The following is a 112,936-nucleotide window of genomic DNA, read 5'->3' on the forward strand; positions in this document are numbered from 1 at the left end:
CCTTGAATACCACGGTGTAGGTCAGCAGGTACTCGCCTACCCGGCCCTGGCCCTTGAGCGACAGAATCTGCTTGCCGCGTGCTTCCGACACCACGTCGAACTGCGCTTGCGCCTGGGTCGCATCGGTCACCACCTCGACCATATCGCCGCCGCGCAGATTGCGCCGCAACTCGATGCCCAGGGCCGACGTATCCGGGAAGTTCAGATAGATGCTCTTGAATGGCATGCGGTATTCGCCGTTTGAACCACGCAGCTGAAAGCCGCAGGCCGACAGCGATGCCAGCACCGCCAGCATCAGGACCAGTTTGCGAAAGGCGCTCATGTTCATCCTGTTCAGACCACGATGCTGATCAACTTGCCGGGAACGACGATCACCTTTTTCGGCGGCGTCTCGATGTACTTCTGCACCGCCTCGCAAGCGAGCGCCTGCGCTTCGATGCTGGCCTTGTCGGCATCCTTGGCCACCTTGATCGAGCCACGCAGCTTGCCATTCACCTGGATCATCATCTCGATTTCGGCCTGTTCCAGCGCAGCCGGGTCGACCTGCGGCCACTGCACGTCGAGAATGTCGCCGTGCGCGGTGCCGTAGCCCAGCTCCTGCCACAGCACATGGGTGATGTGCGGCGCGACCGGATTGAGCACGCGCAGGAAGATCGAGAAGCCTTCGGCGATGACGGCATCGGTGGCAGGGCCGTCTTCCAGCTTGGCCGACTCCATCATGTTGAGCATCTTCATGCAGGCCGACACCACGGTGTTGTACTGGATGCGTTTCAGGTCGTAGTCAGCCTGCTGCAGGATCTTGTGCAGTTCGCGCCGCAGCGTCTTGTGCGCTTCGCTGAAATCGGCCTTGGTGCTGTTGGCCAGTGCCGCGCCGATGCGGCCCGACTGAGCGTGGCCGAAGGCCCACACGCGGCGCAGGAAGCGGCTGGCGCCTTCAACGCCGGTATCGGACCACTCGAGCGTTTGCTCCGGCGGTGCGGCGAACATGGTAAACAGCCGCGCGGTGTCGGCGCCGTACTGCTGGATCTGCGCTTGCGGGTCAATGCCGTTGTTCTTCGACTTCGACATTTTTTCGGTGCCACCAATGCGCACCGGATTGCCGTCCGCCTGCAGGGTCGCGCCTTGCGGACGGCCCTTGTCGTCCAGCGTCAGATCGACTTCGGCCGGGTTATACCAGGTCTTCTTGCTGCTGTCGTCTTCGCGGTAGTAGGTCTCGTTGAGCACCATGCCCTGGGTGAGCAGATTGACGAACGGCTCATCGAACTTGACCAGGCCCATGTCACGCATGATCTTGGTCCAGAAGCGCGCATACAGCAAGTGCATGACGGCGTGTTCAATACCGCCGATGTACTGGTCCATCGGCATCCAGTAATCGTTGCGCGCGTCGACCATGGCGTCCTTGCTGCCTGGCGAGGTATAGCGCATGTAGTACCAGGACGAGTCGACGAAGGTATCCATGGTGTCAGTCTCGCGCCGCGCCGGTTTGCCGCACTGCGGGCAGTCGCACTTGAGGAAGGCTTCGTATTTGTTGAGCGGGTTGCCGCTGCCATCCGGCACGCAGTCTTCCGGCAGCACCACTGGCAGATCCTTTTCCGGAACCGGCACGGTACCGCAATGTTCGCAGTGGATCATCGGAATCGGAGTGCCCCAGTAGCGCTGGCGCGAAATGCCCCAGTCGCGCAGGCGGAAGGTGACTTTTTTGTCACCCAGGTTCTGGGACGCCAGGTCGCCCGCAATCGCATGCACGGCGGCGATGTGATCGAGCCCGTCGTACTTGCCGGAGTTGATGCACAGGCCAGCTTCCTTGTCGCCGTACCACTCCTGCCAGCCGTCCAGCGAAAATTCCTTGCCTTCGACTGCCACCACCTGCTTGATCGGCAGCGCGTATTTTTTGGCGAAGGCGAAATCGCGTTCGTCGTGGGCAGGCACGCCCATCACGGCGCCGTCGCCGTAGGTGATCAGCACGTAGTTGCCAACCCAGACTTCCACCTGATCGCCAGTCAATGGATGGGTGACGAACAGGCCGGTCGGCATGCCCTTCTTTTCCATCGTTGCCATGTCCGCTTCGATCACGCTGCCCAGTTTGCACTCGGCGATGAAGGCAGCCAGTGCCGGGTTGTTTTGCGCAGCGTGCTGCGCCAGCGCGTGTTCCGGCGCCACGGCGCAGAAGGTCACGCCCATGATGGTATCGGCGCGGGTGGTAAACACGTACAGCTTGCCGTCGTTGATCAGCTCACCGTTGGCAGCGGCGATGGTGTGCGGGAAGGCAAAGCGCACGCCCACCGACTTGCCGATCCAGTTGGCCTGCATCACGCGCACGCGTTCCGGCCAGCCTGGCAGCTTGTTGTCGACATAGTCGAGCAGTTCGTCGGCGTAATCGGTAATGCGCGCGTAGTACATCGGGATTTCGCGCTTTTCGATCGGCGCGCCGGAACGCCAGCCCTTGCCGTCGACCACTTGCTCGTTGGCCAGCACGGTCTGGTCGACCGGATCCCAGTTCACAGTGCCGGTTTTCTTGTAGATGATGCCTTTTTCCAGCATCTTGAGGAACATCCACTGGTTCCACTTGTAGTACTCGGGGGTGCAGGCCGTCATTTCGCGCGACCAGTCGATCGCCAGGCCCATCGACTCCATCTGCTCCTTCATGTGGGCGATGTTCGAGTAAGTCCATTGCGCCGGCGGCACCTTGTTTTGCATGGCCGCGTTTTCAGCCGGCATGCCGAACGCATCCCAGCCCATCGGCATGAGCACGTTGTAGCCGTTCATGCGCAGGTAGCGGTACATCACATCGTTGATCGTATAGTTGCGCACGTGGCCCATGTGCAGCTTGCCCGAAGGGTAAGGCAGCATCGAGCAAGCGTAATACTTGCCTTTGGGGAAACGCGGGTCGTTTTCCACCGCTTTGTAGGCATCAATGGCCTTCCAGTGCGATTGGGCGGCTTGTTCGACGTCGGCGGGACTATATTTATCTTGCATGGTGATATGCGTCCAGGCGTAGCCCGGCTAAAAGTGAATATGAACCGGTCATTATACTGGTACGGGCTGGGCTTGGGCGAGGCGCTCTGGAATAGCTGAACGATGACGCTGCGGCGCGGTCTAATAAGGGTTCGAAGTGAGGAGCGGACCGGCGGCCAGTGCCGAACATTGGCTCAATTCCACAGGAAGGGCCCGATATGAGTACATTTAATGCCATCCACTATGAACAAGAGCTCACCAATGCCGGCGTCGGCAAAGAACAAGCAGCAGTACACGCCAAAGCACTCGGTCAGGTGATGACGGAAGTTGTATTTTGCAGCGACCTAAAAAAGGTCGAAAGCAATCTCAGAGGGGAGATCGAACAATCGGCGCAGCGGCTTGCGGATCGAATGGACAGCAAGTGTACCGAGCTCAGTGCCAAGATCGAAGCTGTTCGGGCCGAGCTTAACGCCAAGATCGAAATTGTTCGGGCCGACCTTAGCGCCAAAATCGACAAGCTGGAAGCACGTATCGGTGCCTTGGAATACGAGCTGGCCGTGCATCGGTGGCTTTTTGGGTTGGTAATCGCACTGCAAATGGGTACCCTCGCCGCCGTCATCAAGCTCCTCGTTCCTTAATTCGGCAGGTAAAATGGCGCGACCTTCTACTGAAGCAAGCGCCCATGGTTCTTTACCAGGAATACCCGCCCTGCCCTGCCCTGGCTCCCTATCTGGCCTGCCTCTGGACCTGCATGGTCCCGGCGCAAACGCAGGTCAGCACACACCGGGTCTTGCCAGACAACTGCATCGACATCCTGTGGCACGACGGCGATCCGCACGGCAGCGTGGCAGGCATGATGAGCCACGCGATCACGGTCCCGTTTTCGCGCCCGGCGCGCATCATCGCGGTGCGCTTCAAGCCCGGCGCCGCCGCCCACTTCTTCCCCATCCCTCTGGATGCGCTGACCGATCTGCACCCGGCCCTGAACGATCTGTGGGAGCCAGGCGCGGCAGCGCGCTTTGCCGATGCACTCTGGTCGCGCCCCCTGACCGATCTGCAAGCCCTGGCCGCCATCGAACAATTGCTCCTGCAGCGCCTGCGTGAGGCAGCGCCGCGCGCCGGCCTGGTCGACGCCGCCGTGCACGCCATCGAACGCAGCCATGGCGCCATCCGCATCGAGGCGCTGGCCACGACCCTGGGTGTGTCGCGCCAGCACCTGGCCAGCCAGTTCCGCGCCCGCGTGGGCTTGCCGGCCAAACTGTTTGCGCGCGTGTGCCGTTTTCAGCACGCCAGCGCGGCCATCCGCAATACCAGCGCGCCCGATCTGGCCGCACTGGCCCTGGCCGCCGGCTATTACGACCAGCCGCACATGGTCCATGAGTTTCGCGCCCTGTCCGGCAGCGCGCCGCTCACCTTCGCCCCAGCCTGATCTTCCATTTTTACAAGACAGCGCCGGCGCGGGCTGGCACACTGGGACTTTCAGCAAAGGAGAGCGGCATGATTCACGGTTTGCGCACAACAGTCTATCCCGTCACCGATCTGGCCAAGGCCAAAGCCTGGTACAGCGAGGTGTTTGGCCAGGCGCCCTACTTCGACCAGCCCTTCTACGTGGGCTTTGCCATCGGCGGCTTCGAACTGGGCCTGGTACCCGACGGCACGCCCGGCGTGAACGGCGCCAATGTGTATTGGGGTGTGGACGATATCGAGGCCGAGGTGGCGCGCATTGTCGCCCTGGGCGCAAGCGTGCACACACCGGTGCAGGACGTGGGCGAGGCGATTCGGGTGGTGGATCTGGCCGATCCGTTTGGCAATCTGCTGGGGCTGATCTACAACCCCCATTTCGACCTGGCGGCCGTGCGCTGAACTGGATTTGTGCCTTACTTGAGCACCAGCGCCAGCGCCGGCTTTTCGCCGTAGTCTTCGTACCGTTCGTTGATGCCGGCAATGCAGAAGGTCATTTCGTCGAGCAGGTCCGGCACCCGCTCGCGCATCTGCGCCGCATCCTTGACCACGATCTCCAGCACTTCGTTGGGTTTGAGACGGAAGCGGGTCATGCCGTCTTCGTCGCGCAGGTAGCTCAGCGAGTCGACCCAGGCGTCCATGGTGTTGGCGTAAAAATCGGGAAAACCAAAGGCGGCCCGGCTTTCGCTGTGAAAAGTGTCCCAGCCCAGGATCGCGGCTCCGTTCAATTCAGCGCTTGCCATTGGTGTTCTCCTTCTTCGGATCGGTCACAAAGCCCAGCCTGGTCAAGCCATGCGACTGGGCCGCCGCCATGACTTGGGCCACGGCGTCGTAACGGGTATTCTTGTCCACCCGCAATTGCAGTTCGGGCTGGGTCGTGCCCACGGCCGCCTGCGTCATGCGCGTGTCGAGTTCGGCAGCGGAAACCTTGTCCTGCTCCCAGTACAGCACCCCATCGGCGTCGATCGCAATGGTGATGGTATCGGGATCTTGCTGGGCCACGGCCGCCTGCGCCTGCGGCAAATCCAGCTTGACCGCATGCGTGAACATGGGTGCAGTAATGATGAAAATCACCAGCAGCACCAGCATCACGTCGACCATGGGCGTGACGTTAATGTCGCTCATCATCGAGTGCTGCCGCTGTGGATTGAAGGCGCCAAAGCTCATGCTGGCCGCTTATTTGGTGAAGTAGGATTGCAAATCGTGGGCAAAACCGTCCAGTTCGGACATCGTGATCCGGTTCAGCCGGTTCAAGGTGTTATACGCCAGAACGGCAGGAATGGCTACCACCAGCCCGAAGCCGGTCATGATCAAGGCTTCGCCGACCGGGCCGGCAATCTTGTCGATCTGCACTGTGCCTGCGGTCGAGACATTGGCCAGCGCATGGTAAATGCCCCACACTGTGCCCAGCAAACCGACGAAGGGTGCTGTTGCGCCAATCGAGGCCAGCACGGTCAGCCCGCTCTCGATGCGGTGGGTGGCGCGGTTGATCTGCAGGCGCAGCACCCGCACCACCTGTTCCTCGCGATTCATTTCGCCAGCCAGATTGGCGCCGCCGGCCGAATGGGCCAGGGCTTCGCTTGCCAGCGGCGCATACACGCCTTCGCGGTCGGCCAGGGTCAGCAATGCAATACCATCCTGCAAGGTGGGCGCCGCCCAGAATGCATCCAGCGCCGGGGCTGCGCGGCGCACGCGCCAGCTGCTGAAGGCCTTGGCAAAGAGAATGAACCAGCTCAACAGCGACATGGCCAGCAGCAAGTACGCCACGGCATGGCTGATGGCGTCGCCCTGCTGCCAGTAACGGGCAATGCTGAAATGGTTGTCCGACAGCGTGAGGGCGTCCTGCATGGGCTTAGCCTTTCAGGGACAGCACATCCTGCATGTCGAACAAGCCGTGCGGCTGGGCGGCAAGGAAGCGCGCCGCGCGCAGGGCGCCGTGCGCGTAGGTGACGCGGCTGCTCGATTTATGGCTGATCTCAATCCGTTCGCCGCTGCCGGCAAACAGCACCGTGTGGTCACCGACGATGTCGCCGCCACGAATGGTGGCAAAGCCGATGGTCGATGGATCGCGTTCCCCAGTGACGCCTTCGCGCCCGTACACGGCGCATTGCTTGAGGTCGCGTCCCAGCGCGTCGGCAATGACTTCGCCCATTTTCAGGGCAGTGCCGGACGGCGCATCGACCTTGTGGCGGTGATGCGCCTCGATGATTTCGATATCGAAGCCTTCGGACAAGCTTTTTGCCGCCAGTTCCAGCAGCTTGAGCGTGACATTCACCCCCACGCTCATGTTGGGCGCGAACAGAATGGCGGTCTTTTCGGCAGCTGCCGCAATGGCGGCCTTGCCGGCGTCATCAAAGCCGGTGGTGCCGATGATCAGCTTGATCCCGTGCGCGGCGCAGTAAGCCAGATGGGTCAGCGTGCCTTCAGGCCGGGTAAAGTCGATCAGGTAATCGCAGTCGGCCAGGCCGAGCGCCAGATCGGACTGGATCGCCACTCCGGTCAGCTGACCGGAAAACGCACCGGCATCGCTGCCAATGGCGGGCGAACCAGCCACATCAAGCGCGCCCGTGAGCACGGCATCGGGGGCGGCGGCGATCGCTTCGATCAACATGCGGCCCATGCGGCCGCTGGCGCCGGCTACGGCGATTTTCAGTTGCGTCATGCTGGTCCCGGGCGCTTTATTTGCTGATTTGAATCATGTTGGCCGGCTCTTCCTTCTTCGGCGCTTCCTTGGCGGTCGCGGTGGTCGGACCGGCAATGCGGTCGATGTATTCACGCTCGGTCGGCAGGTTGCCGCCTTCGAAACGTTCGACCTTGTTATCCTTGAAGTAAATGCTCACGCGGGCGCTGGTCAGCTCACCGTCGCCGCGCGCCAGGTAGAAGGGATAGTCCCAGCGCTCGGCATGGAAAATATCGACCAGCAGCGGCGTGCCCAGGATGAACTGGACCTGGGCGCGGGTCTGGCCGACCTGCAGCTGCTCGAGCATTTCCTTCGAAATGAAGTTGCCTTGTTGAATGTCCGGGCGATACGGCGAGAAAATCCAGAAGAATTTCTGCAGTTTGCTGGCCTGCACGGTCTGGGCGCCTGCTTCCGAACTGATCGGTGCCGCCGAACGGGCGCGGCTGCCGGACGCGCAGCCGCCCAGGGCCAGCGCGGCGCAAACCAGGACCGCCACCAGAGGGGCGCGGGAGCTAAAACGGTGCAAAACGGCAGTATCGACACGCATAGATGACCTCGAAACGTTGAACGGAAGGCTAGGCGCCCCCGTCTAAAACGCTATATGATAAAGCACTACGCCAATATACGAGTAACAAACATGAGTAACAACCCAAGCGACCTGAAAGCCAGCGGCCTGAAAGCCACCCTTCCCCGTCTGAAAATTCTGGAAATTTTCCAGAACAGCGAGGTGCGGCACCTGACGGCGGAAGACGTGTACAAGATTTTGCTGACCGAAAATATGGACGTCGGGCTCGCCACCGTGTACCGCGTATTGACGCAGTTTGAGCAGGCTGGCCTGCTCAACCGCAATCACTTCGAAACCGGCAAGGCCATCTTTGAACTCAATGCCGGTTCCCACCACGACCATCTGGTGTGTCTCGATTGCGGCCGGGTAGAAGAGTTTTACGACGAAGAAATCGAATCGCGCCAGCACAAGGTGGCGGTCGAGCGCGGCTTCAAAATTGCCGAACATGCGCTGGCCATCTACGGCAATTGCGTCAAGCCGGCTTGCCCGCACAAGGGCTGAGCCCGCGCTTACTGGTGGCTGAGCGCGCTTGAAAGCAGCTTGGCCGTGATGTCGACAATCGGAATCACCCGCTCGTACGCCATGCGGGTGGGGCCGATCACCCCCAGCGTGCCGACAATCTTGCCATTGACCTCGTAAGGGGCGGTGACCACGCTCATTTCATCCATGGGCACCAGGTTCGACTCGCCCCCGATGAAAATCTGCACCCCGGTGGCCTTGCTCGACACATCGAGCAGCTGCATCAGGCCAGTTTTTTGCTCAAACATGTCGAACATCTGGCGCAGCGACGTCATGTTGGACGACAAATCGGCCACGCTGAGCAGATTGCGCTCGCCGGAAATGACCATATCGTCCGAATGGTCGGCCATGGCTTCGCTGCCTGCTTCCACGGCGGCGGCCATCAGGCGCCCCATGTCGTCGCGCAGCTGGCGCAGCTCGCCCGACAGGCGGCTGCGCACATCGTCGAACGACAAGCCGCCATAATTCTGGTTGATGTAATTGGCCGACTGGATCAGCTGGGTCGGGGTGTAATCGGCTTCGGTCAGCAGCAGGCGGTTATGCACGTCGCCGCGCGGGTCGACAATGACGAGCAGGATGCGCTTTTCGGACAGGCGCAAAAATTCGATCTGCTGGAACACCGATTCGCGCCGCGGACTGAGCACCACGCCGGCGAACTGCGACAGCGACGACAGCATCTGGGCCGCGTTCGAAATGATTTTCTGGGGCTGCTGGGAGGGCAAGGCAATGCGCGACTCGACCGCGTGTTCATCCAGATGCTGCACCGTGAGCAGGGTATCGACAAAAATGCGGTAGCCGCGCGGGGTCGGCACCCGGCCGGCCGAGGTATGGGGGCTGGCCACATACCCCATTTCCTCCAGGTCGGCCATGATGTTGCGGATGGTGGCAGGCGACAGGTCCAGTCCGGAGATCTTGGACAGCGCGCGCGAGCCCACCGGCTGGCCGTCGGCGATATACCGTTCGACCAGGGCTTTAAGCAAGGTTTGAGCGCGGGGTTCGAGTTGCATGATTCTAAAAGAGGCGGAAGCGGCGGTTCATCGCCCTATTATGCACGTTCAGCAGGCGCGGCGGCGACAAAAGGCGTCCGTCAGCCGTGTTCGCGCCGCAGCCAGTCAAGCAGCTCGTCAAAATTGGCGCAAATGGCGTCCGGCACCACCCCATGTTCGAGGTGCTTGCTGCTGCCAGTGCGGTTGAGCCAGACCGCGCGCAAGCCCGCCTGCTGGGCGCCCTGCACATCGAGCAGCACGTCGTCGCCCACATACACGGCGTCAGCCGGGTCGACACCGAGTTCGGCGCAGGCAGCGTGAAAAATCGCGGCATCCGGTTTCGCACAGCCGAGCTGGTGCGCGGCCACCGACACCTTGAAGTGGTGCGACAAGCCAATGGCTTGCAAATCGGCATTACCGTTCGAAATCGACCCCAGCAGGGCGCGCCCCTTCAGGCGCAGCAGCCCGGGCAGCACATCGTCGTACGGGATCACGGCATTGCGGGCAGCGAAGAAATGCACCATCGCTTGTTCCACCTTGTCCAGGTCTTCGCCTGCCTGTTCAAAGGCGGCGTTCAGGCCGGCACGGCGCAAGGCCCCCAGGTCAAGCTGGAACGCGGGCTGGCTGGCCAGCAGGGCCAGGCGCGCCTGGCGCATGTTTTCGATCGAAAAGCGGTCGCTCACGCGCGGCGCATGGGTCTGCAGCCAGTCATGCAAGCTTTGCTCCGCTTGCAAAATCACGGGCGCGATCGGCCACAGGGTATCGTCCAGGTCAAACAAGATGGCCTTGGGCCATTCGCGGCGCGGCAAGCTGTTCATGGTCAGGGAGAGCAGGCAGAAGCTTCCAGCATAGCGACACGGGCGTTGAAAATCAATCGCCCCGCCCTGCCACGGGCGCGCCCGGTTACAACGGGATACAAGGCAAAAGAGCCGTGTGCTTGGCAAATGCACTAAAATGGCGACCTGTTCAGTCCTGCGGCATCGGCGCCAGCCAGGCCCGCCTTACCAGTTTGTTTTTGGAGAAAGCATGAAACACTTCTTTTCGCGTACCGGCGTGGCGCTCGCGTGCGCGCTCGGCCTGGCGTCCTGCGGCGGCGGCGACAATGGCCAGCTGCAAATCAGCGTCACCCTGGTGAACGTCACCAAGCCTGGCCTGAAGCTGCAAAACAATGGCGGCAATTTCTATGACGTGCCGCCGGGCGCTGTGTACTCCTTCCCTGACCTGATTCCGATTGACGGTTCGTTCGACATCGTGGCCCAGGGCCAGCCGCCCAACACCACCAAGTGCGAAGTGGTCAACGGCAAGAAAAAAGCCACCAATATCAGCTTGCAGACGATTCGCGTCGAGTGCACCCTGATCACCTACCACCTGGGCGGCACCATCAGCGGCCTGACGGGCGACGGCCTGGTGCTGGTCAACGGTACCGACAAGAAGACCATTCCAGCCGGCACCACCAGCTTCAATCTGACTGTCGATCCGGGCAACGGCGGCGCCGTCACCGGCAAGGTGCCGGAAGACGCACCGTACGGCGTACTGATCTTCAATCAGCCTGCCGGCCAGACCTGCACCGTCGCCAACGGCACCGGCAAGATGCCGGCGGCGGACAATGCAACGATCAACATTACCTGCGTTTAAGCGCGGCGACTGCCCCCATACTGGAGAAATCATGAATTTACGCTTTCTGCGCCCAACGGCGATGCTGGCCCTCGCGATCGGCCTGTCCGCCTGCGGCGGCTCGAATACCTTCACCATCAACGTCAGTTTCAAGGACGTGCTGTACGATGGCCTGATCCTGGTCGATACCATTTCCGGTACCGAGCTGAAGGTCGCCCCGGGGACCACGACGGCCACCTTCCCCAATTCCCTTGACTACGGCAAGGAATACAACGTCATCATCAAAGACACCAACGGCGTGAAGTCCCTCCCGGCGCACCAGACCTGCGTGCTGGGCGGCGGGGCCGACACGGCCGGACGCTTGTCAAAAATTCAGGTTGTGGTTGAATGCAAAATTGTGTCGCCAACCGTGACCGGCGCGATCAAGCCAACCGGCGTTGCCACCGGCCTGCAAATTACCAATGGCACGCGCCCGGTCTTCACCGCGGTCGCTGCCAGTACCGCCTACGCCTTCCAGTTTGTTGACTATGGTTCGAGCTTTGGCCCGGTCATCACGGCCCAGCCTGCCGGCCTGACTTGCACCTTCGTGCCGCCAGCAAACAACAGCGTCAAGATGGGGCCGAACAACCTCAGCTACACGGGCACCATGGGTGACGTGGACGTGGTGGTGGACATCAACTGCGTGCCCTGAGCGGGGTGGCGAGGAGATATTTCTTTTTGGAATAACTGATATTTCAAAGATAAATTAGATTTATATGCTGTGCCGCAGCATACTGAACTTGTCTCCTCCAACTCTCCTCAAAAAGAATTGGATTTCAAGCCCACTCCCGAGTGGGCTTTTTTTTGCCCCCGCCTGCCAGGCCTGCGCCTGTGTCACCAGCCTGTCATAGTGCCGTCACGGCCACGTCATACACGCTGTCTACAATCCTCGCTTGCTCAAACAACCACGTTTCCTCTAAGGACAATATGACCAAGCCGATCGATTCCCACGACAGCGACACCAACGACACGTCCAATCCGCACTTCAGCACGGTGCTGGAAGCGCGCATGAGCCGCCGCAACCTGCTGCGCGGCAGTATGGCCTCTGCCGCGACCGCTGCGCTGGGCGTGGTCGGCCTGTCCGGCTGTGGCGGCAGCGATCCGGCCCCGACCACGCCGCCAGCCACACAGGTGCCGCCAGTCACACCGGTACCGACGCCCGCGCCGGTGGAAAAACTGCTGGCCTTCAGCGCCGTCTCGAAAAGCCTGGCCGACATGGTCACGGTCCCTGCCGGTTACACCGCCTCGGTCCTGATCGCCCTGGGCGACCCGATCGTGAACGGCGCCACCGCCTTCAAGAACGATGGCAGCGACGCCGATTTCGACAACCGTTCGGGCGACCACCACGACGGCATGGAGTTCTATGGCCTGTCCGGCACCGGCACCGCCTCGAACAGCAGTTCCGACCGCGGTCTGCTGGCCATCAACCACGAAGCGACCACCGACGAAAAACTGTCCTCGCACTTCCTGCATGCCAATGGCGGTACCTCCAGCCTGCCGCGTCCTGCTGCTGAAGTTGACCGCGAAGTGGCGGTGCATGGCCTGGCTGTCGTGGAAGTCAAGAAGACCGGCAACGCCTGGACCTACGTCAAAGATTCGGCCTTCAACCGCCGCGTGACCCCGCTGACCGAAGTCGAGCTGTCCGGTCCCGTACGCGGCAACGCACTGGCCGTGACCAAGTACTCGGCCAACGGCACCAAAACGCGCGGCACCCTGAACAACTGCGGTACCGGACGCACGCCGTGGGGCTCCTACCTCAGTGGCGAAGAGAACTGGGCTGGCTATTTTGTGCGCTCGGCCAGCGACGACGCTGCCCGCAATGACAAGAGCGTCGCTTCGCTCAAGCGCTACGGCCGCAATCAGGGTGCGACCTCGCGCCACGGCTGGGAAACTGGCGGCGCCGACGACAAGTACGCGCGCTGGGACTTGAGCCGCAAGGGTGCCTCGCTCGATGGCAGCGATGACTACCGCAACGAACTCAATGCCCTGGGCTACATCATCGAAATGGACCCGTACGACAAGACACGCGCGCTGAAAAAGCGCACCGCGCTGGGCCGCTACGCGCACGAAAGTGCCGCCTTTGGTCCGGTGGTTGCCGGCCAGCCGCTGGCCGTGTACATGGGCGACGATTCGCGCAACGAATACATCTATAAATTCGTCTCCAGCGCCACCTGGAATGCGGCCGATGCGCAGGCCAACGACCGTATCGCCATTGGCGACAAGTACCTCGACGCCGGCAAACTGTACGTGGCCAAGTTCAATGCCGACGGCAGCGGCGCGTGGGTGGAGCTGGCGATCGCCAATCCGGCCATCGCCACCTACGCCGGCTACGCGTTTGCCGACCAGGCTGACGTGCTGGTCAATGCTCGTCTGGCCGCGGACGCCGTGGGCGCAACCAAGATGGACCGCCCCGAGTGGTGCTCGGTCAATCCCAAGAATGGTGAAATCTACTACTCGCTGACCAACAACTCAAACCGCACCATTGACGCCAGCGGCAGCTCGCTGCTGGTGCCAGATGCAGCCAATCCGCGCGCCTATACCGACATGAAGGGCGCCAGCGCCCAAAAAGGCAATCCGAACGGGCATATCCTGCGCATGAAAGAAGGTAGCGGCGCCGGCGCGGCCACGGCATTTACCTGGGACGTATATCTGTTTGGTGCTGAGGCGACGGCCGACAGCGGCACCATCAACCTGTCGGCCCTGACCGCCGACCAGGACTTCTCGAGCCCGGACGGCCTGGCCTTCAGTCCCTACACCGGCATCTGCTGGATCCAGACCGATGATGGCGCCTACACCGACGTCACCAACTGCATGATGCTGGCCGCCATTCCAGGCCAGGTCGGCGATGGCGCCAAGGCCACGCTGAACTACACCAAGGCCGGCGGCGGCGCGGTGGCGGTGGACACGTTCGTGGGCAAGAAGCCGACGGCGGACACGCTCAAGCGCTTCCTGGTGGGACCGGTGGGCAGCGAAATCACGGGCATTACCGAAACGCCGGACGGCAAGTCGATGTTCATCAATATCCAGCATCCGGGTGAGACCACCGCGCTGGCCAACATTGGCGACCCGACCAAATACACCAGCCAGTGGCCGTCGAATGCCGGTTACGGTGCCGGCAAGCGTCCGCGCTCGTCGACCATTGTGATCACCAAGAACGACGGTGGCCGCATCGGCACCTAAGTCCTGCCGCTAAAACCACATCGCCCTCGCGGAGGCGGGGCCTATTCCACATGTCCGGATTCGGTGAAGTGGAATGGGCCCCCGCCTACGCGAGGGCGATGTTTTTCAACGGTGCGATTAAACCGGTTTCAGCAAATTCGACAGCGCCACGTACTGCGCCCGACTCATCACCTTGCGCCGCTGCGAAAACGCCTTCACCACCACATCGCCCTCGCGAAGGCGGGGGCGATGTTTTTCAACGGTGCGATTAAACCGGTTTCAGCAAATTCGACAGCGCCACGTACTGCGCCCGACTCATCACCTTGCGCCGCTGCGAAAACGCCTTCACCACCACATCGCCCTCGCGAAGGCGGGGGCCCATTCCACATCTCCGGATTCGATGACGTGGAATAGGCCCCCGCCTACGCGAGGGCGATGTCGTTCAACGGTGCGGTTAAACCGGTTTCAGCAAATTCGACAGCGCCACGTACTGCGCCAGACTCACGTTCTCGGGCCGGTCGGTCGGGTTGATCCCGGCCTCTACCAGCTGCGCCTCGGTGAACATCCCCGCCACGCAATTGCGGATCACCTTGCGCCGCTGCGAGAACGCCTTCATCACCACCGCTTCCAGGGTCGGGCCATCACAGGCCAGCTTGGTGCGGGTCGGGATCATGCGCACGATGGCCGACTCCACCTGCGGCGGCGGATCAAAGGCCGTGGGCGGCACAATGAACAGCAGCGCCATGTCATAACGCCATTGCAGCATCACCGATAAACGCCCGTACGCCTTGGTGCCCGGCTCGGCCACCATGCGCTCGACCACTTCCTTCTGCAGCATGAAGTGCTGGTCTTCGATCAGATGCGCAAACTCGGCCAGATGGAACAGCAGCGGACTGGAGATGTTGTACGGCAGGTTGCCCACCACGCGCAGCTTCTGCCCTGGCGGCACCGGGATCTGGCCGAAATCGAACTTGAGCGCGTCACCGGAATGGATCGTCAGCTTCTCGCGCGGGAAGGTCTTTTCCAGGCGTGCCACCAGGTCGCGGTCCAGTTCGACCACATGCATGTGGTCGAGGCGCTTGAGCAGCAGCGCCGTCATGGCGGCCAGGCCGGGACCGATTTCCACCATCGCCTCGCCCGGATTGGGGCCAATGGCATCGATGATGTTATCGAGGACGAGTTTGTCGGTCAGGAAGTTCTGACCGAAACGCTTGCGGGCGACGTGTTTCATGTTGTTCTTTTCGTAGAATGAAGTGCCATGGCGAGCGCGCTGCGGATCGCTTGTTCCATGCTGCCGCAGTCGGCCAGGCCAAAGCCGCGCGCGGCCAGGTCCAGTGCGGTGCCATGGTCGACCGAGGTGCGGATCAGGGGCAGGCCCAGCGTGATGTTGACGCCCTGGCCAAAGCTGGCGTATTTGAGGACGGGCAGGCCCTGGTCGTGGTACATCGCCAGCACGCAGTCGGCGTCGTCCAGGTAGCGTGGCTGGAACAGGGTGTCCGCCGGGTACGGCCCGCGTGCATCGATGCCGCGCGCACGCGCCTGTTCGATGGCAGGGCCGATGGTGTCGATCTCTTCCCGTCCCAGATAGCCGTTCTCGCCCGCATGCGGGTTCAGCCCGGTGACCAGGATGCGCGGCGCGGGCAACCCGAATTTATGGCGCAGATCCGCGTCGATGATGTCGAGCACTCGGCCCAGCAAAGGCTGGGTCAGCGCGGCCGGCACTGCCGCCAGCGGTAAATGGGTGGTGGCCAGCGCCACCCGCAGTGGCGCCTTGCCGGCGCCGGGCGCGCCGGCCAGCATCATCACCACCTGCGCGGTGCCGGTCTTGTCGGCCAGGTATTCGGTATGGCCGGAAAACGCCACGCCAGCGTCGTTGATGGTACTTTTTTGCAGAGGTGCGGTCACGATCGCGTCGAACCAGCCCTGCTGCACGCCTTCGATGGCCAGGTCGAGCGTGGCCAGCACGGCGCGGCCGTTGGCGGGATCGAGCCTGCCTGGCACCACGTGCGCTGCCAGCGGCACATCGATCACGGCCAGGCGCTGGGCGCCGAAATGGGGCAGACCGCTGTTGCGCAGCGCTTGCACCGACAGCGCAGCCAGCGCAATGGCAGGGTCAATCAGGCTGGCCGTCAGGGCCAGGAAGGCAGCGTCGCCAATGAGCACGCAGTTGGCCTGCTCGCGCAGAGCCCAGGCAGCGCGGATGGCAATTTCAGGCCCGATGCCGGCCGGCTCGCCAATGGTAACGGCGATCGCGGGCCGGGCCGGGTTGCTGCTCACGGCTTACTTCTCGTCGCGGAACTCGACATAGGCGCGGTCGCGCACTTCACGCTGCCAGGCTTCGGTCGCTTCGGCCAGCTTGCGGTCGCGGATCACCTGGCGTGCTTCGGCACGTTTCTTTTCCTTGGTCTGGTCGTCGCTCTTGCGTTCGACCACCTGGATCAGGTGGTAACCATACGGGGTTTCGACGACGCCTGAAATTTCGCCCGGCTTCAGCGCTTTCATGGCGTTTTCGAATTCCGGCACGGTGTCGCCCGGGTACAGGAAGCCCAGGTCGCCGCCCTTGGTGGCCGAGTTGTCGTTCGAGTGCAGGCGCGCCAGTTCTTCGAAGGTGGCTGCCTTGTTGTCAAGCCGCTCCTTCAGTTCCGCCAGCTTCTTCTTGGCTGCGTCAGCGCTCATGGTCGGGGTGACCTTGAGCAGAATATGCCGTGCGCGGGTTTGCTCAACGATCGATTTCTCGTCGCTTTGCGCCAGATTGCGCTTGTCCACCAGCTTGAGAATGTGGAACCCGGTCGTGCTCTTGATGATGGGAGTGACCTGGCCCGGCTTGAGTTTGCTCAGCGCTTCCGCAAACACAGGCGGCAAGCGGTCCGGATCACGCCAGCCCACGGCGCCGCCCGACAGGGCGTCGCTGGCATCGGAATAGGTGCCGGCGATCTTGCCGAAGTCGCCGCCAATGCGGATCTGGCGCACCGCTTCATCGGCGCGCGCCTTGCGCGCAGCAATTTGCTCGGGCGAGGAATTTTCGGGGATGCGCACCAGGATCTGGGCGATGTTCATCTCGACCTTGTCGGCCGCAGCGGCTTTTTCGGCTGCCAGGTAGGTATCGACTTCGGCTTCGGAGATCTGGATCTTGTTGTCGACTTCATGTTCGCGCAGGCGCTGCATGGTGATCTCGTTGCGGATCTCTTCGCGGAAGGTGGCAAACGGCATGCCTTCCTTTTCCATGGCGTTGCGCATGTCCTGGACCGACATTTTCTGCTGCTCGGCGATGCGCCCGATGGCGCGGTCCAGCTGGGTGTCGTCGACCGGACGCATGCCCATTTCCTTGGCCAGCTGGTACTGGGCGCGCTCGACGATCATTGCTTCGAGCACCTGGCGTTGCATGTCGGCCGGATCGGGCATGGGCGCGTTCTGCGCCTTCATGCGTGTTTCGATCGCCTTGATGCGGGTGGCCACTTCGTTGCGGGTGATGACATCATCATTGACGACAACGGCGATCGAATCAATGGCATTGCCGGTCTTGGCGCCAGGCGGGATGAAGCCGGCGCCTGGCTTGGCGGCCGCTGCCGGCGGCGTGGCGGCAGGCGTGGTCTGGGCGCCGGCCTGGCCAGCGCTGACGGCGCACAGCAGCAGCGCGGCGATCTTGAGTTGGTGCATACGAACTTTACGCATAATCGGGGAAGCACTTATTCAGGTGAATAAAAAATCCAACATCTCGCTTAGCGGCCCGCACCCTGATTCAGGCGCGAGTAGCCGGGAATACTCTTGTAGAACGATTCCAGCGGGCTGCCAAAACCAAGCTTGGACAAGCCATTGAGTTCGAGCTGGAAGAAAATCGGGGTCGACGTGTTCAGCGTGGTGGTCACGAAGCGCTGGGCGCCCATGCGGAATACCCAGCAATCGGCCTTGTATTCGAGCCCGATCAAGCCTTCGACGATCTTTTTGTCGAGCAGCGAATAACTGACCCGGCCCACGCCATACCAGCGCGCCGTCAGCGGCCATTGCGACGACAGGTCCACGTTCTTCAGGATTTTGGTCACAAAGCGGTATTCCGCGTTGATCACTTTTTTCTCGCCCGGCTGCCACTGCAGGCCGTAATTGGAGCTGACCACGCTGCTGGTGCTCGCATTGTATTGTACTGCGCTGTCAAAGGCCCAGCTTTCGGAAATCCGGCCCGAGGCAGCCACCAGCGCGTCGGAACGGCTGTCGCTGACCGGCGTTGCCGAACTAAGCTGAACACGCTGGTCGTTCAGGTAGAAACGCTGGCCAATGGCCAGGCGCAGACGCTCGGCGCCATTCGGGTCCAGGTAGCGCGACACCAGTGCCGCGGTGATCTGGTTGGCGTCCGAAATGCGGTCGTAGCCGACAAAGCGGTTCTCGTTGAAGATCTGCGAGAAGTTGAAGCTCGCCTCGGCGGTGTCGAAATTGGGGAACTTGCTCTGGTCCTTGTACGGGGTGTACACATAGAACAGGCGCGGCTCAAGCGTCTGGGTCGCTTCGCGGCCCAGGAAGGTGGTCGGGCGTTCGAATACCAGGCCGCTGTCGATCGAGAAGGTCGGCAGTGTGCGGTTCAGGCTGGTCGGGTTATCGGCCAGGACGCGGTCGCTGTCCAGCTGGTACGCGCTGGCATTGACCATCAGTTTGGGGCGAATGAAGTAGCCTGGCCGCACGATCGGGTAACTCAGTTGCGGCACCAGCACCGCGCGGTTGCCCGTCACCACGTCAGGATGCGAGAAACGCGTGATCTGCGAATCGACCGACCAGTCGAAGCCGCCGACGTCGTAACGACCGGCATGGAAGTTCAGCTCGGGCAGGCGGGCATACGGGCGATTGACAAACAGTTCAGGCCGGGTAACCGACAGCGGATCCTGCAGGATCTGGTAATTTTGCGCGCGCAGGCTCATATTCCAGTACTTGCCTGCATATTCGGTGCGCACTTCGCGCAGCAGCTGGCGCTCGGCGCTGGCCGAGACCGACTTTGAGAAGTCGCTTGGATAATTGTCATCCGAGGCGCCATTGAGGGCCCAGCCAAATGACCAGCGCGGCGTCAATGCCTGGTTGTGCTCGGACTTGACGCGCCAGCGGTCGGTCTTGGTCAGTTTGTCATTGAGCAGGAACTCGACGTGGGTTGTGCCCAGGTAGCGACCGCTTTCGGTGTCGCCCATGTAGCGCCCCGTCGCGCCCATCAGCAGGCCGCGGTCCAGCATGAAACGCGGGTACAGGGTCAGGTCGCGGTTTGGTGCGATATTGATGTAATACGGCACCTCGACCTCGGCCCGGCCCTTGGAGCCAAAGCCAATGCTTGGCGGCAGCCAGCCCGAGCGGCGCGCGCCCGACAGCGAGAACGACAGCGCCGGGGTGCCCAGAATCGGCACACCCTTGAAATACACCACCGTGGTGCCGGCAACGCCGACATCGCGCCCGGCGTCCAGACGCAGGGTCGAGGAACGCAGGTACCAGTCCGGATTGGGACCGTCGCAGGTACTGTAGGTCCCGTCGGTGACAAAGGCTTCATCTTCGCTGATGAAGTCGAGCCGGGTGGCCTGCCCCTGGGCGTTGTTCAATTCCATCTTGTACTCGGGGCGCAAGACCCAGCCCTTGCCCGAGGACATATTCAACTGCAGCTCGTCGCCGCGGTACTGGTCGCCAAAGCGCCACATGCGCACATTGCCCTTGGCCGTGACCTCGTTTTCCACCTGCTTGAAGCAGGCGGTATCGGCCGTGACCCGGGTTTCGCCACGCACCAGCTCGATGTCGGTGTTGAGTTCGATTTCACGGTCGGGACGGCCGCTGATCTCCTCGGCCTGGACATACACCGTGGGATTGGGATCTTCAACCCGCGGCTTTTTGGGCGGGACCTGGGCGAACGCCGGCACCGCGGAGGCGGTAACGAGCGCGGAAAGGGCATAGGCCCAACGCTGGGAGGGAGGAGCAGCCGAAAACCAGCTCATGAAAAGACGGGTTCAAACACCATGACAGGCGATTTTTTGAGTTGAATCCCTTATTATATGGGAATCTTCACCTTTCACCGGATTCTACGGCTAGTTTCATGTCTTCAATGTCAACCACCTCCCCTGCCACCCCATCCGACACCCGCCTCGAGCAGCTGTGCACATGGCTGTCCCCACTCGGTCTGGTGCAGCTGGAAACGCGCCGGCCAGCCTCTGCCGATGCCAGTTTCCGCCGTTATTTCCGGCTCGACGTGGTGCCCGCGCTGCGCGCCAAGCTGGGCGACACCTTAATTGCCATGGACGCGCCGCCCGAGCGCGAAAACGTACCAGCCTTTATTCACGTGCAAGGTTTGCTGCTGGAAGCAGGCGTCACGGTGCCGGCCATCGTGGCGCAAGATGTGGAACATGGCTTTCTGCTGCTGTCCGATCTGGGCACGACCACCTATCTGCAGCGCCTGACGGTGGACAACGCGCCATTCATGTATTCGGACGCGGTCGACGCGCTGATCAAATTCCAGCTGCACAGCGAGCCGGGCAAGCTGCCCGAGTACGACCGCGCCTTCATCGAACGCGAACTGAAACTGTTCCCGGAATGGTTCATCGGCAAACATCTGGGTATCACCATGAACGACGCGCAACAGGCGCAGCTCGATGGCGTGTTCGAGGCCATCATCGCCAACGTATTGGCACAACAGCAAGTATTCATGCACCGCGATTTCCATTCGCGCAACCTGATGTTCCTTGAGCAGCACAACCCGGGTGTGCTCGACTTCCAGGATGCCGTGTTCGGCCCTGTCACCTACGACCTGGCTTCGCTGCTGCGCGACGCCTACGTGCAGTGGGACGAAGAAATCGTGCTCGACTGGGTGGTGCGCTACTGGCAGCGCGCCAAGCAAGTGGGCTTGCCGGTCAATCCCGACATCGATGCGTTTTACCGCGACTTCGAATTCATGGCCCTGCAGCGCCACCTGAAAATTCTGGGCATCTTCTGCCGCCTGAATTACCGTGACGGCAAAGCCAACTATCTGGGCGACCTGCCCACCGTGAGCGACTACGTGCGCAAAACCTGCAACCGCTACAGCGTGCTCAAGCCGCTGGTGCGCCTGCTCGATACCTTCGAGGACAAGGCGCCGCAAGTGGGTTACACCTTCTGATACCCGGGCACCAATGAAAGCAATGATCCTGGCCGCTGGCCGCGGCGAGCGCATGCGCCCGCTGACCGATACCTGTCCCAAGCCGCTGCTCAAGGTGCGCGGACGTCCCCTGATCGTGTGGCATATCCTCAATCTGGTCCGGGCCGGCATCACCGACATCGTGATCAACCATGCGCACCTGGGCCACATGCTGGAAGAAGCCATTGGCGACGGCAGCCAGTACGGGGCCAAGGTCGTCTGGTCGCGCGAGGACAAGGCGCTGGAAACAGCCGGCGGCATCGCCTACGCCCTGCATCTGCTGGGCGACGAACCTTTCCTGGTGCTGTCAGGCGACATCTACTGCCCCTATTTCGACTTTGAGCAGGTCAAGGACGTCCTGCACGACAAGGACGTGCTGGGCATTCCCTACCCGGCCGACAAGCGCGACGTGTGCTGGTTGTACCTCACGCCCAACCCGTTCCACAACCCGAACGGCGACTTTGCCCTGAACATGTACGACGTGAGCAATCAGGGTGACCCGAAATGGAATTTCTCGAACATCGGCGTGTACCGGCCTGACATGTTCAAGGACATCACCCCGGGCGAGAGCGCCAAACTGGGCCTGCTGATGCGCGCCTGGGCCGACAAGGGGCAAGTGGGCGGCGAGATTTACGAAGGCCCGTGGGTCAACGTGGGCACGGTGCAGCAGCTCGAGGAATTGAACGCTCCCCTGTCCAAGGCCGCACCATGACGCACTTCGCTGCCCGCCGTGCGCGCCTGCTCGCGCAGATGACGCCGGGCGCGGTTGCGATCGTCCCCACCGCGCCAGAAGTAGCGCGCAACAGCGACAGCGACTATCCCTACCGGCACGACAGCTATTTTTACTATCTGAGCGGCTTCACGGAACCTGACAGCGTGCTGGTACTGGCCGCTGCCAGCGCTGGCGCCGCTGCCCAGTCCATCCTGTTCTGCCGTCCCAAAAATCCCGAGCGCGAAATCTGGGATGGCATCCGCCACGGCCCGGATGGTGCACGCGCCGCCTTCGGCTTTGATGCTGCCTTCCCGATCGAGGAACTCGATACAGAGATGACGCGCCTGCTGTCGAACGCACCGGCTGCGTATTACGCGCTGGGCCACAGCAGCACGCTCGATCTGCAGATGAAAACATGGCTGCAAAACGTGCGCCGCCTGTCGCGCAGCGGCATTAGCGCGCCCGTGGTGGCCCACGACTTGCTGGCCATGCTGGACGAGATGCGCGTCATCAAAGACGAGGCGGAGCAGGCGCTGATGCAGCGTGCCGCCACCATTTCGGCCCAGGCACACTTGCGCGCCATACGCGCCTCCCGGCCCGGCATGTACGAATACGAAATCGAAGCGGAACTGCTGCACGAATTTCGCCGCAACGGCGCCCAGGCGCCGGCCTATACACCGATCGTGGCAGCCGGCGCGAATGCCTGCATCCTGCACTACAACAGCAACAATGCGCAAAGCCGCAACGGCGATCTGATCCTGATCGACGCCGGCTGCGAATTGGACAGCTATGCGGCCGACATCACGCGCACCTATCCCGTCAACGGGCGCTTCTCGGCACCGCAAAAAACCCTGTACGAGCTGGTGCTGGCAGCGCAGGAGGCAGCACTGGCTGTCATTCGGCCGGGCGCCATCTACAGCGACATGCACGACGCTGCCGTGCGCGTACTGGCCCAGGGCATGCTTGATCTGGGTCTGCTCGATGCGAAAAAATACAGCAGCGTCGACGACGTGATCGCCGAACGCGCACACCAGCAGTTCTACATGCATGGCACCGGCCACTGGCTGGGCCTGGACGTGCACGACGCCGGCGCTTACCGCGATCTGCAGGCCGAAGGCAAACCATCGCGTGCGCTGCAGGCAGGCATGGTAGTGACGGTCGAACCGGGCATTTACGTGCGCCCGGCGCCAGGGGTGCCCGAGCGATACTGGCATATCGGTATCCGCATCGAGGATGACGTCCTGGTCACGGCCAGCGGCCACACGGTGTTGAGCAACGCCGCGCCCAAGACAGTGGCCGACATCGAGCGTGCCATGGGAGGCGGCGCATGACCGATACCGACAACACGATTGACGTGGCCATCTGCGGCGCCGGCCCGGTTGGCATGGCCCTGGCAGCCCTGCTGGCCCGGCGCGGCATGGCGGGTTCGCGCATTGCGCTGATCGATGCCAAGTCGCTTAGCGCCGCCATCAGCGACCCGCGTTCGATCGCGCTGTCGTACGGCAGCCGCATGCTGCTCGAAGAAATCGGCGCGTGGCCGATTCCCGCCACCGCGATTCACGACATTCATATTTCACGGCGCGGCCATTTCGGACGCAGCATGATCGAGCGCAGCGAACACGATGTACCCGCGCTTGGCTATGTCACCCGCTACGGCGAACTGGTGACGGCCTTGTCTGGCGCCTGCGAACGAGCCGGCATCACGGTCGTGCGACCGGCCCGCGTGACGGGCCACCTGGAACACACGGACGGTGTTAGTCTGCAACTCGATGACGGCAGCGTGCTCGATGCGGCACTGGTTGTGCAAGCCGAGGGCGGGGTTTTCGGCGAACAGGATAACAAGGCCCTCACCCGCGACTACCGGCAAACTGCCGTCATTGCGCGCGTGAGCACCAGCACCCCGATTGCGCACCGCGCCTACGAGCGCTTTACCGACGAAGGCCCGCTGGCACTGCTGCCGCAGGACGGCAGCGACGGCAAGCAGTACGCCCTGGTCTGGTGTGTGCGGCCGGAGACGGCCGAGCAACTGCTGCAACTGGACGACGCCGCATTTCTGGCCCGACTGGGCGATGCGTTTGGCACCCGCCTGGGCCGATTCACTGCCACCTCGTCGCGGGCCTCATATAAATTAGGGTTGAATGCCAACCCTGCCGCCACAGCGCGCACAGTCGCCATCGGCAATGCGGCGCAGACCCTGCACCCGGTGGCTGGCCAGGGCTTGAATCTGGGCCTGCGCGACGCGGCTGTACTGGCGCGCCTGCTTGGCCAGGGCGCCACACCTGAGCAGCTGGCGGAATTTACCGATGCCCGCCAGGCCGACCGCCGCATCACCGTCGGCCTGACCGACGCCATGGCACGGGCGTTTGCCGGCACCGGGCCAGCGCAAGCGCTGCTGGGCCTGTCGCTGGGCGTGTTTGACACGGTGGCGCCTGCGCGCGCACTGCTGGCGGAACTGATGATGTTCGGGCGCCGCTGAGGCCTGCGCGCCGGTTACAGCAAGCAGTTGCGCCTGCACGACTGTGGTGCGAGAATGAAGCATGATCGACACCCTGCCCATCTCGATTGTTTCGCGCCTCATCGAAGAATCGCTCGATGCGGTGCTGGTCATCGACGCCGGCGGCTGTATTCGCTACATGAATTGCGCCATGCAGGGCCTGTCGGGCTACGCCCCGGGCGAGGCCATCGGCCAGCCGCTGCAAGGGCTGATGCCCGAAGCGTACGGCGAACAGGAGCAGGGTTATATCGAGCGCTTCCTTGCCAACACCAGGCAGGCCGATATCCTTGGGAGCGTGCGGGCGTTTGCCATCCGCCACCGCACCGGTGAAATGATCCCCGTCGAAATGAAGGCGCTGGATTTGGGCGCAGTCGACGGCGTCCATTATTACGGCGCTTTCATGACCGATCTGCGCGCGCGCCGCGCGGCCGAAGCCAAGAACACGGCCTTGCTGGAGCAGCTGGAACGGCAAGCCATGAGCGATGCACTCACGGGGCTGCCCAACCGCCGCGCCTTCGAGATTGAAGCGGGCCGCATCGTGGCCCGTGCCAAGCGCAGTGGCGCGCCGATCACGGTCGGCATCGCTGACATCGACCGCTTCAAGAAGGTCAACGACGAGCATGGGCATCCGGTGGGCGACGAAGTGCTCAATGCCGTCAGCGCCGTGCTGACCCAGGCGGCCCGTGCATCGGACTTTGTGGCGCGCATTGGCGGCGAAGAATTCGGCATGCTGTTCCCTGACGCGCGTCCGGAAACCGCACTGGCTGTGGCCGAGCGCATGCGCCGCGCGGTCGAGGGATTCCCGGTCATTACCACCACGGGCGTGGCGCTCAACATCACCATCAGCATTGGACTGGCGGCGTTTGGCGGCAGTCTTTCCGAATCACTGTCGCAGGCCGACAAGGCGCTGTACGAGGCCAAAAACAAGGGACGCAACCGGGTCGAGCAGAAGTAGACCAGTGCGGCTATGGCCAGACAATGGCGGCGCACAGATTCCGCAGGCGTTCCGCACGCGCCGGGTTCACCATGTGAACGTGGGCGACGCGCCCCTCCAGATAGGCCCGGAAGTTGTCATGCCCGATGCGGTTCTGCGAGGCGGGGCCGTGACGCACGCAGTTGGTCAGCGTCGCCTTCAGCGCATCGTATTCGTCGCGCGCGATATTCGGACGGCAGTTCACAACAATCCCCGTCACTTGCTGGCGTACGCCCGCACCCATCATGCGCGTCTTGCGGGTGTTGACCCGAAAGCCCTCTCCCAGCGCAATGGCGGCCACGCGGACGTGGAAGCGGTCAAGCGCGCGCGCCAGTTGCGCATCGCCCGAGAACACCAGGTCGTCGGCATAACGGCTGTACACGGCACCCATTGACGCTGCCAGCGCCTGCAGACGGATATCGAGGCGGAAGGCACAGGCATTGGCCAGCGCAGGCGAACAAGGCGAGCCTTGCGGCAGATGCGGTGATCGCAGGGCCTGCCGCTCTGCCCAGCTGATGTCCACTGCGGCGGCGGCACCCGCCGGTGTGCGGTTCACGCAGAGCCGGGCCAGTGCGCCCGCCACGCTCTGCGAGTAACCGAGCTTGACGAACATCGCATGTACGCGCGAAGCGGGAATGCTCGGAAAAAAATCCTTCAGATCCATGCGGATCACTACCCGTTGGTTCACATGCAGCGCCGCGTGCGTGACGCACGAATGACCACGCCGAAAACCGTGTGCGGCAGAATGGGCCGGCACCAGGTCAAGAATCTCGCGCAGGATCTTTTGCTGCATCGCGCGCAGGCGCTGCTTGGGGATCTCGATCAGGCGCCAGCCACCGCTGCGCTTGGGCAGCCAGCGATAATGGTAGTGCTGCAGGCGCGATGTTGCGTCATGTGTGAGGCGGAATTGATCGGCGAACCAGCCCAACTCATCAGGCCTGACCGTAAGCCAGCGCGCCAGGTCGCCGACGGTAGGAATAGCGGGCAACGCCAGCGCCACCAGCCATGCCGGCTGCTCGGGTACCACGGGTAGCGATATGCAGTAACGGCGGATCTGAGGCGGCGCCTTGCCATTCTCCCAGGCGCCAAGAAAATGTTCATCGTCGAGAATGATGGCCGCCAGCTCCATCCTGCTAAAAGAATGAAAGTGTTCGCCGGTGCGTACATGAATCGCTTCACACAAGGGCGGGACCCACTTGTGCTCTACCTCGAATGCTCGGGCGGCGCTCCCAATGAGTGCCGCCACCCCAGCGGCACCAGCGAGCATGGTGTCGGCCAATGCCAATGCAACTGAATGGGCTGGGATCATGAATAGCAGGGGCGGAGAGCCTTCAACGTACTTGTGACGCTCGAGTGCCCGTGTGCGAAGCACACAGAATCTCTTGCGATGAAATGCAAAACATTAAAAATTTCATGGGGTAACCCCATGGAGACTCGCCTTTTACAAGACGAAAGCCTGTCTGCTTGAAGGATCCGCTGCGCGCAGAATAAGGCACGACGACCAAAAGGTCAACGCGGCAATAGTGTCAGCAGCTGAACTCGACGATGCCGGTGCCGATCCCGACGATCAGGCCGATGACCAACCCGGTGCCTACTCCCATCCCGGCGAGAATCAATTTTCCCGCGATCTGGCATACGGTTGCGACCGCGGTCGAAGACGTGTTTGCGAGCGGCGAATTCATTTTTCCTCCTGCTGCAGCGATGCACGCTGCGCGACCCGCTGGCCGATTGCGCCCGCCAGATCATCGGCCGACTGGCCGCTTGCCTTGACCGCCGCCAGAATCTGCGCCGCCTCAGGTCCGCCCGAGCGCGACGCTTCCGCCAGACTCCAGGTACGGGCAGCTCGGCGCCCGCTGCGGCAGTACAACAGGATCGGCCGCGGGCTGTTGGCCAGGGCCTGGCCCAGGGCCTCGACGGCTGTATCAGGGATCGCGCCATGTGGCACTGGCACATACACGAAGGCCAGTTGATTGGCGGCGGCGACCTTGCGCATGGTGGCGGCGTCGGGCTGTCCTACTGCTTCGCCGTCGGGACGCAGGTCGATGACGGTAGCGTAGCCGCTTTGGCGCACGGACTTGAGTTGGCGGACGGTCAGTTGCTCGGAAACCGAGATGGATTCAGTCAGGGGATGCAGCCCGGCGCGGGTGCGCAGTGCATCGGTCGCCGCTGCGGCGCTCCACTTTTCGTAGCCCGCGCTAATGAGGATGTACAGCATTCCGGCGACCAGCGCGCCGAAAAATACTCTCCCGTTGGTGAAATGCTTCATGGGTTTTTGCTTTGCTGTTGTAATTGAACAGTGTATCGACGAAGGGACTTCCCGCAATCGACACAGCCCAAAGGCGCAGGCGGCGCTACTGACGGTAGCTTGAACAGCTACTTTCAATAACCACATCGTGCTCGCGAAGGCGGGCACCCATGCCACATATGCTCAATGATGACTCAAACTGGCTATGGGTCCCCGCCTGCGCGAGGACGATGTAACGGGGGCGCGAATGAAAAAAAGCACCAGCCCTTTAAGGGGTGGTGCTTTCTCCCGATGCGGGACCGCTTATTCGACAGCCTTGACCATCGCTTCAATCACCTTCTTCGCATCACCAAACACCATCATCGTGTTCGCCTGATAGAACAAATCATTATCCAGCCCAGCGTAACCAGAAGCCATCGAGCGCTTGTTGACGATGATGCTCTTGGCCTTGTACGCCTCCAGGATCGGCATGCCGGCAATCGGCGACTTCGGATCCTTGGCGGCCGGGTTGACCACGTCGTTCGCGCCCAGCACCAGTACCACGTCGGTCTGACCGAATTCGCCGTTAATGTCTTCCATCTCGAATACCTGGTCGTACGGCACCTCGGCTTCGGCCAGCAGTACGTTCATGTGGCCCGGCATGCGCCCTGCCACAGGGTGAATCGCGTACTTGACGATCACGCCCTTGTGGGTCAGCTTTTCTACCAGTTCCTTGAGCGAGTGCTGTGCCCGTGCCACCGCCAGGCCATAGCCCGGCACGATGATCACGGTTTCGGCATTGCTCATGATGAAGGCGGCATCGTCGGCAGAACCCGACTTGACCGGACGCTGTTCTTGCGCGCCGCCGCTGGCCGCCGCGGCCTCGCCGCCAAAGCCGCCCAGAATCACGTTGAAGAACGAGCGGTTCATCGCTTTGCACATGATGTACGACAGGATCGCACCGGACGAACCAACCAGCGAACCGGCGATGATCAGCATCGAGTTATTGAGCGAGAAGCCGATACCGGCAGCCGCCCAGCCCGAATAGCTGTTCAGCATGGACACCACCACTGGCATGTCGGCGCCGCCAATCGGGATGATGATCAACACGCCGAGCACAAACGAGAGTACAGCCATGATGATGAACGGCGTCCACGCTGGCGTGGTGCCGGAATCAAAGCAGAACACCAGACCCAGTACCACGATGGCGATGGCCACGCCCAGGTTGATCATGTGCTGACCAGGGAAGCTGACTGGCGCACCCTGGAACAGGCGGAACTTGTATTTGCCCGACAGTTTGCCGAAGGCGATCACGGAACCCGAGAAGGTCACCGCGCCGATGAAGGTACCCAGGAACAGTTCAAGGCGGTTACCGAAGGGCAGCGCCTCGCCCAGCTTGGCGATGTTAAAGGCCGACGGCTCCGACACCGCGGCAATCGCGATACACACTGCGGCCAGACCAATCAGCGAGTGCATCGCTGCTACCAGTTCCGGCATCTTGGTCATCTCGACCTTTTTGGCCGCAAAGGCGCCAATGCCGCCACCGACCACCACGCCCAGCAGCACCAGGCCGAAGCCCAGACCGCCGTCCGGCACTGCGGTGGCCTTGAGCTTGAGGATCAGCGCTACCGTGGTCACTGCCGCAATCGCCATCCCGATCATGCCGAAGGCATTGCCCTTGCGCGCCGTCGCCGGCGAGGACAAGCCCTTGAGCGCCTGGATGAAGCACACCGAGGCGATCAGGTAGAACATCGTGACCATATTCATGGTGATGAAATTCATGCGTGATCTCCCGACTTAGGCGCCTTTGGCTCCTTCTTCTTGAACATTTCCAGCATGCGCTGGGTGACCAGGAAGCCGCCAAACACATTGACTGCCGCCAGCGCTACCGCCAGCGTGCCAGTGATCTGGCCGACGATACCGGTCGTCAGACCGGCAGCGAGCATGGCGCCAACGATGATGATCGCCGAAATCGCGTTGGTCACGGCCATGAGCGGCGTATGCAGCGCAGGCGTAACGGTCCACACAACGTGGTAGCCGACGTAAATGGCCAATACGAAGATGATGAGATTGATGATGGTGTGGCTGACTTCCATGTTGCCTCCCTCTTAGCTATTTTTGAAAAATTACTTTTTCATTCCCGTGATTTTATTGTTCCCATCAACGAATACGACCTTCGGGGTGTACGCCTTCGCCTGTTCTTCGTTCATCGGCGCGTAGGTGCAGATGATCAGCAGGTCGCCCAGTTGCGCCTTGCGCGCTGCCGCGCCGTTCAACTGGATGCAGCCGCTGCCGCGCAAGCCTTCGATTGCATAGGTTGCGAAACGCTCGCCGTTGTTGACGTTGTACAGTTCGATTTTCTCGTTGACCCAGATATCGGCTGCTTCCAGAAGATCGGCATCGATACCGCAGGAACCTTCATAGTGCAGGTCGGCCTGGGTGACGGTGACGCGGTGGAGTTTGGAACGCAGCATTACTCGTTGCATGGACATCTTTTACTTCTTTCTTTCAGTTTTAAATAGATTACTTGCGCAGCACTTCGCCGCCTGCGCAGACCAGGGTCGGTTTCAGGATTTCGTCTTCGCGGTCGATCACCAATTTGTCATCCTTGTCGATGATCAGCTTGAGGAAGTCGAGCACGTTGCGCGCGTACAGGGCCGATGCATCAGCCGCCACCAGGGTAGCCAGATCAGGCTCGCCCACAATGTGCACGCCGTGCTTGGTGACGGTTTTGTTCAATTCCGACAGTGGGCAGTTGCCGCCTTGCGAAACCGCCAGGTCGACGATCACGGAACCCGGCTTCATGGCCTTGACGGTTTCTTCGGAAATGAGCACCGGCGCCGGACGGCCCGGGATCAGAGCGGTGGTGATGATGATGTCGGCCAGTTTGGCACGCTCGTGTACCAGCTCTGCCTGACGGCGCATCCAGTCAGCCGGCATGGCCTTGGCGTAGCCGCCCGAACCCTTGGCGATTTCTTTCTCTTCGTCGGTCAGGTAAGGCACGTCAATGAATTTGGCGCCCAGCGACTCGACCTGCTCCTTGACCGGTGGGCGTACATCGGACGCTTCAATCACGGCGCCCAGGCGCTTGGCAGTGGCAATCGCCTGCAAGCCCGCCACTCCCACACCCATGATCAGCACGCGCGCCGCTTTCACGGTGCCGGCGGCAGTCATCAGCATCGGCATGAAGCGCTGGTAGGTATTGGCGGCCACCATCACGGCCTTGTAGCCGGCGATATTCGCTTGCGAGGACAATACGTCCATCGACTGCGCACGCGTAATGCGCGGCACCGCTTCAAGCGAGAACGCTTGCAGGCCGGCGGTGGCCATGGCGGCGATGTTGTCGGCGTCGAAAGGATTGAGCATTCCGATCAGGACCGTGTCGCGCTTCATGAGTGCGCGTTCCTCGGCGTTGGGGGCGCGCACCTTGAGCACCACGTCGGCCCCAAAGGCCTCGGCCGCGCTGCCGATCGTCGCACCAGCGGCCACATAGGCTTCGTCGATCACGGAGGCATTGAGCCCGGCGCCGGACTGCACGATCACCTGGTGCTTGGCGGCGAGCTTCTTGACCGTCTCGGGAGTTGCAGCTACACGGGTTTCGCCCGACCGCGTTTCGGCCGGTATGCCTATTCTCATGACGCCTCCTAATTAACAAGTTGGCTAGGATATTACACGGAAACCTCAAAATAGAACTATCGTTCGTTTTTTCTAGATGAGGTCCTCGAAATTCAAACCGATTGCGCTACAAAGTCACAGTTTTTTGCAGTTTTCTTGTATCAAATCAAAGTGCGGGCCCTATAAATGCGCAGGTGGGCTGAGCAAGGTAAAATGACGCACTCATTTTCGGGGACCTGCATGCCGCACACTTGGAGACCATCCGTTACCGTTGCCGCCATCATCGAGCGTGATGGCCGCTTTTTGCTGGTGGAAGAAGAAACCAGCGAAGGCATCCGCCTGAATCAGCCGGCCGGCCATCTGGACCCGCTTGAGACGCTGGAACAGGCGGTCGTGCGCGAAGTAATGGAAGAAACAGCGCACGACTTCATTCCGCACGCCCTGGTGGGCATGTACATGTCGCGCTACACCTCCAAGCGGCTGGGCACGGACGTGACCTACCTGCGCTTTACGTTCTGCGGCGAGGCGGGCGAAGAATACGACCAGCCGCTTGACGAAGGCATCCTGCGCACCATGTGGATGACGCGCGACGAAATGGTGGCAAGCGCCGAGCGCCACCGCAGTCCGCTGGTTCTGCAATGCGTGGACGATTACCTGGCCGGCAAACGCGCGCCGCTGGCCCTGCTGCACACCCACCCTTCGGTGTTCGAGGGTGGACTAATTTAAGGACACCGACACATCGTCCTCGCGAAGGCGGGGACCCATGCCACGACAACCCATAGAAAGCGTATTTCTCTGCGCTACTGTGCTATGGGTCCCCGCCTGCGCGAGGACGATGTAGCGGTCTGTCAAAAATCGGAATTAATCAATGAGCAAGAAAAAAGTCGTGATCGGAATGTCTGGCGGGGTCGACTCCTCGGTCGCGGCGTGGATGCTGAAGGAACAGGGCTACGAAGTCATCGGCCTGTTCATGAAAAACTGGGAAGACGACGACGATTCCGAATTCTGCTCCTCGCGCCAGGACTGGATTGACGCGGCCAGCGTGGCCGACGTGGTCGGTGTCGACATAGAAGCGGTCAACTTCGCCGCCGAATACAAAGACCGTGTGTTTGCCGAATTCCTGCGCGAGTACCAGGCCGGCCGCACGCCAAACCCGGACGTGCTGTGCAACGCCGAAATCAAGTTCAAGGCCTTCCTCGACCACGCAATGCACCTGGGCGCGGACCTGATCGCCACCGGCCACTACGCGCGCGTGCGCGAAAACGCCGGCAAATTCGAACTGCTCAAGGCCGTTGATCACACCAAGGACCAAAGCTACTTCCTGCATCGCCTGAATCAGGCGCAGTTGTCCAAGACCCTGTTCCCGCTCGGTGAAATCCCGAAAACGGAAGTGCGCAAGATCGCCGAAAAACTGGCATTGCCAAATGCCTCAAAAAAGGATTCAACCGGCATCTGCTTCATTGGTGAGCGGCCGTTCCGCGATTTCCTGAACCGCTACCTGTCGTACAAGCCGGGCCCGATGAAAACCGACGACGGCACCGTGGTCGGTGAACACGTCGGCCTGTCGTTCTACACCCTGGGCCAGCGCAAAGGCATCGGCGTGGGCGGCATGAAGAAGTACAAGAAGGACGATGGCAGCAGCGACGCCTGGTACGTGGCACGCAAGGACATCGCCAGCAACACACTGTACATCGTGCAGGGGCACGACCATCCGTGGCTGCTGTCAGGCGCGTTGACGGCCGACCAGGCCAGCTGGATTGCCGGCGAAGCGCCGGAGGCGCGCAGCATGTCGGCCAAGACGCGTTACCGTCAGGCCGACGTGGCTTGCCGTGTCGCGCCCGAAGGCCTGAGTGACTTCGCGCTGGACTTCATCGATCCGCAATGGGCGGTCACGCCAGGGCAGTCGGCCGTTCTGTATGACGGTGATGTATGCCTTGGCGGCGGGATCATCAGCGGCTCGACCATCTGAAAAGTCCCGTTGGCGATGCCGGTCGTGTGGCAGCAATCAGTGCATCACGCCCCATGATTCGCAAACGCCGCCGTACGGCAATGCCAGTGTCGACACCGAGTCCTGTATCGACATGACGAGTTCGTAAGTCAATTTCGCATCTACGACGAATTCGACGTATCCGTTCATGTCGTCACTCGGTTGGTAAAGCCGAATGCGCGGGTACGTCGCATGCAGCGCATGAAGGAAGTCTTTCGATGGCGGCCAGGTCTTGAAGTCAACATTAAAATCAATTTCATGCGACTGAGCGAAATCAAAACCGCTCGATTGCATTCGACGGAATACATCACCGTCAGCATCATCTGGCCAAACTGTTTGCATTGATAGTCCTTCTAGAAGTGGAGGAAGCGTGCAGCGATACGGTCAAGCGACACGATTTAGCCGCATGGCCAGTGCGGCGCATACCTTGGCCTGCCCCTGATTGACCCGTGCCTTGCTGAAGTCCGCCCCGGTCAGTTCACGCCCCAAGCGCTTTTCGGCGCAATCGAGGCACAGCATGCCATCGATCTTGTAGTGAATTGAGCGCCAGACCCGATACCAGAGCATGTAATACTGCTCATTTTGGTAGGTATCGACTTGACAGTCCATGCACAGCCAGCGCGCTCTGCCCTGCGCTATTTTCTCGGCATCGGCTAATTTATTCATTCTTCAGAATCTGGTCTTGACTCAGCATCATCCTCTCCGGCGAGCAATTCTGACAGCGCAGCCGGTGCAAGACGCTTCATCTTGCCTTCGAGCTTGCGGTCGTACTTACGGTCATTCGGATCGAGCCCCTTGCGTGCCTTGCGTGCATACTGCTGCACGAAGCGGCCCATGTCTTCAGCGAGTCTGTTGTGGTTTCGTTTGGAATGCACGCGACTTTTACGAATTGGCTTTCTGCCGCTTGATCATGTCCATCACCGTCTTGCGGATGGTGTTGAGCACCGCGTCCGCCTTGAACGGCTTGACGATAAAACCCTGCACGCCGCGCGTGAGCGACGTTTGCATCAGCGTCGCGTCCATGGTCCCGGACATCATGAAAATCAGGGTCTTGGGATAGGTGGCGCGCACCTGCTCGACCACGTTGTGGCCATCTTCCACCTGCTCGCGCGCGATGCAGAAGATCTGCGGCTGGTGCTTTTGCACCTGCACGAAGCCCAGCAACGCCGTATGCGCTTGGGCCACCACCTCGTAGCCGCCATCGGTCAGCACGGTGTTGAGCAAACCGCGCGAAATCGCGTTCGAATCGACGATCACCGCTTTCAGCATAACGCCACCCTTAAAATTGTTCGTAAGCGAGCATGTTCCATGTTACTCCCAGCCGCACATCGGTTTTCAGCTGCACCAGCTGGCGTGACAAAAACAACAACTCGCGTTCGGCCCGCAGGCGCTCGCCAATCGGCGTTTTCAAAATGCCGGCACCGGCCATGACGGCATCGAGGTCACCATACGCATTGAGCAGCTTGGCCGCCGTCTTCATGCCGACCTTGGACACCCCCGGTACGCCGTCGGTCACGTCGCCCATCAGCGCCAGCAAATCGACCAGCAGCTCGGGCGCCACGCCAAACTTGTTGCGCACCCAGGCGTCGTCATGCCACTCGCCCTTGAAATGGTCCCACACCAGCGCGCCGTGCGCAATCAATCCGTGCAGATCCTTGTCGGTCGAGGCGATGATGGCTTCGCCGCGCCCTTCCGCCAGCCAGCGCAAAATCGCCGTGCCGATCACGTCGTCGGCCTCCACCTCGGGCAGCATCACCACGTGCAGGCCTTCGCCGGCCAGCTTCTCATGGAACGATGGCAGCGCCTCGCGCAGGAAGGACGGCATTGGCGCGCGCTGCTCGCGGTAGCGCGGGTAAATCGCGTGGCGCCAGGTCGGCCCGCCAAAGTCAAACGCGGGCAACACGTGGGTGGGCGCATGTGCGGCCAGCAGCTTGCGAAATGACGACAGCGCGTGCCGCAGCGCGATCTCGGCCTTTTCGGCCGAATCGGGTTCGGGACTGGCCTCGTACACGCGCCGGACGATGTTCAGCCCATCGATGGCAAGCAGTTTGGCCATGGCGGTCTTACTTGATCAGTTCGTATTTTCCACCGCGCTCCAGCGCGCGCTGATAGGCCGGGCGCGCGTGAATGCGCTGTAAAAAGGCGTCCAGCTTGGGATAGTTGGCACCGAGTCCGCCGCGCGCGGCAGCCGCTTCCAGCACAAAGCTGACCTGGATGTCGGCTGCGGAAAAGGCCTCGCCGGTGAACCAGCGGCGCTGGCTCAGCTCCCCTTCCAGGTAGCCCAGGTGCGATGCGATCTGCGGCATGATGTAGCTGGACTTGACCTTTTGCGCGATGCCCTTGGCAATGGGCTTGACGAAAAACGGCATCGGGCTCGACTCGACCTTGTCAAACACCAGCTTCATCAGCAGCGGCGTCATGGCCGAGCCTTCGGCGTAATGCAGGAAGTAGGTGTAGCGCAGTTTGTCGGGGGTACCGGCGGCAGGCACCAGGTTCTTGCCACTGCCATAGCGTTCGGTGAGATACTCGATAATCGCACCCGACTCGGCTACCATGGTGTCGCCATCCGTAATGACAGGCGATTTGCCCAGGGGATGAATGGCGCGCAGTTCGGGCGGCGCCAGCATGGTCTTGGCGTCGCGCTGGTATTTTTTGATCTCGTAGTCCAGGCCCAGTTCTTCCAGCAGCCACAGGATGCGCTGCGAACGGGAATTGTTGAGATGGTGGACAATGATCATTGGGTTCTTTCGCCGGGATGGAATCGGCGTTAGCTTAGCATTGTTGTAAGCGATTGGCCACGGAGACCGCATGAGACTGTTCGCACCGCGCTACCTTCCTTTGATCGTGTCGGCCGTCGTGCTGCCGCTGTCGGCGTTTCAAGCCTGGCAAGGCGAAGGCCCCGGCTGGTGGCTGGTTGCCGTCAGCCTGGGCCTGACGGTGGTGGGGTTCACCGACCTGCTGCAAAAAAAGCAGGCGCTGCGCCGCAATTACCCGATTCTGGCCCACTTCCGCTACTTCTTCGAGTCGATCCGGCCCGAGATTCGCCAGTACTTCCTTGAAAACGACATGGAGGCGGCGCCGTTCTCGCGCAACCAGCGCAGCATTGTGTACCAGCGCGCCAAGCGCCAGACCGACAAGCGCCCCTTCGGCACCCAGCTCGATGTGTATTCGGACGGCTATGAATGGATCAACCATTCGATTGCACCCGCCATGATCGCCGATCCGAATTTCCGCATCGAGGTGGGCAACCACCCGGACTGCCCGCGCGCGCAGCCCTACAGCGCCAGCGTTTTCAACATCTCGGCCATGAGTTTCGGCTCCTTGTCCGCCAATGCCATCCTGGCCCTGAACGGCGGCGCGCGCATCGGCGGCTTCATGCACGACACCGGTGAAGGCAGCATCAGCCGCTATCACCGCGAACACGGCGGCGACCTGGTCTGGGAAATCGGGTCCGGCTACTTTGGCTGCCGCACCGACGAAGGCGGCTTCTCGGAAGCCAAGTTCGTCGCCAACGCGACGCTGCCACAGGTGAAGATGATCGAACTGAAGCTCTCGCAAGGCGCCAAGCCGGGCCAGGGCGGCATTCTGCCGGGCGCCAAGGTCTCGATTGAAATTGCCGCCGCGCGCGGCGTGCCGGTGGGCCTTGACTGTCTGTCGCCGTCCAAGCATTCGGCGTTTTCCACGCCGATCGAGATGCTGCATTTTATTGAACGCTTGCGCAATCTGTCGGGTGGCAAGCCAACCGGCTTCAAACTCGCGATCGGCCACCCGTGGGAGTTCTTCGCCATCGTCAAAGCCATGCTGGCCACCGGCATCGTCCCGGACTTCATTACCGTCGATGGGGGCGAAGGCGGCACCGGTGCGGCGCCGGTCGAGTTTTCCGACCATGTGGGGGCGCCTTTGCAGGAAGCGCTGCTGCTGGTGCATAACACGCTGGTGGGCGCCAATTTGCGCGACAAGATCCGCATTGCGGCGTCGGGCAAAATCATCACCGCCTTCGATATCGCGCGCACCATTGCGCTGGGCGCGGACTGGTGCAATTCGGCGCGCGGCTTCATGTTTGCGCTGGGCTGCGTGCAGTCGCAGAGCTGCCATACCGACCGCTGCCCGACCGGCGTGGCAACGCAGGATGAGCTGCGCCAGCAGGCGCTGGTGGTGCCCGACAAGACGGAACGCGTGGCTTACTTCCACAAGAACACCGTTCAGGCGCTGGCCGAGCTGATCGCCGCTGCTGGGTTGACGCATCCTTCCCAGCTCAAGCCGCACCATCTGGTGCGGCGGGTGTCGCCCAACCAGGTCAAGCTGGCATCGGCGCTGCTGCCGTATCTGGAGCCAGGCGAATTGCTGGACTCGAGCCAGCACCACAAGCTGCCGCCGGTATTCGGCTTGTACTGGCCGATCGCACAGGCCGAATCCTTCCAGCAGCTCACCTAACCACCCATCGCCCTCGCGAAGGCGGGCTCGCATGCGAGCCCCCTATGCCATTTGATCGAATTCGGGGACATGCTATGGGCCCCCGCCTTCGCGAGGGCGATGTAGCTACTAAAGTTATAGTTGACAACGGCGCCGCCCTTCCCTACTATCTACTAAACATTTAGTAGATAGGAGCCCACATGACGATTTCCTTCACCGACCGCGAAGCGGACGTGATGCAGATTTTATGGGACCACGGCCCCTCCGTGGTCTCGGAAGTACGCACCCACCTGCAAGACCAGCTGGCCTACACCACCGTCCTCACGGTGCTGCGCACCCTTGAAACCAAGGGCTATGTGGCGCACGAAGAGGAGGGCCGTGGGCACCGCTACCACGCGCTGATCGAGCAGCAGGAAGCACGCAAGAGCGCGCTGCAGCACCTCACCAGCAAACTGTTCAAAGGTTCATCCGAACTGCTGTTTGCGCACCTGGTTTCCGATCGCAAGCTGGGCGCCGATGAAATCGCCCGCATGCGCCAACTGCTGGCCGACAGTACCAAGGACAAAAAATGACCCTCAACTGGATGATCTATACCCTCGCCGTGACGGTGCTGATTGGCGCCGCGGCCACGGCCACCGAGCGTGCGCTGCGTCTATGGAAGCTGCCAACACGCTGGATCTGGATGGCGGCCATGGTGGCGTCGACGGTACCACCGCTGTTCGTGAACGGATCAGCGCCGCTGCCAACGCAGGACGCGCGCAGCGCACCGGTGCGCCGCGCAGCACCGGCGGCGGCCCTGCCCGGAACGCAGGCGGCATCCGAATGGGTTGCCGCCAAAACCGCAGCCACTCCGATCGAGGCGGCCGCTATGCTCAAGCCAGCCTGGATGGCCTTGTCCGTCACCCTGCTGCTGGCCCTGGGCGCAAGCGCCGCCCTGTTGGCAATGCGGCGCCGCCACTGGCGCAGTGCGCACATGGGGGACACCCCGGTCTGGATCGCACCAGACGCCGGCCCCGCCGTGGTCGGGATTCTGCGGCCACGGATCGTCCTGCCGGAATGGCTGATGCAGACAGCGCCGTCGCAGCAGGCACTGGTGATGGCGCACGAGACATCGCATGTGGCGGCGCGCGATCCGCAGCTGCTGGCGCTTGCCCTGCTGCTGCTGGCCGTCATGCCGTGGAACCTGGCGCTGTGGTGGCAGTTGCGGCGCCTGCGCCACGCCATCGAAGTCGACTGCGACGCCCGCGTCCTGGCGGCCGGTCACAACCTGCAGGCCTACGGCGAGGCGCTGCTGGAAGTCGGCGCGCGCCAGTCGGGACTGCTCGGCAGCATGGCCGCCATGGCCGAATCGCGCTCCCTCCTGGAACAGCGGCTGGGCATCATGGTGCGCGGCCCTGGCCGCTGGCGCCGCGCGGCCGCCGTCGGCCTGGCGGCAACCGCCCTGTGCGCTGCGGCAGCGGCAGCACAACTGGCACCACCAGCGCCCGCCAAACGCGCTGTCGTGCAACTGGCGCCGGCGCAGCTGGCCGAGTATGAAGGCACGTACCAGGTTGGCGAATTTCAGGTCATGACGATCACCCGTTACGACGACCGTCTTATCAGCGAAATCACGGGACGCGGCCCGCTGCTGCTCTTCGCCGAGCGCAAGGACAAGCTGTACCAGCCCCGCAGCGGCCTCGATCTGCTATTCCAGCGCAATGCGGGCGGCAAGGTGGTCGGCATGACGCTGACACGGCTCGGTGTCGACATCATCGCCCCGCGCGTGGAAGGCACAGACCTGAAGCGCCGCATTGCAGCGCACCTGGCCCGCGATGGCGCCATGCCTGGCGGCGAAGCTGCCTTGCGCCGGGGCGCGGACAGCTTAACTACTGGCAAAGTGTATGAAGAAGATTTGACACCGGCGTTTGCCCGCATCTCCAGGGTGTTCCTCGCGGAACGGGTCAAGGCGCTGCAAAAGAACCCGGTCGGCAAGATGCAGTCGATCAGCTACGAAGGCGTCAACCGCGACACGGGCGAAGACATCTACAAGGTGGTGTACGAACACCGGGTGGTGGACTGGTACCTGACCGTCAATTCGGATGGCAAAGTGGACGGCGCCTTCGCCCGCTTCCTGCGGCAGTAAGCCATCAGCGTGCGCGGTCTAACCGACCGGCACGCCAGCCATGCCTAAGATGCCATATGGGAAAAATCTACATCGGCATCTCGGGCTGGCGCTATGAACCCTGGCGCGGCGTGTTCTATCCGGACGATCTGGTCCAGGACCGCGAACTCGAATACGCTTCGCGCGCCACGCGCTCGATCGAGATCAACGGTTCCTTCTATTCCCTGCAAAAGCCCGACAGCTACAGTGCCTGGCACGATGCCACGCCCAAGGACTTCGTCTTCAGCAACAAGGGCAACCGCTACATCACCCACACATTGCGGCTGCGCGACATTGACGGGCCGGTGGCCAACGTGCTGGCGTCAGGCGTGTTGAACCTGCGCGAGAAACTGGGCCCGTTCCTGTGGCAGTTTCCGCCGAATTTCAAATTTGATCCCGAGAAAATGGCGCACTTCCTGAGCATCCTGCCGCACGACACCGAGGCCGCGCTCGAGATGGCGCGCCATCACGAGCCGCGCATGAAGGGCAAAGTCGCACTGGAAATCGACAGGAAGCGTAAATTGCGCCACGCGGTCGAAATCCGCAACGACAGCTTCATCGACGAAGCCTTCATCGCCCTCCTGCGCAAGTACAAAGTGGCACTGGTGGTGGCTGATACCGCGCGCGAATGGCCTTATTACGAGGATGTGACGGCGGACTTCATGTACCTGCGCCTGCACGGCGACAAGGAGCTGTACGCCAGCGGCTACAGTGACGAAGCGCTCGATCGCTGGGCGGCCCGGATCACGGCCTGGAGCCACGGCGCGCAACCCGACGATGCGCGCCTGATCTCATCGAAAGCGCCGCCAAAGCGCGCCAGCCGCGACATCTTCTGCTACTTCGACAACGACATTAAAGTGAAGGCCCCGTTCGACGCCCACCGTTTGATGGAGAGACTGGGCTTGACCGATGGCCTGGTAACACCAGGCGCAGCGTCAGCCGCGCCGAGCGGCCAGGTAGCCCGCGCAGCTGGCAAGCGCTGACAGCACGCCACCCCACAGCACATCGACCACCGTCAGGGTCACGGACCACTGCTTGAGCGTGGCCAGGTTGCTCAGGTCGTAGGTACCGTAAGCAACCAGTCCAAGCAAGCCACCCAGCAGCGCCGCCTGGCGCAGGCGGTTGCTGCGCAGCGCCGGCAGCACGGCAAATACCACCAGACCAGTCGTGTACAGCAGGTAGAACAAGGCAGCCGGCGTCCAGCGGGGCTGGTCCAGCATCATCTCGCCCAGCCAGTCGCGGTAGGTATCGGCCATCAGCACGCCAAGCCAGATGCCATCGATGACCAGCATGGCCAGCATGGCGCCAAGGTAGGCAAACAGCCACTGGCGCGGACGCACGGTCATTCAGCCGACCCGGTGCAGTTTGATCACGCGCGGATCGGCCGCTGGCGCAGGCGCCGACTCGCAGGTATCGCAGCTGCTGCAGCCGCTGCCGCAGCCCGCACTTTTCTTCGGCTTGAACACGTACTTGCGCGCAGTGTACCAGGCCGACGCGCCCACAATCAAGGCCACGATCAGGTTTTCAATCATCTCAAGCTCCTAGCGTTGCAAGCGCAATGCGGTAAGTGAGGAAGGATGCCACGTAGGCCAGCGCGAACATGTAGCCTGCCATCAGCAGCGGATAGCGCCAGCTGTTGGTCTCGCGCTTGACCACCGACAGCGTGGACATGCACTGCGGCGCAAACACGTACCAGGCCAGCAGCGACAAGGCGGTTGGCAAGCTCCACGATTGGGCGATGATCGGCGTGAGCGTGGTGGCCAGCTCGTCGCCGGTGGCCGACAGGGCATACACCGTGCCCAGGGCACCCACCGCCACTTCGCGCGCGGCCATGCCGGGCACCAGGGCAATGCAGATCTGCCAGCCAAAGCCGATTGGTTCGAACACCACCGCCAGGGCGCGGCCCAGCATGCCGGCGATACTGTAATAGATCGGCGGATGGGTCGCGCCTTCCGGCGCACCGGGGAAGCTGGACAGGAACCACAGCAGCACCATCAGCGTGAGGATGATGGTACCGACGCGCGACAGGAAGATCTTGGCGCGTTCCCACAGCCCCAGCGCCAAATTCTGCATGTGCGGCCAGTGATAGCTTGGCAGTTCCAGCATGAGCGGCTGGTTGCGGTTGGCACCCATGGTGCGCTTGATAAACCAGGCCACTGCCATGGCGGCGGCAATGCCGGCAAAGTACAGAATGAACAGTACCAGCCCCTGCAGATTGACCACGCCGCCCCAGACATCGCGGTTGGGGATGAAGGCGGCAATGATCAGCGCATACACGGGCAAGCGCGCCGAGCAGGTCATCAAGGGCGCGATCATGATGGTGACGATGCGGTCGCGCGGATTTTGAATGGTGCGCGCGGCCATAATGCCGGGAATGGCGCAGGCAAAGCTCGACAGCAGCGGGATGAAAGCGCGGCCTGACAGGCCCACGCCACCCATCAGGCGGTCCAGCAGGAAGGCGGCGCGCGGCAGGTAGCCGCAGTCTTCCAGCACCAGAATGAAGAAGAACAGAATCAGAATCTGCGGCAGGAACACCAGCACACTGCCCACGCCGCCCAGAATACCTTCAACCAGCAAGCTGCGCAGCATGCCTTCGCCCATGTGATTGCCCACCCAGGCGCCAACCGCTTCGACGCCGCCGGTGATCATTTCCATCGGCACGGCGGCCCAGCTGAATACCGCCTGGAACACCAGGAACATGAGTGCCGCCAGCAGGATCGGGCCCACCACCGGGTGCAGCACGATGCCGTCGATTTTTTCGGTCAGGTTGCCGGTGTCGTTGGCGTAGCTGATCGACGCGGCCAGAATGCGGCGCACTTCGCGCTGGGTCTCTTCCACCGACACCGCGTCGATGGCTGACAGCGGCTGGGCCTTGACCGCATTCGCACGCGGCATGGCGTCAAGCGCATCGAGCAGGGTTTTCTCGCCACCGCTTTGCACGGCCACCGTTTCCACCACCGGCATGCCCAGTTCCTGCGCCAGTTTGGCCGTGTCGATGACGATGCCGCGCTTGCGCGCCACGTCTACCATGTTCAGGGCCAGCACCATGGGCAAACCCAGGCGCTTGATCTCCAGGACCAGGCGCAGGTTCAGGCGCAGATTGACGGCGCTGACCACGCAGACCACGGTGTCGGGCGCCTGTTCGTCAGCGCGCAGGCCGGCCACAACGTCGCGCGTGATCGCTTCGTCCGGCGTGGTGGCTGACAGGCTGTAGGCGCCTGGCAGATCCAGGACTTTGAAGGCATGCCCGGCCGGAGAGGTAAAACTGCCCTCCTTGCGTTCGATGGTGACGCCAGCGTAGTTGGCCACTTTCTGGCGCGCGCCCGTGAGGCGGTTGAACAGCGCTGTTTTGCCGCAGTTCGGATTGCCGAGCAATGCAATCAGGGGCGTGTGGGTCACGCCCTGGCCCAGCGTTTCGGTACTCATGATGTTATTCCGGCTGAATCGAGATCAGCGCCGCCTCGAAGCGGCGCAAGGCAAAGGTGGAGTCGCCCACGCGCACGGCCAGCGGTTCGCCGCCAGGCACGCCGCGCTTGAGCATGCGGATGCGCTCGCCTGGAACAAAGCCCAGTTCCATCAAGCGCCGCGAGACATCGACACCGGCTTCGGCAGTGTTGCCAGGGGCCAGGTGAATCACGGTGGCGCTTTGGCCCGCCAGCAGGGCGTCAAGCGTGGTCAGGGTAGGGGCAAGAGTCATGGTAGGGCGAGCTCGCTAAGTAATCACAGTTCCTTGTTGGATATTAGCATCAAACAGGTAAATGCGAATTATTTCTATTCAGGTTCTGCTTAAATCGCTTGCAATCGTCGTCGAGTTCCGACAAAATATGAATCTAAGTGATAATGATTCTCATTATAGACCAAGTGGTAAGCCAGCAGGTGATCCCACGCAAAGCAAACGGGAAGGTGCATCAATGATTGTCTGTGTCTGCAATAACATCTCCGACCGGGAAATCCGCCAGGCAGTCGATCTGGGCCTGTCGACCATGGCTGAATTGCGCCAGGATCTGGGCGTGGCCACCTGCTGCGGCAAATGCGCCTCCTGCGCCAAGCAAGTATTGGCTGCCCATCTGGACAGCAAGGTACAAGTCACCGAATTGTCGTTCCGCAACGCACAGGCAGCCTGAGCACCGTGAGCGCCATGACCTTTTCCACGTCGCCTGATCTGGGCGACGCCCGGGCTTCGCTGGGAAAACTGCGCACCAAGTTCGCTCCCCTGGCCACGGTTCTGCTGGCCCACATTGTTGTGGTGTACCTGATTTCCAGTGGTTTGTTCACGCGCATGGTCGACGTGGCCTTGCCAAAAGCCGTGACGGTCCAGTTTGTGGAACTGCCGCACGAAAAAATCCCGCCTGCCGCACCCAAGGTCATTCCCCTGGTCCAGCTGCAGCCGCCTGCATTGCCACAAGTGCCAGTGCCGGTGGTGCAAGTGGCCCCGCAACCGGACAGCATTACCGTCGAGCAGGCGGCCGCTCCGGCACCGAAACCTGCCGCCCCGCCTGTCGTTGTTGCCGCAGCGCCAGCTGCACCCGTCAGCGGCGAACCAAAAACCGTTACCTCGGGCATCGAATACATCCGCGCGCCCCAACTGGCTTACCCGGCAATGTCGCGCCGCATGGGTGAGCAAGGCCGCGTCATCCTGCGTGTGCTGGTCAACGAAAAAGGCCAGCCCGTGGACGTGAAGGTGCAAACCTCGAGCGGCTTTGCCCGCCTCGACGAAGCCAGCCGCCAGGCCGGGCTGCGCGCCCAGTTCAAGCCCTTCATTGAAGACGGCCGCGCCATTTCCGCCTACGTACTGCTGCCTTTCAGCTACTCCACCAACAGCTGATGTCCCCTGCCCTGCCGACGCGCCCGCCTGCCATTGGCGGCACGCGCGCACGTTTGCTATCATGGTGCGATACCTCCACTCTAGAAAGAATCCCATGAAGGGCGACAAGAACATCATCCGGCTGCTCAACGCGCAGCTGACCAACGAGCTCTCGGCGATCAACCAGTACTTCCTGCATGCCCGCATGTACCGTCACTGGGGTCTGGAAAAGCTGGGCAAGAAGGAATATGAAGAATCGATCGGCGAAATGAAGCACGCCGACAAACTGATCGACCGCATCCTCACGCTGGACGGCCTGCCCAACCTGCAAGCGCTGCATAAATTGCTGATTGGCGAGTCGACCCAGGAAATGCTGGAATGCGATCTGAAGCTCGAGCAAGCCTCGCAAGTGACAGTCAAGGAAGGCATTGCCGCGGCCGAAGTGGCGGGCGACTACGTGTCGCGTGACCTGTTCCTGCAAATTTTGGAAGACACCGAAGAACACATCGACTGGCTCGAAACCCAGCTCGATCTGATCGTCAAGGTGGGCATCCAGAATTACCTGCAGAGCCAGATGGCTGCGGCCGACGCCTGAGTTTTCAGCGCCAGCGTGTAGCCCATTTGTCGTAGAAGCCCAGGTCGCGGGGAACCGCGCCTGGCACGGCGCAAATGGCGGCCGCGAATTCGTTGGCGCGTGCCAGCGTCACATCCAGCGCCCACTGGCGCGCCCGGCCCAGCAGGAAGATCGCCGCAAAAGCATCGCCCGCGCCCACCGTATCGATCACGTAGGGCGGCGCCGGATTGTCGCGGTGGACCAGTGGTTCATCCTCGGCGCCAAAGTACACCGAACCGCGGTGGCCCAGCGTGACGATCAGGCCATCGAGCGAAAACATCTGCACCAGCGCCGCACAGGCCGCGCGCACCTCATCGCCCGACAGCGGCGGCGACGATGGGTGGATATCGAAGTACCAGCGAAACAGCACCTGCAATTCTTCCTCGTTGACCTTGGCCACATTGGCCGCGTGCAGCGAGTGGAACACACAGCGCTCGTCGTACTGGCCGTCGCGTAAATTCAGATCCAGGAAACGGTTGGCAGCGCTGGCGTCGAGCAGGGCGTACAAGGTGTCGCGCGAACGCGGACAGCGCTGCGCCAGCGTGCCAAAGTAGACCGTGCTGGCATCGACCGATTCCAGCGCGGCCAGCGCCTGCTCGGGGTTGATGTAGTCGTAGGCCTGGTCGGGCAGGATCACAAAGCGGTGCCCCTTGACGGTGCGCTCGACCACCACGCGCCCGGTCTCTTCCATCTTGTCGACCTGCAGACCGGCTTCGGACATGGCAAAGCGTTCGAACTCGCCGTGCACCACGCCGCCGTTCTTGTCGTTGCCCACGCAGGTGATCATCAGCTGCGGCGCCATGAAGGCGGCCAGGTGGCGCGCCACGTTGAACGGCGCGCCGCCCACCACCTGTTCGGTCACGAAATCGTCGACCAGGGCTTCGCCGAATACAACGGTTGTCATTGGCTTGTGCGCCGTGGCCGCTTATTGCGGCACGGTGTCTTTGAACGATGGCCGTTCGGACAGTTTGTCGAACAGCTTGGCCAGATTGGGGTAATCGGCACGCCAGTTGATTTCGGGGAAGCGGAACGACAGCCAGCCCAGCGCACACCCAACGGCCACGTCGGCCAGCGTGTAGTGGTTGCCCTTGCAGAAAGGCGACTCGCGCAGATTGGCCGACATGACAGCCAGACCCGCATGCACCTTGCCCATCTGGCGTTCGATCCAGGCGGCGCTTTGCTGCTCTTCGGGACGCAGCGTGCGCTCCAGGCGCACCAGTACCGCGGCGTCGAGCACGCCGTCAGCGAGCGCTTCCCAGACCTTGATGTCGGCGCGGTCGCGCGCGTTCGGCATGAACAGTTTGCACACCGGCGTGAGGGTATCGAGGTATTCGACGATGACGCGCGAATCGTACATGCTGCTGCCATCTTCCATGATCAGGCAAGGAACCTTGCCCAGTGGATTCGAATGATGGATGGTGGTGTCTGCGCCCCACACGTTCTCGAGTTCGAAGCCGTAGTCGAGCTTTTTTTCGGCCAGTACAACGCGCACCTTGCGCACGTACGGGCTGGCCAGGGAACCGATGAGTTTCATAGATGCTCAGGATGGAGGATTGGCACACAGTATAGCATCGCGCATGGCGCCAATGCAGGCTGCAGGCACTGCTGGCGTGCGGCCGCCACATCGGCTTGACAAGGCCTGCAGTGGTAAAATGCACGTTTTTGCAGCACGCAATCGACCATCCTCATCCTCCCCTGGAAGCCTTTGCCATGACCACTACCGCCCCTTACTCCACCCTGTCGGCGCTGTCCCCGCTGGACGGCCGCTACGCTGCCAAGACCGACAAGCTGCGCCCGATTTTGTCCGAAGCCGGTTTCATGCACCACCGCGTGAAGGTGGAAATTTCGTGGCTGCAGGCGCTGTCGCAGGCCGGCTTTGCCGAGATCAAGCCGTTTTCCAGTGAAGCCAATGCTGTGCTCGAGCGCATGGCCGCCGATTTCTCCGAAGCCGATGCGGCCCGCATCAAGGCCATCGAAGCGGTGACCAACCATGACGTCAAGGCAGTCGAATACTGGCTCAAGGAGCAGGTCAAGGATGTGCCGGAACTGGTGGCAGCCACCGAATTCATTCACTTTGCCTGTACCTCGGAAGACATCAACAATACCTCGCACGGCATGATGCTCAAGGCCGCGCGCGACGGCGTGATGCTGCCGACCCTGCAAGGCCTGGTCGACAAACTCAAGTCCATCGCGCATGCCAATGCCGCCGTGCCGATGCTCTCGCGCACCCACGGCCAGACTGCCAGCCCGACCACCCTGGGCAAGGAAATGGCCAATGTGGTCGCACGCCTGCAGCGCGCCATCGCCCGCATCGCCGACGTGGAAATTCTGGGCAAGATGAACGGCGCGGTCGGCAACTACAATGCCCACCTGTCGGCCTACCCTGACTTCGACTGGGCCACGTTCTCGAAAAACGTGATCGAACAGCGCCTGGGCCTGACCTTCAATCCGTACACCATTCAGATCGAGCCGCACGATTACATGGCCGAACTGTTCGATGCCATCGCGCGCACCAACACCATCTTGCTGGACCTGAACCGCGACATCTGGGCGTACATCTCGCTGGGCTACTTCAAGCAAACCACCAAGGCTGGCGAAATCGGTTCCTCGACCATGCCACACAAGGTCAACCCGATTGACTTTGAAAACTCGGAAGGCAATCTGGGCCTGGCCAATGCGGTACTCAAGCACATGGCTGAAAAGCTGCCCGTGTCACGCATGCAGCGCGACCTGACCGATTCGACCGTGCTGCGCAATATCGGCGTCGGCTTCGGTTACGCCCTGCTGGCGTACGACAGCTGCCTGCGCGGCCTGAACAAGCTGGAAGTGAACGCGGCACGTCTGGAGCAGGATCTGGATGCAAACTGGGAAGTGCTGGCCGAGCCGGTGCAAACCGTGATGCGCCGCTATGGCATCGAGAATCCGTACGAGCAGCTCAAGGAACTGACGCGCGGCAAGGGCATTTCGAAGGACGCCTTGCGCGAGTTCGTGCTCACCCTGGCCATTCCGCAAGACGCCAAGGACTTGCTGCTGGCCATGACGCCATCGAACTACGTCGGCATTGCCGAAAAGCTGGCGCGCGCGATCTAAGCTGCCCCCGCCCAAAACAAAAGCCCCGTGCGGACCTGTTCCGCACGGGGCTTTTTTGACAGCGGGTTCTTCAGCTTTGGCCGGGCTCGGCGTCGGCGATGCAAGCCGGGTCGAGCGGGGCATCGGCCGCCACCGACAAGGGCACCGACATCAGATGGCCGCGCAAAGTACGAATCAAGGCTTGTCCGCAGCGTTCACTGATGATTTGTGCACGCTCGATGCGCTCGGTACTGCCCTCGGCAAAGCGCACGGTCCTGAACACGCCGGCAGGCGCTGCGCCCGGCTCGGGCAAGACTGGTGTTCGTGCCATTTCAGCGAGCACGATATTGACCGATTCGGCCAGCATACGCGCGCTTTCCTGCTTCAGCCGGGCACCGTTCTGCTCGAACCAGTAAGCCGCGCCCATGCCCGCCGTGGTGCGCGCTGGCGACACCACGCGGATCACCAGCTCGTAGGGCTTGGTCTTGGCGCCTGATTTGATCGACATCGCATGCTCGAGCACCACGGCGCGCAAGTCCTGCGTGATCAGCAGCACGGGCACGCTGTCGAGCACCAGTTCGCCCGCAAGCAGGGCCGCCTTCGCATCGAGCAAGCGCTTGTCTTTCTCGGGCGCCATCTGCGGCATGGCGGCCGCCATCAATTCCTGCTGCGTGTAGCTGTCGAGGATGGCCTTGTGCGGCAGCAAGACGGCATCGGCTGCCTCGCGCATGCGGGTGCGCTCGGCCGACTGGATACCGCCGGACACGGCCGCATGGGTGGCAATTCCAACCAGCAGTCCGGCCAGTCCGCCCGGATACAGGATCTGGCCACCGGCCTGGCCACCGGCCTTGTCAAAATTCATGGCACCGTGGACTTCCACTTTCTGCGCCAACGGCAAACGCAAAGCCATGCGCGGCAGGGCCGGCGCCAGCACAGGGGCCACCACCGGCGCCGCGCCAGGGGCCGGTTCGTCAGTGGCCAGCGCGCTGGCGCTGACCACCATCATGCACGCACTTGCCAGAGCAAGGCGCAGGCTGCGCACAGCGTGCGCCGCGGTAGGCTGGAATGCCATGCTCACCTGCCCTTAATTGCTGAACGGGACGAGAACCTGATCCTTGGTCATTTCCAGGGTCTGGAAATAGGCGTTGGTCAGACCCGGGAAGGCGGGCGCTTCATCCCAGTTGCCATCCGATGCTTTCTGAATGTCGATCGGGGTATACCACTCAAGCGAATTGTCGGTCAGGTTCACCATGAAGCTTTGGCCCTTGACCACTGCTTTTGGCTCAGCCACGGGAATATAGGTCGAGTACATGCGCTCGATTCCGACCATGGTTACCTGGATCACGACGATCTTCTCGACACCCATCGATTGCTTCAAGCCGCGGAAATCCTTGCGGGCAAAATTGGGCGCGTCGGTCTTGAAATCAGGCAGCGCTTCCAGGTTGATGTTGACCAGGCGGGGCTGATGGCCCTTTTTGGTCATCACGGCGGCCAGCTGGGCGTTCAGCTTCGGCAATTCTTCATAGGTCAGCTTCTGGACGTGCGCCGTCATGGCCGTGTGGTTCAGTTCGGCCGCAGCCATGCACAGCAGGCACGATGCGCCTGGGAAGAAGGTATTGATCTTTGGCAGTTCTGTCATGGCGATGGCCACGCGCGTGCCCGGGGTTGCCAGCGCTTTTGGCGTCAGCGCGACCGGCACTTGCGGTGCAGTAGCGCAACCGGTGATCACAAAGGCGAGTGCCGCAAGGAAGAGACGAGTATTCACAAATATCCTGTAATGAAATGTTTTTCTGGAAACAAAAATTGCAGGGAGCATTGTAGAATCAAGCTACAAATTGCGGAAATAAAATATTTACATCCGTGAATAAATGTTGTTTTTTGACTAAAACAAGGAAAGAAGTTGACGCCGCGCGGGCTGTCGTGCCCCGCACCGCGGGCAGCGTGGATTAAGCCTGACCAGGCGCGCCCAAGGCCTGAATCAGCTTGTCGAGCATGGCCTGTCTGGCCTGATCCGGGCGGGCGCCATAACGTTCATGCTCACTGAGCAGTGCACGCCAGCCACCCAGAAAATCGAGGTCGCCGCGCAGTTCGCGCTGGTTCTGAGCCCAGCGTGCGGCCATTGCGGCCAATTTTTCCTGTACTGCATGTTCGGCGCGCCAGCATGGCTCGCACAGAAAGCGCTGCTTGTGGATATGGGTCTTGTTCACCTCGAAGGCATGTTTTTGTTCCAGCGCGGTGAACACGGCAGCCTGGCCGCAACAGCGGCAGTTGTAAGAGCGGTCCGCGTAGCTGTTGCGGAATGTGGCGGCCACGGAGCGCCGGCTCTGCGCCGACCATTGCGCCGGGTCGGCTGGGGCCGTGGCGGGCGCAACTGGCTTCCTGGTCTTCAATTCTGCCAGACCAGCTTGACGCCGAACGAGCGCGCCACTTGCGTGCGCGTGGCCAGCGGCCCGTATTCAGCATGGCTGCCGTTCAGATTTTTCCCCAGCAGAGATAGTTCCACATCCCGCCTTGGCCGCCAGGCCAGACGCGCATCGACAGCCGTGTAGGATGGCACGGCCGGATTGGCCAGCGCGCCCACCTTGCGCAGCATGAGGTCGAAGTCCTTGTCTTGTGCCAGGCTGAACGAGGAGCGCAACTGGGCCGTGTGTGACGGGTCCTTGCGCGCCGATCCCGGCCCCGCTTCATCGGTGCTGCCCGGCTTGAGCGTAAAGCGCTGGTGCAGCGCCATGAAGCCGGCGTTCAGGCGCCACCACGGCGCAGCCTGATAGCTGCCCCACATTTCAATGCCGCTGGCTTTGCCTTCCATCTGATTGCTGAAGACGAGCTGCGGCGGGTCGAACGAGACGATTTCCTGGGTACGCAAGTCGTTGTAGTCGTGATGGAACGCGGTCACCGAGAATGACAGATCCTTGTGTGGCTGGCCGCGATAGCCCAACTCCAGCACCCTGGCCACCTCCGCGCGCACCTGCGCGCCCCCGTTTAAAAGAAACGGCGGCTGGGCCGGTAGATAGGTATCGACGTCGAGACGGGACGGCGCGCGCGCGGTGCGCGACAGGCCGCTCCAGAATGAATGCGCGGCCGATGGGGTCCAGGCCAGACGCAGGGTTGGCAACCATTCGTTACCGGTGTAATCGTTGCGTTCCGCGCGCGCCCCGAGCGTCAGGCGCACGGTCTCGGCCAGCGCAATCTCGTCTTGCGCAAACAGGCTGGCCCAGGTCTGGCCCAGCTTCGCGGGCAAGAACACGAACAGCGGGCCGTTGCTCACCTCATCCCAGGAATGGCGGTAATTGGCACCCCATACCAGACGATGGGCGCCGCTGGCAGCGAGCGAATGCTGGAATTGCAGATCGGCGATGGTCAGCGATTCGGCGTAGGTTGGAATCACATCGCGCTTGCTGTAGTCGATATAGCCTTGCAGCGCCAGCTCACTGCCGTCATCGAGGGCATGGGTCCAGGCTGCGGTGAGATTGGCGCCCGTTGAACTGATGGGGCCGAGCGCCAGACTGATGCCTTGCACCGACAGACTGCCTGGCAGAGGCTGCTCAGCGCGGCCCCGGTAGCCCGTCCCTTGCACGGTAAAACGGTCGGCGCCCTGCGTACGGTCCGCGCGAAACCCGAGCTGGGCCAGGTGTCGGGCATCATCCACATCGGCGCCGCTCACCAGTTCGGTCTGACGCACATCCTGGTACTTGCCGTAGGCGCGCCAGGCCCAGCCGCCGGCGCTGCCGCCCTGGCGAAACGCGCTGTCGCTGCCGCGCGTGCCCGCGCGCAGGGACAACAAGCTGTTCTGGGTGTCCGCCGCATTGCGGGTGGTGATGTTGATGACACCGTTGACGGCATTGACGCCCCACAGCGTGCCGCCCGGTCCGCTGATGACCTCGATCCGTTCGATGTCTTCCAGCACTACATCCTGCACTTCCCAGAACACGCCGGAGAACAGGGGCGCATACACCGAACGCCCGTCTATCATCACCAGCAATTTGTTCGGTGCGGAATTATTGCTGCCGTTCATACCGCGTGCGCTGATGGCGTAGGTGGTGCCATTGTTTTGCGCCACTTGCAGATTGGGCGCCAGGCGCAGCGCTTCGGGAATGTTGACCGCGCCCGAACGGCGAATGTCATCGGCGGTAATGACGAATACCGAGGCGGCAGCGGCGGCCAGCCGTTCCGGCTTTTTCGATACCGAGGTGATCTGAATGTTGGCCAGATCTTCAATCGACATATCGGCGATCTCGATCTGCGGCAAGGCGTCAGCCTGCGCCGGCAGCGACAAGCTCAGGCCAAGCAAACAGGCCGCAGCAGCGTAGCGTGGATCCATGATCGTCCCCTTGTTCAACAACTTGGCCATGGCACAGGATTAGTTACAAAAACAGTGGTTCTGATTTTACATTAGCTTGCATTAACTTCGTTCTCAAACGCGTGGTAACCTGCCACGCAAGCGCACAATTGATTTCTTTGGTATATTAGTCCTAACACGTACTATTTTCCTGAGGTAAATATGCAGCAGCGCTACAACAACATCGCAATCCTGTTTCACTGGCTGATCGCGCTGCTGATCATCGGTGCCTTCACCATGGGCGTGGTCATGACCGACATGCCGGGCATCACGCCGACCAAACTCAAGTACTACTCCTGGCACAAGTGGGCGGGCGTGACGATCCTGGCCCTGGCTGCCCTGCGCCTGCTGTGGCGCCTGAGCCACCGCGCACCGGCCTATCCCGACAGCATGCCGACCTGGCAAAAAAGCGCGGCCAACCTGCTGCACGGGCTGTTGTATGTGCTGATGTTCGCCATTCCCTTGTCGGGCTACTTCTATACCTTGTCGGCCGGCTTCCCCGTGGTCTACTTCGGCCTGTTTGAACTGCCCGTGCTGATGGGGCCGGACCCCGCGCTCAAGCCCGTGCTCAAGGCGGTGCATTACTGGCTGAACATGGGCTTGCTGGGCGCAGTCGGCGCGCACGTGCTCGCTGCACTGAAACACCATTTCATTGACCGTGACGGCGTGCTCAAGCGCATGATGCCGTCCGCCTGATCCATTCAACAAGAGGAGAACCCATGAAACTGAACAAAGGCACGCTACTGGCCGCCCTGCTGGGCGTGGCCCTGGCCGCCACCGCCGCACCGCTCAAGACCGATGTGGCCGCCAGCAAAGTCTCGGCCACCTTCAAGCAAATGAACGTGCCGGTGGAGGCGCCGTTCAAGCGCTTCACGGCGCAAATCGACTACGATGCCGCCAAGCCGGAACTGGCCAAGGCCAATGTGGAAATCGACACCGCCAGCCTGGACGTGGGCGAAGCCGATATGAACAAGGAAGTGGCGAAGAAAGAATGGTTCAATGCAGCCCAGTTCCCGAAAGCGACCTTTGTTTCCAGCGCCATCAAGCCAGCCGGTCCGGGCAAACTGACCGTCAGCGGCAAGCTGACCATCAAGGGCAAGGCCGCTGACGTCAGCTTCCCGCTCACGGTGAAAGCCGAGGGTGCCAAGCAGATATTCGAAGGTTCACTGCCGATCAAGCGCCTGGCCTACAATATCGGCGAGGGCGAATGGAAGGACACCAGCATGGTGGCCGACGACGTCATCATCAAATTCCGCGTTACCGCAGTCAAGTAAGACCTCATTCAAAAAGGGAACCCATGAAAATTCAAAGCCTCATCGCCGTACTGATCGCTACCAGCGCCGCTTCGGCCATGGCTGCACCGGACACTTACACCATCGACCCGGCCCACACCTACCCCAGTTTCGAAGCCGATCACATGGGCCTGTCCTACTGGCGCGGCAAGTACAAGAAAACCAGCGGCACCGTGGTGCTGGACCGTGCAGCCAAGACCGGTTCGGTCAACATCGACATCGATGCCGGTTCGATCGATTTCGGTCTGGACGCGATGAACGCCCACGCCGTCAAGGAAGACATCTTTGACGTCGCCAAGTACCCAAAAATTACCTACAAATCGAAATCGGTGACCTTCAAGGGTGAAGACCCGATGAGCATTGAAGGCGACCTGACGCTGCACGGCGTGACCAAGCCGGTCACACTGATCATCACCAAGTTCAAGTGCATCATGCACCCGATGCACAAGAAGGAAGTCTGCGGCGCCGACGCGTCGGCCGTATTCAACCGCGCCGACTTTGGCGTGACCAAGGGCATCCCGATGTTCTCGCCGGAAGTGCGCCTGGCCATCCAGGTCGAGGCAATCAAGAACTAAGCAGCCCTTCAGTAAATCAAAAACCGCGCTCAAGAGCGCGGTTTTTTATTTCCACCACATCGCCCTCGCGAAGGCGGGGGCCTATTCCACGTAACCGAATTCGGCGCCGTGGTATGGCCCCCCGCCTCCGCGAGGGCGATGTTGGGGTTTAGCGACCATCGCCGTCAAAGTCACCCGGCAATGCCCGCTCGACCTTGTCAACATAAAAAAACCGCGCCCTCAAGCGCGGTTTCTATAGGCACTACATCGCCCTCGCGCAGGCGGGGGCCTATTCCACGTAACCGAATTCGGCGCCGTGGTATGGGCCCCCGCCTCCGCGAGGGCGATGTTGGGGTTTAGCGACCATCGCCGTCAAAGTCACCCGGCAATGCCCGCTTGACCTTGTCGACATAAAAAAACCGCGCCCTCAAGCGCGGTTTCTATAGCCACTACATCGCCCCCGCTTCCGCGAGGGCGACGTGCGGCTTAACGGCCGTCGCCGTCAAAGTCACCCGGCAATGCACGTTCCACCTTATCCCAGGCAGCACGCGAAGCCGACTTGGCCTGCTGCCAGTTCAGGCGCGATTTGCCCTTGACGCGGTCCCATTCGGTGGCCAGATCATTTTCGACGGTGTCGAAGTTCTGACCCACATAGCGGCCGCGGCTGTTGTAGCCCAGTTCGTAGGCAGGGCCGTAGTCGTCATAGGTGTAGCCTGGCGAATAGTACGGTGCCGTCTGATACGAGCTGCGCCAGTAGGCTGCTTCCTCTTCTGGGTTGACCAGGCTGCCCGCTGCCTTGCCGGCCATGCCGCCAGCCAGCGCGCCAATGGCCGCACCGGCTGCCATGCCGACCGGACCACCGACTGCACCAGCTGCCGCACCCACTGCCGCGCCACTACCGGCACCGACGCCCTTGGCCAGGTGATGGTCATGCAGTTCATCGCCCGATTTCGGGTTGACCACTTCGCCTGCGCCCTTGCCAGCCAGACCGCCAGCCAGACCGCCGATGGCAGCACCGGCTGCCATGCCGACGGGACCTGCCACTGCGCCTGCGGCAGCACCTGCGGCTGCGCCGCTACCAGCGCCAATGCCTTTGGCAAAGTGGTGTTCAGGCAGATCGTCGCCCGCTTTCGGGTTGATCACTTCGGCTGCGCCCTTGCCAGCCAGGCCGCCGGCGATACCGCCGATGGCTGCACCAGCAACAGTGCCGATCGGACCGGCGACCGAGCCAATACCGGCGCCAGCAACCGCGCCGCCTGCTGCGCCGACGCCGGTGCCGATGATGTGCTCACCAGCGTTGTCGGTCCAGCTGCGCTCGATGTGCAGCGCATCTTCGGTGCTGCGTGGCTTCACGCCCATCAGGATGCCGCCATTCTTGATGCCTTCTTCGTAGTGCTTGACGCGTTCTTCTGGAATGCCGGCGCCAATCAGCGCACCAACCAGGCCGCCTGCCAGACCGCCGGCACCGGCGCCTGCCAGTGCTGCTGCCAGCGGGCCAGCCACGACCAGGCCAATGCCAGGCAGGACCAGGGTGGTGCCAACAGCAGCCACGCCGGCCAGCACGGCGCCAATGGTGCCGCCAATGCCAGCGCCGACGCCGGCGCCTTCGGCAGCTTTGCTGCCCAGTTCAGTATCGGTGTCGGCGAAGTGGGTCTTGCGGGTGTCGTCCGACATCATCAGGGTGACGTCATCTTTCGAATAGCCGCGGTCAGCGACGGAGTTGTAGGCACGCTCAGCGCTGGTGCGGTCACGGAACAGACCCGTAACCATGCCGGAATTCTTGGTGGACGTCGTATCGTAGTTGCTCATATCGTTTCCTTTCGAATTTTCATGTGCGGGGCTCGCATACAAACCTGGAAATGTTTGCCAGTGACGAAACGATAAGTCGACAGCAGCCGCGCTTCCGTTCGTTGACGCACGCTATTTCGGTCTTTCCAAATGCCACTGTTTTTGGGAAAGAAACCCAATTCCCCACTACGTTCGTTGCCGCACCGACCACCGTGTCGCGCGACCTTATTCTTTTTACACGGCCCGGCAATCTGCAAGCGGTCTGGGGACTTTTTAACCAATAGGAGGATTCAACATGTTATTCATTATCTGGATTATCGTCGGCGGTATCTTGGGTTGGCTGGCCAGCATGGTCATGAAAACGGACGCAGAACAAGGCATGATTCTGAACGTCGTGGTCGGTATCGTCGGTGCATTCCTGGGTGGCTGGCTGCTCTCTCCGCTGTTCGGAACCGGGACCATCAATTCAGACGACTTCAGCGTGACCTCGCTGCTGGTATCCTTCCTTGGTGCCGTGATCCTGCTGGCGATTGTGAATCTGCTTCGCCGCGGAAAAGCACGATAAGAAAACTTCACTCCACTAACCAACGCCGCAAGCGTTGGTTTTTTTTCGTCTGGCTCAAATTATGAGAATGAAACCTTTTCCGGCGGCATTGATCTCCTGCATCGTGACCTTGCTCGGGGTATTTTTGCTCTTTAATTTCATGCCGAGCGAGAAAAAAATCGAGCGCCAGCTGCAACGCCAGTACGACGTCAGCGACCCGCAATTCCGGCGCTCCATGGGTGTGCTGCTGGGCCCGCCTATCCTAGACGGCAACAAGGTCGAAGTCCTGCTCAATGGCGACCAGATTTTCCCGGCCATGCTCAAGGCGATCCGTGAGGCCGAGCACACCATCACGCTGGAAACCTATATCTACTGGTCCGAATCGATCGGCAAGGAATTTTCGGAAGCGCTGATTGAGCGCGCGCGTGCCGGCGTGAAGGTGCATCTGATGCTCGACTTCATCGGCAGCATGAAAATGGATGACGCCGCCATGACGCGTATGAAGGAGGCTGGCGTCAAGCTCGAGCGCTTCCACAAGCCGGTATGGTGGAAGCTGACCAAGCTGAACAACCGCACCCACCGCAAGGTGCTGGTGGTCGATGGCAAGATCGGCTTTACGGGCGGGGTCGGCATTGCCGACCAATGGCGCGGTACCGCGCAAGATAAAAAACACTGGCGCGACACCCACTTCCGGGTCGAAGGCCCGGTTGTGGGCCAGATGCAAGCCGTGTTTGCCGACAACTGGACCAAGGCCACCGGGGTGGTGCTGGATGGCCCTACCTACTTCCCGGCGCTGGCGCCACGCGGCGGCCATGCCGCGCAAATGTTCAGCAGTTCACCCCAGGGCGGCAGCGAAAGTATGCTGCTGATGTATCTGATGTCGATCACTGCCGCAAAACACAGTATCGATTTGTCGAGCTCGTACTTCGTGCCGGACGACCTGACCATCAAAGCGCTGGTGGCCGCTGCCAAGCGTGGCGTCAAGGTCCGCATCATTACGCCCGGCAAGGAAATCGATTCCGACGTGGTGCGTGCCGCTTCGCGCGAGCGCTGGGGCGACCTTCTGGCGGCCGGCATCGAAATCGCCGAGTACCAGCCCACCATGTTCCACGTCAAGGCGCTGGTGGTCGACAGCCTGATGGTGTCGGTCGGCTCGACCAATTTCGACAACCGCTCCTTCAGCCTGAACGATGAAGCAAACTTGAACGTGATTGATCCGGAGTTTGCCAAAGCCCAGGTGGCCATCTTCAACCAGGATTGGCAGCACACCCACAAGATCAGCCTGGCCGAATGGGAAAACCGCTCCCTGTGGGACAAGGCGGCCGGCGAGATCGCCTCCCTGATTGGCGACCAGCTGTAAGGACATATGCATACAATTCCACTGCGGCAATTGGCCAGAATTCAAGCATAATCTGGTTGACGAAAGCGGGGACGCTAGGGATACTTTGGATCGCTCAAAAAGCAATCCAACCGATCCCACAACAAGAGACGATCCCGCATGAAAAAGACCCTGTTTACGCTCGCGCTGCTCAGCACCGCGGCGGCCCACGCCGACGAAGGCATGTGGATGCCCCAGCAGCTGCCACAAGTAGCCAAGCAACTCAAAGCCGCCGGCCTCAAGCTCGATCCGGCCACGCTGACCAAACTGACCGAATTCCCGATGAACGCGATCGTCAGCCTGGGCGGCTGCTCGGCCTCGTTCGTGTCGCCGCAAGGCTTGGTAGCCACCAACCACCACTGCGTGTACAACAGCGTGGCGGTCAACTCGACTCCGGAACGCGACTTGCTCGCCAATGGTTTCCTGGCCAAGAGTTTCGCTGAAGAACTGCCGGCAGCGCCAGGCAGCCGCATCTATGTGACCAAGGCCGTGACCAACGTCACCAGCCAGGTCATTACCCCGGAAGTGGACAAGCTGGCCGGCAAGGCGCGCGTTGATGCGGGCGAAAAGAACATGAAGGCGCTGGTGGCCGAATGCGAGAAGGATGAGGGCCACCGCTGCAGCATCGCCAGTTTCTACGGCGGGCTGGAATACTACATGACCAAGCAGCTGGAAATTCGCGACGTGCGCCTGGTGCACGCGCCACCAGCGGGCGTAGGCAAGTTTGGCGGCGATACCGACAACTGGATGTGGCCGCGTCACACCGGCGACTACGGTTTCTATCGCGCTTACGTGAGCAAGGACGGCAAGGCTGCCGACTTCTCCAAGGACAACGTGCCTTACCAGCCGGCGACGCACCTGAAAATTGCCAAGGAAGGCGTGAAAGAAGGCGACTTCATCATGGCGCTGGGCTATCCAGGCCGCACCAACCGCCACCGTCTGCCATCGGAAGTGGTTTCCACCTTCGACTGGGAATATCCGGCCTTCGTCAAGCTGTCGGCCGAGCGCCTAGCCATCATCGCCAGCGAAACCAAGACCAACGAAGATGCACGCCTGAAGTATGCGGGCATGGTTGCCAACGTCAACAACTACTACAAGAACCGCAAGGGCATGCTGACCAGCTACGAAGGTAGCGACATGCTGGCGCGCAAGACCAAGGAACATGAAGAGCTGAAAGCCTGGGTCAAGTCGAACCCGGCCCGTCAGAAGGAATTTGGCGCCGACATTGAGTCTGTGGAAAAACTGATCGCGCAACGCGATGCAGAAGCCAAGCGCGATTTCTTCTTGAACACCGCTTCGCCGCGTCTGCTGGGCGCTGCCCGCCAGATGGTGCGCCTGGCCAATGAAAGCGCAAAGCCGAATGCGGAGCGCAAGATTGGCTTCCAGGAACGTGATTTGCCGCGCCTGAAGTCCGGTCTGGCCGCATACGAACGCACCTACGACGAAAAAGTCGACAAGGCACTGGTGCTGAACAGCCTGGTGAAATACGCTGCCCAGCCAAAAGCCCAGCGCAATGCCAACTTTGACGCCGCCATGGGCATCCAGGACGGCATGACCCAGGCCCAGTTGAAAGCCTTGCTGGACACCATGTACGCTGGCTCCAAGCTGAACGACAAAGCCGCCCGCGAAGCCATGCTGACCATGAAGCCCGCCGACTTCAAAGCCAGCAACGACAGCTTCATCAAGGCTGCCGTGGCCATGTACGAGCCGGGCCTGAAGACGGAAGCTGAAGAAGACGAACTGGCAGGCAAGATCCAGCAATCCTACGCCAACTACATGAAGGCCAAGATCGCCTACATGAACAGCAAGGGACGCGCGGTTTATCCTGATGCCAACAGCACCTTGCGCGTGACCTACGGCAATATCAAGGGCCGCGAGTATGGCGCCGACGGCACCGGCTCCTGGAAAGCGTTCACCACCCTCAATGGCGTGGTGGCCAAGGCAACTGGCGAAGGCGAGTTCAATGCGCCGGAAGCGCAGCTGGCAGCCATCAAGGCCAAGGACTTCGGCAAGTATGCCGATCCAAAGCTCAAGAGCGTGCCAGTCAACTACCTGGCCACGCTGGACATCACCGGTGGTAACTCCGGTTCGGCGGCACTGAATGCCAAGGGCGAGTTCATCGGCCTGGCATTTGATGGCACGCTGGACTCCATCATTTCCGACTGGGATTACAACAAGGCCAACACGCGCGACATTCAAGTCGACGTGCGCTACATCCTGTGGAACATGAAGCATGTCGACAAGGCGGACAACCTGCTGAAAGAGATGAACGTCGAATAAACCCGATCGCTTCGTCGAAAAGCCACGCCGCATTCAAAGCCGCGTGGCTTTTTTACGCCCACCACCACATCGCCCTCGCGGAGGCGGGGGCCCATACCACGTATCCGAAGTTGTTCAGCATGGCATGGGCCCCCGCCTCCGCGAGGGCGATGTTGCGTTTCTCAACTGCCCGCCAGTAACGACGTCTGGTGAAACATTGACGACAAATCAAAATACCAATCACGAACCACTTGAGGTAGTATACAGTCCAATCTAATACCAGATGGCAATATGCCGGGGCACCCATGGCCACCAAACGCGCGCTGCTGCAGTTCTCGCTGTTCTTCATCCTGTATGAGCTGACCGTGTACTTGTCAAACGACATGATCATGCCTGGCATGCCGTTGGTGGTATCCCAGTTCAACGGTTCCAGCCGCCACATCGCCTTGTCGCTCAGCTTGTACATCTTTGGCGGCAGCCTGCTGCAAGTGGTGCTGGGTCCCCTCGCCGAACGCTACGGCAAGCGCCGCGTGCTTTTGTGCGGCAATGCCCTGTTCCTGGTTGCCACCGCGCTGGTGCCATTCGCCCAGACCATGCCGCAATTTCTGACGATCCGCTTCTTTCAGGGCATGGGCTCCTGCTTCATTTTCCTGGGCTACGCCACCATCCACGAACTGTTCGATGACGTGCAAGCCGTCAAACTGACCACCCTGTTCTCGAACACCACCGTGTTTGCCCCGCTGATTGGCCCCGTGGTCGGCAGCGCCATCATTGCCGTGGCGCCCTGGCAAGCCGTATTTGTCACAGCGTTCGCGCTGGGCCTGATTGCCTGGATCGGCTTGTGGCGCAGCATGCCTGGTCCCGCTGCCCCGCCGCAGCCCACCAGCCTGCAAGCCATTGCCGCCAGCTATCGCCGCATCCTGAGCAACCGCACATTCATGTTCGGCATCTTCATCGCCGGCATCTCCATCACCCCATTGACCGCATGGATCGGCCTCTCGCCCGCCATCGTGCTGCAGCGCATGCAGCAACCGTACAGCGTCTACATTGCTTATCAGTGCGTGATCTTCACCGGCTTCATCCTCAGCACAGTGGCCATCCAGCGCATGGGCGATCAGATCTCGCTCACGCGCCTGATCCGCCAGGGGGGCGCGCTGGCGCTGATCGGCATGGCGGGCGCGGGCATCGTGCACGCCCATCCGCACCTCTACATTGGCTGCATGTTCGTGTTCTCTGCCGGGTTCGGGCTGTTCAATGGCGCGCTGGTTCGGCTGTCGCTGACCGCCACCGGCGAGTCGATGAGCCTGACCTCGTCGGCCATGAGCCTGCTGTACTGCGTCTACATCGCCATTGGCCTGGAACTGTTCAATCTGTTGTGCGAACGCTTTGAGTACGCCTTGTCCGCCTACGCCCTTGCCAACGTGCCGCTGGGGATCGTGATCTATCTGTCCCTGCTGCGTTTTGCGCGCACCCATGACAGCCGCCAGGCCGTGCTGCAAGGCGCAACCTGAGGACAGCGCCATGAACGATTTCATGACCGACGTGACGGCCCGGCTCGAGGAACTCAAGGCCGCGTTCATCGCCATCCAGCAGTGGCAAGCGTTTGAACAGTCAGCGCCCGACAGCGCTTATCAGGCCCGGGTTGGCCTGCTGCGCGAAAACTACCAGCGCCGCCTGCGCGAATTGCGCCAGGCCGTGCGCACCAACTTCGCCCACTTCGATGCGTCGCGCACTGCGTCGCTGATGGCCCTGCCCACACTGCCGCTGGATGCGGCCGAACGGCGCACCCATCGCATCTGGCTGGGCGGCCCATTGCCTGCCATGGCGGTCGAAGCGGCGCGCCAGTGGCAATGCGCCATTGACGGCGCTGACGCCGACTTTGCCTCGGCCTTATGGGTGTGGGACGCACAGCAGCTGCAGGCCGACCCGCGCTATGTCGCCAGCGTCGGTCCCGGCTACCGAATTGGCAGTTGCGTTGCTGCCGGCGTGCGCCTGGAGGTTTGCAGCCTGCGCGAGCTGGCACTGGCACGCATGCCCGCAATTGGCGCATCGCTGGAAGCGCTTCACGCACAAGGCTGCTACGTCAACCTGGCCGATTTTTTCCGCTTGCTGATTCTGCACGAAGAAGGCGGCATCTATCTCGACGTCGATACCATGCCTTACCGTGGCGCGACCTTGTTTCTGGCTTGCCCGGAAGTGCCCGACTATGTTCTGTTCGCGCCCGCGCCACAGCATATTTGCTGGATGAATCTGGTCGACGACGAAAATGGCATGCTGGTCGCCAAACGGCACACACCGGCCCTGGCCACCATGCTGGCGCAGATGGCCAGCCGTCTGGCGCTGCTCGCTGCGCCCGACCGGGGCGCTCTGCATGACGCCACCTATGCCGTGTGGCGCGCCCACATGGGTCAAACGTTCACCAGCTATCAGGCGCTTGCCGCCAGCCACGCGATCCTGCACGACGAGACGGCCGAAGCGGTGGTCAGCGGCGTGCATGGCATGCGCCTGGTGGTCGATGCCCTGACTGGCGAAGCGCGCCCGCTGGCGCCGGACGAGCAAGCTGCCTACCGCGCATGCACGGCTGCACTGGCAGAACGCCGCTGGCAGTTGCCCGATCCGCTGGAACTGGCGCAATTGGCCGACCTGACCACCGTGGATGAAATACCACGTATGGCCTACGCGGCGCAGCTGCGCGCGCAGACCCCGGGCTGCCATTACTATTCCTTCCTGTCGCATGACCCGCAGCTCGACCGCGTGAATCATTTGTTCGGCGCTTATCTGCTGGCCCGCAATGCCCTGCGCATCGCGCGCGGCCAGTTCTTCAGCCCGACCAGGGGGCGCGCGCCTGCCCTGCATCCATCGTTCAGTGCGAATCAGCGCGATACCCAGGCGGTGCGGCCATGCTGAGCTTTCGTCCTGGCGCGCAGGTCGCCAATGACCACCTGGACCGCATGGCGGCCCTGCTGTTCGAGACCAGCTATCTGCAGTACTGCTCGATCGCCAACAAGCTGCGCCTGCCGTTCCAGCAGCTGCAGCGGCGCCAGAATATCGACCCCTACCTGGGCCAGGTGCGCGCCATGTTTGACGGGGCAGACAACTTCACCGGCTTCTTCAGCGCCGCCACCCTGGCCGAATTTGCACAGGTGGCAGCGCCCTCGCACTACCGCGACGAGATGAAAGCCATGGACGACGCCTACGACGCCTTCCTGGCGCAGCACACCTTGCCATCGGACTTCCTGGTTGCCAGTCTGGCGATTGAAGCGCGCTACCGCGGGGCGGGTCTGTTCAAGGCGATGCTGGCCGAAATCGCGCGTGAAGCCCGTGTGCGCGGCTGCCGCCGCATCGTGCTGACGGTGTGGGAGCAAAGCGAGGCCCTGCCCATGTACCTGGCCAAGGGCTTTACCAGCTGCGCCACGTTCGACTACGCGTGGGAGCTGTTTTTCGACCGCCTGCATTTCATGGCATATGACCTGGAGAGCACATGATCGACACCATCGGCAAAGACAGCATTGTCGAACGCAACCTGTCCACCGTGGCCGGCGCGCACATGCGCCTGAACACCCGAGCGCACGGTGAAGCGCTGCGCGTGCTGTCCGAGGATGACTGGCGCTTCTGGCGCGAGAACGGCTACGTGGTGATTCCGAACGCGGTCGACGGCGCCCAGCTGGACCGGCTGGAGGGCCTGATGTGGGAGTTCGAGGAACTCGATCCGAACGACCAGACCAGCTGGTACCCGGAACACAAAATGCGGCGGCGCACGACAGAACTGAGTTTCAACGCCGGCATGATCGAGCTGTATCATCACCAGTATCTGTGGGATGCGCGCCAGAGCCAGCGGGTGTACGATGCCTTTGTCGACGTCTGGGGAACGGAACAGTTGTGGGTCTCGATCGACCGCATGAATTTCAATCTGCCGCCAGCGCCGGGGTTTGAATTTCGCAGCTTCATGCACTGGGATTATGATCCTGACACCGATCCGCAGAACGTGCAGGGCGTGCTGGCCATCAGCGACCAGCTCGACCCGGAAGTCGGCGGTTTTGTGTGCATCCCGGAGCTGTTTCGCCACTACGATGCGTGGCGGGCGCGCCAGGGCGCCAACTGGGACTGGTATCGGCCAGACGTGGCCGACCTGCCGCATGTGCCGGTCCTGCTGCGCAAGGGCGACCTGCTGATTTTTAACAGCAAGCTGTGTCACGGCATTCGCCAGAACCGTTCCGCGCACAAGGTGCGGCTGGCACAGTATATTGCGATGATGCCCGCGCAGCCCGATAACGCGGCGCTCAAGGAATGGCGCATCCGGGCCTGGCGCGAGCGGCTCGCGCCAGAGGGCTACAGCCTGCATGGCGATCCGCGCCGCTGGGAGCAGACGCGCTACGCCAGGGCCGAGCTGAGCGAACTGGGTGAAAAATTATTGGGCTCGCGCCCGTGGTAACAACAACACAACAGGGGATGGAAATGACGGAGCAAGTGCAGGATCAGGAAATGCGCAACAAGATTGGTCAACTGTTCATGGTCGGATTCGATGCGCTCGAACCCGACGCGCACATCACGCGCCTGATCACCGAGCAGCGCATCGGCGGCGTGATCCTGTTCCGCCGCAACGTGCACACGCCCGCCCAGGTGGCGGCGCTGTGCCGCAGCCTGCAAGAGATCAACGCGCGCGTCAGCGACGAACCGCTCCTGATTTCGCTAGACCAGGAAGGTGGCATGGTCATGCGCATCGAGCAGGGCGTTACGCCAATTCCCGCGGCCATGGCATTCCAGCAGGCCGGCTCGGAACGCGATTGCGAAACGCTTAACTTCGTCAGCGGCGACGAAATGCGCCAGCTTGGCATCAACATGCTGCTGGCGCCCGTGCTGGACGTGAACAACAACCGCCTCAACCCGGTGATCGGCGTGCGCGCTTACGGCGAAGACGCCGACACCGTGGTGCGCTACGGCCTGGCCGCCATGCGCGGCCAGAAGTCGGCCGGCGTGATCGTCACCGCCAAGCACTTCCCCGGCCATGGCGACACCGCCACCGACACCCATTACGACACCGCCAGCGTGCCACACGGGCTGGAACGCCTGCGCGAAGTCGAACTGCGTCCGTTCGCTGCCGCCATCGAACAGGGCGTCGACGCGATCATGACTGCGCACGTATCCTTCCCTGCCATCGAACCTGATACCTCGGTGCCGGCCACGCTGTCGAAAAACGTGCTCACCGGCCTGCTGCGCGGGGAAATGGGCTACCAGGGCGTGATCATTTCGGACTGCCTTGAAATGGCTGCCATCTCCGAGGGCATCGGCATTCCCGCCGGCGCCATCGCTACCTTGCAGGCGGGCGCCGACATCGTGCTGATCTCGCACCGCGAAGCGCAGCAGCACGCCGCCATCGATGCCGTGATTGCCGCGGTGGGCAACGGCACCATTGCCCCGGCCCTGATCGACGCTGCGGCCGCGCGCGTGCGCGCGCTCAAACAGGCTAACGCGGTGCAGGGCTGGCGCGCCCTCGATGTCCATCCCGCAGGGCTGATGAAGCCAGGTTCACTGGCGCTGGCAGCCCAGGTACAGCAGGCCGCGTTGCGCGTGGAAGGCAGCTTCCGTCCACTCGACCGCACCTTGCCGGTCACGCTGGTGACGGTGGAAGTGCGTTCGCGCAGCGAGATCGACGAAGTGGCCAACAGCCGTAACAAGGATGCGCGCAGCACCATGCTGCCAGCGCTGCAGGAAGCGGGACTGGACGTGCGCGAGATTGCGATTTCGGCCGAAGCCGGGCAGGAAGAAGTGGACGCTGCCCTCGCCTTTACCCAGGGGGCAGCGCAGATCGTGGTGCAGACCTACAACGCGATGCTGGTCGGCGGGCAGCGCCGTCTGCTCGAAGCCATGCCGGCCGAGCGCCTGTGGGTGGTGGCCGGGCGCTTGCCGTACGACCTGGATCTGGCGCCGCAGGCGCAAGGCCGGCTGGCCGCGTATGGCTGCCGCCCTGCCGCCCTGGCGCCGGTCGTTGCCAAACTGGCTGGCGTGGCCTGATCAGGCTTTCGTATTGAGCGCCGAATGGCGCACGCTGTAGCCGAAGTAGGTCAGCAGCGCCAGCGCCATCACGATCGAGAACACCATGTAGGTGGTGTTCGACAGGCCATGCATGATGTACAGGCAGGCCGCCACGCTCAGGCCCGGCACCAGGTAAGGGCCGAACGGTACGCGGAAGCCCTTGGTCGTGGCTTCGCCATGCTTCTTGCGCATCACCGGCACAGCAATCGACACCACCATGAAGGCGGTCAGCGTGCCCATGCTGACCATGTCCCACAAGAAGGTCGAGTCCACCAGCGCGGCCACCAGTCCCACCACAACACTGACGATCAGCGTATTGCTGACCGGCGCCGCCGTGCGTGGATTGACCTTCTGGAACGTCTTCGGAATCAGGCCGTCACGGCTGATCGCGTACAGGATGCGGGTCTGGCCGTAAATGGTCACCAGCGTCACGCTGAACACCGAAATCACCGCGCCAGCCGACAGGATCAACGCTGGCCAGGCTTTGCCCGTCACGTTTTGCAAAATGACCGACAGGCCGGCCTGCTGGCCTTCGAACATGTGCGCCGGCTGCGCGCCCACCGCGGCAAACGCCACCAGCAGATAGAACACCGTCACAATGGCAAGCGCACCCAGAATGCCCTTGGGGACGTTGCGGGTTGGGTCCTTGACTTCTTCGCCGGCGGTTGCCACTGTGTCCAGGCCAATGAAGGAGAAGAACACCAGACCGGCGCCGGCCGCCACACCGGCCATGCCGCCCTTCTGGGTGGCGGTGTCCGGGTAGAAGAAGGGGGTGAAGTTGGCCGCGTCAAAACCCGACAGGGCAATCGCAATGAAGAACAGCAGAATCGCCAGCTTGATCAGCACCATGATGGCATTCGTGGTGGCCGATTCCTTGGTGCCGCGAATGAGCAATACCGCGCACAGGATCACCAGCAGCACCGGCGGCAGATTGAAGTGGCCGGGATTGAATTCGACCCCGTGTTTGCCCGCCACGATAAACGGCGTGCGCAGCGTTTCGGGAATCTGCCAATGGATGGAATTGGTCAGGAAGTTGTTCAGATAATCGGACCAGCCAATGGCCGTGGCACTGCCCGCCAGGCCATACTCGAGCAGCAGGCAGGCCGCCATGATGAAGGCGGCAAATTCACCCAGGGTCGCGTAGGCAAACGAGTAGGACGAGCCCGAGGCGGGAATGCGGAAAGACAGTTCGGCATAGCACAGCGCGGTCAGGCCAGCGGTCAGCGCGGCAATCAGGAACGACAGAATCACGGCCGGGCCGGCCTTGGGCACCGCTTCGACCATGGTGAAGAAAATGCCGGTGCCGATAGTGGCACCGACACCGATCATCGTCAGTGGAAACAGGCCCATGGTGCGCGCCAGGCCGCCGCTGTGCGCGGTATCGGAATGCCTGGCAGCTGTTTTGGTGCGGAGCAGCTTTTGGCCAATTGTCTGATTCACGGATCGTCCCTTATATCGTTCTTGTCGCCGGCTCGTGGCTGGCTGAAATGAATGGCAGCAGGGATTATAGGGGCTAATGCCATTTACTAATACACATCTTTCGCGCCTGCGGACCGGGGCGCAACGGTGTCGAAATTTCGTGTCAAGAAAGAAATTTCCATTTAACATGCTTTTTGGATGCAACTTTGATAGAATAGCCGCCATGAGTGAGCTGAACCAATGCGACTGACCCGTTTTTCCGACATCGGCCTGCGCGTGCTGATTTATTTGGCACGCAGCGGAGAACGCCGTTCGCCTGTCACGGTCGCGGAAATCGGTGCCCAGTTCGACCTGCCGGTCAATCACCTTGTCAAGGTGGTCGGTCAGCTGGCGCGGGTAGGCTGGGTGACGGCAACCCGTGGACGCAATGGTGGTCTGCGCCTGGCGGCCGATCCGGATCTGCTGCGCGTCGGCGTGGTCTTGCGCGAGCTGGAAGGCGATGCCGAGATGGTCGACTGCGAAGGCAGCAATTGCAGCCTGCGTGGCGATTGCATTCTGCGCGGTGCACTGGAAGCGGGCAAGCGGGCGTTTTACAACGCCATGGATGCCTACACACTCAGCGCCATTACCCAGGGTGGTACGGGCGAACAGATCGTCCGCATGCACCGCATGTATCTGAATCAGGCGGAAGGCGCCGCCGCGTAGCACAGCGTATTGACACCAATATCAGCCGGAGCACGCGCCGGCCTTTTTTTAATCTAAAAATATGCATATTTTATGCAACTTAAGGAAACCATGATTTCTTCTTCTGCCCGTCCCTACATCGATGCCAGCGTTCCCGTCTTGCGTGCCCATGGCCTGGCCATCACGACCGCCTTTTATCAAAACATCTTCGCCGAACTGCCGCAGCTGACCAACTTGTTCAACATGGGGAATCAGGCCAATGGCGCGCAACAGCAGTCGCTGGCCTCGGCCGTGTTTGCGTACGCCGCCAACATCGGCAATCCTGACGCGCTGGGGCCCGTGGTGAACCGCATCGTGCACAAACATGTATCGGTCGGCGTGCGCGCCGAGCACTACCCGATCGTCGGCCGCCATCTGCTTGGCGCCATCGCACAAGTGCTGGGTGACGCTGCCACCCCGCCCCTGCTGGCCGCCTGGGACGAAGCCTACACTGCGCTGGCCACCATCTTCATCAATGCTGAAAAGGCCCTGTACGCCGACAACGCCATGGAGCCGGGCCAGACCCGCAGCATGCGCGTGACCGAGGTGGCATTGCAGGGTGAAGACGTGCTGGCCATCCGCATCTCGCCAGCCGACGGCGGTGCCGCTCCGGCATTCAAAGCTGGCCAGTACCTGAGTGTGAAGGTGGATTTTGGCGATGGCCGCCAGCAGATCCGCCAGTACAGCTTGTCCGACGCACCACGCGACGGCAGCCTGCGCATCTCCGTCAAGCGCGACGGTGAGGTGTCGAACTGGATCCACCAGCATGTGACCGCGGGCAGCGAACTGCAAGTATCGCCGCCGTTTGGCGACTTTACAATCGATACCGAATCGAACGAGCCGGTGGTGCTGCTGTCGGCCGGCGTCGGCATCACGCCCATGATTGCGGCCCTGAACCGGATCGCACAGGTGAACCCGGGCCGCTACGTCATCTTTGGCCACGCCGCACGTGACCGCGCCCATCAGGCCCACCAGGGCGACCTGGCTGCCGCCCGCGCTGCCATGCCGAATTTGCAGATTGTGACGTTCTACGAGAAGGCGGAAGAAGGCAGCGATGCGCTGGCAGGCCGGATGGAAGTGGCGCGCCTGCCGTCATGGCCGCGTAGCGAGACCAATGTCTTCCTGTGCGGACCACTGCCGTTCATGCAGGCGCAATGGCAGGCGCTGGTTGGCGCCGGCGTGCCGGTCACCCGCCTGCACCGCGAAGTGTTCGGCCCGGAGGCGCTGGACCACCTGCTGTAAGCCTAGTTGACGACCTTGACGTGGCGGCCGCTGATGTTGCGCTGGGCAGGATTGCCGTAGACGGTGATGCTGCCCGAGCCAGTGGTCTGGGCGATCAGCGATCGCTCAACACTGGCCGAAATATCGCCCGAGCCGGTGGTGGACAATTCGGCATGCACGCTGCGCACATCATTCAGACGCGCATCGCCGGATCCAACCAGGTTCGCATTCAGACGCTCCACCGCACCGGTGGCTTGCAGCTGGCCAGAGCCACGCAGCCTGACGTTAAGTGACTCGGCACTGACCTTCCCGACGCGGATGCTGCCCGAGCCAGCCAGGCTCAGATTCGCATTTCCGCTTTCCAGCTCACGCGCATCAAGTTCGCCCGAACCGCTGGCCTGCACATTCAGGATGCCGACCCGGCCGCTGATGGTGCTGGTGCCTGATCCGCTTTTGCTCAGTGTCAGCGGCCCCCCATTCAAACCCGTGACCGACAGCCGCCCCGAACCGGCAGTGGTAATTTGCGAAAGCTGCGGCACGCTCCAGCGCACCTTTACGGCATGGTCGGTGCGCACCTCGCTTTCCAGCCATACCCGTAAGGTGCCGTTGACCACCTGGGTACGAATCAGCGGCAGCAGGTTGCTGTCAGCTTCCACCTGCAGTGCGTTCGCTTCTCCTACCCTGACCTCCAGCTGGAGCGGCCCGCGCATGTCCAGCTGCGCCACGCCCTCGACCGTGCGGGCTTCGGTCAGCACCTGGCCATCGCCCTGCACGGCGTGCTCGCTGAACGCGGTCTTGAACTGGATGTCTTCGCCAGGGGCGACAATGATCGCGCAGCCGGCCAGGCCGAGGGCGATGGCAGCAATGGAAGTGGCGAGGGAAATCGAACGCATGGCAAGCCTTCTCAATGATTGGGAAGGCGCCACGGTAGCAAAAAACAAGGGGAGGGAAACCCCGCCTGCGACGAACTGCCGCCAGCGGGGGTTGAACGGTTAAATTCGCACGACCATCAGACCGGCGCGCAAGCCCACCCGCACGTCAGGATTGGGGAATACGACCAGTTCTTCCGGATGCTGCACGGTGTACACCGTGTCGCCGTCGGTGGCAATCACCTCGCCCTGACGCAGCGCGGTAAAGTTTTGCGTGCTGCGGTCGAATGCCATCTTGAAGTCATCCGACAGCTTCATGATCTGCTGCGCCACCTTGAACACGTGCGGCTCGGCTTTTGCAGCTGCGGGCGCAGCGCCGCGCAGCAGGTCGTCCAGCGCCTGTGCCACGTCGGCAAACAGGGACAGATCGTTTTGTCCCAGCGTGCCGACCCGGCCCAGCTCCACCGTGCTGGCAGCGGCGCCATGGTGCTCGGCCGAGTAGTAGCTGTAGGTGCCGGCCGATTGCGGATTCATGATGATCGCGCCAATGGCTGCCTGGCCCAGCCAGCCAATCAACGCCTGCTTGCCGGCATCGGCAATCAGGTCTGGCACGATGGCAAAGGTCGGATACACGGACGGCCGGATGGCCGTATGCAGATCCAGGTGCCAGCGCACCGGGCCCGCTGATTCGAAGAAGTCAACGGTGGCGGCGATCATGGTGTCGGCCCGCGCCGCTTCGGCAGCGTCGGCCAGGCTTCCGCGCACCGGACGGAACATCCGGTTCAGGTCCGCATCGATAAACCGCTTGCCGGCAGCGATGGCGTCGATATTGCCAACGCAGACCATCAGGTCCACCGCCAGTTGCTCGGGCGCGCGCGCCAGGGCGTCAAGCGCGTGGGCCACGACTTCGATCGGCCCCGTCTCGTCACCATGCACGCCGACCGACACCAGCACGCTGGCGCGGGTCGGCTCGGGCGAGGCCTTGATGGTCAAAATGCCCTTGGCAGGCTGGCCGACAAAATAGCCGGCCGCCATGAAACGCTGCGCGACTGCGCCGAAATCAGCTTCGGCCAGCGCGCGGACAGCGTCCGGAAGTGCAGGTATCGTCATTGCCGCTTACGCCGCAACAGTCGAAGTGGTCGCTTCGGACAGCGCCCACACATCCAGCATGGCCTGTTCCAGATCGGCGGCCATGGCGTAGCCTGACAAGCCCATGGTGTTGGTGACCACTTCCACCGCCGCCAGGGTGTCGCCACCATTACCGGAACGTGCCAGCACCTGCATCAGCAAACGCTGCTGCGTACGGCGCAGCGCTTGCATCGCGTAGTTGCGCAGCTGTTCCTGCGACTTGCTCTGCGCTGCCAGCTTGAGGCCGCGTTCGAGCGTATCGATACCGGCCTGGCCGCGCAGCGCCATGCCAACTTGCAGGAACTGGGCCAGCGTCATGCCGGCCGGGCGCTGTACCGCCACGGCAGCGAACAGGAAGGTGGCAACCGCTTCAATGCCTTCCACCGCTTTCCAGGCGCTGATAAAGGACGCAGGCAAGGCCTGGTAGCCATCGGCTTCCGACTGCGACGGCATCAACTGCTTGAGCATGTCCGGCTGGGCGAACAGGCGAGTCAGTTCTTCCATGCCGCCGGCACCGCGCTGGGCGTCGCTTGGTACTGACAGCGCGCCTTCCAGCACCGCCTTGAACAGTACGCGGGTGCGTGCATCGACCTTGATCGACACAGCGCGCGGCACATTCAACGCATCCGCATCGAGCGCAGCGAAGATCGGCGCCAGGTTCAGTGCCGCCCAAGCCTGGCCCCAGGCCTTGACCACTTCCGACTCGTCGATCTGGTGTTCGGTGGCCAGATCGCGAATCATCAGCGGACCGCAGCGGTTGACCGCTTCATTGGCCAGCACAGTAGCCAGAATGGTATTGGCCAGTGGATGGGCCAGCGCCTGGCGGGTGGCCACCAGTTGCGCCGGGAAGTAAGGCTTGAGCACAGCCTCGGCCCACGGCAAGCCGGTCAGCGGCAGCGCCGACATGATGCGTTTGAAACGGTTCTTCACGTTGGCAATGACAACCGCCAGTTCAGGCGCGGTCAAGCCAATGCCGGCGGCCTTGCGGCGTGCAAGTTCAGCATCGGTCGGCAGCTGTTCGAGTTCGCGGTTGACCGCGCCCTCGGCTTCCAGACTGGTGATCAAGGCCGCGTAGCCGTCGACCACCGCCGGGTCAACCTGGGCCTGACCTTCGCGAGTCAGCAAATGGGTCTGCTGCTTGTTGTCACGCAGGACCAGGTCTTCGATTGCCAACGTCATTTCGTTCAGGATGCGGTTGCGGTCCGCTTCCGGCAACTGGCCGGCATTGACTTCAGTGTCGAGCCAGATCTTGACGTTCACTTCATGGTCGGAGCAATCCACACCGGCCGAATTGTCGATTGCATCGGTGAAGATGCGGCCACCGGCCAGGGCGAACTCGATACGGCCGTTCTGGGTCGCGCCCAGGTTGCCGCCTTCGGAGACGACCTTGCAGCGCAGCTCATTGCCGTTGACGCGGATGTTATCGTTGGCACGGTCCTTGACCTGGGCGTGGGTTTCGGTCGACGCCTTGATGTAGGTACCGATACCGCCGTTGTAGAACAGGTCCACCGGCGCCTTGACGATACGGTGCATCAGTTCTTCGGGCGTGAGCACGGCTTCTTCGATATCGAGCGCGGCGCGGATCTGCGGCGACAGTTCGATCGTGCGGGCGCTGCGCGGGAACACACCGCCACCCGCCGAGATCAGATCCTTGTTGTAGTCTTCCCACGACGAGCGTGGCAGCGCAAACATGCGGGCGCGCTCTGCAAACGACACCGCGACATCCGGGGTCGGATCCAGGAAGATATGACGGTGATCGAATGCAGCCAGCACTTTCAGCTGCTTCGACAGCAATGCGCCATTACCGAATACGTCGCCCGACATGTCACCCACGCCCACCATGGTGATCGGGGTATTGTTCCAGTCGTGGTCCATTTCATAGAAGTGGCGCTTGACCGCTTCGAACGCCCCCTTGGCGGTAATGCCCATTTTTTTATGGTCGTAACCGTTCGAGCCGCCCGAGGCGAAGGCATCGCCCAGCCAGAAGCCGCGCTTGACGGCGATGCTGTTGGCGATGTCCGAGAACGTCGCCGTGCCCTTGTCGGCAGCGACCACCAGGTAAGGATCGTCCTGGTCGTAGCGCACAGTGTCTTGTGGTGGCACGATTTCGCCGCGTACGCGGTTGTCGGTCACTTCCAGCAGACTGGAAATGAACAGACGGTAGACTGCTTCGCCTTCGGCCGCGATGGTTTCACGCACGGCGTCTTTTGGCATCTGCTTGCACACAAAGCCGCCCTTGGAACCGGCCGGCACGATGACCGCGTTCTTGACCATCTGCGCCTTGACCAGGCCCAATACCTCGGTACGATAGTCTTCCATCCGGTCGGACCAGCGCAAGCCACCACGGGCAACCGGGCCGCCACGCAGGTGGACGCCTTCGAAGCGGCGCGAGAACACATAGATCTCGCGGTATGGACGTGGTTCCGGTACCAGCGCCAGCTTGCTGGTATCGAACTTGAAGATGATCTTGTCGCCCTGCTGATCGTTTTGGAAGTAGTTGGTACGCACGGTCGCCAGGGTCAGGTCGACCAGGGCTGCCATGATTTCTTCGGTGTCCGCGTGATTGACAGCGGCCAGACGGGTCTTGATCGACGCGATCTTTTCGCTGGCGGCCAGGCGGGTTGCTTCCGGCAGCGATGGATCGAAGCGCTGCACGAAGCCTTCCACCAGTTCCTTGACCAGGGCAGGCTGACGGCGCAGGGTATCGGCCATGTAACGCACCGAGAACTTGCTGCCGGTCTGACGCCAGTAGCTGATGTAAGCGCGGATCAGCTGCACTTCACGCATGCGCAGGCCGCCTTCGATGACCAGGCCATTCAGGCGGCCATCTTCCGCCTCATTGTTGAACAGCGACGCGAACAATTCTTCCGCTACAGCGACGATACCAGGCTTGGCCAGCTTGGCCGCGCTGTCCGCATCGACCGCCAGACTGGTGACGAAGCGCTTGGAACCATCGGCCAGGGTGATGCCGTAGGTCTGCTCGCGGTCAATCGCCACGCCGGCGCTTTGCAGCGCTGGCAGGATGCGCGACAGCGAAGGCACTTCACCCACAGAGTACAAACGCACGCTGGCGCCATCGGCGGTGTTTTCAACACGTACCGACACATGGCCGTTGTGGCCATTGCTGATCAGTTTATTCAGATCGCGGAAAGCCACGTCCGGCGCGGTGGCCGACACATAATTGACCGGCAGCGTGGCGCACAGGCGACGCAAAGCGCCGCGGGTCGCCATCTCGAATACGTTATCGGTCAGGGCCGCAAACTTGTCGTGCCAGCCGTCCAGCACCGACAACAGCGGCTGCTGAATATCGGTTTCCAGGTCGAGCGGATAGCGGGCAGCGTGTGCAATCAGATACACGCGGGCCAGCGGGCCGTCGGCCACCAGGGTCTGGGAGCGGACATCGGTTGCGCCCGACGAATCCTTGAGCGCGTGCGCCAGTGCGGCGGCGACGCTGGCGCTGTAACGCTCGCGCGGCAGATAGACCAGCACGTTCAGGTGGCGCGCATACACGTCGCGGCGGGCAAACACCTTCGCGCGCGGCTGCTTGTACAGCGACACCACCGAGCTGCACACCTGCGACAGCCATTCCGGATCGGCTTCCAGCGCTTCGGTGCGCGGCAGCGATTCGAGGATCTCGAGGAATTTCTCGGCACGGAAGCCTTCCTGACGCACGCCGGCCAGGCTCAGTACCTTGGCCACGCGGCCCCGTGCGAACGGCAGGCGTGCCAGCGGCGTAGCAGTGGCGGCGCGGGTGAACAGACCAACGAAGCAGTGTTCGCCCAGGATGGTGCCTTGTGCATCGGTGTCACGCACGCCGATGAAGTCCAGCGGCTGGTCGCGGTGCAGCGTGCCCTCCACGTCGGCCTTCACGATCGACAGTGCGTCAGGGCGCTTGGACAGGGTTTCAAAGTCGCCCGGGATATTCGCCAGGCAGGTGCCATACACGGGATGCGCCGTATCCTGCAGCACGCCGATGCGGCTTGGAATATCGCGTTCCAGTTCGCGCACGCCAGGCTTGACCACGTAATAGGCGTAGCCGAATGGCTCGAAGCCTTCGTTCTTGGCCCACTCGAGGAAAGCAGCTACTTCCTGGCCTTCGGTACCGCGCGTGGCGCTGGCTGCGGCCACCGAGGTCAAACGGTCGGCCATGGCCACCGCATCGCGGCGCACCACGGCGGCGTCACGCGCCACCATCTGCAGCTTGGCAACCAGCGCCGCCAGTTCTTCCGCCGGCAGGTCTTCCGCCAGCAGGCACAGTACATATGATTCGAGGGGCGAGCCGGCTTCGCCGACGGCGACCGCGTTGCCGCTGGCATCGCGGCGTACGGCCAGCACGGCATTCATCACGCCGCCCACGGCCACGCGCTGCTTGCGCATCGCCATAACAATGGAGTCGACCAAGTAAGGCATGTCATCGTTCAGGATCAGCAAGGCAGTAGCCATGCCGCCACGGCCATCGGAATGGCGCAGCTGGGCGATCTGGCAGCCCGCGCCGCTGCGCTTGGCTGCTTGCGCGAAACCGTCGCGCAATACCGGTGCCAGGCTTTCCGGCGACGTGCCTGCGAGGTCTTCGTCGTCCAGGGATTTCAGCCAGGCGCTGATCAGGGCCGCGACAGGGCTGCCGTCGGCGTTAATCAGGTCCAGGGTCTGGTTGCGCAAATCTTGTGGCATCTGTTTCATCTTGCTTCTCCAATGCTTTTAGGTGTATTTCATCGGTACAGCGCCAGCTTGTGGCGGCGCGCTTCGCGATTTATGAGCGGACGGGGTTGGCCCGCCCAAAAATAAGGGTTTTCGAAGTGGGCGTATTCTACGTCAGGTCGTACAGGCCAGGCAGCGCCAAAATGCGTTCCAGTTCCGCCAGCGCGGCCTGGCATTCCAGCGCCAGCTGCGGGTCGGCCAGATCTTTCGGCTCCAGGTGGTCACGGTAGTATTTACCGACCCATTCCACCAGCGTGGCATACAGCGATTCGGTCATGATCACGTTCTGGTGCATGGCGCCGGCTTCGGCTTCGGTCAGCGCCACGCGCAGACGCAGGCATGCAGGACCGCCGCCATTGCGCATGCTCTGGCGCAGGTCGAAGTGAATCAATTCGTCGACCGGGCCATCGCTGGCGACCAGCTGTTCCAGGTAGCGCGCGACTGCCTGGTTCTCCTGGCATTCCTGCGGAATGACCAGAGCCATCTTGCCATCGGTCTTAGTCAGCAGCTGGCTGTTGAACAGATAGCTGGCCACTGCATCGGCCACCGATACCAGCTTGGTATCGACGCGCACCGGCGTCAGTGCAGCACCCACGCCATCCATTGCCACGCGCAGCTGGTTGAGCACTGCGTTCTCGTCGTGGAAAGCTTGCTCGTGATAGAACAGCACATTGCCATTGCCGACCGCGATCACGTCGTTGTGGAACACGCCCTGATCGATCACATCCGGATTTTGCGAGGCATACACGGTGCGCGCAGCATCCAGCCCGTGCAAGCGCGCGATGGCCTGCGATGCCTCCAGCGTTTGACGAGCCGGATATTTTTTAGGATTCGGTGCAGACGGATCGAATTCAACCCGGCCATACACAAAGAACTCAACCCCCTTACTGCCATGCGACGCGCCAAGGCGCGTGTGGTTGGCCGCGCCTTCGTCGCCAAACGCCGGCGTCGACGGCAAGGCGTCGTGCACCGCAAAATGCTTCTCGTTGCCGAACAGGGCGCGCAGCGTACGGGTCGACTGCGCGTGTTCATCGGCGCGATGCAGCTTGTTGTTCAAGTTCGCCGCGGTAAAGTGCGTACGGCCGTCAAAGGTGTCAGCCGATGGGCTGACAGTGGCCGCGTTGGCAGTCCACATCGGCGAGGCCGAATAGGCGCAGGCCAGAATGACTGGCGACTCGCGGTACGCGCGCGCCAGTACCTCGGCATCGGTGCCGGTAAAGCCGATCTTGCGCAGCATGCGGAAGTTCGGACGCGACTGCGGCGGCAGCAAGGCCTGGGCAAAGCCACGCGCAGCCAGGGCGCGCATCTTGGCCAGACCCTGCAAAGCAGCCTGTTTCGGATTCGACGCGCTTTTTACATTGCTGAAGGACGCCACATTACCGAACGACAGACCTGCGTAGTTGTGGCTTGGTCCGACCAGGCCATCAAAGTTGAATTCGCGTGCTGCTTGCATGGTGATGTCCTTGGCTTAGAACGACAGGCCGGGCGACAGCTTGGCCGGCATTTCGAGTTCACTGGTTTCGATCGACGCGACTGGATAAGCGCAATAGTCGGCTGCGTAATAGGCGCTTGGGCGATGGTTGCCCGACTTGCCCACACCGCCGAACGGCGCGCTGCTGGCAGCACCCGTGGTTGGGCGATTCCAGTTGACGATGCCGGCTCGTGCCTGCACCGAGAACTGCTTCCACAGCTGCTCGTCGTTCGACAGCAGCGCCGCAGCCAGACCGAATTCGGTGGCGTTGGCAACCTTGATGGCAGCGTCAAAATCGGACACACGCACAATCTGCAGCAATGGGCCGAACCACTCTTCGTCCGGAATGCCCTTGGCATTGGTAACGTCAACGATACCGGCAGTGACAAAGCCCGCGTTGGGATCGAGCTGCTTCATTTGCAGCAGGGCCTTGCCGCCCTTGGCGACCATATCGGCCTGCGCCTGCACCAGACGCGCCGCCACCGCGCTCGAGACCACCGGTCCCATGAATGGCTGTGGCTCAGCGTTCGACGCGCCCACCGTCAGCGTGGCAGCCACTTCGACCAGACGCTCGATGAAGGCATCGCCTTCCACCGTGTCCTGCACGATCAGGCGGCGCGCACAGGTGCAGCGCTGGCCAGCCGAAATAAACGCAGACATGACGGCGTGGTGAACGGCAGCGTCGATATCCTTGACGTCCCACACCACCAGTGGATTGTTACCGCCCATTTCCAGCGCCAGCATCTTGCCGGGCTGGCCACCGAACTGCTTGTGCAGCGCCACGCCGGTCTGGCAGCTGCCGGTAAACAGCACGCCATCGAGACCATCGTTCTTGCCCAGCGCGATACCAGTGTCGCGGCCACCGTTGACCAGATTGAGTACGCCAGCAGGCAGGCCAGCCTTTTCCCACAGCTGGACCGTCATCACCGCAGTGCGCGGCGCATATTCGCTCGGCTTGAACACGACCGTGTTACCGGCAATCAGGGCCGGCACGATATGGCCGTTTGGCAGGTGGCCAGGGAAGTTGTACGGACCGAACACGCCAAACACACCGTGCGGGCGATGGCGCAGCACTGCATTGCCGTCGGCGACCTTGGCCGCCACCTCACCGGTGCGCGCACCGTAAGCCTGGACCGAGATATCGACCTTGTTGGCCATGGTAGTCACTTCGGTACGGGCTTCCCACAAAGGTTTGCCCACTTCTTCGGCGATCGTTTGCGCCAGCGCCTCGGCGTTTTCCTTGAGCAGATCGCGGAAACGCGTGCAGACAGCGATGCGTTCTTCCAGCGGGCGCATGGCCCAGCCATCGAAACTGGCGCGCGCGGCAGCGACGGCTGCCTGCACATCGTCGGCGGTCGACTCCTGGCTGGACCAGGTCTGGCGGCCGGTGGATGGGTCGATCGTGACCAGTTCGGGGCCGGAACCTGCCAGCCATGCGCCATTGATGTAGTTACTCAGCTTAGACATGTACGTTCTTCCTTACATTAAGTGACAGCGTGCGAATCGAATCGCCGCTTTGGCAGTGCAGCAGTTCCAGCTCCGAAGGGGTCAGGGCAATCTTGCCGCTGACCGGGTTGGCGTTGGTGACAATCATGCGGAAATCCTTGAGCACCGTATTCGAGACCAGCAGCGGCTCGGTATCGCTCGACGCAGCAGCGGCGTCGGCGATGGCCAGCGTGCTGTCGCGCATGGCGCGCAGTTCCGACACGCGCGCCTGCAGCACCGGGCCGGCATCGAAGATATCGACGTAGCCTTCAAAGTGCATGCCTTCCGCTTCAAGCAGCTTGCGCGCGGGCGCCGTGGAACGGTGCACCTTGCCGATGACGGCCTGCGCGTCTTCAGGCAAATAGGCCACGTACATCGGCTGGCGCGGCATCAGCTCGGCGATGAAGGACTTCTTGCCCATCGCGGTCAGATCGTCCACGTGGTTGAAATCCATCTTGAAGAAATGCCGGCCCAGGCCTTCGTAGAAAGGCGAGCTGCCATCTTCGGCCTGATAGCCGCGCATCTCGGCGATGAGCTTTTCAGTGAACAAATGCGGGAACTGCGCGATGAACAGGAAGCGGCTTTTCGACAGCCACTTGCCATTGTTCCCGCTGCGGTAGTCCGGGTGCAGGAACAGCGAACACAGTTCGGTCGCGCCAGTCAGATCGTTCGACAGGTACAAGGTATCCATGCGGCTGAACACATCGAGCTCGCGGCTGGAGTGGACCAGGGTACCGATCCGGTAGTTATAGAAAGGCTCGTCGAGTCCGACCGCGCCCTTGATCGCGCAGATGCCGGCCAGGCGGCCGTTGGTGGTGTCCTCCATCACGAACATGTAATCGCGCTGTTCGGGCGGGATGGTCTGGGCGAAGGATTCGACCGCGATCTTCACGCGGTCGCCGAGCATCTTGCGGTCCGGCTTGAGGGTCGTCATGCCGCTGCCCACCTGGCCTGCCATCTCAATCAGGGCGTCCAGGTCGGCGGCGGTAATTGCGCGTACAACTAGCATAGGTTTCTCTCTCAGATTCGGACGCAGATGACGTTGTCGCCAGGGGCGACCATCAGGGCATTCTGCGCGTCCGGCGGCAGGAACACGGCGTCGCTGGCGTCAATCGACGGGCAGGAAACGACAATCGCGCGGAAGTTCTGCTCATTGCTGGCAGCGACGGCGTAAGTGACCATCAGATCGGCCGAGTTACCCGGTTCGACGTTTTCCACCCGGCGCAGCATGGAGCCGGCAAACGAACGCAGACCGTTCTTGTGCGCCTGCAGAATTGGCCCGCCATCGAAGATATCGATGTAATCATCGGCCTCGAAGCCTTCTTCCGTAAGCAGATTGAAGGCCAGCTCGCCGTCGGAATGAATCTGCCCCATGGCTGCCTGGGCGTCGCCCGGCAGCAGCGGCACATAGACCGGATAGTGCGGCATCAGCTCCACGATGAGCGTGCGATTGCGGGCCCCACCGATGACGCGTTCCGCATCAAGGAAATCCATCTTGAAGAACTTGCGCCCCAGCGCTTCCCAGAACGGCGACTGGCCATTCTTGTCGGTGATGCCAGCCAGCGGCACGAAGAAGCGGTCGCCGAAACGGTGCGGCGCCAGCACTGCGAACAGCAAGCGCGCGCGCGACAGCAGGCCCGCTTCCAGTCCGGCGCTGGTCTTGTTGGTGACATAAAAACCGGACAACTGCGAATAAGCGGTCAGCTCCGAACACAGCGTCAGCGCATGCACGCTGTGGCTGATATTCAGATCGCGCGAAACCTGCTGGATCACATCGTTACGGAACGAGAAATAGGTGCCATTGGAGCCGGCCGAAGCGAAGATGGCGGCGGTGCCGACGATGGCGCCGGTGGCCTGCTGTTCAAGCACGAACAGATAGGATTCTTCGCTGGGGATGTCGACATGGGCGGCGAATGAAGCGATCGAACGCTCGACCGAGGCGGCGATTTTTTCGCGCGTCCTGGGCAGGGTATGCACGCCGGGCATGGTGGCCGCGGCCAGCTTTTCGAGCGCGTCGATATCGGTCAGTTCAACCGGACGTACTACAAACATGTGAACTCCCTAATAGACTTGCGACACTTGCGTGTGATGCGCATGCAAACCTGCCCCGCTTGAAGCGAGGCAGGCGGGCAAAGGCTTACTTGGCAGGTGCCGATTCCAGCATGCCTTCGACGGCGGCGCGCAGAATGCGGTCGGCTTCGGCGATCTGCTCGTCGGAGACGATCAGCGCAGGCGCGAAACGCACTACATCCGGACCGGCGATGAGCAGCATCAGGCCGAGGGCTTCAGCCGCCTTGGTGATGTCCTTGGCGCGGCCCTTGAAGGCAGGCGCCAGCGGCAGGCCAATCAGCAGACCACTGCCGCGCACTTCGCCGAACACTTGCGGGAAGTCGGCAGCGAGCTTGCGCAGGTTGGCAAAGATCTTGTCGGAAGCGACCTTCACGCGTGCCAGGAAGGCAGGCTGATTGATCATCTCGATCACATTCAGCGCCACAGTGGCAGCCAGCGGGTTACCGCCGTAGGTGGTGCCGTGCGAGCCGACGCCGAAATGGGACGCGATCTCGTTCGTGGTCAGCATGGCGCCGATCGGGTAGCCATTGCCCAGGGCCTTGGCGCTGGTAAGGATGTCAGGCGTGACGCCCTTGTCCATGTACGCATACAGGGCACCGGTACGGCCCACGCCAGACTGGACTTCATCGAAGATCAGCAGTGCGCCGGTCTTGTCGCAGAACTCGCGCAGCGCCTTCAGGTATTCAGGATTGCCGGGAATGACTCCGCCCTCACCCTGGATTGGCTCGACGATCACGGCCGCGACATCATCGGTGATAGCAGCGCGCGCCGCCTCGATATCGTTGTAGGCGATGTGGTTGATTTCCTGCGGCAGCGGTTCGAAGCCTTCGGTGTACTTCGGCTGGCCGCCGACGGACACGGTAAACAGCGTCCGTCCATGGAAGGACGACAGGCAGGAGATAATGCGCGACTTGTGCGGGCCGAACTTCGAGTGGGCGTATTTGCGTGCCAGCTTCAGCGCGCCTTCATTGGCTTCCGCGCCGGAATTGCAGAAGAAAGCGCGATCGGCGAAGGTGGCCTCGGTCAGAGCCAGGGCCAGGCGCAGGACAGGCTCATTGGTATAGCCATTACCCAAGTGCCAGATATTGTTGAGCTGAGTGGTCAGGGCTGCGACCAGGGTTGGATTGCAGTGGCCGAGGGACGAGACAGCGATGCCGGAGGTGAAATCGAGGTAATGCTTGCCATTTTGATCCCACAGATCGAGACCGGAAGCGCGCACGGGCACCATCGCGGCGGGCGCGTAGGTTGGGACGAGGACCTCGTCGAAAGTCTGCCGGGTGACAGGGCGCGTGGTCATAGCGGAATCAAGCTTAGCGTTCATGGCAATCCTCATCCAATGTTAGGGGGTGCAGACAGCTGAGACCGCTGACTGCGTCGGACCATTATAAGAACGACAGTCCCAAACATCTTTCGTCTACGCGACAGCCATTTTCATTTTTCCCCACCCCAAAACCGGGGTCAGACCTCAATTCTGCAATAATTGCAGTATTGAGGTCTGACCCCAGTTTTGGGGACGTTTTGGTGGCGAACGCACGATAGAACTTGGAATTTGATGTGACAATCGAACAACTAGCACCATATGGTGATGGTTCCCCACAAACAATCGAGGTCTGACCCCGATTTTGCAAGAATTGCAGTATTGAGGTCTGACCCCGATTTTGCAACTTGGTTAGGTGGCGGCGAGTTTGCGCTGGCGCTCTTCGCGGGGGGTGTTGCCGAACAGCGCGCCGAAGGCGGTCGAGAAGTGGGAGCCACTGGAAAAACCACACATCAATCCAACTTGGACGATCGAGTAGTTGGTTTCCAGTAGCAGCTGGCGCGCGCGCTGCAGCCGCATTTCCAGGTAGTAGCGCGATGGCAGGCTGCCAAGATATTGTTTAAAAAGCCGCTCCAGTTGTCGCCGCGATATGCCTACCAGCCCGGCAATGTCGTCCGTCGACAGCGGCTCTTCGATGTTCGATTCCATCAGCGTCACCGCTTCGGTCAGCTTGGGCTGCAGCGCGCCAAATCGCGCTTGCAGGGCCACGCGCTGGCGCTCTTCTTTGCCGCGCACGCGGTCGATGCACAGCGTTTCCTTGATCTGGCTTTGGACACCGGCGCCAAAGATGATGTCGACCAGCGTCAGCGCGAAATCGGCACTGGCGGCGCCGCCGCAGCAGGTCAGCCGGCCGTCGTCCATTTCATATAGATGCGGGGTGAACAGGGCGTGGTCGGCCACGCTGTCGACGTCGGCGTACAGGGCCCACGGCAAGGCGGTGCGTACGCCATTCAGCACGCCCGCGTCTGCCATCCAGAGCACACCGGCGCCAACGCCACCCCAGAACGGTGCGGCGCGGCAGCGCTCGATCAGCATGCGGCTGTTGGCCGGTTTCAGCGAGGCCTGCGCTTCGTCGGCCACCAGCAGCACGATGTGCCAGTGGCGCTGGGCGTCAGCGGTGAATTTGTCGGGACTGCGGACGTCCACGTGCAGGCGGTCCGGCCCCAGCAGCTTGGCGGCCAGCCGCAGCGGCTGGTACAGCCCGGCCCAGGTCAGGGTGTCCGGTTCGCCGGCGTTGATGAGCAGCACGCGCAGGGGCGTCTCTTGGGCCAGGCGGGCAAGTTTGGCAAGTGGCATGCGGCAGCGTTCTACTCGGGGACGAGCGCGCCTTCCGGGCGCGGCTCGGAGTTCCATTGACTGACTATCATACCGGAGATCAACAAAGCCGCGCCGATCCAGCCCCGCCCCGTCATCGTTTCGCCCAGCCAGAAATAGCCAAAGAAGGCGGCCGCAGCCGGCTCGAATGCATACATGACGGCCGCTTCATTTGCGGTGCTGTGACGCTGCCCCCAGGTTTGCAAGGAGATGATCGCGGCCGTGGCCACCACCCCAAGATAGATGACACCCCAGGCACCGTGCCCCAAAGCAGCAGTAATACGATGAGAGTAGGCACTTACATCGCTCATTGATCCGTAGGGCGCTTCCGTGACCAGCACCCACACCGCAGCGCATGCGGCCACCGTCGCAATCTGCATCGCCGTCAATGTCATCAGGCGCTTGGCGCCCCGGGTATGGACTTCCATCATCTTGATGTAAAGACCGAAGGTCAGCGCGGCGCCCAATGCCAGGGTGTCACCGAAACCCCAGGCGCCGCCGTCCCAGCACAGCGCTGCCAGTCCGGACACGGCCAGCGCCAGCGCAATCCAGATGCGGCGCTCGGGCGGGCGCCCCGACAGCACACCGAGCAGCGGCACGATCAGCACGTTCAAGCCGCAAATAAAGGCGTTGCGGTTGGAGCTGGTCAGCGCCAGCCCTTCCACCTGGAACACATAGCAAAAGAACAGCAGCAGGCCCAGCAGCAAGCCCGAACGCAGATCGCTACGCGCGCCGCGCCACAGAAACGGCGACAGAATCACAGCAGCCAGCGCAAAACGCGACAGCACGATCCAGGCCGGCGTCAGGCCGGCAGTGAGCGCTTTCATCGCGGGAAAGGTGGTGCCCCAGACGAGGGTAACAACCAGCAGGGCCAGAATGCCGCGCAGGGAATGGGACATGGAGCGTACTTTCAGGCAGTGTGGCAAAACAGCATCAGTGCGCTATGTTACCCGGCCCGATGGCAAAAGGCGAACCGCCGCAGGGACGGCTATAATCGAGCCATGGGGGAACGTTACTTAAAGAGTGTGCGCTTGCTGGCCGAATGCCTGCAGGGCTTTGAACGGTTTTCCGGGGAATCGGTCCGCCGCAGCGGTCTGACCCACGCGCAGTTCGACATCATCGCGACCTTGGGCAATACACCGGGCATGACCTACAAGGAATTGGGCGAGAAAACCCTGATCACCAAGGGCACGCTGACCGGCGTGATCGAGCGCCTGGAAAGCAAGGGCCTGGTGGCGCGCGAGCGCTGTCCCGACGACAAGCGCTCGTTCTATGTGCGCCTGACAAAAAGCGGGGAAGCCATGTTCGAATCCGTGTTTCCGGTGGTGGTGGCACACGGACGCAGCTTGTTCGCCTCGTTCAGCGAGGCTGATTTCGATGCGATCGACCACTCCCTTAACAAGCTCAAACAACTCATTAACGACGGCTCCACCTGCCCCACAACACAACAACAGAAGGAAGAATATTGAAAACCTCGCTGCTCGACGGCAAATCGCCGGCAAAATTTGACAAGCACATCATCGGCAACCTGCTGCTCGATGTGGCCACCCCGGACGAAGTGCGCAAGGAAAAGATGCTGATCGGCGTGCGCAATGAAGACGGCGAAATCTACCGCCTGATCGGCGCCACCAAGATCAACAGCTTCATGAATGCAGTGGAAGAACTGGACGATCTGGGCCTGGTCAATGAATTGCAGGACACCGAGGGCACGCAGGAAGGTTGCGACGCGATTTTCAGCGAGCCATAATAGATTGCATTGGCGCGGCACTAGCGTAGAATAAAATGCTAAAAGGCACGTCTTTGGACGGCTGGTTTGATCTTTATAGAGAGGTATATTTTTCCAATGGACAGACTTGAAGCCTTCAAGAGCATTGCTGCGCAAGCCAGCCGCGGCGAGCTGACTTTCCCCACCAATGTGGATGCCACGCTCAAGCTGCAGCGTGCCCTGAACGATCCCGATTGCCACGCCGAAGTGGCGGCGCGCCTGGTCCAGGCCGAGCCGCTGCTGGCCGCGCGCACGGTGGCCATTGCCAACTCGGTGGCCTACAACCGCTCCGGCAACGAAATCACGAACGTGCGCAATGCGGTCCAGCGCGTTGGTTTCCGTACCCTGAATGCACTGGCCGCCGCCGTGATTGTGCGTCAGCTTGACAGCAAGATTACCCAGCCTGCCCTGCGCGCCAAGGCCGAACAGCTGTGGCAGCACTCGGCCCACGTGGCCGCGCTGTCTCAGGTCATCGCCAAGCGGGTTGCCAATCTGGATCCTGAAACGGCGCTGTTCGCCGGCATCGTGCACGAAGTGGGCGGCTTCTACCTGCTGTCGCGGGCTGAGGAATACCCGGGTCTGCTTGATGGTGAACCCGAAGAATGGGTGGAACACGGCGAAACCCAGATTGGCCGCTGCGTGCTGCAAAAACTGAATGTGCCGGCACCGGTCATGCAAGCCATTGAAGGCCTGTGGGCTGGCATGCGCGCGTTGCCGCCAGAAACCCTGGGTGACACCTTGCTGCTGGCAAACGATCTGTCGCCGATTCCGTCGCCACTGCACCAGCGCCCGGGCGCGACCAGCATGCAGTCGGCCGCCACCATCGATTTTGTGATCGGTGAAGGCACGCTCAACAGCATTCTGGAAGAGTCGGGCGAAGAAGTGAAAAGCTTGACGGCAGCGCTGCTGTAATCACAGCGCTTCTTTTGGACAAAAAAACGCCCGCTCACTGAGCGGGCCAAGTCCAAAACTAGGGATGTCCTGAAAGAGACAGCTCAACTATAGTGCCGCACCGACTTTGTTTCAGTGCGGTGACACACATAGCCAGCAAACTGCCTGCCCGGCTTCACCTTCCCCTGCCTGCTTGAAGAAAAATCACTTTACAAAGTGCTTTGCAGGAACTATGTTAGCGCTAACTGTGACATTCAGCGCGGACGGAAGCAGCATGCAGAAACACTTTGTGGTGATGGGCGTCAGTGGCTGTGGCAAGACTGCCGTCGGCAGCAGCCTGGCGGGCGCTCTCAAGCTGCCGTTCGTGGAAGGCGACCAGTTTCATTCGGCCGCCAATGTGGCGCGCATGGCGGCGGGCATCCCCCTCACCGATCCTGACCGCGCGGCCTGGCTGGCAGCCCTGCAGGGCGAGCTGCACCGGGTAACCGCAGGCGGCAGTGGCGTGGTGCTGTCGTGCTCTTCGCTCAAGCGGCGTTACCGCGACATTTTGCGCGCCGCCGTCCCCGGTCTGTATTTCATTCATCTGGCCGGTCCGCGCGAGCTGATTGCCGCGCGCATGCGTGCGCGGCGCGGGCACTTCATGCCGGCCACGCTGCTCGACAGCCAGCTGCACGACCTCGAGCCCCTGCAATCGGGCGAAGACGGGATCGTGCTGTCCATCGAGCAGTCGCCCCAGCATCTGGTCGATCTGGTCCTCGCGCTGACCCATCCGGCCAGCGTGTAGCGGTATTTACCAGACGGTGCTGGTGTTCTGCCATACCGGCAGCGCCTGAATGCGCGCCCACCATGCCATCAGGTTGGGGAAGCGCTCCAGTGGCAGGCGCCCGCGTTCGATGTACATGAATGATGGTGCCAGCGCCAGGTCCGCCAGGGTCAGCGATTGCCCCGCCATCCATTCGCGCCCGGCCAGCTGGGCGTCAACCACGGCGCCAAACTGCAGCAGATCGCGTTCGCCACGGGCCAGTTCGCGCGGGTCGGCCTCGCCGCGACCCATCATGCCTTTCCAGATATTTTCGTAGGTCAGCACGCCCACCGCAGGCGCGAAATGCTGGCACGCCCAGAACATCCAGCGGTTGACGTCGGCGCGCGCACGCGGGTCCAGCGGGTACAGGGTTTGTTCCGGTGCCAGGTCGCACAGGTATTGCATGATGGCGCACGACTCCCACAGCACAAAGTCGCCGTCGGTCAGTACCGGTAGTTTGCCGTTCGGGTTGATTTCTTGCAGACGGCGGCGATCGGCGTCGCTGGCCAGGTCCACATGGACCAGCTCAAGCTCGATGCCAAGCAGCTGGGCGGTCAGTTGTACCCGGCGGGCGTTGGAGGAAAGGGGGTTGTGATAGAGGCGCATTTGCTGGGCTCCGATGTGGTTGAGATGTCATCATCATAGAGCCGGGGCGCGACAGTTTTTGTCAGGAGTCTTCGACGATACCCAGTTCGCGCCGCCAGCGCACCAGCAGGTCGTTGCGCCGCGCCGGATAGCGTTCGCCGCCCAGCGTGGCATCGTCAATCCGGTCGACGCGGAAGTGGCGAAATGCCGAACGCAGCTCGCACCAGGCCGCCAATATCCGTTTGCCTTCGAAGAACGCCAGCGCAAACGGCCATACCACGCGCTGCGACGCCATACCCCCGCCGTCGCGGTAACCGATCGACAGCTTCCGTTCGTTGCGGATGGCTTCGCGCGCCGGCTGCATGAAGGTCTCGGGCGGCGGTGGGTTGCGGTCCACCGGCACCACCCACAGGCTGGTGTCGGCCATGGTGTCGCGCAGGTCACGCGGGGTAGCAGTGGCGATCTTGGCCAGCGCATTGGTGGCCGCCTGCGTCAGCACCGGGTCGCCCTGGCGTCCGACCCAGCGCGCGCCCAGCACCAGCGCTTCCAGTTCGTCGGCGTCGAACATCAGCGGCGGCAGGAACACGCCGGCGCGCATCATGTAGCCCACGCCCGCCTCGCCTTCGACCGGCGCGCCCAGCCCGGACAAGGTCTGGATGTCGCGGTAGATGGTGCGCTCCGATACGCCCAGCCGTTCGGCCAGGACGGCCGCGGTCACCGGACGCCGGTGCCCGCGCAAGGCGTCCATCAGCAGGAACAGTCGGTTGGTGCGGCTCATTGATCTTCTCCCCAATGCAAAAATGCCGTGTAGCGCAAGCTACGACGGCATTTTGGTGTGACTGCGCGCGGCTTAAACGACGGCGCCGTCGGTCTCGTCTTTTTCTTTGACCGGTTTGATCAAGTCTTCGCGTTTCACGCCCAGCCACATGGCGATGGCGGCAGCTACGAACACGGACGAGTAAATGCCGAAGCAGATACCGATGGTCAGCGCGATGGCGAAGTAGTGCAGGGTCGAACCGCCGAAGAACAGCATCGACAGCACCATCATCTGGGTACAGCCGTGGGTGATGATGGTACGCGAGATGGTGCTGGTGATCGCGTTGTCGATCACTTCGTGCACGCTGGCCTTGCGCTGCTTGCGGAAGTTTTCGCGGATCCGGTCGAAAATAACCACCGATTCATTGACCGAGTAGCCCAGCACCGCCAGCACACCGGCCAGCACCGCCAGCGAGAATTCCCACTGGAAGAACGCGAAGAAGCCAAGAATGATGACCACGTCGTGCAAGTTGGCGACGATGGCCGACACGGCGTACTTCCATTCAAAGCGGATGGCCAGGTAGATCATCACGAACACGACCACCATGATCAGCGCGCTCAAGCCGTTGTGCGCCAGTTCCTCGCCCACTTGCGGCCCGACGAAGTCGACCTTGCGCTGGCTCAGTACCTCGACGTTGGCGGCATTGAAGCAGCTGTTGGTCGAGACTTTGGTGCCTTTGTCGTCCGTCTGCACCACTTGCTTGGGCAAGCCGCCTTCGGCACGGCACAGGGCTTCAAATACCAGCTTGGAACCATCGGAACCCTTGACCGACTTGACCACAGGCAGACGCAGCAGCACGTCCTGGGCGGTGCCGAAGCTGGTCACTTCCGGCTGTTCGTAGCCCAGCTTGATCAGCTCGGCGCGGATCTTTTCCTGGTTGGCTGCGTTGGGATACTTCAGCTCCATCGACGTACCGCCGGTAAATTCCACCGACAGGTGCAGCGGCCGGGTGATCAGGAAGAACACCGCGGCGACGAAGGTCAGCGCCGAAATTGCGTTGAAAATCAACGCATGGCGCATGAAGGGAATATCTTTCTTGATTCGGAAAAATTCCATCTTGAATCCTAGTAGTAAATTCTGATTATTTCAGGCTAGAAACGCCAGGAGTCCAGACGGTACCGATCGAGACACCAGTCAGTTTTTTCTTGCGGCCGTACCACAGGTTGACCACACCGCGCGATACAAACACGGCGGAGAACATCGAGGTCAAAATACCCAGGCAGTGCACCACGGCGAAGCCGCGGATCGGGCCCGAACCAAACATCCACAGAGCGATACCGACGATCAGGGTGGTCACGTTCGAGTCGAGAATGGTGGCCCAGGCGCGGTCGAAACCAGCCGCAATGGCGGCCTGCGGCGTGTTGCCCGCTCGAAGCTCCTCGCGGATGCGTTCGTTGATCAGCACGTTGGCGTCAATTGCCATACCGAGCGCCAGCGCAATAGCGGCAATACCCGGCAGAGTCAGCGTGACCTGGAAGAACGACAGCGCGGCCAGCAGGAAGAGCAAGTTCGAGCCCAGCGCCGCAACGCTGAAGAAACCGAACAGGTGGTAGTAGATGATCATGAAGATGGCGATCGCGGCAAAGCCATACACGGTCGAGTACAAGCCTTTGGCGATGTTTTCGGCACCCAGTTGCGGGCCGATCACGCGTTCTTCGATGAATTCCATCGGGGCCGACAGTGCACCCGAGCGCAGCAACAGGGCCAGTTCGGTGGATTTGTCGACCGAACCCATGCCGGTGATCTGGAATTTGCTGCCCAGCTCACTTTGAATGGTCGGGGCCGACAGGATGGTGTACTTGCCTTTTTCTTTCAGCAAAATTGCCATGCGCTTGCCGATGTTGTCGCGGGTCGCTTCACGCATTTTGCGGCCGCCGTCGCCGTTCAGGTCCAGGCTCACGGCCGGGGCCTGATGCTGGTCGAAGGTCGCGTCAGCGCTGGAAATGTATTCGCCGGACAGGATCACGTCTTTCGACAAGACCAGCGGGCCGCCCTGTTCGAGCGTGAACAGTTCCGAAGTGAACGGGATAGTGGCGGTTTCTTCAGTGCCTGGGAGCACGGTCGAATCGACCATCCGCAGTTCCAGGGTGGCGGTGCGGCCAATGATGTCTTTCGCGTGGGCCACGTCCTGCACACCTGGCAGCTGGACAACGATACGGTCGGCGCCCTGCTGCTGGATGATCGGCTCGGACACACCCAGCTCATTGATCCGCTTCGACAGGGTCGAGATGTTTTGCTTTACGCCTTCGTCCACGGTGCGCTGCAGCGCTTCCGGCTTGAGGGTGGCAACCAGCTTGACGTCGGTACCATCGGCCGCTTCAGCAAATGCGAGGTCGGTGAACTGGCTGGCCAGTACGCTGCGCGCGGCAGCTAGCGTGGCAGCATCGCGGAAGCGCACTTCGACTGCACGGCCGACGCGTTCGATGCCGGCATGGCGAATCGATTTGTCGCGCAGCTGGGAGCGCACACCGGCGACCACGCCTTTGAGCTTGGTTTCCGCGGTGGCGGCAGCATCGACCTGGAGCAGGAAGTGCACGCCGCCGCGCAAGTCCAGACCCAGGTTGAGCGGCAGCGCGCGCACGGCTTGCATCCACTTTGGTACGTTCTTGACCAGATTGACCGTGACCACATAGTCGGGTTCGGTCTGGCCGCGGTTCAAATCCTTTTCCAGGGCCAGCTTGGCCTTGAACTGGGCATCCGGCGTGGCAAAACGGGCGCGCACGGCGACGTTGCTGCCCTGGCCTTCCAGTTCGATGCCCTGCTCGGCAATGCCGGCGTTCTTCAGGACGGACTTGACGCGGTCGGCCGTGTCGTTCGTGATTTTGAGCGTGGCCTTGGAGGTCGTCACTTGCAATGCAGGCGAATCGCCGAAGTAGTTGGGCGCCGTGTACAAGGCGCCCATCAACAGCGCGAAAACGATCAGAAGGTATTTCCAGAGCGGATAGCGGTTCATAATGTTCCAGCGTTCAGATTGAACAGTCGGGCGGCGCTGCCGCCCGTCAGGCTTACAGCGACTTGATGGTGCCCTTCGGCAGCAAAGTCGAGATCGCGTGCTTTTGCACCACGATGTCGGTGTTGGCAGCAATTTCAATGGTCACGTAGGTGTCGTTGACCTTGCTGACCTTGCCCAGAATGCCGCCGGCGGTGACCACTTCGTCGCCCTTGGCCAGTGCATCCATCATGGCGCGCTGTTCTTTCGCCTTCTTTTGCTGCGGACGGATCATCAGGAAATACATGACCGCGAACATCAGCGCGAAGATAGGAATTGGGCCGCCCAGCAGCGAGCCCATGTCGCCGGTTTTGACTGGCGCGGTCGCTTGCGCGAAAGCAGTGGAAATAAGCACGAGAACTCCGATATCAGTGTATTAGTTAAAAAAAGCAGCGCTGTATTCTAGCATCGCCCGGTAGCGCCAGACCAATTGCTGGTATCTGGCTGCTGTAAATCTTTTTGCAAGTGTTGAACACTTATAAATTAATTGCCCCACTACATCACCCTCGCCTGCATCGCACTCACCTACATCGGGCGTACCCCCTACATCGCCCTCGCGGAGGCGGGGGCCCATTCCACCTTTCCGAATTCGGTGACGTGGCATAGGCACCCGCCTTCGCGAGTGCGATGTGGATGCTCGCGAGTGCGATGTTTTAGACGCCCCTGGCCCTGGCAGCGTTGAATTCCAGGCGGAACGCGTGGAACCGGTCTGCATCAATCGCATCGCGCACTTCACTCATCAGCTTCAGGTAATAGTGCAGGTTGTGAATCGTGTTCAAACGCGCACCCAGGATCTCTTTCGAGCGGTGCAAATGATGTAAATACGCGCGTGAAAAATTCTTGCAGCAATAGCAGTCGCAGCTTTCGTCCAGCGGCCCCTGATCATCCTTGTAGCGGGCATTCTTGATCTTGACGTCGCCAAAACGCGTAAACAACCAGCCATTACGCGCATTTCGAGTCGGCATCACGCAATCGAACATGTCGATGCCGTTGGCCACGCCAGCCACCAGGTCTTCCGGCGTACCCACGCCCATCAGGTAGTGCGGCTTGTGCGCAGGCAGACGCGGGCCCACGTGTTCGAGCATGCGCATCATGTCTTCTTTCGGCTCGCCGACCGACAGCCCGCCAATGGCAATGCCAGGGAAGTTGATCTCTTCCAGACCGGCGAGTGATTCGTCGCGCAGGTGCTCGAACATGCCGCCCTGGACGATGCCGAACAGCGCGTTGGGATTTTCGCCCTGGGTGAATTCGTTCATTGAGCGCTGGGCCCAGCGCAGCGACATGCGCATCGACTTGGCCGCTTCTTCGCTGGTGGCGGGACGGCCGTCGATTTCGTAGGGTGTGCATTCGTCGAACTGCATCACGATGTCGGAGTTCAGCGCACGCTGGATCTGCATCGAGATTTCCGGCGACAGGAACAATTTGCTGCCGTCGATGGGCGAGGAGAACTTGACGCCCTCTTCCGTAATCTTGCGCATCGCCCCCAGCGAGAACACCTGGAAACCGCCCGAGTCGGTCAGGATCGGCTTGTCCCATCCCATGAAGCCGTGCAGGCCGCCGAACTTGTTGAGCACTTCGGTGCCCGGGCGCAGCCACAGGTGGAAGGTATTACCCAGGATGATCTGAGAGCCGACTTCCTTCAGTTCGACCGGCGACATCGCCTTGACCGAACCGTAGGTCCCGACCGGCATGAAGATCGGTGTTTCGATCACGCCGTGGTTGAGGGTCAGCCGGCCACGCCGCGCATGCGACAGGCCGCTGGAATCGGTCTTGAGGAGTTTAAAGTCGAGCATGATTACTTGTTTTCTGTGGTGAGCAGCATGGCGTCGCCATAGCTGAAGAAGCGATATTGGCCGGCGATCGCGTGCGCATAGGCGCGCTTGATCTCATCGAAGCCGGCAAAGGCCGACACCAGCATCAACAGGGTCGACTTGGGCAGGTGGAAGTTGGTGATCAGGCGCGTGACGGTCTTGAAGGTATAGCCTGGGGTGATGAACAAGGCCGTATCGGCGCTGCCGGCTTCCAGCTGGCCCGACTGCGATGCCGACTCCAGCGCGCGCAGGCTGGTGGTGCCCACGGCGACCACGGCGCGTCCGCCAGCCTTGGCCGCACGCACGGCGTCCACCGTTGCCTGCGGCACGGTGTACCACTCGGTGTGCATCTTGTGCTCGGCCAGCACTTCCACCCGCACTGGCTGGAAGGTGCCCGCGCCCACGTGCAGGGTCACGTACGCAAACTGCACGCCCTTGGCCTGGAGGCGGTCGAGCAGGGGCTGATCGAAATGCAGGCCGGCCGTGGGTGCGGCCACGGCGCCCGGCTCGCGCGAGTACACGGTCTGGTAACGCGTTTCGTCGAATTCATCGGCGTCGTGCTCGATGTAGGGCGGCAGCGGCAGGCGGCCGTATTGTTCGATCAGGTCGAACACGTCGCCGTCAAAGGTGAGCGTGAAGAATTCGCCCGCGCGCTCGCCCGCAGTCACGGTAAAGGCGTCGGCCAGGCGGATCTTGTTGCCCGGCTTGGGCGACTTGGAGGCGCGTACCTGGGCCAGCACGGTGCGGTTGTCAAGCACGCGCTCGACCAGCACTTCAACGTTGCCGCCAGTTTCCTTGACGCCGAAAAAGCGCGCTTTCAGCACGCGGGTATCGTTCATCACCAGCAGATCGCCAGGCGCGAGCAGGTCGACGATGTCGGCAAACTGGCGGTCGACCAGGGTCTGGCCGTCCACGTGCAACAAGCGCGAAGCGCTGCGGTTCGGCAGCGGCAACTGGGCAATACGCTCCGGCGGGAGCTCGAAATCGAAATCGGAAAGCGAGTACATATGCGAACTTTAAAAAGTTGTTACATCGCCCTCGCGAAGGCGGGGGCCCATAGCACGCTGAACAACTTCGGCATCGTGGAATAGGTCCCCGCCTTCGCGAGGACGATGATTTAGAGCCAACTTGGCTTCTGGGCCTTACAATAGCGCTCACGCGCAAGGCAACCCTCTATTTTATCCTAGCGCCGCCATTTCGCAGCAATATGCCTCCTTCGAAACCTAAAGCAGCGCCAAAAACCAACGAAAGCAAGCTCGCCAAGCTGGGTCTGCGCACCGATATGGATCTGGTGCTGCACCTGCCGATGCGCTATGAAGACGAGACCTCCGTGGTCCCGATCCGCGACGCGTGCCTGCGCGGGGGCCATGTCTCCCAGGTTGAAGGGGTGGTAACCAAGAATGAAATCGCCTACCGCCCGCGGCGCCAGCTGCTGGTGACCATTGCGGACGACACGGGTGACCTGCTGCTGCGCTTCATGAATTTTTACGGCAGCCAGGTCAAGCAACTGGCCGAAGGCACCCGCGTACGCGCTCGCGCCGAACTGAAACATGGCTTCTTCGGGGCCGAGATGGTCCATCCAGGGTACAAGGTCATCAACGAAGGCGCGCCCCTGCCCAAGGAGCTGACTCCGGTGTATCCGGCTGGTGAAGGCTTGTCGCAGGCGATTTTGCGGCGCGCGATTTCCGACGCGATGAAACGGGTCGACTGGCAGGACACCTTGCCCCCGGCCCTGCTGTCGTCCATGAATCTGTCGAACTTTGAACCTGCCGTGCGGCTGCTGCACTACCCGCCTCAGGAAATCGACGCCAACGCGCTGGTCGAACGCTCGCACCCGGCCTGGGTTCGAATGAAGTTCGATGAACTGCTGGCCCAGCAGCTTTCTCTCAAACGCGCCCAGCGTGCGCGGCGCAGCAAAGGCGCGCCGGTCCTGAAGGCGATCGGTGCACTGTCAGACGCGTTTCTGGGCCAGCTGCCATTCACACTGACAGGCGCCCAGCAGCGCGTGCTCAAGGAAATCCGCGCCGATCTGAAGAACCCGTATCCGATGCAGCGCCTCCTGCAGGGCGACGTCGGCAGCGGCAAGACCGTAGTGGCGGCGTTGGCCGCTGCCCAGGCCATCGACAGCGGCTACCAGGCCGCGCTCATGGCGCCCACCGAAATTCTGGCAGACCAGCACTTCCGCAAGATCGCCGCGTGGATGGAGCCGCTGGGTGTGAAGGTCGCCTGGCTGACCGGCAGCCTCAAAAAGAAGGACAAGCTCGCTGCCACCGCCCAGGTGGAGTCGGGCGAGGCGCAGCTGGTGATCGGCACCCATGCACTGATTCAGGATACCGTCAGCTTTGCCAAACTGGGCCTTGTGATCGTCGACGAGCAGCACCGCTTTGGCGTGGGCCAGCGGCTCACGCTGCGCAACAAGGGCAGCAATGGCAAGACGCCGCATCAGCTGATGATGTCGGCCACGCCGATCCCGCGTACGCTCGCAATGACCTATTACGCCGACCTGGAAGTATCGGTGATTGATGAACTGCCGCCCGGCCGCAGCCCGATCGTTACGCGCGCAGTGGACCAGAACCGGCGCGATGAGGTCATCGAACGGGTCCACGCGGCCGCGCTCGAAGGCCGCCAGGTGTACTGGGTCTGCCCGCTGATCGAAGAATCCGAAGCGCTGCAGCTGCAAACGGCCACCGACACCCATGCCATGCTGGCCGAGGCCCTGCCCGATTTGCAGGTGGGCCTGGTGCATGGCCGCATGAAGCCGCTGGAGAAGCAGGAAGTGATGGATGCGTTCACGGCCAATGAGGTGCAGGTGCTGGTTGCCACTACCGTGATCGAAGTGGGGGTGGACGTGCCCAATGCGTCGCTGATGGTGATCGAGCACGCCGAACGTTTCGGCCTGTCGCAGCTGCACCAGCTGCGTGGCCGCGTGGGCCGCGGTTCGGCTGCCAGCGTGTGCCTGCTGCTGTATCAAAGCCCGCTGGGCCAGATTGCCAAGCAGCGCCTGATGACAATGCGCGAGACGACCGACGGCTTCGAGATCGCGCGGCGTGATCTGGAGATTCGCGGACCCGGCGAATTTTTGGGCGCGCGCCAGTCAGGCCAGGCGATGCTGCGCTTTGCCGATCTGGAAACCGACCAGTGGCTGGTGGAGCAAGCGCGCGATGTGGCGCACGAGCTGATTCAGAATGCGGCCGATGATGTGGTGGAAGCCCACCTGGCACGCTGGCTGGGTGGCAAGGAAGAGTTCCTGAAAGTGTAAGAACTAGTGCAGTCGGCCGCGCGCCAGCGCGCTTTCCAGCTCTTGCAGATCGACCGGCTTCACAAAGTGGTGATCGAAGCCGGCCGCCTTGGCCAGTACCTTGTCATGCGCCTGCCCGTAACCGGTGAGCGCAATAAAGAGGGTGTGTCCGTTGCCCGGCAAGGCCCGCAGACGGCGCGCCAGCTCGTAGCCATCCATGTCCGGCAAACCAATATCAAGGATGAAGGCTTGCGCCGCGTCCGCATGCTGGGTAACGTGCTGCAGCGTGCTGTGGGCGTCTTCCATCACCTTGACCTCGTGGCCTTCGCTAGCCAGCAATGCTGCCAGCGATTCGGCAGCGTCGGCATTGTCGTCAACGATTAACAGGCGCATGGGCGCCGCTGCGGGCGGCGTTTCAATCGCCCCATCCGGTGGCGGCTCGGCCGCAACAGTGCCCATCAAGGGCAGGAAAATGCTGAACGCGCTGCCGGTGCCCGGCCCCTTGCTGTGTGCTTCGACCCGGCCGCCATGCAGGGCCACCATACTTTTCACCAGCGCCAGCCCGAGTCCAAGGCCGCCCTGGGCCCGGTCGGGCGTGCGTTCACCCTGCGTGAACAAATCGAAGATATGCGGCAGCAGCGCCGGTTCGATGCCGCTGCCGTTGTCACTCACGCACAGGCGCACTTCCGGCCCATTTGCTTCCAGCACCAGCACGATTTCGCCGCCCTGCGGCGTGTACTTGGCTGCGTTGGTGAGCAAGTTGACGATCACCTGAATCAATCGGGTCTGGTCGCCCTCGACAAACGCGGCATCGCCACTCAGACGCAGAATCAGTGCATGGCGGCGCGCTTCAATGCTGGGGCGCGCCTGTTCAACCGCGCTGGCCACAGCCCGCTTCAAGTCCACACTTTTGCGCGTGAGCGTGACCAGCCCGCGCGTGACGCGCGATACATCGAGCAGGTCGTCGACCAGTTCGGTCATGTGCTTGACCTGGCGCGCAATCACCTCGCTCGACTTTTGCACGCTGCGCGCATCCACTCCGGGCATCTTGAGCAATTGCGCGGCGGCGCTGATGGGCGCCAGCGGATTGCGCAACTCATGCGCAAGCATGGCCAGGAATTCATTCTGCTGACGGTTGCGCGCTTCGGCCGCCTCGTGCGACACCTGCGACCGCACGGCCGCCAATACCAAATGCTGATTGGCCGCACGCAGCTGCGACACCAGGCCGGTCAGGTCGGCCACTTCGGCTTCGCCGCTGCGCTGGTCGCGCACGGCATCGACCAGACGACCGATGGCGTCTTTCAATCGTTGATCGTCGTGCGCGCCATGGTCCAATTTGGTGTCCGTTTCTGTCCGTGTAATTGCTACTGCGCGGGGATGGCGATTTGAATATGATCGGCGTGCGTCACGAACTCGCGCACCTCGTCGCTGTGCGAACAGCCGCGCAGTTTCGGACACGCGATCAGTTTGATCAGACGGTTGTCGCGCTCGATGTAGCGCATCGAGATGATGCAGTCGACGATAAAGGAACTGGGGCTGAAGATCTGATCACCCGCTTCCGACAGGTTTCGGATCATCATGACCGTTACACCGCGCGCGTGCAGATTCGACAGCATGCGGAACAGCGACTCCTGGAAGTTTGCGCGGAACTGGGGGGCCAGCACCAGTTCCAGGGCGGTCAACGAGTCGATCACAATGCGGCGCGCGCCGGTGCGAATGGCGGCGTCGGCCAGTTCGGTAACGATTTCTTCGATCGACATGTCGAAGGCGCGTGGACGCACGTCGGTCACCTGACCGGCTTCGATCATCGCCTGCAAGGGCGAATTCGAAGCATGGAAGAAGCCATTCTCGAACGAAGCGACAATCCCGTGCTCACCCGCTTCAGCGCCCGCTTTGAGGAAGGAAGTCGCCAGCACCGTTTTGCCGGCACCGGATGGGCCATTGATCACAACCGAGTAGCCAACGGGAATACCACCGTGCAGCATGGCGTCAAGTTCTGCGCTGCCCGAGGAAATGCGCGCACCGCCGCGGCGGAAGGCAGGGTCTTCGGGTGCGTCGACAATGCCGCCCGAGAGCAGGCGCGGATACACCTGCAGGCCGTTAGCGGTGATGCGGAAGCAGTGCAAGCCTTGCATATGATGCGAGCCGCGCATCTTGACGACGCGGACCTTGCGCACGGCGGCGTTTTCGTCCATGTCCTGGCACAGATGAATGACCCCGTCGGCGACCGTGAAGATGGGGTTCTCTTCCTGCGTGCTGTCGGCGTATTCGCCGATCAGGAAGGTGGTGGCCTGCCAGGTCGACAGTTGCACGCCCAGCTGCTGCACAAAGTACTGCAGACTGGCCATGCTCTGATGCGCGTCGCGCGTGGCCTGCACCACGGACTTGAACGAGTCCACAAAAATCAGCTCGGGCTGGAAGCTCTGCACTTCGGCCAGGATGCGCTCGAGCACACCACTGAAGCCGCCTTTTTGCAGGTCGTCCGCCAGGTTTACATATTTGATTGCCGATCCCACCTTGGCTGGATCGAAAAAGCTGTACTGCTGCTGGAACCGCAGCATTTTGAGCGGTGGCTCGCCCAGAATGGTGAAGAACAAGGCCTTGCGCTGCTCGCTGGCCAGGGCAAACATGATCTGGTGCGCCAGCGTGGTCTTGCCGCTCCCGGGCGCGCCTGTCAATACGATGAACGAATACTTGGAAATACCGCCCTCGAGCAATGTATCCAGGCCGGGTACGCCGGTCTGTAATTTTTGAAGATTTACCTTGTTCGACATCTTGAATTTCCTAGCTGTTTCCGTGAGATTGTCCAACCCAGGCCGAGCGCAATATTTGCGCCATCAGGACCTCGCCGATCATCGATTCGACCAAATCGGTGAACGTATTGAGCAAGACGTTGCCGCACGACTCGGCCACACCGGGCTCGAGCGCACGCAAGTCTTCCTTGAGGGTATGGAACAAAAGATCGATCGATTTTCCCGGCAGGACTGCAGAGAATCCGGGGCAGTCCGGGGCGGCCAGATGGAGGGCGCGCGCGTACAAGCTTTGAAAGCCGGACACGCCAATGAGCGGCGTCAGGTGAAACGCCACCTGCTCCCACAGCCACAGCACCTGCTCGGCCAGAACGTTAGGATCGGCAACGCAGCCCGCCTTCTGCGTCAGGAGCCGGGAAATCATCTGCTTTCTATCTTCGGTAGTGACTGTCATCTGCGGGTGCATAGTGGGGCGCTTGTCATCGGCACGTAGTGATGTTGGCCGACGCTGAGTTTAGCACCAGGACGGCAGAAAACCCTGCACGTTAAGCAACAAAACGCGCATAGTAACCAACTCTTACTCATCATCATGATAGCGCACACCGATCTGGCGCCGAATGCTGTCCAGTGCGCCCATCAGGTGCAGGGTTTCTGCCAGCGGCATGATGGGACTTTCCAGCAGGCCGGCGCGCAAACAGCGTCCCGCTTCCATCGCTTCGTGTACATACCCGTTGCCCAGGAACGGGGTGGGAACAGTGCGCGTGTGGCCGTCCGCGCGCGACACGGTGACGCTGGTGGTGCGGTGAAACTGCGTGTTCATGCGCACAAAACCCAGCTCGCCGCTGACCGTCAGTTCGCATGGGGTGCGCACCTTGAACGAGCAGCAGCACACTGACATGGCGCCGCCTTCGTGCTGCAGGGTGAAGCTGGTTTGCAGGTCAACACCGGTTGGGCCGACGTCGGCTTTTGCCTGCACCGAGGCCACGGGCCCGAGCAGCGCGGTAGCAAGCGAAAGCGGGTAGATGCCCAGATCGAGCAAAGCACCGCCACCCAGATCGGGATTGTTGACGCGGTGGGCCGGGTCCTTGGTGGCGGTAAAGCCGAAGTCGGCGGTCACCAGATGCACGGGGCCGATCTCGCCGCTGGCGATGATGCGCTTGACTTCGGCCAGTGCGGGCATGAAGCGGGTCCACATGGCTTCCATCAGGAACAGCTTTTTTTCACGGGCCAGGGCGACCACCTGCTCGGCCTGACGACGATTGATGGTGAACGCTTTTTCGCACAGGACCGCCTTGCCGCCGTTTAGCAGCATCAGGGCGTTCTCGGCATGCATGGGGTGCGGCGTGGCGATGTAGACGATGTCAATGTCCGGCGCGGCGGCCAGGTCTTCGTAGCGGCCGTACGTCCGCGCGACGCCGAATTCGGCGCCGAAGGCGGCGGCGCTGTCGGCGCTGCGCGAGGCCACGGCTGCCAGGACGGCATCAGGCGTGTCTTTGAGTGCGTTTGCAAAGGCGCGCGCGATTTTACCGGTGCCGAGAATGCCCCAACGGATCATGATCGTTCCTTATAAATAGTCGAAACATCGCCCTCGCGAAGGCGGGGGCCCATAGCACCTACCCGACTTCGCGAACTGTCTATAGGTCCCCGCCTTCGCGAGGACGACGGGGTCGGAAGACGCTTGCGTCGGCGTAAAACGCTTCATCCTGCTCCGGCCACCAACCCGGTATACCCAGCACTGGCAGTGGCGTGAAGCATGCCGTGTTCAACTGCTCCGTCGCCAGCGACGCAGCAAGATGCGCATCGATCCATGCGCGCTGCGCGTCGGCGGTGAGGGTAAAGTGGACATCATCTGCTTCAACCACGCGCGTATGCGCCGTAATAGCCTTGCGCGGCGCGACCAGTTTTTCCATCAGCGCGTGCCCGAACAACCACACCTGCACGTCCGGCCCGAACATGGCACGCCGCTGCACCAACGCATCCTGCCACGCATGGGCACGCAGCGCCTGCGCCAGCGCTTGCCCCTCTGCGCCACGGCGCACAATCAGCAACGCGCAGTTTTCGTCAAAAATGGTCGCCGCATCACGCGCCGCCCCGCGCGACTTGCCCACCCCAGCCAGCGCAATCTGCGCCGCCTGCAGCGCATTGAGCTGCTGCTTGATACGCGGGAAGGTCAGCCACACCAGGCCATTGAAAAAATCATGCAGATTCTCGCGTGTAGGCACGCAGCCTGTGCTGCCGATGAATTCCTCGTAGGCGCGCCCCTCGGGCAGTTGCGCTTGCGGCACAAAGCGCAGCGGCTGCCCTGCATGGTTGTGCAGCGCCAGCGACTGTGCACCGGCATTGAGCGCGCCGGTGATACCTAACGCTGAGAAATCGAGCCGCGCAAACGCCGGCCGGACCGCGTCGTACCACGGCCGCGTCCAGTCAATCTGGTCGAACATCAGACTACAGCAGCTTCCAGTTGATCTGTTCGCCGCCATTGAGTGGCACCAGCGCCGAATCGGCCATTGGCACGGTTTGCGGCAGCGTCCATGCTTCGCGCACCAGGGTGACGGTCTCGGTATTGCGTGGCAGCTCGTAGAAGTCGGGGCCAAACTGGCTGGCGAAGCCTTCAAGCTTGTCGAGCGCGCCGGCACGTTCGAATGCTTCGGCGTACATCTCCATCGCGTGCAAGGCGGTGTAGCAGCCGGCGCAGCCGCAGGAAGTCTCTTTCGCGCCAATCGCGTGCGGCGCCGAATCGGTGCCCAGGAAGAAGCGCTCGTCGCCGCTGGTGGCGGCAGTCATCAGCGCCAGGCGATGTTCTTCGCGCTTGAGCACGGGCAGGCAGTAGTAGTGCGGACGAATGCCGCCCTTAAAGATCTCGTTGCGGTTGTACAGGAGGTGGTGCGCCGTGATGGTGGCCGCGATCGGGCCTTCCGCTTCCGCCACGTACTGCGCCGCGTCCTTGGTGGTGATGTGTTCGAACACGATCTTCAGCGCGGGCATGTCGCGCCGCAGTGGCCGCATCACGCGTTCGATAAAGACCGCTTCGCGGTCAAACAGATCGATCTCCTGATCGGTCACTTCGCCATGCACCAGGAAGGGCATGCCAACTTCCTGCATAGCTTCGAGCGTTTTGTAGCACTTGGCAAGATCAGTGACGCCCGCGTCGGAATTGGTGGTGGCGCCTGCCGGGTATAGCTTGACCGCGTGAACAAAGCCGCTGTCCGCAGCGCGCCGAATCTCGTCGGGGTCGGTATTGTCGGTCAGGTAGAGCGTCATCAGCGGTTCGAAACGCATGCCCGACGGCAGTGCAGCCAGAATCCGCTCGCGATAGGCCGCGGCCATGGCCGTGGTGGTGACAGGCGGCTTCAGATTTGGCATCACGATGGCGCGCGCAAATTGGCGCGCACTGTGCGGCAGCACGCTGGCCAGGGCCGCGCCATCGCGCAGGTGCAGGTGCCAGTCATCCGGGCGGGCGATGGTAATGCTTTTCGGGGAGTCGAGTTCGGGCGTGGACATGGCGGCTTTCAAAAAACGGATGCCGTCATTTTACCCGCTGCGGCGTTTCCGGACCGGCGCTTCTGCCCCCTCTATTACGAACTTTATTAAAAGAAATCTGTATGTTTTTGGCATCAACAATTGTCATGATTTTGAAACATATGTTCGTTATGCTGGGTTTTCGCACTAGACTCGGCAATAGATTCTGAGCAAGGCGGTACCTGCGTTTCAGCGTCGCGTGCAGGAGCATCGGAGTCATCCGGGCTGTTCTTAACACACGAAATTGGAGATCTAAATTGAAAAAATTAACGATTGCTCTGTTTTTGCTGTCCCAAACGCTGCTTGCCTCGGCTTCCGAACTGTCTACCTGCACTGCCAACAAAGGTGCCTACATCACTGGCACCGTGACCAGCGCGCCCCGCTTTGCCACGGGCTCCACCGTGATTGATGGCGTGCGGCTGACCCACACCCGCTTGAACCTGCGCTCCGACCAGGACGGCAAAACCTATGATGTGGCGATGGACAATGTGTACGCGGTCGACTACGTACGCAATGCCACCACCATGCCCAAGTCGCTGGCCGCCATCAAGGTCAACCAGCGCCTCGGCCTGTGCGGCCTGAAATACACGAGCGGCACTGGCATTCACTGGGTGCACAGCAATTGTGGTGTGACGCCGACCGCCACCAAGCCGAACGGCTGGGTCAAGATCATCGCCTCCAGCGGTTCGGTCGGCGCCAATCTGGAACGCAGCCAGAACTACTGCTCGCTGTTTAACTAAGAGCGCACGCAGTCCGCAGTTGATCTGCGGACTGCATACTGTTCTATGCTGATGAAACTACGCGACAGCGCCCTGTTCGTTCTTGGTATCGCCGCCTTGACGGTAGCGGCCTGGTTCGCGTTGCCCGCGAAGGAAAACGAACCCGCACCCGTTCCCGCAAAAGCGGCCCAGAAACCCGTCGACCAGATCGGCTGGCTCGCTTCGCTGCCGCAGGCCGCGCCGGACAGGGATCTGTTTCCACCAGTGCCGAGCCGCAGCGCCAGCGTGAACGGGCGCAATGGGCGGGCGCTGGACCTGGGTGGCAAGACCGTTGCGGCGTATATCGCCGAACGGATCGGCAAGGCGCGCGGGGGCGATGCAGCAGCCGCGTACGAGGTGTATCAAGCCGAATCAATCTGCGCTGCCAACGCGGATCCGGTGGCGCCTTACGCCGACCCCACCGAACACGCCGCGTTTTTGAAGGAACGCGAAGCAATGGTGGCATTGTGCGCAGGCGTCTCGCCGGCACAAGTGCAGGAGCGGCTGGGCTTTCTGGCCGCGGCGGCCCGCGCGGGCATGATCAAGGCGCAGCTTGATTTTTATACCGAAGGACCGTATGGCCGTGAATTCGACATGGCCGAAAACGCCAGCGATCCGACTGTGGTGCAGTGGAAGCTGGACGCCTTGTCCTACCTGAAGCAGGCCGGCGACAAGTGCGATCACTTCGCGCTGGCCACCTTGTCCAACGTGTATGACGCAGGCGCCCTGACAGCCCGCGACATGCGTACTTCGATGGCGTATGCGATTGCCGCCGCCGCGCCGCGCAAAATGGAACTGACCGAAGAGCAGCTGCGCAGCCGCTTTGGTGAAGAACTCAATGGCGCCGATTTCGACAGCGCGCGCCAGCTGGGGGCGGCGCTGACAGCGCAGGCTTGCCCTGCTTCGCGCTGACGCGCCAGAGCTTCTGACAGCGCCGGTCAGTGAATGATCTTGGCCAGGAACTCGCGCGCGCGCTCGGATTTGGGCGCGCTGAAGAAGTCCTGGGTCGGCGTATCTTCGACGATGCGGCCATGGTCCATGAAAACAATACGGTCGGCCACCTTGCGCGCAAACCCCATCTCGTGGGTGACGACCATCATGGTCATGCCCTCTTGCGCCAGGCCGACCATCACATCCAGCACCTCGGTGATCATTTCCGGGTCCAGCGCGGAGGTGGGCTCGTCGAACAGCATGGCAATCGGGTCCATCGCCAGCGCGCGCGCGATGGCCACGCGCTGCTGCTGGCCGCCCGACAGCTGGCTGGGAAACTTATCCTGCTGCGCCAGCAGGCCGACCCGGTCCAGGTATTGCAAGCCCTTGGCCGTGGCTTCGTCCAGGCTGCGGCCCAGCACCTTGGTCTGGCCCAGGGTCAGGTTTTCGCGTACAGACAGATGGGGGAACAGCTCGAAATTCTGGAACACCATGCCGATGCGCGCCCGTAGCCGCGACAGGTCGGTGCGCGGGTCGCCGACGGACACGCCATCGACCCGCACTTCGCCCGCCTGAAACGGTTCGAGCCCGTTGACGGTCTTGATCAGGGTTGACTTGCCCGAGCCGGAAGGCCCGCAAATGACCACCACATCGCCCTTGTCCACCCTGGTGCTGCAGTCCGTGAGCACTTGAAATGCGCCATACGATTTACTGACGTTCTTTAGTTCGATCATGTTGTTTTTTGTCGGATTTATTGGCGCCGTAGCGAGCTTGACAGCACTAGCAGTGCCTAGGATACTGCGGAACTTGCCAGAAGTTTCATCACCCATTCGGCTTGTCTGCTCACAAAATACACCAATTTTGCCCGAGAACGCACGGATCGACCCAATTACAGGATGCAGCACATGAATAAACGCAACCGCCTGACCATCTACATCATCGCGGGCTTGATACTCGGCATCGTTGCTGGCTATGTCGCCAACATCACGCTGGCCGATCCCAAAGCCTTCGCCGAGTACATGGGCCTGATCACCACGCTGTTCCTTCGCCTGATCAAGATGATCATTGCGCCGCTGGTGTTCTCGACCCTGGTGGTGGGCATTGCCAAAATGGGTGACGCGAAAGAAGTCGGGCGGGTCGGGGTCAAGGCCCTGGGCTGGTTCGTGATTGCCTCATTCATCTCGTTGTCGCTCGGTCTGATCATGGTGAATCTGTTCAAGCCAGGTCTGGGCATGGAAAAATTCCTCGACCCCACCGCGGTCAATGACCTGGCCAAATCGAGCCTGTCGCTGAAAGACTTTGTCACACACCTGGTGCCATCGTCGATCGTGGACGGCATGGCCAAAAACGAGATTTTGCAAATCGTCGTGTTCTCGATCTTCTTTGGTACCGCTGCCGCTGCCGTCGGCCAGCGCGCCAACCCGATGATTGAAGCCATTGACGGCGTCGCCCACGTGATGCTCAAGGTGACGGGCTACGTGATGAACTTCGCACCGATCGCCGTGTTTGCCGCGGTTACCGCCATCATCGCCAAGAGCGGCATGCAAGTACTGTCGACCTACGGCATTTTCATGGCCGAATTCTATTTCGCCATTATCGTGCTGTGGATCGTGCTGACCATCGCCGGTTTCCTGTTCCTGGGCCCGCGCGTGTTTGCCCTGCTGCGCATTTTGCGCGAACCGACCATTCTGGCGTTTTCAACCGCATCGTCCGAAGCGGCTTTCCCGAAAACGCTCGAGGGTCTGGAACGCTTTGGCGTGAAGAACCGCATTGCCGCCTTTGTGCTGCCGGTCGGTTATTCCTTCAATCTGGATGGCTCGATGATGTATTGCACCTTTGCTACCATCTTCATCGCCCAGGCCTACGGTATTGAAATGTCGCTCGGCACCCAGATGACAATGATGCTGGTGTTGATGCTGACCTCCAAAGGCATGGCCGGCGTGCCGCGCGCCTCGCTGGTGGTGATTGCTGCCACCCTGGACCAGTTCGGCATACCTGCAGCGGGCATGGTCTTGCTGCTCGGAATAGACCATTTCCTGGATATGGCACGCTCTGCGACCAACGTCATCGGCAACGGCATTGCCACTGCCGTGGTCGCAAAATGGGAAGGTGAGTTGAGCGATCCAAGCAAGGATCCATCCACTGCGCCACTGACCTGATCCAGGTTTGCGTAAAAAAGGCTTTCCGTTTCTGGGAGGCCTTTTTTTATGGTAATTCGTGTATCCTCGTTTTCCACCACACCTACCGGAGCTCCTCATGCAAAAGCTTTCCGCCCTGTGTCTTCTGCTCGTAGCAAGCAGTGTGCAAGCAGCGGTTCAAACTGTCGATTGCGGCCGCTTGCTGGACGTGAGGGCGGGCACCTGGCGCGACAAAGTGAGCATTCAGATTGAGGATGGCAAGATCAAGGCGATCGAGCCGATGCGCGCCGGGCCGGACCATATCGACCTGTCGCAGCATGCCTGCATGCCGGGCTTCATCGACATGCATGTACACCTGACCGGCGAAACGCAAAAGCAGGTCGATGCGCTGCGCGACACGCTTACGCTTAATCCGGCCGATTATGCATACCGATCCGTGTCCCTGGCCGAGCGTACGCTCAAAGCCGGCTTTACCACGGTACGCGACCTGGGCGCCAGCGACGGATTGAACGTCGCGCTCAAGCGCGCCATCGACAGTGGCGCCGTACCTGGTCCGCGCATGTTCACCGCCGGGAAATCGATTGCAACCACGGGCGGCCATGCCGACCCGACCAACAGCCTGTCGGCCCGCTTTGGCCGCGCCCTGGGTAACCCGGGTCCCAACGAAGGCGTGGTCAACAGTGCCGAAGAAGGCCGCCAGGCCGTGCGCGCGCGCTACAAGGAAGGCGCTGACCTGATCAAGGTTACCGCCACCGGCGGCGTGTTAAGTCAGGCGCGCAGCGGCCAGAACTCGCAGTACACCGAAGACGAGCTGCGTGCCATCGTCAGCACCGCCAAGGATTATGGCTTCCGGGTCGCGGCACACGCGCACGGCACCGAAGGCATCAAGCGCGCTTTGCGCGCCGGGGTCGACTCGATCGAACACGGCACGCTCATGGATGACGAAGCCATTGCCCTGTTCAAGAAAACAGGCGCCTGGTACGTGCCAACCATGACTGCGGGTCGCTATGTGGCCGACAAGTCCAAGGACCCCGAGTATTATTCGCCGCTGGTACGCCCCAAGGCAGCGGCCATCGGGCCGCAGATTCAGGCCACATTCAGCCGCGCTTACAAGGCCGGCGTGAAGATCGCGTTCGGTACCGATGCCGGCGTCTTCCCGCACGGTGACAACGCCAAAGAGTTCGCGTACATGGTTGAAGCGGGCATGCCGCCGCTCGAAGCCATCCGCGCGGCCACGCTCAATGCGGCCAGCCTGCTCGATCAATCCGGCCGGCTAGGTTCGATTGAACCCGGCTACGCGGCCGATATCGTCGCGGTCAGCGGCGATCCGCTGCGCGACATTACAATTCTGCAGCAGATGCAGTTTGTGATGAAAGACGGCGTCGTCTACAAAAAACCATAACGTCATACCAGGAGAAACGCATGCACTACCAACACCCCGCGCAAAAGATGTTCGCGTTGTTCGCGCCGCTCGTACTGCTGTTTGCCGTCGCTACCAGCGCACACGCGGATTCGGCCGCACCCAAGCTGGCCAACGTGACGGTGCTGGCAACCGGCGGCACCATTGCCGGCACGGGCGCCACCAGCACCACCACCGTGGGTTACACCGCCGCCACCGTCAGCGTGCAACGGCTGATCCAGGCAGTGCCGGAACTGGCCAAGGTGGCCAACGTCAGTGGCGAACAAGTGTTCCAGATCGCCAGCGAGAACATGACCAATGAACACTGGCTAACGCTGGGCAAGCGGGTCAACACACTGCTGGCGCAGCCAAACGTCGATGGCATTGTCATCACCCACGGTACCGATACGCTGGAAGAAACCGCTTACTTCCTGAACCTGGTGGTCAAGAGCCGCAAGCCGGTGGTGCTGGTCGGCGCCATGCGCCCGTCGACCGCGCTGTCGGCCGATGGTCCGATCAACCTGTACAACGCGGTGCTGCTGGCCGCCAGTCCGGAAGCTGCAGGCAAAGGCGTGCTGGTCGCGCTGAATGACCAGATTCAGGCTGCGCGCGATGTCACCAAGGTCAATACCTCGACCCTGGATTCGTTCCGCACCCCCGAACTGGGCCTGCTTGGCTACATCCAGGGCAGCAAGGCCTTTTTCTATCGCCAGCCGGTGCGCAAGCACACCACCGAGTCGGAATTCGACATCAGCGCACTGCAATCGCTGCCCAATGTGGAGATTGTGTACGGCTACGCCAACGTTGGCCCGGTCGCGGTGGACGCCTTCATGGCCGCCGGCGCCAAGGGCATCATTCACGCCGGTGTGGGTGATGGCAGCCTGGCTGCCAAGGTGGTGCCGGCGCTGAAGGCGGCGCGTGCCAAGGGCGCCATCGTGGTGCGCGCCAGCCGTGTGGGCCAGGGCATCCTGGCGCGCAATGGCGAAGCCAATGACGATGAACTCGATTTTGTGGTGGCCGACACCCTCAACCCGCAGAAGGCGCGCATTCTGCTGATGCTGGCGCTGACGAAGACCAACAACAGCAAGGAAATTCAGCGCATGTTCTACAGCTACTGATTCACTCAGAGCGATTGCGTTGCAAAGCGAGGTTCGGCAGCACTGCCAGCCTCGCCGTACCACTGGAAGTTGTCGCGCCCTTGCTCCTTGGCGCGGTACATGGCCAGATCGGCGCTTTTCATCATGTCCATCAAGTTGTCGCCGTCGCGCGGATAGCAGCTGATGCCGATGCTGGCCGTGATGTCGACATTCGACTTGTCGATCCATACCGGTGAGCGCAGCGCCGCCATGATGTTGTGCGCGGTTCGTTGCAGCCGTTCAGGCTCCGCTTGATCCGTCACTAAAATAACAAATTCATCACCGCCCAGACGCGCCACGATGTCCGCCGCTGGCGCGCTGGCGCGCACGCGTGTAGCCACTTCCTGCAGCAGCTTGTCGCCGGCAGCGTGCCCCAGTTCGTCATTGACCACCTTGAAGCGATCCAGATCGAGGAACATCAATGCGAATGTGCCGCCGCTGCAGCGTTTTTCAGCAAAGGTGTGCTCCAGGCTGGCCATGAACATGGCGCGGTTCGGCAAGCCGGTCAGCTCATCATGGAAGGCGCGCCGGTGCAGCTCCTGCTGTTCGCATTTGCGCGCGTCGATATTGGTCAGCGCCGTCAGTACGCACTCGTCGCCATAATAAGTGATGCATTGCGAAGACATCGATGCCCAGAACACCTTGCCCTGGCTGTCGTGCAGACGAATCTCCCAGTCGTTGGCACTTTGGTGATGCTGCAAATGCGCGACCAGCCGCTCGCGATCCCCCAGATCGACATAGAAATCGCTGGAATGCACCGTATCCATGCGCTCGGTCGACATCTTGAATTGTGCCAGCGCGTGTTCGTTGGCGAAGCGGATCGATTTGTCGGCCAGCCGCACGATCACAATCGGCATCGGCGCAAATTGCAGCAGGCCGCGGAACTGGATCTCGCCCTGGCGTGATGCGCTTTCAATCTGTTCGCTCTGGCGTACCAGGCGGGTGGAGAACAGGAAAGCCGCACCAAGGAACATCGCCACGCCGGCAAACAGCAGTACCACCAGCACCAGCTGGGTCTTGCGCGCGGCCTCCCCAAGGGTGAACGAAAAAGCGTCTTCGAGCGGCGTCAGGCGCTGATTGAGTGTGTGCAGTTCATCCAGATAGGGCAGCATCGCCGCTTCGCTGCTGTTACCCGACTGGACCGCCTGGTCGATGCGGGTGGCCAGCGCGATCAGATGATCAATCTCGACGTCGGCGCGGCTCCAGATGTCGATTGCCTTTTCGATGTCGGGCACCCGGCGAAAGTCGCGCACCAGGCGCACCATGCCGTCGATATCGTCCGGATGATTGCGCCCCTGCAGAAAGCCGGCGCGAACGACCTGCAAATCGGGATTGGGTTTGTCCAGTTCGAGGCGCGCCTGGCGGTCGCCCAGGATCACCGCGCGTGAATCAAGGTAGGCCTGGTAGTCGCGCCGGTCATGCAGGCGCGCATAGCGGCCCAGCGCGTATGTCATGTCCTTTTGCGCTTTGGACCACAGGCCTTCGCCGCCCACATAAGCGCGGCCGGCCGAGAGCAGGCCAATGCCGTAATAAGTAAACGCCAGCGACAGCACAATAATCGCGGAAAACAGCCAGGCAATCAGAATCAGACGGCGGCTCTTGCCTGCCGTCGCGCTGCCCATCGTCAGCTGTATCGATTGCGCCATGCTGGCCTTGCTAAAAGTTCTCTGTGTGCAACATATCCAAGTCTCCACCTGGCACGATTGGATGTCAAGCTTGGGGTATGCCAACTATTTTTCCTTAGCAATGAACTGCTTGCTACAATCGCACAAAAGTTTTCACAAATGACAACTAAGGACGGCATGGAATTCATCATTGTGTTGGTCGGCGGTTTACTGTTTGGCTATCCCCTGCTCGCGGCGCTGCTGGTCACGCGCGGGCTGCGCCGCCGTGTCGACGAGCTGGAAAGCCAGCTGCGCCTGCTGAATCGGGAGCGTGCCGAGGCTGGCGCCCAGACGAACGCCGCCCAGGCGCCGGTGCCGCGCATGCCGGCCGAGGTGGCAGCCCCGGTTGCCGCAGCGCCGCCCGCATCTTCTGCGCCGCCGGCGCCGGTTGTCGCGCCGACGCCACGTCCGCCGCCTGCGGCGCCACCAATTGAAGTCCCGAAGAGCGTTATCAAGCCAGCGCTGGCGCCGCTGCCGCCCGCCCCTGCTACGGCTCCCGCGCGCCCCGCTGCGCCGCCGCGGCCCCCGTCGCCCCCACCCCCGCCACGCCCGCCATCGCCCCCGCCGGCCTGGCTGGTGGCCGCCAAAAACTGGCTGTTTACCGGCAACCTGGTGGCCAAGATGGGCCTGCTGATCCTGTTCATCGGCGTCAGCTTCCTTCTCAAGTACGCCTCCGAGCGGGTCACCGTGCCGATCGAGCTGCGCCTTGCCGGCATCGTGCTGGCCGATATTGGCTTGCTGGTCTGGGGCTGGCGCATGCGCCTGTCGCACCGCAATCTGAGCCTGCCGATCCAGGGGGCGGCGCTTGCGATTCTGATGCTGGTCACCTTCGGTGCGTTCCGCCTGTATCACCTGATTCCATCCGGTCTGGCGTTCGGCCTGCTGTTCGTGCTGACCGCGTTCACCTGCCTGCTGGCGGTGCTGCAGAATGCTGTCTGGCTGGCGGTATTTGGCATCAGCGGCGGCTTCCTGTCGCCGATCATGACCTCCACCGGCAGCGGCAGCCATGTAGCGCTGTTCTCGTATTACGCATTGCTGAACGCTGGCGTATTGGCCATTGCGCTCAAGCGCACCTGGCGCGCACTCAACCTGCTGGGCTTCGCATTTACTTTCGTGATCGGCGCTGCCTGGGGTGTGCTGCGCTATTCGCCCGAGTCGGATTACCTGTCGACCCAGCTGTTCCTGATCCTGTTCTTCCTGTTCTATGTGGCCATCGCGGTCGTGTACGCGCTGCGCCGCAAGGTCGACGACAAGCCTTACGTGGATGCCACCATCGTGTTTGGCACAGCGCTCGCTGCCTTTGGCCTGCAACTGGGCCTGATGCGCGATGTCGAATTTGGCAATGCCTTCTCGGCGCTGGGCATCGGCGTGTTTTACATTGTGCTGGCCATGGTGTTGTGGCGCCGCCGCGCCGGCCAGCTCAAGCTGCTGGTCGAATCCTTCGTCGCACTGGGGGTGATCTTTGGCACGCTGGCGATACCGTTCGCGCTCGACGGCCGCTGGACTTCCGCCGCCTGGGCCCTGGAAGGCGCGGGCGTAACCTGGGTGGCCCTGCGCCAGCGCCAGCGCCTGACCTTCATGTTCGGCATGCTGGTGCAGGCCGGGGCATGGATCTCGTTCATTGGCGCCGTCAGTGGTCTGGCGCCGCAAGCGGCAAGAGATTCAAACCTCTGGCTCGGCTTCCTGATCCTTGCCG

At 61.8% G+C, this 112,936-nt stretch carries 109 protein-coding genes (2 of these 109 cut by a window edge); 46 read left to right on the forward strand and 63 right to left on the reverse strand.

All coding sequences use genetic code 11. The features are described 5' to 3' along the window. Together lptE and leuS are read right to left on the reverse strand one after the other, a co-directional pair. A protein-coding gene (gene lptE, locus BUC24_RS22405; protein ID WP_073222498.1) for an LPS-assembly lipoprotein LptE crosses the window boundary here: on the reverse strand, window positions 1-322 show its 5' portion. Its footprint begins 182 nt before the window's first position; the window shows 322 of its 504 coding nt (coding positions 1-322); it begins with the start codon at window positions 320-322; its stop codon lies off the left edge, out of view. Between the two features lie 11 nt (window positions 323-333). Beyond that, window positions 334-2,976 (reverse strand): leucine--tRNA ligase, encoded by a 2,643-nt coding sequence (gene leuS / locus BUC24_RS22410; protein WP_073222214.1) that lies wholly within the window; start codon window positions 2,974-2,976, stop codon window positions 334-336. Window positions 2,977-3,173: 197 nt separating this feature from the next. On the opposite strand from leuS, the gene BUC24_RS22415 reads away from it, so the two are divergent. From BUC24_RS22415 to BUC24_RS22425, 3 genes are all read left to right on the forward strand, one after another. Next, window positions 3,174-3,593, forward strand: a complete 420-nt coding sequence (locus tag BUC24_RS22415; RefSeq protein ID WP_073222217.1) for a hypothetical protein — start codon at window positions 3,174-3,176, stop codon at window positions 3,591-3,593. A gap of 44 nt (window positions 3,594-3,637) precedes the next feature. After that, window positions 3,638-4,384 carry a helix-turn-helix domain-containing protein gene (locus tag BUC24_RS22420; RefSeq protein ID WP_073222220.1) on the forward strand — a complete coding sequence of 249 codons (747 nt, stop codon included), beginning with the start codon at window positions 3,638-3,640 and terminating at the stop codon, window positions 4,382-4,384. A 68-nt stretch (window positions 4,385-4,452) separates the two neighbouring features. Continuing rightward, on the forward strand, window positions 4,453-4,818 hold the full coding sequence (locus tag BUC24_RS22425; RefSeq protein ID WP_073222222.1) for a VOC family protein: 366 nt from the start codon (window positions 4,453-4,455) through the stop codon (window positions 4,816-4,818). A 14-nt stretch (window positions 4,819-4,832) separates the two neighbouring features. On the opposite strand, the gene BUC24_RS22430 is transcribed toward BUC24_RS22425, so the two are convergent. From BUC24_RS22430 to BUC24_RS22450, 5 genes are read right to left on the reverse strand one after another with little or no spacing between them, the layout of a single operon-like run. After that, window positions 4,833-5,159: a barstar family protein gene (locus BUC24_RS22430; RefSeq protein ID WP_073222224.1), complete on the reverse strand. Its 327-nt coding sequence runs from the start codon at window positions 5,157-5,159 to the stop codon at window positions 4,833-4,835. After that, the gene (locus tag BUC24_RS22435) at window positions 5,146-5,583 is read right to left on the reverse strand and encodes an ExbD/TolR family protein (RefSeq protein ID WP_073222227.1); all 438 of its coding nucleotides are present in this window, start codon (window positions 5,581-5,583) and stop codon (window positions 5,146-5,148) included. The genes BUC24_RS22430 and BUC24_RS22435 overlap by 14 nt, the downstream gene beginning before the upstream one ends. 9 nt (window positions 5,584-5,592) lie before the next feature. Continuing rightward, complete coding sequence (locus BUC24_RS22440) at window positions 5,593-6,264, reverse strand: MotA/TolQ/ExbB proton channel family protein (protein WP_073222230.1); 672 nt, start codon at window positions 6,262-6,264, stop codon at window positions 5,593-5,595. Window positions 6,265-6,268: 4 nt separating this feature from the next. Beyond that, window positions 6,269-7,078, reverse strand: coding sequence for a 4-hydroxy-tetrahydrodipicolinate reductase (gene dapB, locus BUC24_RS22445; RefSeq protein WP_073222233.1), 810 nt, complete (start codon window positions 7,076-7,078; stop codon window positions 6,269-6,271). Window positions 7,079-7,094: 16 nt separating this feature from the next. Next, window positions 7,095-7,643, reverse strand: a complete 549-nt coding sequence (locus tag BUC24_RS22450; RefSeq protein ID WP_073222235.1) for an outer membrane protein assembly factor BamE — start codon at window positions 7,641-7,643, stop codon at window positions 7,095-7,097. Window positions 7,644-7,733: 90 nt separating this feature from the next. Here BUC24_RS22450 and fur point away from each other — a divergent pair, with 90 nt between their 5' ends. Next, window positions 7,734-8,162, forward strand: a complete 429-nt coding sequence (gene fur / locus BUC24_RS22455; RefSeq protein ID WP_073222238.1) for a ferric iron uptake transcriptional regulator — start codon at window positions 7,734-7,736, stop codon at window positions 8,160-8,162. A gap of 8 nt (window positions 8,163-8,170) precedes the next feature. On the opposite strand, the gene hrcA is transcribed toward fur, so the two are convergent. Further along, complete coding sequence (gene hrcA / locus BUC24_RS22460; RefSeq protein ID WP_073222240.1) at window positions 8,171-9,187, reverse strand: heat-inducible transcriptional repressor HrcA; 1,017 nt, start codon at window positions 9,185-9,187, stop codon at window positions 8,171-8,173. Between the two features lie 80 nt (window positions 9,188-9,267). After that, the gene (locus BUC24_RS22465; RefSeq protein WP_073222242.1) at window positions 9,268-9,984 is read right to left on the reverse strand and encodes an HAD family hydrolase; all 717 of its coding nucleotides are present in this window, start codon (window positions 9,982-9,984) and stop codon (window positions 9,268-9,270) included. Between the two features lie 208 nt (window positions 9,985-10,192). Here BUC24_RS22465 and BUC24_RS22470 point away from each other — a divergent pair, with 208 nt between their 5' ends. From BUC24_RS22470 to BUC24_RS22480, 3 genes are all read left to right on the forward strand, one after another. Beyond that, window positions 10,193-10,801: a hypothetical protein gene (locus tag BUC24_RS22470; protein WP_073222244.1), complete on the forward strand. Its 609-nt coding sequence runs from the start codon at window positions 10,193-10,195 to the stop codon at window positions 10,799-10,801. A gap of 31 nt (window positions 10,802-10,832) precedes the next feature. Beyond that, the gene (locus BUC24_RS22475; RefSeq protein WP_073222247.1) at window positions 10,833-11,471 is read left to right on the forward strand and encodes a hypothetical protein; all 639 of its coding nucleotides are present in this window, start codon (window positions 10,833-10,835) and stop codon (window positions 11,469-11,471) included. Window positions 11,472-11,746: 275 nt separating this feature from the next. Continuing rightward, on the forward strand, window positions 11,747-13,999 hold the full coding sequence (locus BUC24_RS22480; protein WP_073222250.1) for a PhoX family protein: 2,253 nt from the start codon (window positions 11,747-11,749) through the stop codon (window positions 13,997-13,999). 433 nt (window positions 14,000-14,432) lie between these two features. Here BUC24_RS22480 and rsmA read toward each other — a convergent pair whose 3' ends face one another. From rsmA to BUC24_RS22500, 4 genes are all read right to left on the reverse strand, one after another. Next, window positions 14,433-15,209: a 16S rRNA (adenine(1518)-N(6)/adenine(1519)-N(6))-dimethyltransferase RsmA gene (rsmA, locus tag BUC24_RS22485; protein WP_073222253.1), complete on the reverse strand. Its 777-nt coding sequence runs from the start codon at window positions 15,207-15,209 to the stop codon at window positions 14,433-14,435. Then, window positions 15,206-16,255 carry a 4-hydroxythreonine-4-phosphate dehydrogenase PdxA gene (pdxA, locus tag BUC24_RS22490; RefSeq protein ID WP_073222255.1) on the reverse strand — a complete coding sequence of 350 codons (1,050 nt, stop codon included), beginning with the start codon at window positions 16,253-16,255 and terminating at the stop codon, window positions 15,206-15,208. The genes rsmA and pdxA overlap by 4 nt, the downstream gene beginning before the upstream one ends. A gap of 3 nt (window positions 16,256-16,258) precedes the next feature. Further along, window positions 16,259-17,635 carry a peptidylprolyl isomerase gene (locus BUC24_RS22495; protein WP_083599099.1) on the reverse strand — a complete coding sequence of 459 codons (1,377 nt, stop codon included), beginning with the start codon at window positions 17,633-17,635 and terminating at the stop codon, window positions 16,259-16,261. A 62-nt stretch (window positions 17,636-17,697) separates the two neighbouring features. Further along, on the reverse strand, window positions 17,698-19,929 hold the full coding sequence (locus tag BUC24_RS22500; RefSeq protein ID WP_073222261.1) for an LPS-assembly protein LptD: 2,232 nt from the start codon (window positions 19,927-19,929) through the stop codon (window positions 17,698-17,700). 107 nt (window positions 19,930-20,036) lie between these two features. Between BUC24_RS22500 and BUC24_RS22505 the strand changes: the two genes are divergently transcribed. From BUC24_RS22505 to BUC24_RS22525, 5 genes are all read left to right on the forward strand, one after another. After that, on the forward strand, window positions 20,037-21,083 hold the full coding sequence (locus tag BUC24_RS22505) for an aminoglycoside phosphotransferase family protein (protein WP_073222264.1): 1,047 nt from the start codon (window positions 20,037-20,039) through the stop codon (window positions 21,081-21,083). Window positions 21,084-21,096: 13 nt separating this feature from the next. Then, window positions 21,097-21,813, forward strand: a complete 717-nt coding sequence (gene murU, locus BUC24_RS22510; RefSeq protein WP_073222267.1) for an N-acetylmuramate alpha-1-phosphate uridylyltransferase MurU — start codon at window positions 21,097-21,099, stop codon at window positions 21,811-21,813. Beyond that, a complete protein-coding gene (gene pepP, locus BUC24_RS22515) occupies window positions 21,810-23,144 on the forward strand; it encodes a Xaa-Pro aminopeptidase (RefSeq protein WP_073222269.1) in 1,335 nt (444 codons plus the stop codon). The genes murU and pepP overlap by 4 nt, the downstream gene beginning before the upstream one ends. Continuing rightward, window positions 23,141-24,289, forward strand: coding sequence for a UbiH/UbiF/VisC/COQ6 family ubiquinone biosynthesis hydroxylase (locus BUC24_RS22520; protein ID WP_073222272.1), 1,149 nt, complete (start codon window positions 23,141-23,143; stop codon window positions 24,287-24,289). The genes pepP and BUC24_RS22520 overlap by 4 nt, the downstream gene beginning before the upstream one ends. Window positions 24,290-24,350: 61 nt before the next feature. Further along, entirely contained in the window at window positions 24,351-25,262 is a 912-nt protein-coding gene (locus BUC24_RS22525) for a GGDEF domain-containing protein (RefSeq protein WP_073222274.1), read from the forward strand. Between the two features lie 10 nt (window positions 25,263-25,272). Here BUC24_RS22525 and BUC24_RS22530 read toward each other — a convergent pair whose 3' ends face one another. The 7 genes from BUC24_RS22530 to BUC24_RS22555 form a co-directional block, all read right to left on the reverse strand. Next, on the reverse strand, window positions 25,273-26,589 hold the full coding sequence (locus BUC24_RS22530) for a reverse transcriptase family protein (RefSeq protein WP_073222276.1): 1,317 nt from the start codon (window positions 26,587-26,589) through the stop codon (window positions 25,273-25,275). Between the two features lie 217 nt (window positions 26,590-26,806). Then, entirely contained in the window at window positions 26,807-26,962 is a 156-nt protein-coding gene (locus BUC24_RS27025; protein WP_178372605.1) for a hypothetical protein, read from the reverse strand. Continuing rightward, the gene (locus BUC24_RS26395; RefSeq protein WP_178372606.1) at window positions 26,959-27,546 is read right to left on the reverse strand and encodes a protein tyrosine phosphatase family protein; all 588 of its coding nucleotides are present in this window, start codon (window positions 27,544-27,546) and stop codon (window positions 26,959-26,961) included. The genes BUC24_RS27025 and BUC24_RS26395 overlap by 4 nt, the downstream gene beginning before the upstream one ends. A gap of 282 nt (window positions 27,547-27,828) precedes the next feature. After that, a complete protein-coding gene (locus BUC24_RS22540; protein ID WP_073222279.1) occupies window positions 27,829-29,286 on the reverse strand; it encodes an NAD(P)(+) transhydrogenase (Re/Si-specific) subunit beta in 1,458 nt (485 codons plus the stop codon). Continuing rightward, window positions 29,283-29,600 (reverse strand): NAD(P) transhydrogenase subunit alpha part 2, encoded by a 318-nt coding sequence (locus tag BUC24_RS22545; protein ID WP_073222281.1) that lies wholly within the window; start codon window positions 29,598-29,600, stop codon window positions 29,283-29,285. Before BUC24_RS22545 ends, BUC24_RS22540 begins: the two co-directional genes overlap by 4 nt. Before the next feature lie 30 nt (window positions 29,601-29,630). Then, window positions 29,631-29,990: an aspartate 1-decarboxylase gene (gene panD / locus BUC24_RS22550; RefSeq protein ID WP_073222502.1), complete on the reverse strand. Its 360-nt coding sequence runs from the start codon at window positions 29,988-29,990 to the stop codon at window positions 29,631-29,633. A 37-nt stretch (window positions 29,991-30,027) separates the two neighbouring features. Continuing rightward, window positions 30,028-31,140 (reverse strand): Re/Si-specific NAD(P)(+) transhydrogenase subunit alpha, encoded by a 1,113-nt coding sequence (locus BUC24_RS22555; protein ID WP_073222284.1) that lies wholly within the window; start codon window positions 31,138-31,140, stop codon window positions 30,028-30,030. Window positions 31,141-31,359: 219 nt separating this feature from the next. On the opposite strand from BUC24_RS22555, the gene BUC24_RS22560 reads away from it, so the two are divergent. Beyond that, window positions 31,360-31,845 (forward strand): NUDIX hydrolase, encoded by a 486-nt coding sequence (locus BUC24_RS22560; RefSeq protein ID WP_073222286.1) that lies wholly within the window; start codon window positions 31,360-31,362, stop codon window positions 31,843-31,845. A 142-nt stretch (window positions 31,846-31,987) separates the two neighbouring features. Further along, complete coding sequence (mnmA, locus tag BUC24_RS22565) at window positions 31,988-33,088, forward strand: tRNA 2-thiouridine(34) synthase MnmA (protein ID WP_073222290.1); 1,101 nt, start codon at window positions 31,988-31,990, stop codon at window positions 33,086-33,088. A gap of 36 nt (window positions 33,089-33,124) precedes the next feature. Here the strand turns inward: mnmA and BUC24_RS22570 are convergent, their stop codons facing one another. The 6 genes from BUC24_RS22570 to BUC24_RS22590 are packed head-to-tail and all read right to left on the reverse strand — an operon-like array spanning window position 33,125 to window position 35,844. Next, entirely contained in the window at window positions 33,125-33,448 is a 324-nt protein-coding gene (locus tag BUC24_RS22570) for a ribonuclease E inhibitor RraB (RefSeq protein WP_073222292.1), read from the reverse strand. Between the two features lie 42 nt (window positions 33,449-33,490). After that, window positions 33,491-33,772, reverse strand: coding sequence for a hypothetical protein (locus BUC24_RS22575; RefSeq protein WP_073222295.1), 282 nt, complete (start codon window positions 33,770-33,772; stop codon window positions 33,491-33,493). Next, window positions 33,769-33,942, reverse strand: coding sequence for a hypothetical protein (locus BUC24_RS27030; protein WP_178372607.1), 174 nt, complete (start codon window positions 33,940-33,942; stop codon window positions 33,769-33,771). Before BUC24_RS27030 ends, BUC24_RS22575 begins: the two co-directional genes overlap by 4 nt. 46 nt (window positions 33,943-33,988) lie before the next feature. Continuing rightward, window positions 33,989-34,375 carry a response regulator gene (locus BUC24_RS22580; RefSeq protein WP_073222297.1) on the reverse strand — a complete coding sequence of 129 codons (387 nt, stop codon included), beginning with the start codon at window positions 34,373-34,375 and terminating at the stop codon, window positions 33,989-33,991. Window positions 34,376-34,385: 10 nt separating this feature from the next. Then, on the reverse strand, window positions 34,386-35,162 hold the full coding sequence (locus BUC24_RS22585; RefSeq protein ID WP_073222299.1) for a 5'-3' exonuclease: 777 nt from the start codon (window positions 35,160-35,162) through the stop codon (window positions 34,386-34,388). Between the two features lie 7 nt (window positions 35,163-35,169). Beyond that, on the reverse strand, window positions 35,170-35,844 hold the full coding sequence (locus BUC24_RS22590; RefSeq protein WP_073222301.1) for a glutathione S-transferase family protein: 675 nt from the start codon (window positions 35,842-35,844) through the stop codon (window positions 35,170-35,172). Between the two features lie 70 nt (window positions 35,845-35,914). Here BUC24_RS22590 and BUC24_RS22595 point away from each other — a divergent pair, with 70 nt between their 5' ends. The 4 genes from BUC24_RS22595 (at window position 35,915) to BUC24_RS22610 (ending at window position 40,642) form a co-directional block, all read left to right on the forward strand. After that, window positions 35,915-37,540, forward strand: a complete 1,626-nt coding sequence (locus tag BUC24_RS22595; protein ID WP_073222304.1) for an FMN-binding glutamate synthase family protein — start codon at window positions 35,915-35,917, stop codon at window positions 37,538-37,540. Between the two features lie 179 nt (window positions 37,541-37,719). Then, complete coding sequence (locus tag BUC24_RS22600; protein WP_073222306.1) at window positions 37,720-38,091, forward strand: BlaI/MecI/CopY family transcriptional regulator; 372 nt, start codon at window positions 37,720-37,722, stop codon at window positions 38,089-38,091. Continuing rightward, window positions 38,088-39,641, forward strand: a complete 1,554-nt coding sequence (locus tag BUC24_RS22605; RefSeq protein WP_073222309.1) for a M56 family metallopeptidase — start codon at window positions 38,088-38,090, stop codon at window positions 39,639-39,641. The genes BUC24_RS22600 and BUC24_RS22605 overlap by 4 nt, the downstream gene beginning before the upstream one ends. A 56-nt stretch (window positions 39,642-39,697) precedes the next feature. Further along, window positions 39,698-40,642, forward strand: a complete 945-nt coding sequence (locus tag BUC24_RS22610) for a DUF72 domain-containing protein (protein WP_073222311.1) — start codon at window positions 39,698-39,700, stop codon at window positions 40,640-40,642. Here the strand turns inward: BUC24_RS22610 and BUC24_RS22615 are convergent. From BUC24_RS22615 to BUC24_RS22630, 4 genes are read right to left on the reverse strand one after another with little or no spacing between them, the layout of a single operon-like run. After that, window positions 40,595-41,005, reverse strand: a complete 411-nt coding sequence (locus tag BUC24_RS22615) for a DUF2177 family protein (RefSeq protein WP_073222313.1) — start codon at window positions 41,003-41,005, stop codon at window positions 40,595-40,597. The two genes, BUC24_RS22610 and BUC24_RS22615, sit on opposite strands and share 48 nt — an antisense overlap. After that, on the reverse strand, window positions 41,006-41,191 hold the full coding sequence (locus BUC24_RS22620; RefSeq protein WP_073222315.1) for a FeoB-associated Cys-rich membrane protein: 186 nt from the start codon (window positions 41,189-41,191) through the stop codon (window positions 41,006-41,008). It lies immediately after the preceding gene. 1 nt (window position 41,192) lies between these two features. Further along, window positions 41,193-43,085, reverse strand: a complete 1,893-nt coding sequence (locus BUC24_RS22625; RefSeq protein WP_073222317.1) for a ferrous iron transporter B — start codon at window positions 43,083-43,085, stop codon at window positions 41,193-41,195. Window positions 43,086-43,089: 4 nt separating this feature from the next. Further along, a complete protein-coding gene (locus BUC24_RS22630) occupies window positions 43,090-43,356 on the reverse strand; it encodes a FeoA family protein (protein WP_073222318.1) in 267 nt (88 codons plus the stop codon). Window positions 43,357-43,570: 214 nt separating this feature from the next. On the opposite strand from BUC24_RS22630, the gene BUC24_RS22635 reads away from it, so the two are divergent. From BUC24_RS22635 to bfr, 3 genes are all read left to right on the forward strand, one after another. Continuing rightward, window positions 43,571-43,783: a (2Fe-2S)-binding protein gene (locus BUC24_RS22635; RefSeq protein ID WP_073222320.1), complete on the forward strand. Its 213-nt coding sequence runs from the start codon at window positions 43,571-43,573 to the stop codon at window positions 43,781-43,783. Between the two features lie 14 nt (window positions 43,784-43,797). Then, a complete protein-coding gene (locus BUC24_RS22640; RefSeq protein ID WP_073222323.1) occupies window positions 43,798-44,484 on the forward strand; it encodes an energy transducer TonB in 687 nt (228 codons plus the stop codon). 94 nt (window positions 44,485-44,578) lie between these two features. After that, window positions 44,579-45,058, forward strand: a complete 480-nt coding sequence (gene bfr / locus BUC24_RS22645; protein ID WP_073222326.1) for a bacterioferritin — start codon at window positions 44,579-44,581, stop codon at window positions 45,056-45,058. A 4-nt stretch (window positions 45,059-45,062) separates the two neighbouring features. Here bfr and BUC24_RS22650 read toward each other — a convergent pair whose 3' ends face one another. Continuing rightward, entirely contained in the window at window positions 45,063-45,980 is a 918-nt protein-coding gene (locus BUC24_RS22650) for a PfkB family carbohydrate kinase (RefSeq protein WP_073222328.1), read from the reverse strand. A 21-nt stretch (window positions 45,981-46,001) separates the two neighbouring features. Continuing rightward, window positions 46,002-46,610, reverse strand: a complete 609-nt coding sequence (locus tag BUC24_RS22655; protein ID WP_073222330.1) for a glutathione S-transferase N-terminal domain-containing protein — start codon at window positions 46,608-46,610, stop codon at window positions 46,002-46,004. A 176-nt stretch (window positions 46,611-46,786) separates the two neighbouring features. Between BUC24_RS22655 and purB the strand changes: the two genes are divergently transcribed. Continuing rightward, window positions 46,787-48,166 (forward strand): adenylosuccinate lyase, encoded by a 1,380-nt coding sequence (purB, locus tag BUC24_RS22660; RefSeq protein ID WP_073222333.1) that lies wholly within the window; start codon window positions 46,787-46,789, stop codon window positions 48,164-48,166. 70 nt (window positions 48,167-48,236) lie between these two features. Here the strand turns inward: purB and BUC24_RS22665 are convergent, their stop codons facing one another. The 4 genes from BUC24_RS22665 to BUC24_RS22680 form a co-directional block, all read right to left on the reverse strand. Next, the gene (locus BUC24_RS22665) at window positions 48,237-49,217 is read right to left on the reverse strand and encodes a hypothetical protein (protein ID WP_143167623.1); all 981 of its coding nucleotides are present in this window, start codon (window positions 49,215-49,217) and stop codon (window positions 48,237-48,239) included. A gap of 12 nt (window positions 49,218-49,229) precedes the next feature. Next, window positions 49,230-49,910, reverse strand: coding sequence for a hypothetical protein (locus BUC24_RS22670; protein ID WP_218606534.1), 681 nt, complete (start codon window positions 49,908-49,910; stop codon window positions 49,230-49,232). A gap of 181 nt (window positions 49,911-50,091) precedes the next feature. Next, window positions 50,092-50,535, reverse strand: coding sequence for a zinc-ribbon domain containing protein (locus BUC24_RS22675; protein WP_073222339.1), 444 nt, complete (start codon window positions 50,533-50,535; stop codon window positions 50,092-50,094). Beyond that, a complete protein-coding gene (locus BUC24_RS22680; RefSeq protein ID WP_229448569.1) occupies window positions 50,532-52,466 on the reverse strand; it encodes a TOL_0244 family TonB-dependent receptor in 1,935 nt (644 codons plus the stop codon). The genes BUC24_RS22675 and BUC24_RS22680 overlap by 4 nt, the downstream gene beginning before the upstream one ends. Before the next feature lie 180 nt (window positions 52,467-52,646). Between BUC24_RS22680 and BUC24_RS22685 the strand changes: the two genes are divergently transcribed. The 3 genes from BUC24_RS22685 to BUC24_RS22695 are packed head-to-tail and all read left to right on the forward strand — an operon-like array spanning window position 52,647 to window position 54,351. Next, window positions 52,647-53,180 carry a cytochrome b gene (locus tag BUC24_RS22685; protein WP_073222341.1) on the forward strand — a complete coding sequence of 178 codons (534 nt, stop codon included), beginning with the start codon at window positions 52,647-52,649 and terminating at the stop codon, window positions 53,178-53,180. A 23-nt stretch (window positions 53,181-53,203) separates the two neighbouring features. Further along, window positions 53,204-53,758 carry a YceI family protein gene (locus tag BUC24_RS22690; RefSeq protein ID WP_073222344.1) on the forward strand — a complete coding sequence of 185 codons (555 nt, stop codon included), beginning with the start codon at window positions 53,204-53,206 and terminating at the stop codon, window positions 53,756-53,758. Between the two features lie 23 nt (window positions 53,759-53,781). Continuing rightward, window positions 53,782-54,351, forward strand: coding sequence for a YceI family protein (locus BUC24_RS22695; protein WP_073222346.1), 570 nt, complete (start codon window positions 53,782-53,784; stop codon window positions 54,349-54,351). A 465-nt stretch (window positions 54,352-54,816) separates the two neighbouring features. On the opposite strand, the gene BUC24_RS22700 is transcribed toward BUC24_RS22695, so the two are convergent. Further along, window positions 54,817-56,139: a hypothetical protein gene (locus BUC24_RS22700; RefSeq protein WP_073222348.1), complete on the reverse strand. Its 1,323-nt coding sequence runs from the start codon at window positions 56,137-56,139 to the stop codon at window positions 54,817-54,819. A gap of 274 nt (window positions 56,140-56,413) precedes the next feature. Here BUC24_RS22700 and BUC24_RS22705 point away from each other — a divergent pair, with 274 nt between their 5' ends. From BUC24_RS22705 to nagZ, 8 genes are all read left to right on the forward strand, one after another. Next, on the forward strand, window positions 56,414-56,683 hold the full coding sequence (locus tag BUC24_RS22705; protein WP_073222350.1) for a GlsB/YeaQ/YmgE family stress response membrane protein: 270 nt from the start codon (window positions 56,414-56,416) through the stop codon (window positions 56,681-56,683). 67 nt (window positions 56,684-56,750) lie between these two features. After that, window positions 56,751-58,022: a cardiolipin synthase gene (cls, locus tag BUC24_RS22710; protein ID WP_373887984.1), complete on the forward strand. Its 1,272-nt coding sequence runs from the start codon at window positions 56,751-56,753 to the stop codon at window positions 58,020-58,022. Between the two features lie 138 nt (window positions 58,023-58,160). After that, window positions 58,161-60,320, forward strand: coding sequence for a S46 family peptidase (locus BUC24_RS22715; protein ID WP_073222353.1), 2,160 nt, complete (start codon window positions 58,161-58,163; stop codon window positions 60,318-60,320). Window positions 60,321-60,604: 284 nt separating this feature from the next. Then, the gene (locus BUC24_RS22725; RefSeq protein ID WP_073222358.1) at window positions 60,605-61,810 is read left to right on the forward strand and encodes an MFS transporter; all 1,206 of its coding nucleotides are present in this window, start codon (window positions 60,605-60,607) and stop codon (window positions 61,808-61,810) included. Window positions 61,811-61,820: 10 nt separating this feature from the next. After that, window positions 61,821-63,206, forward strand: a complete 1,386-nt coding sequence (locus BUC24_RS22730) for a glycosyltransferase (RefSeq protein WP_073222360.1) — start codon at window positions 61,821-61,823, stop codon at window positions 63,204-63,206. After that, on the forward strand, window positions 63,200-63,784 hold the full coding sequence (locus BUC24_RS22735; protein ID WP_073222363.1) for a GNAT family N-acetyltransferase: 585 nt from the start codon (window positions 63,200-63,202) through the stop codon (window positions 63,782-63,784). The genes BUC24_RS22730 and BUC24_RS22735 overlap by 7 nt, the downstream gene beginning before the upstream one ends. Then, window positions 63,781-64,731, forward strand: a complete 951-nt coding sequence (locus BUC24_RS22740; protein ID WP_073222365.1) for a phytanoyl-CoA dioxygenase family protein — start codon at window positions 63,781-63,783, stop codon at window positions 64,729-64,731. Before BUC24_RS22735 ends, BUC24_RS22740 begins: the two co-directional genes overlap by 4 nt. 23 nt (window positions 64,732-64,754) lie before the next feature. Next, on the forward strand, window positions 64,755-66,311 hold the full coding sequence (gene nagZ, locus BUC24_RS22745) for a beta-N-acetylhexosaminidase (RefSeq protein ID WP_083599112.1): 1,557 nt from the start codon (window positions 64,755-64,757) through the stop codon (window positions 66,309-66,311). On the opposite strand, the gene BUC24_RS22750 is transcribed toward nagZ, so the two are convergent. After that, window positions 66,312-67,772 (reverse strand): APC family permease, encoded by a 1,461-nt coding sequence (locus BUC24_RS22750; RefSeq protein ID WP_073222370.1) that lies wholly within the window; start codon window positions 67,770-67,772, stop codon window positions 66,312-66,314. Between the two features lie 219 nt (window positions 67,773-67,991). Here BUC24_RS22750 and BUC24_RS22755 point away from each other — a divergent pair, with 219 nt between their 5' ends. Continuing rightward, entirely contained in the window at window positions 67,992-68,456 is a 465-nt protein-coding gene (locus BUC24_RS22755) for an RrF2 family transcriptional regulator (RefSeq protein WP_073222373.1), read from the forward strand. Between the two features lie 90 nt (window positions 68,457-68,546). Further along, on the forward strand, window positions 68,547-69,716 hold the full coding sequence (locus BUC24_RS22760; RefSeq protein ID WP_073222509.1) for a globin domain-containing protein: 1,170 nt from the start codon (window positions 68,547-68,549) through the stop codon (window positions 69,714-69,716). A 2-nt stretch (window positions 69,717-69,718) separates the two neighbouring features. Here BUC24_RS22760 and BUC24_RS22765 read toward each other — a convergent pair whose 3' ends face one another. From BUC24_RS22765 to BUC24_RS22810, 10 genes are all read right to left on the reverse strand, one after another. After that, window positions 69,719-70,588, reverse strand: a complete 870-nt coding sequence (locus tag BUC24_RS22765; RefSeq protein WP_073222374.1) for a head GIN domain-containing protein — start codon at window positions 70,586-70,588, stop codon at window positions 69,719-69,721. A 99-nt stretch (window positions 70,589-70,687) separates the two neighbouring features. Further along, complete coding sequence (locus BUC24_RS22770) at window positions 70,688-71,674, reverse strand: succinylglutamate desuccinylase (protein WP_073222376.1); 987 nt, start codon at window positions 71,672-71,674, stop codon at window positions 70,688-70,690. Between the two features lie 6 nt (window positions 71,675-71,680). Then, window positions 71,681-76,372, reverse strand: a complete 4,692-nt coding sequence (locus BUC24_RS22775; protein WP_073222377.1) for an NAD-glutamate dehydrogenase domain-containing protein — start codon at window positions 76,370-76,372, stop codon at window positions 71,681-71,683. A gap of 127 nt (window positions 76,373-76,499) precedes the next feature. Continuing rightward, window positions 76,500-77,843 (reverse strand): N-succinylarginine dihydrolase, encoded by a 1,344-nt coding sequence (gene astB, locus BUC24_RS22780; RefSeq protein ID WP_073222379.1) that lies wholly within the window; start codon window positions 77,841-77,843, stop codon window positions 76,500-76,502. Between the two features lie 15 nt (window positions 77,844-77,858). Next, on the reverse strand, window positions 77,859-79,328 hold the full coding sequence (astD, locus tag BUC24_RS22785; RefSeq protein ID WP_073222381.1) for a succinylglutamate-semialdehyde dehydrogenase: 1,470 nt from the start codon (window positions 79,326-79,328) through the stop codon (window positions 77,859-77,861). Beyond that, window positions 79,321-80,355, reverse strand: coding sequence for an arginine N-succinyltransferase (gene astA / locus BUC24_RS22790; RefSeq protein WP_073222382.1), 1,035 nt, complete (start codon window positions 80,353-80,355; stop codon window positions 79,321-79,323). The genes astD and astA overlap by 8 nt, the downstream gene beginning before the upstream one ends. Window positions 80,356-80,366: 11 nt before the next feature. Continuing rightward, window positions 80,367-81,398 carry an arginine N-succinyltransferase gene (locus BUC24_RS22795; RefSeq protein WP_073222384.1) on the reverse strand — a complete coding sequence of 344 codons (1,032 nt, stop codon included), beginning with the start codon at window positions 81,396-81,398 and terminating at the stop codon, window positions 80,367-80,369. Window positions 81,399-81,483: 85 nt separating this feature from the next. After that, window positions 81,484-82,737, reverse strand: coding sequence for an acetylornithine/succinylornithine family transaminase (gene astC / locus BUC24_RS22800; protein ID WP_073222386.1), 1,254 nt, complete (start codon window positions 82,735-82,737; stop codon window positions 81,484-81,486). 348 nt (window positions 82,738-83,085) lie between these two features. Next, a complete protein-coding gene (locus BUC24_RS22805) occupies window positions 83,086-84,030 on the reverse strand; it encodes a GlxA family transcriptional regulator (RefSeq protein WP_073222388.1) in 945 nt (314 codons plus the stop codon). Between the two features lie 11 nt (window positions 84,031-84,041). Next, window positions 84,042-84,947 carry a DMT family transporter gene (locus BUC24_RS22810; protein WP_073222390.1) on the reverse strand — a complete coding sequence of 302 codons (906 nt, stop codon included), beginning with the start codon at window positions 84,945-84,947 and terminating at the stop codon, window positions 84,042-84,044. 102 nt (window positions 84,948-85,049) lie between these two features. Here BUC24_RS22810 and BUC24_RS22815 point away from each other — a divergent pair, with 102 nt between their 5' ends. The 4 genes from BUC24_RS22815 (at window position 85,050) to BUC24_RS22830 (ending at window position 87,488) form a co-directional block, all read left to right on the forward strand. Then, window positions 85,050-85,517, forward strand: coding sequence for a MarR family winged helix-turn-helix transcriptional regulator (locus tag BUC24_RS22815; RefSeq protein WP_073222392.1), 468 nt, complete (start codon window positions 85,050-85,052; stop codon window positions 85,515-85,517). Next, window positions 85,514-85,795: a hypothetical protein gene (locus BUC24_RS22820; RefSeq protein WP_073222393.1), complete on the forward strand. Its 282-nt coding sequence runs from the start codon at window positions 85,514-85,516 to the stop codon at window positions 85,793-85,795. Before BUC24_RS22815 ends, BUC24_RS22820 begins: the two co-directional genes overlap by 4 nt. A 96-nt stretch (window positions 85,796-85,891) precedes the next feature. Continuing rightward, complete coding sequence (locus BUC24_RS22825; RefSeq protein ID WP_073222395.1) at window positions 85,892-86,725, forward strand: HDOD domain-containing protein; 834 nt, start codon at window positions 85,892-85,894, stop codon at window positions 86,723-86,725. Window positions 86,726-86,978: 253 nt separating this feature from the next. Then, window positions 86,979-87,488: a gluconokinase gene (locus BUC24_RS22830; protein ID WP_073222397.1), complete on the forward strand. Its 510-nt coding sequence runs from the start codon at window positions 86,979-86,981 to the stop codon at window positions 87,486-87,488. 6 nt (window positions 87,489-87,494) lie between these two features. Here the strand turns inward: BUC24_RS22830 and BUC24_RS22835 are convergent, their stop codons facing one another. From BUC24_RS22835 to queA, 7 genes are all read right to left on the reverse strand, one after another. Next, entirely contained in the window at window positions 87,495-88,112 is a 618-nt protein-coding gene (locus BUC24_RS22835) for a glutathione S-transferase family protein (RefSeq protein ID WP_073222398.1), read from the reverse strand. 61 nt (window positions 88,113-88,173) lie between these two features. Further along, window positions 88,174-88,869 carry a helix-turn-helix transcriptional regulator gene (locus tag BUC24_RS22840; RefSeq protein ID WP_073222400.1) on the reverse strand — a complete coding sequence of 232 codons (696 nt, stop codon included), beginning with the start codon at window positions 88,867-88,869 and terminating at the stop codon, window positions 88,174-88,176. A gap of 72 nt (window positions 88,870-88,941) precedes the next feature. Continuing rightward, on the reverse strand, window positions 88,942-89,964 hold the full coding sequence (secF, locus tag BUC24_RS22845) for a protein translocase subunit SecF (protein WP_073222402.1): 1,023 nt from the start codon (window positions 89,962-89,964) through the stop codon (window positions 88,942-88,944). 25 nt (window positions 89,965-89,989) lie between these two features. Then, on the reverse strand, window positions 89,990-91,861 hold the full coding sequence (secD, locus tag BUC24_RS22850) for a protein translocase subunit SecD (protein WP_073222404.1): 1,872 nt from the start codon (window positions 91,859-91,861) through the stop codon (window positions 89,990-89,992). A 52-nt stretch (window positions 91,862-91,913) separates the two neighbouring features. After that, on the reverse strand, window positions 91,914-92,252 hold the full coding sequence (gene yajC, locus BUC24_RS22855; protein ID WP_073222406.1) for a preprotein translocase subunit YajC: 339 nt from the start codon (window positions 92,250-92,252) through the stop codon (window positions 91,914-91,916). 298 nt (window positions 92,253-92,550) lie between these two features. Then, window positions 92,551-93,690: a tRNA guanosine(34) transglycosylase Tgt gene (gene tgt, locus BUC24_RS22860; protein WP_073222408.1), complete on the reverse strand. Its 1,140-nt coding sequence runs from the start codon at window positions 93,688-93,690 to the stop codon at window positions 92,551-92,553. A 2-nt stretch (window positions 93,691-93,692) separates the two neighbouring features. Continuing rightward, a complete protein-coding gene (gene queA, locus BUC24_RS22865; protein WP_073222409.1) occupies window positions 93,693-94,715 on the reverse strand; it encodes a tRNA preQ1(34) S-adenosylmethionine ribosyltransferase-isomerase QueA in 1,023 nt (340 codons plus the stop codon). 200 nt (window positions 94,716-94,915) lie between these two features. Here queA and recG point away from each other — a divergent pair, with 200 nt between their 5' ends. Continuing rightward, complete coding sequence (gene recG / locus BUC24_RS22870) at window positions 94,916-96,967, forward strand: ATP-dependent DNA helicase RecG (protein WP_073222411.1); 2,052 nt, start codon at window positions 94,916-94,918, stop codon at window positions 96,965-96,967. 3 nt (window positions 96,968-96,970) lie between these two features. Here recG and BUC24_RS22875 read toward each other — a convergent pair whose 3' ends face one another. From BUC24_RS22875 to pyrC, 6 genes are all read right to left on the reverse strand, one after another. Continuing rightward, window positions 96,971-98,251: a hybrid sensor histidine kinase/response regulator gene (locus BUC24_RS22875; protein WP_143167624.1), complete on the reverse strand. Its 1,281-nt coding sequence runs from the start codon at window positions 98,249-98,251 to the stop codon at window positions 96,971-96,973. Window positions 98,252-98,310: 59 nt separating this feature from the next. Further along, complete coding sequence (locus tag BUC24_RS22880; RefSeq protein WP_073222414.1) at window positions 98,311-99,720, reverse strand: ATPase domain-containing protein; 1,410 nt, start codon at window positions 99,718-99,720, stop codon at window positions 98,311-98,313. A gap of 10 nt (window positions 99,721-99,730) precedes the next feature. Further along, window positions 99,731-100,120 carry a hypothetical protein gene (locus BUC24_RS22885; protein WP_143167625.1) on the reverse strand — a complete coding sequence of 130 codons (390 nt, stop codon included), beginning with the start codon at window positions 100,118-100,120 and terminating at the stop codon, window positions 99,731-99,733. Window positions 100,121-100,273: 153 nt separating this feature from the next. After that, window positions 100,274-101,251, reverse strand: coding sequence for a Gfo/Idh/MocA family protein (locus BUC24_RS22890; protein WP_073222418.1), 978 nt, complete (start codon window positions 101,249-101,251; stop codon window positions 100,274-100,276). Between the two features lie 79 nt (window positions 101,252-101,330). After that, window positions 101,331-102,137 (reverse strand): DUF3025 domain-containing protein, encoded by an 807-nt coding sequence (locus BUC24_RS22895; protein ID WP_073222419.1) that lies wholly within the window; start codon window positions 102,135-102,137, stop codon window positions 101,331-101,333. Between the two features lie 4 nt (window positions 102,138-102,141). After that, a complete protein-coding gene (pyrC, locus tag BUC24_RS22900; protein ID WP_073222421.1) occupies window positions 102,142-103,197 on the reverse strand; it encodes a dihydroorotase in 1,056 nt (351 codons plus the stop codon). A 275-nt stretch (window positions 103,198-103,472) separates the two neighbouring features. Between pyrC and BUC24_RS22905 the strand changes: the two genes are divergently transcribed. Both BUC24_RS22905 and BUC24_RS22910 read left to right on the forward strand, forming a co-directional pair. Next, window positions 103,473-103,955, forward strand: a complete 483-nt coding sequence (locus BUC24_RS22905; protein WP_229448571.1) for a hypothetical protein — start codon at window positions 103,473-103,475, stop codon at window positions 103,953-103,955. Between the two features lie 45 nt (window positions 103,956-104,000). After that, entirely contained in the window at window positions 104,001-104,885 is an 885-nt protein-coding gene (locus BUC24_RS22910; RefSeq protein ID WP_073222422.1) for a hypothetical protein, read from the forward strand. A gap of 26 nt (window positions 104,886-104,911) precedes the next feature. On the opposite strand, the gene BUC24_RS22915 is transcribed toward BUC24_RS22910, so the two are convergent. Further along, a complete protein-coding gene (locus BUC24_RS22915) occupies window positions 104,912-105,637 on the reverse strand; it encodes an amino acid ABC transporter ATP-binding protein (RefSeq protein WP_073222425.1) in 726 nt (241 codons plus the stop codon). Between the two features lie 171 nt (window positions 105,638-105,808). Between BUC24_RS22915 and BUC24_RS22920 the strand changes: the two genes are divergently transcribed. The 3 genes from BUC24_RS22920 to BUC24_RS22930 all read left to right on the forward strand — a co-directional run bounded on the left by BUC24_RS22920 (window position 105,809) and on the right by BUC24_RS22930 (window position 109,558). Next, window positions 105,809-107,062 (forward strand): dicarboxylate/amino acid:cation symporter, encoded by a 1,254-nt coding sequence (locus BUC24_RS22920; RefSeq protein ID WP_073222426.1) that lies wholly within the window; start codon window positions 105,809-105,811, stop codon window positions 107,060-107,062. Window positions 107,063-107,159: 97 nt separating this feature from the next. Continuing rightward, window positions 107,160-108,443 (forward strand): metal-dependent hydrolase family protein, encoded by a 1,284-nt coding sequence (locus BUC24_RS22925; RefSeq protein WP_073222428.1) that lies wholly within the window; start codon window positions 107,160-107,162, stop codon window positions 108,441-108,443. Window positions 108,444-108,490: 47 nt separating this feature from the next. Beyond that, window positions 108,491-109,558 (forward strand): type II asparaginase, encoded by a 1,068-nt coding sequence (locus tag BUC24_RS22930; protein ID WP_143167630.1) that lies wholly within the window; start codon window positions 108,491-108,493, stop codon window positions 109,556-109,558. A gap of 5 nt (window positions 109,559-109,563) precedes the next feature. Here BUC24_RS22930 and BUC24_RS22935 read toward each other — a convergent pair whose 3' ends face one another. Then, entirely contained in the window at window positions 109,564-111,222 is a 1,659-nt protein-coding gene (locus tag BUC24_RS22935) for a GGDEF domain-containing protein (RefSeq protein WP_073222432.1), read from the reverse strand. Between the two features lie 138 nt (window positions 111,223-111,360). On the opposite strand from BUC24_RS22935, the gene BUC24_RS22940 reads away from it, so the two are divergent. Continuing rightward, window positions 111,361-112,936: the 5' portion of a DUF2339 domain-containing protein gene (locus BUC24_RS22940; protein ID WP_229448573.1), read on the forward strand. The gene runs 1,637 nt beyond the window's last position; only the first 1,576 of its 3,213 coding nucleotides appear in the window; the start codon lies at window positions 111,361-111,363; its stop codon lies off the right edge, out of view.

This window comes from Massilia sp. CF038 (genome assembly GCF_900129765.1).
GTDB lineage: Bacteria > Pseudomonadota > Gammaproteobacteria > Burkholderiales > Burkholderiaceae_D > Telluria_A.

What these genes read in the sequence shown, in the direction of transcription:
- BUC24_RS22600 (WP_073222306.1), top strand. Translation starts at nt 37,720, where the DNA reads ATGACGATTTCCTTCACCGACCGCGAAGCGGACGTGATGCAGATTTTA.
- astB (WP_073222379.1), bottom strand. Translation starts at nt 77,843, where the DNA reads ATGCAAGCAGCACGCGAATTCAACTTTGATGGCCTGGTCGGACCAAGC.
- BUC24_RS22540 (WP_073222279.1), bottom strand. Translation starts at nt 29,286, where the DNA reads ATGAATTTCATCACCATGAATATGGTCACGATGTTCTACCTGATCGCC.
- BUC24_RS22830 (WP_073222397.1), top strand. Translation starts at nt 86,979, where the DNA reads ATGCAGAAACACTTTGTGGTGATGGGCGTCAGTGGCTGTGGCAAGACT.
- hrcA (WP_073222240.1), bottom strand. Translation starts at nt 9,187, where the DNA reads ATGCAACTCGAACCCCGCGCTCAAACCTTGCTTAAAGCCCTGGTCGAA.
- BUC24_RS22580 (WP_073222297.1), bottom strand. Translation starts at nt 34,375, where the DNA reads ATGCTGAAAGCGGTGATCGTCGATTCGAACGCGATTTCGCGCGGTTTG.
- mnmA (WP_073222290.1), top strand. Translation starts at nt 31,988, where the DNA reads ATGAGCAAGAAAAAAGTCGTGATCGGAATGTCTGGCGGGGTCGACTCC.
- BUC24_RS22885 (WP_143167625.1), bottom strand. Translation starts at nt 100,120, where the DNA reads ATGATTTCCCGGCTCCTGACGCAGAAGGCGGGCTGCGTTGCCGATCCT.
- BUC24_RS22425 (WP_073222222.1), top strand. Translation starts at nt 4,453, where the DNA reads ATGATTCACGGTTTGCGCACAACAGTCTATCCCGTCACCGATCTGGCC.
- BUC24_RS22420 (WP_073222220.1), top strand. Translation starts at nt 3,638, where the DNA reads ATGGTTCTTTACCAGGAATACCCGCCCTGCCCTGCCCTGGCTCCCTAT.
- BUC24_RS22630 (WP_073222318.1), bottom strand. Translation starts at nt 43,356, where the DNA reads ATGACTCTTGCCCCTACCCTGACCACGCTTGACGCCCTGCTGGCGGGC.
- BUC24_RS22835 (WP_073222398.1), bottom strand. Translation starts at nt 88,112, where the DNA reads ATGCGCCTCTATCACAACCCCCTTTCCTCCAACGCCCGCCGGGTACAA.
- BUC24_RS22735 (WP_073222363.1), top strand. Translation starts at nt 63,200, where the DNA reads ATGCTGAGCTTTCGTCCTGGCGCGCAGGTCGCCAATGACCACCTGGAC.
- BUC24_RS22695 (WP_073222346.1), top strand. Translation starts at nt 53,782, where the DNA reads ATGAAAATTCAAAGCCTCATCGCCGTACTGATCGCTACCAGCGCCGCT.
- purB (WP_073222333.1), top strand. Translation starts at nt 46,787, where the DNA reads ATGACCACTACCGCCCCTTACTCCACCCTGTCGGCGCTGTCCCCGCTG.
- BUC24_RS22740 (WP_073222365.1), top strand. Translation starts at nt 63,781, where the DNA reads ATGATCGACACCATCGGCAAAGACAGCATTGTCGAACGCAACCTGTCC.
- BUC24_RS22690 (WP_073222344.1), top strand. Translation starts at nt 53,204, where the DNA reads ATGAAACTGAACAAAGGCACGCTACTGGCCGCCCTGCTGGGCGTGGCC.
- BUC24_RS22760 (WP_073222509.1), top strand. Translation starts at nt 68,547, where the DNA reads ATGATTTCTTCTTCTGCCCGTCCCTACATCGATGCCAGCGTTCCCGTC.
- BUC24_RS22815 (WP_073222392.1), top strand. Translation starts at nt 85,050, where the DNA reads ATGGGGGAACGTTACTTAAAGAGTGTGCGCTTGCTGGCCGAATGCCTG.
- BUC24_RS22595 (WP_073222304.1), top strand. Translation starts at nt 35,915, where the DNA reads ATGAGACTGTTCGCACCGCGCTACCTTCCTTTGATCGTGTCGGCCGTC.
- BUC24_RS22700 (WP_073222348.1), bottom strand. Translation starts at nt 56,139, where the DNA reads ATGAGCAACTACGATACGACGTCCACCAAGAATTCCGGCATGGTTACG.
- secD (WP_073222404.1), bottom strand. Translation starts at nt 91,861, where the DNA reads ATGAACCGCTATCCGCTCTGGAAATACCTTCTGATCGTTTTCGCGCTG.
- BUC24_RS22920 (WP_073222426.1), top strand. Translation starts at nt 105,809, where the DNA reads ATGAATAAACGCAACCGCCTGACCATCTACATCATCGCGGGCTTGATA.
- astA (WP_073222382.1), bottom strand. Translation starts at nt 80,355, where the DNA reads ATGCTAGTTGTACGCGCAATTACCGCCGCCGACCTGGACGCCCTGATT.
- rsmA (WP_073222253.1), bottom strand. Translation starts at nt 15,209, where the DNA reads ATGAAACACGTCGCCCGCAAGCGTTTCGGTCAGAACTTCCTGACCGAC.
- nagZ (WP_083599112.1), top strand. Translation starts at nt 64,755, where the DNA reads ATGACGGAGCAAGTGCAGGATCAGGAAATGCGCAACAAGATTGGTCAA.
- BUC24_RS22555 (WP_073222284.1), bottom strand. Translation starts at nt 31,140, where the DNA reads ATGAGAATAGGCATACCGGCCGAAACGCGGTCGGGCGAAACCCGTGTA.
- BUC24_RS22415 (WP_073222217.1), top strand. Translation starts at nt 3,174, where the DNA reads ATGAGTACATTTAATGCCATCCACTATGAACAAGAGCTCACCAATGCC.
- murU (WP_073222267.1), top strand. Translation starts at nt 21,097, where the DNA reads ATGAAAGCAATGATCCTGGCCGCTGGCCGCGGCGAGCGCATGCGCCCG.
- BUC24_RS22480 (WP_073222250.1), top strand. Translation starts at nt 11,747, where the DNA reads ATGACCAAGCCGATCGATTCCCACGACAGCGACACCAACGACACGTCC.
- BUC24_RS22755 (WP_073222373.1), top strand. Translation starts at nt 67,992, where the DNA reads ATGCGACTGACCCGTTTTTCCGACATCGGCCTGCGCGTGCTGATTTAT.
- astD (WP_073222381.1), bottom strand. Translation starts at nt 79,328, where the DNA reads ATGTCTAAGCTGAGTAACTACATCAATGGCGCATGGCTGGCAGGTTCC.
- BUC24_RS22590 (WP_073222301.1), bottom strand. Translation starts at nt 35,844, where the DNA reads ATGATCATTGTCCACCATCTCAACAATTCCCGTTCGCAGCGCATCCTG.
- BUC24_RS22665 (WP_143167623.1), bottom strand. Translation starts at nt 49,217, where the DNA reads ATGGCATTCCAGCCTACCGCGGCGCACGCTGTGCGCAGCCTGCGCCTT.
- recG (WP_073222411.1), top strand. Translation starts at nt 94,916, where the DNA reads ATGCCTCCTTCGAAACCTAAAGCAGCGCCAAAAACCAACGAAAGCAAG.
- BUC24_RS22840 (WP_073222400.1), bottom strand. Translation starts at nt 88,869, where the DNA reads ATGAGCCGCACCAACCGACTGTTCCTGCTGATGGACGCCTTGCGCGGG.
- BUC24_RS22930 (WP_143167630.1), top strand. Translation starts at nt 108,491, where the DNA reads ATGTTCGCGTTGTTCGCGCCGCTCGTACTGCTGTTTGCCGTCGCTACC.
- BUC24_RS22615 (WP_073222313.1), bottom strand. Translation starts at nt 41,005, where the DNA reads ATGACCGTGCGTCCGCGCCAGTGGCTGTTTGCCTACCTTGGCGCCATG.
- BUC24_RS22715 (WP_073222353.1), top strand. Translation starts at nt 58,161, where the DNA reads ATGAAAAAGACCCTGTTTACGCTCGCGCTGCTCAGCACCGCGGCGGCC.
- BUC24_RS22825 (WP_073222395.1), top strand. Translation starts at nt 85,892, where the DNA reads ATGGACAGACTTGAAGCCTTCAAGAGCATTGCTGCGCAAGCCAGCCGC.
- BUC24_RS22570 (WP_073222292.1), bottom strand. Translation starts at nt 33,448, where the DNA reads ATGCAAACAGTTTGGCCAGATGATGCTGACGGTGATGTATTCCGTCGA.
- bfr (WP_073222326.1), top strand. Translation starts at nt 44,579, where the DNA reads ATGAAGGGCGACAAGAACATCATCCGGCTGCTCAACGCGCAGCTGACC.
- BUC24_RS22910 (WP_073222422.1), top strand. Translation starts at nt 104,001, where the DNA reads ATGCTGATGAAACTACGCGACAGCGCCCTGTTCGTTCTTGGTATCGCC.
- BUC24_RS22525 (WP_073222274.1), top strand. Translation starts at nt 24,351, where the DNA reads ATGATCGACACCCTGCCCATCTCGATTGTTTCGCGCCTCATCGAAGAA.
- BUC24_RS26395 (WP_178372606.1), bottom strand. Translation starts at nt 27,546, where the DNA reads ATGAAGCATTTCACCAACGGGAGAGTATTTTTCGGCGCGCTGGTCGCC.
- pyrC (WP_073222421.1), bottom strand. Translation starts at nt 103,197, where the DNA reads ATGTCCACGCCCGAACTCGACTCCCCGAAAAGCATTACCATCGCCCGC.
- dapB (WP_073222233.1), bottom strand. Translation starts at nt 7,078, where the DNA reads ATGACGCAACTGAAAATCGCCGTAGCCGGCGCCAGCGGCCGCATGGGC.
- BUC24_RS22545 (WP_073222281.1), bottom strand. Translation starts at nt 29,600, where the DNA reads ATGGAAGTCAGCCACACCATCATCAATCTCATCATCTTCGTATTGGCC.
- BUC24_RS27025 (WP_178372605.1), bottom strand. Translation starts at nt 26,962, where the DNA reads ATGAATTCGCCGCTCGCAAACACGTCTTCGACCGCGGTCGCAACCGTA.
- BUC24_RS22475 (WP_073222247.1), top strand. Translation starts at nt 10,833, where the DNA reads ATGAATTTACGCTTTCTGCGCCCAACGGCGATGCTGGCCCTCGCGATC.
- BUC24_RS22635 (WP_073222320.1), top strand. Translation starts at nt 43,571, where the DNA reads ATGATTGTCTGTGTCTGCAATAACATCTCCGACCGGGAAATCCGCCAG.
- BUC24_RS22650 (WP_073222328.1), bottom strand. Translation starts at nt 45,980, where the DNA reads ATGACAACCGTTGTATTCGGCGAAGCCCTGGTCGACGATTTCGTGACC.
- BUC24_RS22805 (WP_073222388.1), bottom strand. Translation starts at nt 84,030, where the DNA reads ATGCCACTTGCCAAACTTGCCCGCCTGGCCCAAGAGACGCCCCTGCGC.
- BUC24_RS22655 (WP_073222330.1), bottom strand. Translation starts at nt 46,610, where the DNA reads ATGAAACTCATCGGTTCCCTGGCCAGCCCGTACGTGCGCAAGGTGCGC.
- BUC24_RS22470 (WP_073222244.1), top strand. Translation starts at nt 10,193, where the DNA reads ATGAAACACTTCTTTTCGCGTACCGGCGTGGCGCTCGCGTGCGCGCTC.
- BUC24_RS22585 (WP_073222299.1), bottom strand. Translation starts at nt 35,162, where the DNA reads ATGGCCAAACTGCTTGCCATCGATGGGCTGAACATCGTCCGGCGCGTG.
- BUC24_RS22465 (WP_073222242.1), bottom strand. Translation starts at nt 9,984, where the DNA reads ATGAACAGCTTGCCGCGCCGCGAATGGCCCAAGGCCATCTTGTTTGAC.
- BUC24_RS27030 (WP_178372607.1), bottom strand. Translation starts at nt 33,942, where the DNA reads ATGGGCCGCTTCGTGCAGCAGTATGCACGCAAGGCACGCAAGGGGCTC.
- BUC24_RS22605 (WP_073222309.1), top strand. Translation starts at nt 38,088, where the DNA reads ATGACCCTCAACTGGATGATCTATACCCTCGCCGTGACGGTGCTGATT.
- fur (WP_073222238.1), top strand. Translation starts at nt 7,734, where the DNA reads ATGAGTAACAACCCAAGCGACCTGAAAGCCAGCGGCCTGAAAGCCACC.
- BUC24_RS22880 (WP_073222414.1), bottom strand. Translation starts at nt 99,720, where the DNA reads ATGTCGAACAAGGTAAATCTTCAAAAATTACAGACCGGCGTACCCGGC.
- BUC24_RS22685 (WP_073222341.1), top strand. Translation starts at nt 52,647, where the DNA reads ATGCAGCAGCGCTACAACAACATCGCAATCCTGTTTCACTGGCTGATC.
- BUC24_RS22725 (WP_073222358.1), top strand. Translation starts at nt 60,605, where the DNA reads ATGGCCACCAAACGCGCGCTGCTGCAGTTCTCGCTGTTCTTCATCCTG.
- panD (WP_073222502.1), bottom strand. Translation starts at nt 29,990, where the DNA reads ATGCAACGAGTAATGCTGCGTTCCAAACTCCACCGCGTCACCGTCACC.
- astC (WP_073222386.1), bottom strand. Translation starts at nt 82,737, where the DNA reads ATGAACGCTAAGCTTGATTCCGCTATGACCACGCGCCCTGTCACCCGG.
- BUC24_RS22575 (WP_073222295.1), bottom strand. Translation starts at nt 33,772, where the DNA reads ATGAATAAATTAGCCGATGCCGAGAAAATAGCGCAGGGCAGAGCGCGC.
- BUC24_RS22935 (WP_073222432.1), bottom strand. Translation starts at nt 111,222, where the DNA reads ATGGCGCAATCGATACAGCTGACGATGGGCAGCGCGACGGCAGGCAAG.
- BUC24_RS22915 (WP_073222425.1), bottom strand. Translation starts at nt 105,637, where the DNA reads ATGATCGAACTAAAGAACGTCAGTAAATCGTATGGCGCATTTCAAGTG.
- tgt (WP_073222408.1), bottom strand. Translation starts at nt 93,690, where the DNA reads ATGCTCGACTTTAAACTCCTCAAGACCGATTCCAGCGGCCTGTCGCAT.
- BUC24_RS22770 (WP_073222376.1), bottom strand. Translation starts at nt 71,674, where the DNA reads ATGACGATACCTGCACTTCCGGACGCTGTCCGCGCGCTGGCCGAAGCT.
- BUC24_RS22765 (WP_073222374.1), bottom strand. Translation starts at nt 70,588, where the DNA reads ATGCGTTCGATTTCCCTCGCCACTTCCATTGCTGCCATCGCCCTCGGC.
- BUC24_RS22795 (WP_073222384.1), bottom strand. Translation starts at nt 81,398, where the DNA reads ATGTTTGTAGTACGTCCGGTTGAACTGACCGATATCGACGCGCTCGAA.
- BUC24_RS22640 (WP_073222323.1), top strand. Translation starts at nt 43,798, where the DNA reads ATGACCTTTTCCACGTCGCCTGATCTGGGCGACGCCCGGGCTTCGCTG.
- BUC24_RS22810 (WP_073222390.1), bottom strand. Translation starts at nt 84,947, where the DNA reads ATGTCCCATTCCCTGCGCGGCATTCTGGCCCTGCTGGTTGTTACCCTC.
- BUC24_RS22705 (WP_073222350.1), top strand. Translation starts at nt 56,414, where the DNA reads ATGTTATTCATTATCTGGATTATCGTCGGCGGTATCTTGGGTTGGCTG.
- BUC24_RS22430 (WP_073222224.1), bottom strand. Translation starts at nt 5,159, where the DNA reads ATGGCAAGCGCTGAATTGAACGGAGCCGCGATCCTGGGCTGGGACACT.
- pepP (WP_073222269.1), top strand. Translation starts at nt 21,810, where the DNA reads ATGACGCACTTCGCTGCCCGCCGTGCGCGCCTGCTCGCGCAGATGACG.
- BUC24_RS22560 (WP_073222286.1), top strand. Translation starts at nt 31,360, where the DNA reads ATGCCGCACACTTGGAGACCATCCGTTACCGTTGCCGCCATCATCGAG.
- queA (WP_073222409.1), bottom strand. Translation starts at nt 94,715, where the DNA reads ATGTACTCGCTTTCCGATTTCGATTTCGAGCTCCCGCCGGAGCGTATT.
- secF (WP_073222402.1), bottom strand. Translation starts at nt 89,964, where the DNA reads ATGGAATTTTTCCGAATCAAGAAAGATATTCCCTTCATGCGCCATGCG.
- BUC24_RS22890 (WP_073222418.1), bottom strand. Translation starts at nt 101,251, where the DNA reads ATGATCCGTTGGGGCATTCTCGGCACCGGTAAAATCGCGCGCGCCTTT.
- BUC24_RS22435 (WP_073222227.1), bottom strand. Translation starts at nt 5,583, where the DNA reads ATGAGCTTTGGCGCCTTCAATCCACAGCGGCAGCACTCGATGATGAGC.
- BUC24_RS22625 (WP_073222317.1), bottom strand. Translation starts at nt 43,085, where the DNA reads ATGAGTACCGAAACGCTGGGCCAGGGCGTGACCCACACGCCCCTGATT.
- BUC24_RS22530 (WP_073222276.1), bottom strand. Translation starts at nt 26,589, where the DNA reads ATGATCCCAGCCCATTCAGTTGCATTGGCATTGGCCGACACCATGCTC.
- BUC24_RS22925 (WP_073222428.1), top strand. Translation starts at nt 107,160, where the DNA reads ATGCAAAAGCTTTCCGCCCTGTGTCTTCTGCTCGTAGCAAGCAGTGTG.
- BUC24_RS22610 (WP_073222311.1), top strand. Translation starts at nt 39,698, where the DNA reads ATGGGAAAAATCTACATCGGCATCTCGGGCTGGCGCTATGAACCCTGG.
- cls (WP_373887984.1), top strand. Translation starts at nt 56,751, where the DNA reads ATGAAACCTTTTCCGGCGGCATTGATCTCCTGCATCGTGACCTTGCTC.
- BUC24_RS22500 (WP_073222261.1), bottom strand. Translation starts at nt 19,929, where the DNA reads ATGAGCTGGTTTTCGGCTGCTCCTCCCTCCCAGCGTTGGGCCTATGCC.
- BUC24_RS22495 (WP_083599099.1), bottom strand. Translation starts at nt 17,635, where the DNA reads ATGCACCAACTCAAGATCGCCGCGCTGCTGCTGTGCGCCGTCAGCGCT.
- BUC24_RS22680 (WP_229448569.1), bottom strand. Translation starts at nt 52,466, where the DNA reads ATGGATCCACGCTACGCTGCTGCGGCCTGTTTGCTTGGCCTGAGCTTG.
- BUC24_RS22775 (WP_073222377.1), bottom strand. Translation starts at nt 76,372, where the DNA reads ATGAAACAGATGCCACAAGATTTGCGCAACCAGACCCTGGACCTGATT.
- BUC24_RS22505 (WP_073222264.1), top strand. Translation starts at nt 20,037, where the DNA reads ATGTCAACCACCTCCCCTGCCACCCCATCCGACACCCGCCTCGAGCAG.
- BUC24_RS22440 (WP_073222230.1), bottom strand. Translation starts at nt 6,264, where the DNA reads ATGCAGGACGCCCTCACGCTGTCGGACAACCATTTCAGCATTGCCCGT.
- BUC24_RS22895 (WP_073222419.1), bottom strand. Translation starts at nt 102,137, where the DNA reads ATGTTCGACCAGATTGACTGGACGCGGCCGTGGTACGACGCGGTCCGG.
- BUC24_RS22450 (WP_073222235.1), bottom strand. Translation starts at nt 7,643, where the DNA reads ATGCGTGTCGATACTGCCGTTTTGCACCGTTTTAGCTCCCGCGCCCCT.
- BUC24_RS22520 (WP_073222272.1), top strand. Translation starts at nt 23,141, where the DNA reads ATGACCGATACCGACAACACGATTGACGTGGCCATCTGCGGCGCCGGC.
- BUC24_RS22620 (WP_073222315.1), bottom strand. Translation starts at nt 41,191, where the DNA reads ATGATTGAAAACCTGATCGTGGCCTTGATTGTGGGCGCGTCGGCCTGG.
- BUC24_RS22730 (WP_073222360.1), top strand. Translation starts at nt 61,821, where the DNA reads ATGAACGATTTCATGACCGACGTGACGGCCCGGCTCGAGGAACTCAAG.
- leuS (WP_073222214.1), bottom strand. Translation starts at nt 2,976, where the DNA reads ATGCAAGATAAATATAGTCCCGCCGACGTCGAACAAGCCGCCCAATCG.